123 protein-coding genes and 1 other annotated feature (2 of these 124 running past the window's edge) are annotated in these 115,343 nt (G+C 36.0%); of the genes, 93 read left to right on the top strand and 30 right to left on the bottom strand.

The window, feature by feature from the left end:
- Positions 1–47, top strand: partial view of an alpha/beta hydrolase gene (locus tag IGL86_RS10565; protein ID WP_025188790.1) — the 3' end only. Its footprint begins 841 nt before the window's first position; the window shows 47 of its 888 coding nt (coding positions 842–888); its start codon lies off the left edge, out of view; its stop codon occupies positions 45–47.
- A 92-nt stretch (positions 48–139) separates the two neighbouring features.
- Here the strand turns inward: IGL86_RS10565 and IGL86_RS10560 are convergent, their stop codons facing one another.
- Positions 140–862: a MurR/RpiR family transcriptional regulator gene (locus IGL86_RS10560; RefSeq protein WP_033625471.1), complete on the bottom strand. Its 723-nt coding sequence runs from the start codon at positions 860–862 to the stop codon at positions 140–142.
- A gap of 76 nt (positions 863–938) precedes the next feature.
- Between IGL86_RS10560 and IGL86_RS10555 the strand changes: the two genes are divergently transcribed.
- From IGL86_RS10555 to IGL86_RS10545, 3 genes are read left to right on the top strand one after another with little or no spacing between them, the layout of a single operon-like run.
- Positions 939–2,567 carry a peptide ABC transporter substrate-binding protein gene (locus IGL86_RS10555; RefSeq protein WP_033625470.1) on the top strand — a complete coding sequence of 543 codons (1,629 nt, stop codon included), beginning with the start codon at positions 939–941 and terminating at the stop codon, positions 2,565–2,567.
- Between the two features lie 13 nt (positions 2,568–2,580).
- Positions 2,581–3,684 carry a M42 family metallopeptidase gene (locus tag IGL86_RS10550; RefSeq protein WP_033625469.1) on the top strand — a complete coding sequence of 368 codons (1,104 nt, stop codon included), beginning with the start codon at positions 2,581–2,583 and terminating at the stop codon, positions 3,682–3,684.
- Positions 3,681–4,526 (top strand): M55 family metallopeptidase, encoded by an 846-nt coding sequence (locus IGL86_RS10545; RefSeq protein WP_002362310.1) that lies wholly within the window; start codon positions 3,681–3,683, stop codon positions 4,524–4,526. Before IGL86_RS10550 ends, IGL86_RS10545 begins: the two co-directional genes overlap by 4 nt.
- A gap of 64 nt (positions 4,527–4,590) precedes the next feature.
- Here IGL86_RS10545 and sdaAA read toward each other — a convergent pair whose 3' ends face one another.
- Positions 4,591–5,463, bottom strand: a complete 873-nt coding sequence (gene sdaAA / locus IGL86_RS10540) for an L-serine ammonia-lyase, iron-sulfur-dependent, subunit alpha (protein ID WP_002367199.1) — start codon at positions 5,461–5,463, stop codon at positions 4,591–4,593.
- Between the two features lie 22 nt (positions 5,464–5,485).
- Positions 5,486–6,154 carry an L-serine ammonia-lyase, iron-sulfur-dependent subunit beta gene (gene sdaAB, locus IGL86_RS10535; RefSeq protein ID WP_002414070.1) on the bottom strand — a complete coding sequence of 223 codons (669 nt, stop codon included), beginning with the start codon at positions 6,152–6,154 and terminating at the stop codon, positions 5,486–5,488.
- A 375-nt stretch (positions 6,155–6,529) separates the two neighbouring features.
- On the opposite strand from sdaAB, the gene lsa(A) reads away from it, so the two are divergent.
- From lsa(A) to rplL, 5 genes are all read left to right on the top strand, one after another.
- A complete protein-coding gene (lsa(A), locus tag IGL86_RS10530) occupies positions 6,530–8,026 on the top strand; it encodes an ABC-F type ribosomal protection protein Lsa(A) (RefSeq protein ID WP_033625468.1) in 1,497 nt (498 codons plus the stop codon).
- 122 nt (positions 8,027–8,148) lie between these two features.
- The gene (gene rplK, locus IGL86_RS10525; protein ID WP_002356424.1) at positions 8,149–8,571 is read left to right on the top strand and encodes a 50S ribosomal protein L11; all 423 of its coding nucleotides are present in this window, start codon (positions 8,149–8,151) and stop codon (positions 8,569–8,571) included.
- Between the two features lie 111 nt (positions 8,572–8,682).
- Positions 8,683–9,372, top strand: a complete 690-nt coding sequence (gene rplA / locus IGL86_RS10520) for a 50S ribosomal protein L1 (protein ID WP_002356425.1) — start codon at positions 8,683–8,685, stop codon at positions 9,370–9,372.
- 62 nt (positions 9,373–9,434) lie between these two features.
- Positions 9,435–9,564: a sequence feature (ribosomal protein L10 leader region), on the top strand.
- A gap of 130 nt (positions 9,565–9,694) precedes the next feature.
- Entirely contained in the window at positions 9,695–10,195 is a 501-nt protein-coding gene (gene rplJ, locus IGL86_RS10515) for a 50S ribosomal protein L10 (RefSeq protein ID WP_002356426.1), read from the top strand.
- 62 nt (positions 10,196–10,257) lie between these two features.
- Positions 10,258–10,626, top strand: a complete 369-nt coding sequence (gene rplL, locus IGL86_RS10510) for a 50S ribosomal protein L7/L12 (RefSeq protein ID WP_002356427.1) — start codon at positions 10,258–10,260, stop codon at positions 10,624–10,626.
- 90 nt (positions 10,627–10,716) lie between these two features.
- On the opposite strand, the gene IGL86_RS10505 is transcribed toward rplL, so the two are convergent.
- The 4 genes from IGL86_RS10505 to IGL86_RS10490 form a co-directional block, all read right to left on the bottom strand.
- Entirely contained in the window at positions 10,717–11,910 is a 1,194-nt protein-coding gene (locus IGL86_RS10505) for a site-specific integrase (protein ID WP_033625467.1), read from the bottom strand.
- Positions 11,911–12,023: 113 nt separating this feature from the next.
- Entirely contained in the window at positions 12,024–12,614 is a 591-nt protein-coding gene (locus IGL86_RS10500; RefSeq protein ID WP_033625466.1) for a hypothetical protein, read from the bottom strand.
- Between the two features lie 97 nt (positions 12,615–12,711).
- Entirely contained in the window at positions 12,712–13,179 is a 468-nt protein-coding gene (locus IGL86_RS10495; RefSeq protein ID WP_033625465.1) for a toxin, read from the bottom strand.
- Between the two features lie 52 nt (positions 13,180–13,231).
- Positions 13,232–13,702: a helix-turn-helix domain-containing protein gene (locus IGL86_RS10490; RefSeq protein ID WP_033625464.1), complete on the bottom strand. Its 471-nt coding sequence runs from the start codon at positions 13,700–13,702 to the stop codon at positions 13,232–13,234.
- A 172-nt stretch (positions 13,703–13,874) separates the two neighbouring features.
- Between IGL86_RS10490 and IGL86_RS10485 the strand changes: the two genes are divergently transcribed.
- Both IGL86_RS10485 and IGL86_RS10480 read left to right on the top strand, forming a co-directional pair.
- Positions 13,875–14,105, top strand: coding sequence for a helix-turn-helix transcriptional regulator (locus tag IGL86_RS10485; protein WP_211197458.1), 231 nt, complete (start codon positions 13,875–13,877; stop codon positions 14,103–14,105).
- Positions 14,106–14,120: 15 nt separating this feature from the next.
- Positions 14,121–14,345, top strand: coding sequence for a hypothetical protein (locus tag IGL86_RS10480; protein ID WP_033625462.1), 225 nt, complete (start codon positions 14,121–14,123; stop codon positions 14,343–14,345).
- Here IGL86_RS10480 and IGL86_RS10475 read toward each other — a convergent pair.
- A complete protein-coding gene (locus IGL86_RS10475; protein WP_240187281.1) occupies positions 14,342–14,674 on the bottom strand; it encodes a hypothetical protein in 333 nt (110 codons plus the stop codon). The genes IGL86_RS10480 and IGL86_RS10475 overlap by 4 nt on opposite strands.
- A gap of 67 nt (positions 14,675–14,741) precedes the next feature.
- Here IGL86_RS10475 and IGL86_RS10470 point away from each other — a divergent pair, with 67 nt between their 5' ends.
- Complete coding sequence (locus IGL86_RS10470; RefSeq protein WP_154224956.1) at positions 14,742–14,918, top strand: hypothetical protein; 177 nt, start codon at positions 14,742–14,744, stop codon at positions 14,916–14,918.
- Here the strand turns inward: IGL86_RS10470 and IGL86_RS10465 are convergent.
- Positions 14,911–15,267 carry a hypothetical protein gene (locus tag IGL86_RS10465; protein WP_033625461.1) on the bottom strand — a complete coding sequence of 119 codons (357 nt, stop codon included), beginning with the start codon at positions 15,265–15,267 and terminating at the stop codon, positions 14,911–14,913. The genes IGL86_RS10470 and IGL86_RS10465 overlap by 8 nt on opposite strands.
- A 73-nt stretch (positions 15,268–15,340) precedes the next feature.
- Here IGL86_RS10465 and IGL86_RS10460 point away from each other — a divergent pair, with 73 nt between their 5' ends.
- The 8 genes from IGL86_RS10460 to IGL86_RS10425 all read left to right on the top strand — a co-directional run bounded on the left by IGL86_RS10460 (position 15,341) and on the right by IGL86_RS10425 (position 19,224).
- On the top strand, positions 15,341–15,622 hold the full coding sequence (locus tag IGL86_RS10460; protein ID WP_050443835.1) for a hypothetical protein: 282 nt from the start codon (positions 15,341–15,343) through the stop codon (positions 15,620–15,622).
- Between the two features lie 57 nt (positions 15,623–15,679).
- Positions 15,680–15,844 (top strand): hypothetical protein, encoded by a 165-nt coding sequence (locus IGL86_RS10455; RefSeq protein WP_010784279.1) that lies wholly within the window; start codon positions 15,680–15,682, stop codon positions 15,842–15,844.
- The gene (locus IGL86_RS10450) at positions 15,822–16,043 is read left to right on the top strand and encodes a hypothetical protein (RefSeq protein WP_033625460.1); all 222 of its coding nucleotides are present in this window, start codon (positions 15,822–15,824) and stop codon (positions 16,041–16,043) included. The genes IGL86_RS10455 and IGL86_RS10450 overlap by 23 nt, the downstream gene beginning before the upstream one ends.
- A 60-nt stretch (positions 16,044–16,103) precedes the next feature.
- Positions 16,104–16,334, top strand: a complete 231-nt coding sequence (locus IGL86_RS10445) for a hypothetical protein (protein ID WP_010784282.1) — start codon at positions 16,104–16,106, stop codon at positions 16,332–16,334.
- 107 nt (positions 16,335–16,441) lie between these two features.
- On the top strand, positions 16,442–16,876 hold the full coding sequence (locus tag IGL86_RS10440) for a hypothetical protein (RefSeq protein ID WP_033625459.1): 435 nt from the start codon (positions 16,442–16,444) through the stop codon (positions 16,874–16,876).
- Between the two features lie 20 nt (positions 16,877–16,896).
- The gene (locus IGL86_RS10435; protein WP_033625458.1) at positions 16,897–17,637 is read left to right on the top strand and encodes a hypothetical protein; all 741 of its coding nucleotides are present in this window, start codon (positions 16,897–16,899) and stop codon (positions 17,635–17,637) included.
- Positions 17,638–17,894: 257 nt separating this feature from the next.
- Entirely contained in the window at positions 17,895–18,701 is an 807-nt protein-coding gene (locus IGL86_RS10430; RefSeq protein ID WP_033625457.1) for a rolling circle replication-associated protein, read from the top strand.
- Between the two features lie 28 nt (positions 18,702–18,729).
- Positions 18,730–19,224: a Holliday junction resolvase RecU gene (locus IGL86_RS10425; protein WP_050443837.1), complete on the top strand. Its 495-nt coding sequence runs from the start codon at positions 18,730–18,732 to the stop codon at positions 19,222–19,224.
- 204 nt (positions 19,225–19,428) lie between these two features.
- On the opposite strand, the gene IGL86_RS10420 is transcribed toward IGL86_RS10425, so the two are convergent.
- A complete protein-coding gene (locus IGL86_RS10420; protein ID WP_050443834.1) occupies positions 19,429–20,148 on the bottom strand; it encodes a DUF4145 domain-containing protein in 720 nt (239 codons plus the stop codon).
- A 66-nt stretch (positions 20,149–20,214) separates the two neighbouring features.
- Here IGL86_RS10420 and IGL86_RS10415 point away from each other — a divergent pair, with 66 nt between their 5' ends.
- The 24 genes from IGL86_RS10415 (at position 20,215) to IGL86_RS10300 (ending at position 39,544) form a co-directional block, all read left to right on the top strand.
- Positions 20,215–20,352 (top strand): hypothetical protein, encoded by a 138-nt coding sequence (locus tag IGL86_RS10415; protein ID WP_154224955.1) that lies wholly within the window; start codon positions 20,215–20,217, stop codon positions 20,350–20,352.
- Positions 20,353–20,442: 90 nt separating this feature from the next.
- Positions 20,443–21,051 carry a hypothetical protein gene (locus tag IGL86_RS10410; RefSeq protein WP_033625455.1) on the top strand — a complete coding sequence of 203 codons (609 nt, stop codon included), beginning with the start codon at positions 20,443–20,445 and terminating at the stop codon, positions 21,049–21,051.
- A gap of 10 nt (positions 21,052–21,061) precedes the next feature.
- Positions 21,062–21,526, top strand: coding sequence for a hypothetical protein (locus IGL86_RS10405; RefSeq protein WP_033625454.1), 465 nt, complete (start codon positions 21,062–21,064; stop codon positions 21,524–21,526).
- Positions 21,519–21,926 (top strand): HNH endonuclease, encoded by a 408-nt coding sequence (locus IGL86_RS10400; protein ID WP_080280096.1) that lies wholly within the window; start codon positions 21,519–21,521, stop codon positions 21,924–21,926. The genes IGL86_RS10405 and IGL86_RS10400 overlap by 8 nt, the downstream gene beginning before the upstream one ends.
- A gap of 240 nt (positions 21,927–22,166) precedes the next feature.
- A complete protein-coding gene (locus IGL86_RS10395) occupies positions 22,167–22,643 on the top strand; it encodes a phage terminase small subunit P27 family (protein ID WP_033625482.1) in 477 nt (158 codons plus the stop codon).
- The gene (locus IGL86_RS10390; protein WP_033625453.1) at positions 22,633–24,366 is read left to right on the top strand and encodes a terminase large subunit; all 1,734 of its coding nucleotides are present in this window, start codon (positions 22,633–22,635) and stop codon (positions 24,364–24,366) included. The genes IGL86_RS10395 and IGL86_RS10390 overlap by 11 nt, the downstream gene beginning before the upstream one ends.
- Positions 24,367–24,376: 10 nt before the next feature.
- Positions 24,377–24,553: a hypothetical protein gene (locus tag IGL86_RS10385; RefSeq protein ID WP_154224954.1), complete on the top strand. Its 177-nt coding sequence runs from the start codon at positions 24,377–24,379 to the stop codon at positions 24,551–24,553.
- 8 nt (positions 24,554–24,561) lie between these two features.
- On the top strand, positions 24,562–25,722 hold the full coding sequence (locus IGL86_RS10380; RefSeq protein WP_050443833.1) for a phage portal protein: 1,161 nt from the start codon (positions 24,562–24,564) through the stop codon (positions 25,720–25,722).
- Entirely contained in the window at positions 25,703–26,299 is a 597-nt protein-coding gene (locus IGL86_RS10375; protein WP_241433243.1) for an HK97 family phage prohead protease, read from the top strand. Before IGL86_RS10380 ends, IGL86_RS10375 begins: the two co-directional genes overlap by 20 nt.
- Positions 26,300–26,334: 35 nt before the next feature.
- Positions 26,335–27,501 carry a phage major capsid protein gene (locus IGL86_RS10370; RefSeq protein WP_050443831.1) on the top strand — a complete coding sequence of 389 codons (1,167 nt, stop codon included), beginning with the start codon at positions 26,335–26,337 and terminating at the stop codon, positions 27,499–27,501.
- Between the two features lie 10 nt (positions 27,502–27,511).
- A complete protein-coding gene (locus tag IGL86_RS10365) occupies positions 27,512–27,781 on the top strand; it encodes a head-tail connector protein (RefSeq protein ID WP_033625452.1) in 270 nt (89 codons plus the stop codon).
- On the top strand, positions 27,774–28,109 hold the full coding sequence (locus IGL86_RS10360; RefSeq protein ID WP_033625451.1) for a phage head closure protein: 336 nt from the start codon (positions 27,774–27,776) through the stop codon (positions 28,107–28,109). The genes IGL86_RS10365 and IGL86_RS10360 overlap by 8 nt, the downstream gene beginning before the upstream one ends.
- Entirely contained in the window at positions 28,109–28,474 is a 366-nt protein-coding gene (locus tag IGL86_RS10355) for an HK97-gp10 family putative phage morphogenesis protein (RefSeq protein WP_050443830.1), read from the top strand. Before IGL86_RS10360 ends, IGL86_RS10355 begins: the two co-directional genes overlap by 1 nt.
- The gene (locus IGL86_RS10350) at positions 28,471–28,848 is read left to right on the top strand and encodes a hypothetical protein (protein WP_033625450.1); all 378 of its coding nucleotides are present in this window, start codon (positions 28,471–28,473) and stop codon (positions 28,846–28,848) included. Before IGL86_RS10355 ends, IGL86_RS10350 begins: the two co-directional genes overlap by 4 nt.
- A 19-nt stretch (positions 28,849–28,867) precedes the next feature.
- Positions 28,868–29,461 carry a major tail protein gene (locus tag IGL86_RS10345; protein ID WP_033625449.1) on the top strand — a complete coding sequence of 198 codons (594 nt, stop codon included), beginning with the start codon at positions 28,868–28,870 and terminating at the stop codon, positions 29,459–29,461.
- Positions 29,436–29,816 (top strand): fibronectin type III domain-containing protein, encoded by a 381-nt coding sequence (locus IGL86_RS10340; protein WP_033625448.1) that lies wholly within the window; start codon positions 29,436–29,438, stop codon positions 29,814–29,816. Before IGL86_RS10345 ends, IGL86_RS10340 begins: the two co-directional genes overlap by 26 nt.
- Positions 29,809–30,117, top strand: a complete 309-nt coding sequence (gene gpG / locus IGL86_RS10335; RefSeq protein WP_033625447.1) for a phage tail assembly chaperone G — start codon at positions 29,809–29,811, stop codon at positions 30,115–30,117. Before IGL86_RS10340 ends, gpG begins: the two co-directional genes overlap by 8 nt.
- A 227-nt stretch (positions 30,118–30,344) precedes the next feature.
- Complete coding sequence (locus tag IGL86_RS10330) at positions 30,345–34,442, top strand: phage tail tape measure protein (protein WP_430605603.1); 4,098 nt, start codon at positions 30,345–30,347, stop codon at positions 34,440–34,442.
- Entirely contained in the window at positions 34,439–35,311 is an 873-nt protein-coding gene (locus IGL86_RS10325) for a phage tail family protein (RefSeq protein ID WP_033625446.1), read from the top strand. Before IGL86_RS10330 ends, IGL86_RS10325 begins: the two co-directional genes overlap by 4 nt.
- Positions 35,312–35,315: 4 nt before the next feature.
- Positions 35,316–36,407 carry a siphovirus ReqiPepy6 Gp37-like family protein gene (locus IGL86_RS10320; RefSeq protein WP_050443828.1) on the top strand — a complete coding sequence of 364 codons (1,092 nt, stop codon included), beginning with the start codon at positions 35,316–35,318 and terminating at the stop codon, positions 36,405–36,407.
- Positions 36,408–36,410: 3 nt separating this feature from the next.
- Complete coding sequence (locus IGL86_RS10315; RefSeq protein WP_033625445.1) at positions 36,411–37,394, top strand: hypothetical protein; 984 nt, start codon at positions 36,411–36,413, stop codon at positions 37,392–37,394.
- 36 nt (positions 37,395–37,430) lie between these two features.
- Positions 37,431–37,946 (top strand): hypothetical protein, encoded by a 516-nt coding sequence (locus IGL86_RS10310; RefSeq protein WP_430605602.1) that lies wholly within the window; start codon positions 37,431–37,433, stop codon positions 37,944–37,946.
- A 64-nt stretch (positions 37,947–38,010) separates the two neighbouring features.
- Positions 38,011–38,406: a phage holin family protein gene (locus IGL86_RS10305; RefSeq protein WP_033625444.1), complete on the top strand. Its 396-nt coding sequence runs from the start codon at positions 38,011–38,013 to the stop codon at positions 38,404–38,406.
- A gap of 55 nt (positions 38,407–38,461) precedes the next feature.
- Positions 38,462–39,544, top strand: a complete 1,083-nt coding sequence (locus tag IGL86_RS10300) for an SH3 domain-containing protein (protein ID WP_033625443.1) — start codon at positions 38,462–38,464, stop codon at positions 39,542–39,544.
- A gap of 49 nt (positions 39,545–39,593) precedes the next feature.
- Here the strand turns inward: IGL86_RS10300 and IGL86_RS10295 are convergent, their stop codons facing one another.
- A complete protein-coding gene (locus IGL86_RS10295; protein WP_033625442.1) occupies positions 39,594–39,779 on the bottom strand; it encodes a hypothetical protein in 186 nt (61 codons plus the stop codon).
- A 130-nt stretch (positions 39,780–39,909) separates the two neighbouring features.
- Here IGL86_RS10295 and IGL86_RS10290 point away from each other — a divergent pair, with 130 nt between their 5' ends.
- Positions 39,910–40,602, top strand: coding sequence for a DUF3800 domain-containing protein (locus tag IGL86_RS10290; protein ID WP_033625441.1), 693 nt, complete (start codon positions 39,910–39,912; stop codon positions 40,600–40,602).
- 463 nt (positions 40,603–41,065) lie between these two features.
- Here the strand turns inward: IGL86_RS10290 and IGL86_RS10285 are convergent, their stop codons facing one another.
- Together IGL86_RS10285 and IGL86_RS10280 are read right to left on the bottom strand one after the other, a co-directional pair.
- The gene (locus IGL86_RS10285) at positions 41,066–42,568 is read right to left on the bottom strand and encodes a glucosyltransferase domain-containing protein (RefSeq protein WP_033625440.1); all 1,503 of its coding nucleotides are present in this window, start codon (positions 42,566–42,568) and stop codon (positions 41,066–41,068) included.
- A 194-nt stretch (positions 42,569–42,762) separates the two neighbouring features.
- Positions 42,763–43,593 (bottom strand): AraC family transcriptional regulator, encoded by an 831-nt coding sequence (locus tag IGL86_RS10280; protein WP_033625439.1) that lies wholly within the window; start codon positions 43,591–43,593, stop codon positions 42,763–42,765.
- 148 nt (positions 43,594–43,741) lie between these two features.
- Here IGL86_RS10280 and IGL86_RS10275 point away from each other — a divergent pair, with 148 nt between their 5' ends.
- The 3 genes from IGL86_RS10275 (at position 43,742) to IGL86_RS10265 (ending at position 48,725) form a co-directional block, all read left to right on the top strand.
- On the top strand, positions 43,742–45,241 hold the full coding sequence (locus tag IGL86_RS10275; RefSeq protein ID WP_002359464.1) for an amino acid permease: 1,500 nt from the start codon (positions 43,742–43,744) through the stop codon (positions 45,239–45,241).
- Entirely contained in the window at positions 45,174–48,296 is a 3,123-nt protein-coding gene (gene ebgA, locus IGL86_RS10270; RefSeq protein WP_161633944.1) for a beta-galactosidase subunit alpha, read from the top strand. Before IGL86_RS10275 ends, ebgA begins: the two co-directional genes overlap by 68 nt.
- Before the next feature lie 180 nt (positions 48,297–48,476).
- Positions 48,477–48,725 (top strand): GlsB/YeaQ/YmgE family stress response membrane protein, encoded by a 249-nt coding sequence (locus IGL86_RS10265; protein ID WP_002356434.1) that lies wholly within the window; start codon positions 48,477–48,479, stop codon positions 48,723–48,725.
- A 71-nt stretch (positions 48,726–48,796) separates the two neighbouring features.
- Here the strand turns inward: IGL86_RS10265 and rlmD are convergent, their stop codons facing one another.
- Positions 48,797–50,167: a 23S rRNA (uracil(1939)-C(5))-methyltransferase RlmD gene (gene rlmD, locus IGL86_RS10260; RefSeq protein ID WP_033625437.1), complete on the bottom strand. Its 1,371-nt coding sequence runs from the start codon at positions 50,165–50,167 to the stop codon at positions 48,797–48,799.
- A gap of 131 nt (positions 50,168–50,298) precedes the next feature.
- Between rlmD and recX the strand changes: the two genes are divergently transcribed.
- From recX to IGL86_RS10240, 4 genes are all read left to right on the top strand, one after another.
- Entirely contained in the window at positions 50,299–51,099 is an 801-nt protein-coding gene (gene recX, locus IGL86_RS10255) for a recombination regulator RecX (RefSeq protein WP_010713146.1), read from the top strand.
- Positions 51,089–52,273 carry an A/G-specific adenine glycosylase gene (gene mutY, locus IGL86_RS10250; RefSeq protein ID WP_033625436.1) on the top strand — a complete coding sequence of 395 codons (1,185 nt, stop codon included), beginning with the start codon at positions 51,089–51,091 and terminating at the stop codon, positions 52,271–52,273. Before recX ends, mutY begins: the two co-directional genes overlap by 11 nt.
- A 180-nt stretch (positions 52,274–52,453) precedes the next feature.
- Complete coding sequence (locus IGL86_RS10245) at positions 52,454–53,578, top strand: LCP family protein (protein ID WP_033625435.1); 1,125 nt, start codon at positions 52,454–52,456, stop codon at positions 53,576–53,578.
- 137 nt (positions 53,579–53,715) lie between these two features.
- On the top strand, positions 53,716–54,201 hold the full coding sequence (locus IGL86_RS10240) for a hypothetical protein (protein WP_002356444.1): 486 nt from the start codon (positions 53,716–53,718) through the stop codon (positions 54,199–54,201).
- Positions 54,202–54,245: 44 nt separating this feature from the next.
- On the opposite strand, the gene IGL86_RS10235 is transcribed toward IGL86_RS10240, so the two are convergent.
- The 4 genes from IGL86_RS10235 to IGL86_RS10220 form a co-directional block, all read right to left on the bottom strand.
- Positions 54,246–54,770 (bottom strand): GNAT family N-acetyltransferase, encoded by a 525-nt coding sequence (locus IGL86_RS10235; RefSeq protein WP_002356445.1) that lies wholly within the window; start codon positions 54,768–54,770, stop codon positions 54,246–54,248.
- Positions 54,771–54,786: 16 nt separating this feature from the next.
- Entirely contained in the window at positions 54,787–55,608 is an 822-nt protein-coding gene (locus tag IGL86_RS10230; RefSeq protein WP_002372290.1) for an NUDIX domain-containing protein, read from the bottom strand.
- 162 nt (positions 55,609–55,770) lie between these two features.
- Positions 55,771–56,958: a toxic anion resistance protein gene (locus tag IGL86_RS10225; RefSeq protein WP_002356447.1), complete on the bottom strand. Its 1,188-nt coding sequence runs from the start codon at positions 56,956–56,958 to the stop codon at positions 55,771–55,773.
- A gap of 19 nt (positions 56,959–56,977) precedes the next feature.
- Complete coding sequence (locus IGL86_RS10220; RefSeq protein ID WP_002356448.1) at positions 56,978–57,658, bottom strand: 5-bromo-4-chloroindolyl phosphate hydrolysis family protein; 681 nt, start codon at positions 57,656–57,658, stop codon at positions 56,978–56,980.
- Positions 57,659–58,060: 402 nt separating this feature from the next.
- On the opposite strand from IGL86_RS10220, the gene IGL86_RS10215 reads away from it, so the two are divergent.
- From IGL86_RS10215 to IGL86_RS10205, 3 genes are read left to right on the top strand one after another with little or no spacing between them, the layout of a single operon-like run.
- On the top strand, positions 58,061–58,645 hold the full coding sequence (locus tag IGL86_RS10215) for an NUDIX hydrolase (protein ID WP_002356449.1): 585 nt from the start codon (positions 58,061–58,063) through the stop codon (positions 58,643–58,645).
- Positions 58,642–58,938: a cell wall synthase accessory phosphoprotein MacP gene (macP, locus tag IGL86_RS10210; protein WP_002356451.1), complete on the top strand. Its 297-nt coding sequence runs from the start codon at positions 58,642–58,644 to the stop codon at positions 58,936–58,938. The genes IGL86_RS10215 and macP overlap by 4 nt, the downstream gene beginning before the upstream one ends.
- A gap of 15 nt (positions 58,939–58,953) precedes the next feature.
- Complete coding sequence (locus tag IGL86_RS10205) at positions 58,954–59,649, top strand: 5'-methylthioadenosine/adenosylhomocysteine nucleosidase (RefSeq protein WP_002356454.1); 696 nt, start codon at positions 58,954–58,956, stop codon at positions 59,647–59,649.
- Between the two features lie 66 nt (positions 59,650–59,715).
- On the opposite strand, the gene IGL86_RS10200 is transcribed toward IGL86_RS10205, so the two are convergent.
- Positions 59,716–59,982: a GIY-YIG nuclease family protein gene (locus tag IGL86_RS10200; RefSeq protein WP_002356455.1), complete on the bottom strand. Its 267-nt coding sequence runs from the start codon at positions 59,980–59,982 to the stop codon at positions 59,716–59,718.
- Positions 59,972–60,706 carry a tRNA1(Val) (adenine(37)-N6)-methyltransferase gene (locus IGL86_RS10195; RefSeq protein ID WP_010821789.1) on the bottom strand — a complete coding sequence of 245 codons (735 nt, stop codon included), beginning with the start codon at positions 60,704–60,706 and terminating at the stop codon, positions 59,972–59,974. The genes IGL86_RS10200 and IGL86_RS10195 overlap by 11 nt, the downstream gene beginning before the upstream one ends.
- 188 nt (positions 60,707–60,894) lie before the next feature.
- Here IGL86_RS10195 and IGL86_RS10190 point away from each other — a divergent pair, with 188 nt between their 5' ends.
- From IGL86_RS10190 to elrE, 10 genes are all read left to right on the top strand, one after another.
- A complete protein-coding gene (locus IGL86_RS10190) occupies positions 60,895–61,521 on the top strand; it encodes a lysophospholipid acyltransferase family protein (RefSeq protein ID WP_002356461.1) in 627 nt (208 codons plus the stop codon).
- 51 nt (positions 61,522–61,572) lie between these two features.
- Entirely contained in the window at positions 61,573–62,841 is a 1,269-nt protein-coding gene (locus IGL86_RS10185; RefSeq protein ID WP_193363164.1) for an exonuclease SbcCD subunit D, read from the top strand.
- 4 nt (positions 62,842–62,845) lie between these two features.
- A complete protein-coding gene (locus IGL86_RS10180) occupies positions 62,846–65,983 on the top strand; it encodes an SbcC/MukB-like Walker B domain-containing protein (protein ID WP_033625434.1) in 3,138 nt (1,045 codons plus the stop codon).
- A gap of 19 nt (positions 65,984–66,002) precedes the next feature.
- The gene (locus IGL86_RS10175) at positions 66,003–69,200 is read left to right on the top strand and encodes a DEAD/DEAH box helicase (RefSeq protein ID WP_033625433.1); all 3,198 of its coding nucleotides are present in this window, start codon (positions 66,003–66,005) and stop codon (positions 69,198–69,200) included.
- A 67-nt stretch (positions 69,201–69,267) separates the two neighbouring features.
- Complete coding sequence (gene elrR / locus IGL86_RS10170; RefSeq protein WP_002384093.1) at positions 69,268–70,173, top strand: Rgg family transcriptional regulator ElrR; 906 nt, start codon at positions 69,268–69,270, stop codon at positions 70,171–70,173.
- 189 nt (positions 70,174–70,362) lie between these two features.
- On the top strand, positions 70,363–72,534 hold the full coding sequence (elrA, locus tag IGL86_RS10165) for an enterococcal leucine-rich protein ElrA (RefSeq protein ID WP_010713154.1): 2,172 nt from the start codon (positions 70,363–70,365) through the stop codon (positions 72,532–72,534).
- Positions 72,535–72,537: 3 nt separating this feature from the next.
- A complete protein-coding gene (elrB, locus tag IGL86_RS10160; RefSeq protein WP_016618106.1) occupies positions 72,538–72,906 on the top strand; it encodes an LPXTG anchor domain-containing protein ElrB in 369 nt (122 codons plus the stop codon).
- A gap of 1 nt (position 72,907) precedes the next feature.
- A complete protein-coding gene (gene elrC / locus IGL86_RS10155; RefSeq protein WP_002394120.1) occupies positions 72,908–73,690 on the top strand; it encodes a WxL domain-containing protein ElrC in 783 nt (260 codons plus the stop codon).
- Between the two features lie 39 nt (positions 73,691–73,729).
- Entirely contained in the window at positions 73,730–74,506 is a 777-nt protein-coding gene (gene elrD / locus IGL86_RS10150; protein WP_002362542.1) for a WxL domain-containing protein ElrD, read from the top strand.
- Between the two features lie 74 nt (positions 74,507–74,580).
- Positions 74,581–75,606, top strand: a complete 1,026-nt coding sequence (elrE, locus tag IGL86_RS10145) for a transmembrane protein ElrE (RefSeq protein ID WP_002376547.1) — start codon at positions 74,581–74,583, stop codon at positions 75,604–75,606.
- Positions 75,607–75,642: 36 nt separating this feature from the next.
- Here the strand turns inward: elrE and IGL86_RS10140 are convergent, their stop codons facing one another.
- Positions 75,643–76,356: an HAD family hydrolase gene (locus IGL86_RS10140; RefSeq protein ID WP_002356474.1), complete on the bottom strand. Its 714-nt coding sequence runs from the start codon at positions 76,354–76,356 to the stop codon at positions 75,643–75,645.
- Between the two features lie 327 nt (positions 76,357–76,683).
- Here IGL86_RS10140 and IGL86_RS10135 point away from each other — a divergent pair, with 327 nt between their 5' ends.
- Complete coding sequence (locus IGL86_RS10135; RefSeq protein WP_002394119.1) at positions 76,684–78,399, top strand: ABC transporter ATP-binding protein; 1,716 nt, start codon at positions 76,684–76,686, stop codon at positions 78,397–78,399.
- Between the two features lie 42 nt (positions 78,400–78,441).
- Here IGL86_RS10135 and trpS read toward each other — a convergent pair whose 3' ends face one another.
- A complete protein-coding gene (gene trpS / locus IGL86_RS10130; RefSeq protein WP_002359559.1) occupies positions 78,442–79,452 on the bottom strand; it encodes a tryptophan--tRNA ligase in 1,011 nt (336 codons plus the stop codon).
- A 359-nt stretch (positions 79,453–79,811) separates the two neighbouring features.
- Between trpS and spxA the strand changes: the two genes are divergently transcribed.
- The 5 genes from spxA (at position 79,812) to IGL86_RS10105 (ending at position 85,254) form a co-directional block, all read left to right on the top strand.
- Positions 79,812–80,210: a transcriptional regulator SpxA gene (gene spxA, locus IGL86_RS10125; protein WP_002356477.1), complete on the top strand. Its 399-nt coding sequence runs from the start codon at positions 79,812–79,814 to the stop codon at positions 80,208–80,210.
- Positions 80,211–80,552: 342 nt separating this feature from the next.
- Positions 80,553–81,215, top strand: a complete 663-nt coding sequence (locus IGL86_RS10120) for an adaptor protein MecA (RefSeq protein ID WP_002356478.1) — start codon at positions 80,553–80,555, stop codon at positions 81,213–81,215.
- A gap of 90 nt (positions 81,216–81,305) precedes the next feature.
- The gene (locus IGL86_RS10115) at positions 81,306–82,484 is read left to right on the top strand and encodes a competence protein CoiA (RefSeq protein ID WP_010713156.1); all 1,179 of its coding nucleotides are present in this window, start codon (positions 81,306–81,308) and stop codon (positions 82,482–82,484) included.
- A gap of 47 nt (positions 82,485–82,531) precedes the next feature.
- Positions 82,532–84,343, top strand: a complete 1,812-nt coding sequence (pepF, locus tag IGL86_RS10110; RefSeq protein ID WP_010707213.1) for an oligoendopeptidase F — start codon at positions 82,532–82,534, stop codon at positions 84,341–84,343.
- 191 nt (positions 84,344–84,534) lie between these two features.
- Positions 84,535–85,254, top strand: a complete 720-nt coding sequence (locus tag IGL86_RS10105) for a helix-turn-helix transcriptional regulator (protein WP_010713157.1) — start codon at positions 84,535–84,537, stop codon at positions 85,252–85,254.
- 282 nt (positions 85,255–85,536) lie between these two features.
- Here IGL86_RS10105 and IGL86_RS10100 read toward each other — a convergent pair whose 3' ends face one another.
- Positions 85,537–86,196, bottom strand: a complete 660-nt coding sequence (locus IGL86_RS10100) for a ClpXP adapter SpxH family protein (protein WP_002356482.1) — start codon at positions 86,194–86,196, stop codon at positions 85,537–85,539.
- 63 nt (positions 86,197–86,259) lie between these two features.
- Positions 86,260–86,838, bottom strand: coding sequence for a CYTH domain-containing protein (locus IGL86_RS10095; RefSeq protein WP_033625360.1), 579 nt, complete (start codon positions 86,836–86,838; stop codon positions 86,260–86,262).
- A gap of 196 nt (positions 86,839–87,034) precedes the next feature.
- Here IGL86_RS10095 and IGL86_RS10090 point away from each other — a divergent pair, with 196 nt between their 5' ends.
- Genes IGL86_RS10090 through mgtE form a run of 4 tightly spaced genes read left to right on the top strand, consistent with a single transcriptional unit; the run spans position 87,035 to position 90,812 of the window.
- On the top strand, positions 87,035–87,709 hold the full coding sequence (locus tag IGL86_RS10090) for a GTP pyrophosphokinase (RefSeq protein WP_002356484.1): 675 nt from the start codon (positions 87,035–87,037) through the stop codon (positions 87,707–87,709).
- A 12-nt stretch (positions 87,710–87,721) separates the two neighbouring features.
- Entirely contained in the window at positions 87,722–88,519 is a 798-nt protein-coding gene (locus tag IGL86_RS10085; RefSeq protein WP_002356486.1) for an NAD kinase, read from the top strand.
- Between the two features lie 7 nt (positions 88,520–88,526).
- Positions 88,527–89,420 carry an RluA family pseudouridine synthase gene (locus tag IGL86_RS10080; RefSeq protein WP_002356487.1) on the top strand — a complete coding sequence of 298 codons (894 nt, stop codon included), beginning with the start codon at positions 88,527–88,529 and terminating at the stop codon, positions 89,418–89,420.
- Positions 89,421–89,450: 30 nt separating this feature from the next.
- Positions 89,451–90,812: a magnesium transporter gene (gene mgtE, locus IGL86_RS10075; RefSeq protein WP_002362548.1), complete on the top strand. Its 1,362-nt coding sequence runs from the start codon at positions 89,451–89,453 to the stop codon at positions 90,810–90,812.
- Positions 90,813–90,929: 117 nt separating this feature from the next.
- Here mgtE and cutC read toward each other — a convergent pair whose 3' ends face one another.
- Complete coding sequence (gene cutC / locus IGL86_RS10070; protein ID WP_002359565.1) at positions 90,930–91,559, bottom strand: copper homeostasis protein CutC; 630 nt, start codon at positions 91,557–91,559, stop codon at positions 90,930–90,932.
- Between the two features lie 129 nt (positions 91,560–91,688).
- On the opposite strand from cutC, the gene IGL86_RS10065 reads away from it, so the two are divergent.
- The 5 genes from IGL86_RS10065 (at position 91,689) to IGL86_RS10045 (ending at position 98,035) form a co-directional block, all read left to right on the top strand.
- On the top strand, positions 91,689–92,534 hold the full coding sequence (locus IGL86_RS10065) for a methyltransferase domain-containing protein (RefSeq protein WP_033625361.1): 846 nt from the start codon (positions 91,689–91,691) through the stop codon (positions 92,532–92,534).
- Positions 92,535–92,846: 312 nt separating this feature from the next.
- Positions 92,847–93,353 (top strand): tRNA (uridine(34)/cytosine(34)/5-carboxymethylaminomethyluridine(34)-2'-O)-methyltransferase TrmL, encoded by a 507-nt coding sequence (gene trmL, locus IGL86_RS10060; protein ID WP_002356493.1) that lies wholly within the window; start codon positions 92,847–92,849, stop codon positions 93,351–93,353.
- Positions 93,354–93,570: 217 nt separating this feature from the next.
- Complete coding sequence (locus tag IGL86_RS10055) at positions 93,571–94,215, top strand: histidine phosphatase family protein (RefSeq protein ID WP_002362550.1); 645 nt, start codon at positions 93,571–93,573, stop codon at positions 94,213–94,215.
- A 26-nt stretch (positions 94,216–94,241) separates the two neighbouring features.
- Positions 94,242–96,839, top strand: a complete 2,598-nt coding sequence (gene recD2, locus IGL86_RS10050) for an SF1B family DNA helicase RecD2 (RefSeq protein ID WP_033625362.1) — start codon at positions 94,242–94,244, stop codon at positions 96,837–96,839.
- 377 nt (positions 96,840–97,216) lie between these two features.
- Positions 97,217–98,035, top strand: a complete 819-nt coding sequence (locus IGL86_RS10045) for a CHAP domain-containing protein (RefSeq protein ID WP_430605601.1) — start codon at positions 97,217–97,219, stop codon at positions 98,033–98,035.
- A 140-nt stretch (positions 98,036–98,175) separates the two neighbouring features.
- Here IGL86_RS10045 and IGL86_RS10040 read toward each other — a convergent pair whose 3' ends face one another.
- Entirely contained in the window at positions 98,176–99,135 is a 960-nt protein-coding gene (locus IGL86_RS10040) for a diacylglycerol/lipid kinase family protein (protein WP_002356498.1), read from the bottom strand.
- A 262-nt stretch (positions 99,136–99,397) separates the two neighbouring features.
- Between IGL86_RS10040 and IGL86_RS10035 the strand changes: the two genes are divergently transcribed.
- Both IGL86_RS10035 and IGL86_RS10030 read left to right on the top strand, forming a co-directional pair.
- Positions 99,398–99,904: a QueT transporter family protein gene (locus IGL86_RS10035; protein WP_002356499.1), complete on the top strand. Its 507-nt coding sequence runs from the start codon at positions 99,398–99,400 to the stop codon at positions 99,902–99,904.
- 237 nt (positions 99,905–100,141) lie between these two features.
- Positions 100,142–101,347: an aminoacyltransferase gene (locus tag IGL86_RS10030; protein WP_002385715.1), complete on the top strand. Its 1,206-nt coding sequence runs from the start codon at positions 100,142–100,144 to the stop codon at positions 101,345–101,347.
- A gap of 55 nt (positions 101,348–101,402) precedes the next feature.
- Here IGL86_RS10030 and IGL86_RS10025 read toward each other — a convergent pair whose 3' ends face one another.
- Genes IGL86_RS10025 through IGL86_RS10010 form a run of 4 tightly spaced genes read right to left on the bottom strand, consistent with a single transcriptional unit; the run spans position 101,403 to position 104,374 of the window.
- Positions 101,403–102,038: an ECF transporter S component gene (locus tag IGL86_RS10025; protein ID WP_002356501.1), complete on the bottom strand. Its 636-nt coding sequence runs from the start codon at positions 102,036–102,038 to the stop codon at positions 101,403–101,405.
- A 3-nt stretch (positions 102,039–102,041) separates the two neighbouring features.
- The gene (coaC, locus tag IGL86_RS10020; RefSeq protein WP_002359573.1) at positions 102,042–102,596 is read right to left on the bottom strand and encodes a phosphopantothenoylcysteine decarboxylase; all 555 of its coding nucleotides are present in this window, start codon (positions 102,594–102,596) and stop codon (positions 102,042–102,044) included.
- The gene (gene coaB, locus IGL86_RS10015) at positions 102,593–103,366 is read right to left on the bottom strand and encodes a phosphopantothenate--cysteine ligase (protein ID WP_002359575.1); all 774 of its coding nucleotides are present in this window, start codon (positions 103,364–103,366) and stop codon (positions 102,593–102,595) included. The genes coaC and coaB overlap by 4 nt, the downstream gene beginning before the upstream one ends.
- Before the next feature lie 15 nt (positions 103,367–103,381).
- Positions 103,382–104,374, bottom strand: coding sequence for a YhdH/YhfP family quinone oxidoreductase (locus IGL86_RS10010; protein ID WP_002382628.1), 993 nt, complete (start codon positions 104,372–104,374; stop codon positions 103,382–103,384).
- Between the two features lie 263 nt (positions 104,375–104,637).
- On the opposite strand from IGL86_RS10010, the gene IGL86_RS10005 reads away from it, so the two are divergent.
- The 11 genes from IGL86_RS10005 to IGL86_RS09955 form a co-directional block, all read left to right on the top strand.
- The gene (locus IGL86_RS10005) at positions 104,638–105,180 is read left to right on the top strand and encodes a helix-turn-helix domain-containing protein (RefSeq protein WP_002356507.1); all 543 of its coding nucleotides are present in this window, start codon (positions 104,638–104,640) and stop codon (positions 105,178–105,180) included.
- A gap of 25 nt (positions 105,181–105,205) precedes the next feature.
- Complete coding sequence (locus tag IGL86_RS10000; RefSeq protein ID WP_010823907.1) at positions 105,206–106,291, top strand: ABC transporter ATP-binding protein; 1,086 nt, start codon at positions 105,206–105,208, stop codon at positions 106,289–106,291.
- 18 nt (positions 106,292–106,309) lie between these two features.
- Positions 106,310–107,116, top strand: coding sequence for an ABC transporter permease (locus IGL86_RS09995; RefSeq protein ID WP_010707223.1), 807 nt, complete (start codon positions 106,310–106,312; stop codon positions 107,114–107,116).
- Entirely contained in the window at positions 107,116–107,952 is an 837-nt protein-coding gene (locus IGL86_RS09990) for an ABC transporter permease (RefSeq protein ID WP_002356512.1), read from the top strand. The genes IGL86_RS09995 and IGL86_RS09990 overlap by 1 nt, the downstream gene beginning before the upstream one ends.
- A complete protein-coding gene (locus tag IGL86_RS09985) occupies positions 107,949–109,022 on the top strand; it encodes an ABC transporter substrate-binding protein (protein WP_002376560.1) in 1,074 nt (357 codons plus the stop codon). The genes IGL86_RS09990 and IGL86_RS09985 overlap by 4 nt, the downstream gene beginning before the upstream one ends.
- A gap of 149 nt (positions 109,023–109,171) precedes the next feature.
- Positions 109,172–109,855 (top strand): TVP38/TMEM64 family protein, encoded by a 684-nt coding sequence (locus tag IGL86_RS09980; RefSeq protein ID WP_010825468.1) that lies wholly within the window; start codon positions 109,172–109,174, stop codon positions 109,853–109,855.
- 108 nt (positions 109,856–109,963) lie between these two features.
- On the top strand, positions 109,964–111,256 hold the full coding sequence (locus tag IGL86_RS09975) for a GntP family permease (RefSeq protein WP_002359581.1): 1,293 nt from the start codon (positions 109,964–109,966) through the stop codon (positions 111,254–111,256).
- A gap of 21 nt (positions 111,257–111,277) precedes the next feature.
- Positions 111,278–112,426 carry a glycerate kinase gene (locus IGL86_RS09970; RefSeq protein WP_010825467.1) on the top strand — a complete coding sequence of 383 codons (1,149 nt, stop codon included), beginning with the start codon at positions 111,278–111,280 and terminating at the stop codon, positions 112,424–112,426.
- A 141-nt stretch (positions 112,427–112,567) separates the two neighbouring features.
- The gene (locus IGL86_RS09965) at positions 112,568–113,581 is read left to right on the top strand and encodes a CdaR family transcriptional regulator (RefSeq protein ID WP_002356518.1); all 1,014 of its coding nucleotides are present in this window, start codon (positions 112,568–112,570) and stop codon (positions 113,579–113,581) included.
- A 122-nt stretch (positions 113,582–113,703) separates the two neighbouring features.
- The gene (locus IGL86_RS09960; protein ID WP_010715400.1) at positions 113,704–114,606 is read left to right on the top strand and encodes a diacylglycerol/lipid kinase family protein; all 903 of its coding nucleotides are present in this window, start codon (positions 113,704–113,706) and stop codon (positions 114,604–114,606) included.
- Positions 114,607–114,725: 119 nt separating this feature from the next.
- A protein-coding gene (locus IGL86_RS09955) for a YcjF family protein (protein ID WP_002384134.1) crosses the window boundary here: on the top strand, positions 114,726–115,343 show its 5' portion. Its footprint extends 117 nt past the window's final position; only the first 618 of its 735 coding nucleotides appear in the window; it begins with the start codon at positions 114,726–114,728; its stop codon lies off the right edge, out of view.

Here is a 115,343-nt window from a genome sequence, read left to right as displayed (position 1 = left end):
AAGTAGATCAATTGCTAATCGAGTTTCTATGGCCGAGTAAAAAATAGCAAAAAGGCACATGTTCCATAAAAAATGGAACATGTGCCTTTTTCTATACTTTGGCTAGCGAAATAGCTTTTTTCAGCTATAATAAATAAAATTATTTATTTTTAGGAGATATTGGAATGGAATCCTCATGATTTAAATAAGCACAAATCAAGGCTTCAAAGGTGATTAATGTTTGGCCAAAAAACATTTGTGGCTGAGCGATACTTGTTGAAAACGGGCTGTAAGAGTCAGTTGAAAAAACGAGATCTGCCAGTCGACCAAGAGTTGAATTTTTGGCGCCAACAAAAGAAATGATAGGATGTTTTTTCTCTTTTGCAAGCAGAGCTGTTTCTTTTAAGTATTTTTCTTCACCAGAATGTGAAAGGATGATAAAAAGAAAATTCTGATTATTTTGACTATTTATCGAATGAGTATGGGCTGTTGTGATACTGGGGATGCCATGAAAATTGAAAACTTCACTAATGTAAGCCGCCAAATGTCGTGAAAAGTCATGACCTAAAATAACAAATAAATGACTCTTGTGTTTGGCAAGCAGTCGACAAAACTCGTTGGTTGTTTCAAATGAAGGTGCTGTTTCAAAAGGGATTGGCTGAGAAAAATGGGCTTCTTTTAATTTGTAAATAAGTTCATTATAACCTGATAAATTTAATTTTTTGGCTAAACGAATGATGGAACTAGGCGAAGAAAAGCAGTGTTTGGCAACTTCTCGAATACTCAAATCGGCCGCGTTCGTACTTTGTTGATCCAAATAATACAAAATCTGACTTTCTGTTTTTGTTAAATGATACGTTTCTTTTAAGTAATCTAAGTTCATGAGCAAACCTCCTTTATCAGATTATAAATAATTTTGTGGGAAAAAGGTATCAAAAAATAAAAAATGAGGTGTTTTTATGAAAAGGGCAACAAAGCAAAGGCTGTCTTTGGCAGCAATCATGGTTCTACTTCTCTCGGGCTGTGGAAGTGTTGGGAAAGAAACCAAAAAGCAAGAACAACAGGTATTACGGGTCGGGATTGATTCGGAATTATCAACGGCAGACGTGTCGTTGGCAATGGATAATACAGCAGCAGATGTAATGAGCCAAGTAGGGGAGGGACTTTTCTCCTTTGACGAAAAAGGAGAAGCTAAACCAGCATTGGCAACTGAAAAAGTACAGCCCTCCAATGATGGTTTAAGCTATACTTTTACGATTCGAAAAGATGCAAAATGGAGTAACGGCGAGCCAATCACAGCCAATGATTTTGAATATTCTTGGAAGCGCACAGTGGACCCAAAAACAGCTTCCCCGCAAGCGTATTATTTTGAAGGGCTAAAAAATTATCGTGCTATTGTTGACGGTGGCAAATCTAAAGAAGAGTTAGGGGTAACAGCCATTGATGACCATACCTTGGAAGTAGAGCTAAGCTATCCTATGAGTTATTTTCAACAATTATTGGCGGTGCCAGCTTTTTATCCTTTAAATGAAGCATTTGTCGAAAAAACGGGCAAAAACTATGGTACATCAGCTGAGTCAACACTTTACAATGGCGCCTTCACATTAGAAGGTTGGGATGGCACGAATAATACTTGGTCCTATGTGAAGAATAAAAATTATTGGGATCAAGCGAATGTTTCGCTAGATAAGGTGGATGTCCAAGTAGTTAAAGAAGTCAATACTGGGAAAAATCTTTTCGAAGGGAAAGAATTAGATGTTGTAAAAATTTCTGGAGAAATTGTTGCACAAGAACAAGGCAATGCAGCTTTGAAAATTCGTGAAATTCCTGGAACGTATTATATCCAATTAAATACGCAAAAAGATCTTTTGGCAAATAAGAATGCACGTCGAGCAATAGCATTATCATTAAATTCTGAACGTTTAGCTAAAAATGTTTTAAATGATGGCTCAAAAAAAGCACTTGGCTTCGTGCCAACAGGTTTCACTAATCAAGAAACGCAAAAAGATTTTGCAGAGGAATTAGGAGATTTAAATCCTAGTGAACCAGAAAAAGCGAAAGAGTTATGGCAAACGGTTAAAAAAGAATTAGGAATTGAAAAAGCGGAGCTAACCATTTTAAGTTCGGATACAGAAAATGCTAAAAAAATCAGTGAGTATGTTCAAGGAGCTTTAGCAGATAATTTAGAAAATTTAACAGTCAATGTTTCGCCAGTTCCTTTTAATAATCGTTTAGAAAAAAGTCGCAGCGGAGATTTCGACATTGTGGTTGGTGGCTGGACGCCAGTATATGCTGATCCAATCGATTTCTTAAACCTATTGCAATCAAAAAATTCCAATAATTTTGGTAAATGGTCTAATAAGACCTTCGATCAGTTGCTTCAAGAAGCAAACGTAACTTATGCAAATAAATATGAAGAACGTTGGAAAACATTACAAAAAGCGGATCAATTGGTTGCGGAAGAAGCACCCCTAGTTCCTCTTTATCAATTAACAGAAGCACGCTTAGTGGACGATTCTGTCCAAAATTTAGTCTATGGTCCATTAGGTTCAGGCTATTACAAATCAGTCTCTATCAGTGATAAGTAAAGGTTGGGAAAAAATGAAAAAAAGTCAAGCTGTTCAATTAATTCAGAAACTTTCAAATGCTAATGGTGTTTCAGGCTTTGAAACAGAAGTCGTTAGAATCCTTCAACACGCAACTGCGGATTTTACTATTCAACGGCTAGATGCCATTAAAAATTTATATCTTGAGAAGAAAAATAATCTAAGTGAAGGTCCAGTAGTGCTTTTTGATGCTCATAGTGACGAAGTGGGTTTTATGATTCAAGCAATTAAAGAAAACGGCTTGTTGCGTTTTCTTCCGTTAGGTGGTTGGGTCCCAAATACGATTTCTGCACAAAAAGTTCGGATTCGCAACCGGGAAGGTACCTATCTGCCAGGCGTAGTTACTAGTCGACCTCCTCATTTTATGACACCAGAGGAACGTCAGCGGCCGTTAACCATTGCTGATTTGACGATCGACATTGGTGCTACCTCAAAAGAAGAAGTAATTGAAACGTACAAAATCGATCTTGGTGCACCGGTCATTCCAGATGTGACGTGCTGTTACAACGAACAGACAGATCTTTTTTTAGGAAAAGCTTTTGATTGTCGCATTGGCTGTGCTTGCTTAGTGGATGTCATGGAGGAGTTGAAAGAAGAGACACTTCCATTCAAGTTAGTTGCGACAGTAACTGCACAAGAAGAAGTTGGCGAAAGAGGAGCACTTATTGCCGCAAAGCAAGTCAATCCTGATTTAGCTATTGTTTTCGAAGGCTGCCCGGCTGATGATACGGCAGAAACGCCAGAGATGATTCAATCAGCAATGGGAAAAGGACCGATGTTACGTTATTTTGATGTTTCTATGATTACGAATCCGGAATTTCAAGAGTATGCACTAGAGATTGCTAAAATAAACAAAATTCCTGTTCAAGTTTCTGTTCGAAGTGGTGGTGGAACCAATGGCATGGCGATTACACAAGTTCAAGGAGCCCCGACGATTGTTGTAGGAATTCCTGTCCGTTACGCTCACACACCCCATTGCTATGTGGACTTTCAAGATTACCAAGCGGCGAAAGAATTAGTCATTCAATTAATCAAAAATTTAGACGCCGACAAAATTCAAGCACTGGTTCAGCCATTGTCAAAGGAGTGGAACAAATGAAAATTTATGTGTCATGCGATATTGAAGGATTAGCAGGTATTGCGACATTTGATATGGAAAAAGAGGACACCGTTTTATTCCGAGAATTATATCACCAACATGTGGCTTGGTTGATTGAAGGGATTCAAAAGAGTGCCAAAAATGAACAAATTACAGAAATTACTATTGCCGATTCGCATAGCCGTGGATTGAATTTAGCTTATGCGCGCTTGGCAGAAATGGATGAACGAATTTCCTTAGTGAGCGGCTTTCCTCGCATGGATTATATGATGAGTGGCTTGGATAGTAGCTATGATGTAGTCTTTTTCTTAGGTTATCATGCCGGTATTGGTAAACAAAAAGGGAATATGGATCATGGGTATAGTGCTAGTGTTGCTTATGATTTAAAAATAAACGACTTAGCGATGAATGAAACGACAATTAATGCAGCTTACGCTAGCGAATTAGGTGTCCCTGTTGGTTTAATTATCGGTGAATCAGGCTTAGAGGAACAACTTTTTCAAGAAAAAATGATGTCCAAAGTTCCCTTTGTTTCCACCAAAGAATCTCTGGGACGTTATGCAATCAAAAATAGACCCATGCAACAAGTTCGGGAAGCTATCGTAGCAACTACAAGTCAGGTGTTAACTTCCTTTGCGTTGTCTGAATTACCCCGATATGCCTTGCAAACACCTGCAACTGTAAAATTGCAATGTGTGACGACAGCACAAGCAGATCGCATTGAAATGTTACCAATGATTAAACGCATTGATGGTAGAACTGTTTCATTTGTAGGTGAAACGATGAAAGATGTCATGAATGGAATTGTCGCTGTGGTTGGTTTAGGCGGAACAAGTTATTAAAGAAGAAGCTTACGGAAAAAACGAATGGACGTTTTTTTCTGTAAGCTTCTTGCAATAGTTATTTCTATTTTTGTTTCTCTAGAATTTCTTTGCTTAAACGTTGTGCAGTTGGTGTCACCGCAAGACCGCCTTCAGCGGTTTCCTTGAAAATTTGTGGCATTTGGCGACCCACTTGGTACATTGCGTGGATGACTTCATCTGGTGGAATGACACTTCGAATCCCCGCTAAAGCCATGTCAGCTGAGATGAAGGCTTGAGAAGAACCTAATGCATTTCGCTTCACGCAAGGGACTTCAACAAGTCCTGCAACAGGATCACAAATGAGGCCCATCATATTTTTTATCGTAATAGCCACAGCTTGAGCAGATTGATCAGGCGTACCGCCAGAAGCCGCAACTAAAGCGGCACTGGCCATTGCACTAGCAGAGCCGACTTCAGCTTGACAACCACCTTCGGCACCACTGATTGAGGCATTATTGGCAATCACTAAGCCAAAAGCCCCAGCTGTAAATAGAAAATCCAATTGTTGCTGATGCGTTAACTTTAAGCGATCAATAACTGCCAACAAGACGCCAGAAACTACTCCGGCACTGCCTGCGGTTGGTGTAGCACAAATCAAGCCCATTTTTGCATTAACTTCATTAACAGCAATCGCATTTCGCACGGCTTGTAAAATGGTCTCACCGCTTAAAAAGTTGCCTGAATGTATGTAATCATTTAAGCGGGTTGCATCGCCACCAGTTAGCCCTGTTACTGAGGTAACACCAGCGATTCCTTCAGCGACGGATTGTTTCATAACGGCTAGATTTTTTTCCATTGTTTCAATAATTCGTTCACGAGAATACCCGCCATGAGCCATTTCTGTTGCAATCATTAATTCGCTCACAGAAGGGTACTCTTTCGCTTGAGCTACCAAATCTTCAATTGAATAAAACATCGTATTACTCCTTTACGTTCATTTAGTCAAAATAGTTGACGCTATATATATGAGGGATTTCAGCTAATTGCATGACAATGTCACCGACTTCGGCTTGATCAACTTCAATAATCATAATCGCTTTTTCCCCTTTAGATTCTCGGGTAACGGTCATTGTACTAATGTTGATATCGCTAGCTGAAAGGATGTTGGTCACCTTAGCAATCATGCCAGGAACATCTTGATGGACAACGATAAATGTTGGCGTGCCCATACTTAAAGACAATTTGAAGCCATTTAATTCAGAAATTTGAATGTTTCCACCACCAATTGAAATTCCTGTCACAGATAGTTTTCGGTCGCCAGAAGAAACCACAATTTTAACGGAATTAGGGTGGTCTGCTTTTTCACTTTTAGGAATAAAACAAACTTCCATTCCTTGTTCATAAGCAATTTCCAAAGAATTGGCTAGTTGCTCATCATCTGGTTCCATACCTAAAAGGCCGCCAACTAAGGCGATATCTGTTCCGTGACCACGATAAGTTTTGGCAAAAGACTCATATAAATAAATGTCAACGCTATCAGGTTGCTGTCCAAAAATACTCCGAACCACTTTTCCAATTCTTGCCGCTCCAGCTGTATGAGAACTGCTTGGACCAATCATAACAGGTCCGATAATATCAAAAACACTATTAAAGCGTAACTCTTCCATTTCAGCACCTTCTTCATTAGAATATGTTTTCATTGGAAGTCTAACACAAAAAATGGCGGGGAACTAGGCAATCGCTTGTGTTTTAGCGAATAATTTAAATTTTTATCAGAATGAAAGCAAGGGGCCTTCGTTGACAAATCAGTGAAGAGATGCTAAATTCTAGATAATAAAAGACGAAAAGAGGGATTCGTGCGTTGAAAATTTAAGTTAATTTTTTAGAGAAACTGTATAACTTTGCCTGATTATAACGGGTGGAGTGTGCGGATTTTCGGAAATTAGCTTAAAGAATTCAGCCACGGGTCTTTTTGTATACCTTGGATTGATGCCGCTGATTTCCGTAAAGCTGCATCAATTTTGCTTTATGGAGGTATATTTATGTCGAAAATTGAACTAAAACAACTATCTTTTGCCTATGATAATCAAGAAGCGTTGCTTTTTGATCAGGCAAATATCACGATGGATACCAATTGGAAATTAGGATTGATTGGCCGAAATGGCCGTGGGAAAACAACCTTATTAAGATTGTTACAAAAGCAGTTGGATTACCAAGGAGAGATTCTTCATCAAGTCGATTTCGTCTATTTTCCACAAACAGTTGCAGAAGAACAACAGCTCACTTATTATGTCTTACAAGAGGTGACTTCTTTTGAACAGTGGGAATTAGAACGAGAATTAACGCTTTTAAACGTTGATCCTGAAGTTTTATGGCGGCCCTTTTCTTCTTTATCAGGCGGCGAAAAGACGAAAGTTTTATTAGGTATTCTTTTTATTGAAGAAAATGCCTTTCCTTTAATTGACGAGCCAACAAATCATTTAGATCTAGCTGGCAGACAACAAGTGGCTGAATATTTGAAGAAAAAGAAACATGGATTTATTTTAGTCAGCCACGATCGGGCATTTGTTGATGAAGTGGTTGATCATATTTTGGCGATTGAAAAAAGTCAATTGACACTGTACCAAGGGGATTTTTCTATTTATGAAGAGCAAAAAAAATTAAGAGATGCTTTTGAACTGGCAGAAAATGAAAAAATCAAAAAAGAAGTCAATCGCTTGAAAGAAACCGCTCGTAAAAAAGCGGAATGGTCGATGAACCGTGAAGGTGATAAGTACGGCAACGCTAAGGAAAAAGGGAGCGGGGCGATTTTTGATACAGGAGCCATTGGTGCCCGGGCAGCGCGCGTAATGAAGCGCTCGAAACATATTCAACAACGCGCCGAAACACAATTAGCAGAAAAAGAAAAACTATTAAAAGATCTTGAGTATATTGATTCTTTGTCAATGGATTATCAGCCAACGCATCACAAAACATTATTGACGGTGGAAGAGCTTCGTCTAGGCTACGAGAAAAATTGGCTGTTTGCGCCACTTTCTTTTTCAATAAACGCGGGAGAAATTGTCGGAATAACAGGAAAAAATGGCTCAGGAAAATCGAGCTTGATTCAGTATTTATTGGATAATTTTTCTGGGGATTCAGAAGGCGAAGCCACTTTGGCTCACCAATTAACCATTTCTTATGTGCGCCAAGATTATGAAGACAATCAAGGAACTTTATCCGAATTTGCAGAGAAAAATCAGTTAGACTACACCCAATTTTTAAATAACTTACGAAAACTTGGGATGGAGCGCGCCGTTTTCACTAATCGAATTGAACAAATGAGTATGGGGCAACGGAAAAAAGTCGAAGTAGCCAAATCATTGTCTCAATCAGCTGAACTTTATATTTGGGATGAACCACTTAATTACTTGGATGTGTTTAATCATCAACAATTAGAAGCGCTAATCTTATCTGTGAAGCCTGCAATGCTAGTGATTGAGCATGATGCACATTTCATGAAGAAAATAACAGATAAAAAAATTGTCTTGAAATCATAAAAACATCTTGAAAAAGTAAAGGGAATCCTGTATAGTAATAGGGTATGTTTTAAATGTACGTTGAGTGGGAGGGGAAATCTCAACCCCATTAACCACGCACGAGAACTTAAGGAGGTATTTTCGTGGCTAAAAAAGTAGAAAAAATCGTTAAATTACAAATTCCTGCGGGGAAAGCAACACCAGCTCCACCAGTAGGTCCAGCGTTAGGTCAAGCAGGTATCAACATCATGGGATTCACTAAAGAATTCAATGCTCGTACAGCTGACCAAGCAGGCTTGATTATTCCAGTAGTAATCTCTGTATATGAAGATCGTTCATTTACATTCATTACTAAAACACCACCTGCTGCAGTCTTATTGAAAAAAGCTGCAAAAATCGAAAAAGGTTCAGGTGAACCAAACAAAACTAAAGTTGCAACAGTTTCAAGCGATCAAGTGAAAGAAATCGCTGAACTTAAAATGGCAGACCTAAACGCCGCTGACGTTGAAGCAGCAATGCGCATGGTTGCAGGAACTGCACGAAGCATGGGTATCATCGTAGAATAATTTTTATTCCACACTTACTCAAAGAAGTAGCTTCTCAGTTCGTTTCATATTTAAAGATATGAAAGACGTGGGAGGTACAACCGTTATAACCACAATCAAGGAGGAAACAAAATGGCTAAAAAGAGCAAAAAAATGCAAGAAGCATTGAAAAAAGTTGATGCTACAAAAGCTTACTCAGTTGAAGAAGCAGTAGCTTTAGCAAAAGATACAAACATCGCGAAATTTGACGCAACAGTTGAAGTTGCTTACAAATTGAACGTTGACCCTAAAAAAGCAGACCAACAAATCCGTGGAGCAGTTGTGCTTCCAAACGGAACTGGTAAAACACAAACTGTTTTAGTATTCGCTAAAGGCGAAAAAGCTAAAGAAGCTGAAGCTGCTGGTGCAGATTTCGTAGGCGACGACGACATGGTTGCAAAAATCCAAGGTGGATGGTTCGACTTTGACGTAGTTGTTGCGACTCCTGACATGATGGCTACAGTTGGTAAATTAGGCCGTGTCTTAGGACCAAAAGGTTTAATGCCAAACCCTAAAACTGGTACTGTAACAATGGACGTTACAAAAGCTGTTGAAGAAGTTAAAGCTGGTAAAGTAACTTACCGCGTTGACAAAGCTGGTAACATCCACGTACCAATCGGTAAAGTTTCATTTGATAACGAAAAATTGGTTGAAAACTTCAACACAATTAACGACGTATTATTGAAAGCTAAACCATCAACTGCTAAAGGTCAATACATCAAAAACATTTCAGTAACAACAACATTTGGACCTGGAATCCACGTTGACCAAGCTTCTTTCTAATTTGAAAGAAAATAATTAAAAAATTCTTGACTCACTCACTTACCCTATGGTAAAGTGAGTGAGGTTAATAATTAACTGTACCGAAGACAGTAGGTGACGCAAGTCTTAATTTCCTACCGAGGACAATTGTTGAGTTATATACAATTCGGTCCCTCTATGTCTACGGTGGCATGGAGTTTTGTTGTTTTACACGACTTTTTGAAAAAAAGCCGATGTAAAACAATACTTGGCGAACGAAGTGAGCGAAGTTTCATTTGATTCTTCTACTTTACATAACGTAAACCAAGTCCAACTCCACCATCAAAATCAGGAGGTGAAATAAATGAGTGAAGCAGCAATCGCTAAAAAAGAAACCCTAGTTCAAGCAGCCGCTGAGAAATTTGAATCAGCAGCATCAGTTGTAATCGTGGACTACCGTGGTTTAACAGTTGAAGAAGTCACTAACTTACGTAAACAATTACGTGATGCAGGCGTAGAAATGAAAGTCATCAAAAACTCAATCCTTTCTCGTGCAGCTAAAAAAGTTGGTTTAGACGGCTTAGACGAAGTCTTTACAGGCCCAACTGCTGTCGCATTCAGCAACGACGATGTAGTAGCACCAGCTAAAATCATCGACGAATTTGCTAAAGATGCAAAAGCATTAGAAATCAAAGGTGGCGTCATCGAAGGAAAAGTTTCTTCAGTGGAACAAATTACTGCGTTGGCAAAACTACCAAACCGCGAAGGTTTACTATCTATGCTATTATCTGTATTACAAGCGCCAGTCCGCAACGTGGCTTACGCTGTCAAAGCAGTGGCAGAGAAAAACGAAGAAGTTGCTTAATTGCAGTCTAATTCAAACAAATAAAAAACAAACAATTTTAATTTAAATGGAGGAAATTCAAAATGGCATTAAACATTGAAAACATCGTTGCTGAGTTAGAAACAGCAACTATCTTAGAACTAAGCGAATTAGTTAAAGCTATCGAAGAAAAATTTGACGTATCAGCAGCAGCTCCTGTAGCAGTAGCTGGACCAGCAGCAGGTGGAGCAGCAGAAGAACAAACTGAATTCACTGTTGAATTAACAGCAGCTGGCGATCAAAAAGTTAAAGTTATCAAAGCAGTTCGTGAAGCAACTGGCTTAGGCTTGAAAGAAGCTAAAGCTGTAGTTGATGGCGCTCCTGCACCAGTTAAAGAAGCTGTTTCTAAAGAAGAAGCAGAAGCTTTAAAAGCTGCTTTAGAAGAAGTTGGCGCTTCAGTAACAGTAAAATAATAACAACACTTTTTAAGTGTCCGAGAACCCTTATAGACCAAGGGTTCTCTTTTTTTATATACTTTTTGAATTAACTTTTGAATTAACTTTTTAAAATGTAGCAAAGTTCGCAAATTGTTTTTCAAAATTTTGTTGAGCCTTTTTGGTAACATGATTATAGATATTCAAAGTTGTTTGAATTTTAGCGTGTCCCATTCTTTCTTGTATGACTTTTAACCACTGGCTAATATCTCCATTTTGCGATTGTTCCATTGCGCTCTCAAATAATAAACTGCAATGAGTGTGTCTAAAACCATGAATTTTTATGTCTTCAAAATGGTACTCTTTACATATCTTTTCTAGCCAACGATTAGGTGTAGTTAAAGCGACTATTCCATTTTTTTCTGTAGAAAATACTAACTGTTCTTTTTGTAAAGAAACTCCTCGTTTAAAGAATTCTTCTTTTTGTAGCATATACCATTTTTTTAGAACAAGCATAGTTTTTTCATCAATACTTAAAGTACGTACAGAAGCTTTTGTTTTAGGCGTCAATCCTAATATTAATTCACCATTGGAATTTTTTGTTATAGTTCGTTTAACATGTATCTCAGATTTTGAAAAATCGATATTATCCCAAGTTAATGCCAACATTTCGCCTTTTCGTAATCCTGAAAAAGAAACTAATCTAAAAAAAGTAAAAACATGATATGGTTGAGTTTTTTCTACAGTTTCAAGAAATTTTATTAATATATCTTTTTCATAGAATTTAATTTTATCAGTACTGTATTTCTTTCTAGGTGTATCAATGATTATCATTGGATTGGAATCAAGTATTTCTAATTTTTGTGCATAATTAAATACCTTTGTAGTATAAGATTTTAGCGCTCCAAATGTAGCATATTTTTCATACCAATCATTTACGACTTTCTGACAATAGGCGGGTTTAATGTGTTCAATGCGTAAACTACCAAAAGTGGGGAGTATTTGTTTTTTAAATAAACTTTCTACCCGTATGAAAGTATTAGGTGTTACCGTTCTTTCGTAAGATTCTTTCCATAAGTCATATACATCTTTAAAAGAATATTGAGTATTTAATTTTCTGCTGGATAGACCTTTTTCAGCTATTTCAATTTTTAGACGAGAAAGAGCAAGGTCAGCTTCTTTTTTTGTCTTGAATCCTCTTCTAGTGGTAAATTTCTTTTTTCCAGTTAATGGGTCTGTTCCTAAATAAGTTTGAAATTTATAGGCTTTTGAGCCATCTTTTTTTGTATATTCTTTGATTAATTTACTATATTGTTGAAACATTTATTATTACCTACTTTCTTACTTCTTTAAATGCTCGCCAGCGTATAGAAAGAAATGTAAGTAAGAAACGTATGTTCCTGTTTTTCTAAAAAGAAAAGCCCAAAGGCTAATCTTTATTGCAATTTTTGCATTGTCCCATTTGTCATATCCCATTGAGCATGAATGGTATCAAAGTTTGCCCCAGCTGAACTCATATTTCCAGTAAATGTTACTTTATCACCTATATTAAATTCATTTGTATTATTTAAATCTTTTACAAAGATTACGTATGATGCTAACGGACTAGTAGAAACTGATTCAGTCCATGATTGATTAGAAAATTTACTATCAGCAATAACAGCTACTCTTGTACTCATAGGTTCGATTACAGTACCTGTAAAAGTAAAGTTTTTTCCTTTGATCAATTTAGAAAATACTTTTGATTGGTCTGTAGTAGGAGTAATTGAATAGTATTGATCCACAAAGTTTTCAAAATTTTGTGGGTTAGTTGAAAGATATTCTTGAAACTTATCAACATTGGCATTCGCAGAACTTGAACTATTAGTTTTAGAACTACTACTAATTTGTTTTTCTTTACTGCTAGCTTCTTTTTTTACAGAACTAACTGCGGTAGATGAGCTACTAGAAGCTTTTTCATTTTCTTTTTTTCCAGAACATGCAGTAAGCAATAATAAAGATAGAACCACTAAAGAAATTTTTTTCATTTTAACTATTCCTCATTTCTGATATAATTAATTTGGTTTTTTTATGTCCTGATCGTTTACTAGCGATTGGGATTTTTTGTGAGAAATAGTATTGAATTTAAAATTCTTTGATAAAAAGAGAAGATTCAGTAACAAAGTTAAATTGATAATTTTTGTAAGTAAAACTCACACCATTCTTTTCTTTAATATGTTGAATGGCTTTATAAACGTATTCAGAAGTAAACCCAAGGAATTCAGCACATTCCCAATAGTAAATATGCCCAAGTTTCCAAGATGCTATTAAATCATCAAGGCTAATAGCTAATTCTGAACCATAATTTCTAGCAAGTTTTTCTTGCTTTCTATTTTCTGTAACGTTTTGAGAGAGAATTATACCAGTACTAGTTTTATAGTGCCCGTATTCCTCATACAGCCGTTCTTTTTTATCAATAGTACATAAATCTTTATCAATAAATATAGTACCTCTGTAGAAATAAGCCGTATCGTTAGTTTTAGATTTCAGGCTTATTTCTTTTATCGGTACTTCTTTATTAACTATATCAACTAACGCTTCATAATCGTTCATAGGGGACACCTGCTTATGTGTATTTCTTATAGTATTTAATGTAATACTTATGTTATTCATCAATAAATTGGTCTAAATATTCCATGATACCTTTTATTTCTTCTTTAGAATAAACACGACCATCAATTTCAGAATGAGCTGCTAAATCAATAACTTCTTCTTTATCTTTTTTAGGAAGATGAGCTATTTTATTAGTTGGCTCGTTTTCTTGTTTAGCAAGTTTTTGTTCAGCGTAGTTATATACATCTTGTTTATTTTCTTTAGTAAGTTTAGTGAAAATGGGAGTAATGTTAATTTCTTGTTCGTTTTCGTTATTATCTAAACCTGACAGCCAAGTAACATCTACTTTAAAATATTCAGCTAGTTTAGTTAATATTGAAATTTTAGGTGAGCGGGTGCCGTTTTCATATCGGGAAAGTGTTGTTTTAGTTGTTCCAATCGAATCTGCCAAAGCATCTAAGGTAATTCCTTTTTCTTTTCTCAATTGTTTTAAACGTAACCCAAAAATTTTATTAGTTTCCATTGTGTCACCTCCCGTTATTTTACTTGAATACAATACAAAGTATAAACAAAAAAATACAAAAAGTAAACAAGAAAGTAACCAATCGGTAATTTTTCTGTTGACATCGTATTTACAAGGTGCTAGTATGTGTTTGTAACCAATTGGTAACACACGAAGAAGGAGGTGCTAAATAATGCAAGCTTTTACTAGATTGAAGGGTTTTAGAGCAGAACAAGGCTTAACTCAAAAACAAATGGCTGAAACCTTGGGTATGAATGAAGATACGTATAGAAAAAAAGAAAATGGCAAAAGAGAATTTACTCTTTCAGAAGTAGCTAAAGCTAAAGAAAAATTGGGTATCGACCCAGAATATTATTTTTTTTACTATTTTAGTAACCAATCGGTAACTAAAAAGACTGCTTAGAAAGGCGGTGGAAAGATGAACGTTAGAAATAAACAGTTGCATGATGATATAGAAGAATTAGCTAAATGTGTAAATGAAGGCATAAATAAAATTTTATCCAATCAAAAAGGAAACACAGTTATAGAAATAAAACGGGGCTTGGCAGAAGAAAGTTGTGAACTCGACTTAACCAAGAGAATGCTTATTAATCATTTGGAAGAAGAACTAACCAAAAAGATTAATAAGCAAATTCTAAATTAAATAGATGTGAATTTTGCAGTTTCAGTAAATCCAATACATTTAACAGCCGATGTTTTATATAGTTTAGTTTCATCTTTATCTATATCATCATCGCCAACTGCAAAGAAATCACAATTACTTAGAAAACCCATTGCTCCCAGTAGTGGAGAAGAAGTAGCTAATTCAGAAGTACCTGCGTCTCCTTGAATAGTGTTTGCATAAATCTTTTTAGCATAAAATTCTTTTTTAGTTGCATAGTCAAGAGCAACATAACCGACTAGAAAAGTATCATCATTAATAGGAATTTTTGTGCCATCCAGCATTGTAATTACAAAAGCTTCTTTATTCAATAATATTCACCTCACTTTCATATTAATTATATCAGTAAATGAAGTGAGAAATAAAGGTGGTGGAAGGATGATTGAAATAGAAGTAAGAATGGTTGAAGCATTAGAAAGCATAGCAAAAAGCCTTAATATCATTGCAGAAGATACTAAGGCTAGCTGTGAGTTAAGAGAAGAACAAGTGAAAATGTTCAATGATTTAGAACAAAAGATTAATGATTTAGTTGAAAATCCTTTTGGACTTAAATAAAAGGAATTGCATTTTTTACTTTCGCCATAAATTCAAGAACACTTTCAGCTTTATCTTTAAAAGTTGTTTCTAATAATGCAATTGCTTCAGTAGATAAATTTATAAGTACAATTTCTCCAGTACCGTAGTTAGTCCCAGTTATAAGATTGTGTTTTTTTAATTCTTTACATGTAAATAATGTATCTTCAAAATTCCATTCAGACATTAACTTACTATGAATATCATTTACAGAATTGAATGAAACAGCCTCTTTTTTTGAAACATTATTTTTTCTACGTGAAAGATATTCTTGATACATGGCAGAAATTAAATACTTTGCATCATTAGTTAAAAATTCTAGCTTATCCATAACATTTACCTCACTTTCATAATAATTATACCAATAAACAAGGTGAGAAATAAATATAGAAAGGAAGTTAAAAATGGAAGTAATGTTACCCATTCAGCTACCTGATTCATTCAAAGATGAATTAAAAGAAGATATTAAAAATCTGGCTTTAAATGTTTTTAGTCAAACTGCTCAAGGTTTAGAAGATTTGCCACCTTATCCGAAAAAAGCAGAAGTGAAGAAAGTTCTTCATATTGGAGAAGATAAGCTCAACCAATGGATTTCAGAAGGTTTACACCTAGTTAAATTTTCAGCAAATGATCATAGAATTGATAAAGAAGAATTAAAAATGTTTTTAAACAGTAGAAAAATATAAGAACGCTCGCCAGCGTATGGAAAGAAAAAATAATCATTTTGATTGGAGAAATATAGTATGAAAAAACATATTAAAACAGCTTTACCAGATTTTATTTTATTAGCGTCACTAGTTTATATTACAACTTTAAATGCAATATCAGGAATTGTAATGGTCGTTGCATTATTTATTTCAAGTTTAATTGCGGAGAGTGAAAAAAATGGATGCAAAAACTTACAATGAAATATTTATAGAAAGTGATGAAAGATGTCTATGCCCTAGATGTGGCGTGAATTATATGGAACGTGAACTAGAAAAAAATGCTTTATCACGACATGAACCAAACGTTTACATTTGCTCTTTATGTGGGACAGATGAAGCGGTATTAGATATGTTTGGTGAGAAAATACCATCAGAGAAATGGAGTTGCAACGCATGGTAAAGAAAGTAAATAAACTGTACAATTCCTTATTTTCTGAAATGAGAAAAAGAGGTAATAAACATGGTTAAAGTAAACACATTAAACGCAATTGCAAATATTGTTGTTGAAGATCCAGAAAATGGTATTTCCACAATTAGCGCCACGGAATTTTTCTTTAATGTCTGTGAAGGTGTTGTTTCTAACCTTCTTAGATTAGTTGAAGGTCGATTAGTAGAAGTTGGCGGGGTTAAATATTATATTGCTCCGTATTTTGAGCATGACAAAGTAGCACAAGCTTATTTAGAAAGTTAGTTGATTCTTATGGAAAAAAGAGCAAATAAAAAGCTGTGCAGGGCAAACTACACAGCAAACGAAAAGTTAAGTTATTTAAATTATAGCATGAAAGGACTGTAAAGCAAGTGAAAAATATTAATTTGGATTTATCTACTATTGGCGAAGGCGCATTACAAGAGCGTTTCATAGCTTCAATGGAAAAAGTAATTGAAAACATTCTTGATTTAAACACAGAAGCAACCAAAAAACGTTCTGTGGTTATTCAGTTAGACTTTACGCCAGATGAGTACCGAGAAGTAACAAATATTGAAATGCAAACCAAAGAAAAATTAGTACCACGTACACAAGTATCCGCTCGGATGATTGTTAATAGAAGTTTTGAAACTGGTTATCCAGAAGCAAATGAACTTTTAAGCAATGTCAAAGGGCAAACTTACATGGATTTCCAAAAAGGAGAGCCAGCAACTGATACTGGGCAACCAGTAAGTGAGGTAGAAAAACAGGAAGCTACCGAAGCACAAGAAGAACCAACTGTTATTGATTTTAGAAAAACTAACTAAACATACAAAGGAGAATGAACATGTCAGAAGAAAATATTAAATCAGCTTTACAGTATGCGGTAGATTTAGCAGAAGGACAAAGGGTTATTTATGAGCAACAACACGGTAAAACATTTTATGATGCAAGCAAAGCAAGCTTGAAAGAATTATATCCAATTCCGTACGCAAGTTCTTTAGAAGTTAATTCATTAACAGGACTAGTTGACTATTTAAAATCTGATGCAGACTTTGCTTATAAACCAATTATTTTGCATGTAGAATCACCAACGCTAGTTAAAGTTTTAAGTCCACTAAACGGAGATAGAAAGCGTGAATGTCTAGTTTATGCCAAAGCTATTCTAGATAATTTTCCGTTTAGTCGTTTTATGGATTCAGAAAGCTTCATTATTAATATTATGTCGTTGTTTGATAGAACGGAAGACGCAGAAGCAATTAGAGCTTGTGCAAGTTCACTAAGAATTGAAGGCGGAGCAGACATTAAAGACGATGGGACTTCTCAAGTGGTCGCTGTGAAGCAAGGTGCCACAGTTCAACAAGCGAAAGTGCCAAGTCCAGCAATTTTAAGACCATACAGAACTTTTTTAGAAGTAGCGCAACCAGAAAGCCCATTTATTTTTAGGGTTAATGATCGTGCAGACTGTGCATTATTCGATGCGGATGGCGGTTTATGGAAATACGAAGCTATGAATAATATCAAAGAATATTTAACAACAGAGTTACAAGAAGAAATTGAAAATGACCTAATTAAAATCATTGCTTAAATAAGCAATAAAAAATAGCAATCCATTGCCCGTAAAAAGTCGGGCTTTGGTTTTGCTAAAAAATAAAAGACCCAAGTTTACCAAAGCAAACTCAAGTCTATAGTTATTTCGACAAGACAACTATAACATATTTTTGCTTTAGTAACAAGATAAAACGCTGAAATAACAAGCGTTTGACGTCCTTGTATAGGGTATTAACATTCACGGGAAACTAAAAAGTGTAAATATCAAAGTAGAAATTAAGGGGATAGCAAAATATGTTTATTAGAGAAAAAGTCTTATCTTGTGGAGAATATGTAGAGGTAGATTTAATTCCAAGAACTGTAGATGCAGAAAGAGCAGTAAGAGGAGTGAGGTCAAAAAAGAAAAAGTTATCACGTCCTGCACAAGATAAAGTGAACCATAAAAATTCAGCAAGAAGTATTACTCAATTAGCAAATGGTAATTTTAAAAATTATGAGGACTATTGGTTAACTTTAACTTATCAACCTAAATTTTTACCAGCAACTTTAGAAGAAGCAGAAAAAGAAATAAAAAAATATTTGGAACGCTTAAGCTATCGCTGTAGAAAAATAAATAAAGAATTGAAATACATTCTAGTAACAGAATACGAATTAGACGAAGAAGGCAACCAAGTTAAAAATTTCCATCATCATTTAATTGTAAATGGTGTTTTAGATCGCGAGGAAATAGAAGGGTGTTGGTCTAAAGGTCGTGGAAAAAATAAAGAAATGATTGGTCGGGCAAATTGTCGCCGTTTGCAATTTGATAATAACGGCATTGCAGGTATTGCTAATTATGTGATGAAACCAAGATTCGGTAAAAGAGGTAAGAAAAAATGGTCAAGTTCACGTAACTTAAAAAGACCAACTTTAATTGCTAACGATTATAAATATACACCAAAGCAAATAGAAAAAATGGCTTTATCAAACGATTACGGGGAAGAACGCCTTGCACGTATTTATAAAAATTATGACATTGCAGAAGTTCAACCAATTTACTACGAAGATACGGGGTGGCATTTCTATTTGAGAATGTGGAAGAAAAAAAGAAAGGCGGAGTAATATGTACAGTAAGTCAGTTCAAAGCAAGATGAAAAACGAACAAGGAAAAATGTTTGAAAAACTAATTCTCGCTGGTTGTGATTATTACAAGAAAAAAGGGATGGCGATTATTGAAAAAACTCCAGAGCCATTTTCCGTTAAACGTAAGATGCAGGGTGGGCAATTTATCGGACAGTTCCACAAAAACCAAAAAGCCCAACCTGATTTCCAAGGAACATTAACAGGTGGTAGGTCAATTATTTTTGAAGCTAAGAGTACCTTAGAAGATAAAATAAAGCAATCAGTAATGAGTGACGCACAATTTAATTATTTAAAATTACATGAAGAATTAGGTGCCTGCGCTGGTATTTGTGTTCAAGTGAAAAAAACTTATGCTTTTATTCCGTTTGCTATTTGGCGTGATATGAAAGAATTGTATGGACGTAAATACATGACTGAAAACGAAATAAAGAAATTTGAAGTAAACACGTTTGGTTATATTGCTTTTCTTGATTATGTAACGGGGGAGCGATGGGAATGTTGACAGAAGATATTTTAAAAAACATTTTAGAAGCATACTTTGAAAAACATGAAATAATTTTTGAAGGTTCCTATCCAATTAATGAAAATGGGAGAGGATTTTAAATTATGGTGCCAGTTATTAAGTGGCAAATGGTTTTTAATTGAAAGTTATAGCGTAGAACAGGAGGAAAAGTAGAAAGAGAGCTTTGAGTTAAGCTCTCAATTATTAATTTGGTTTTTGTAAAAATTTTTCAGCTTCTTGATAAGCTATTTCATTTTCAATATCACTTATCAAAGCTTTTAAAAACATTTTAATGGATGTAACATCCTGTTCAGGATGCCTTTTAGAATAATGAGTTTCATCATTACCGATGAATGAGATAGCTTTTGATAAATTTTTTGTTCTTTCTTTTGGTAGTTTTGCTATTTTACTGCTTAGAGATGTCTTTGGATTTTTTAGCCAATCTTCAGAAGCCCCTTCTTGAGGATATTCTAATAAGAAATCTGTAACCAAAAATTCTAAAGCTTTTCTGTAACCCATGCCAGCTAATTGATCTAAATCATCATGCTCGGCTTTGTTTGCTTGCTCAATTATTTTAATGAATTCTGGGAATTTATTTATAATATCTGATGAGATATTCATAGTTTCTAAATCAATAGTATTTGTTAGAGATGGAATAGAATATAAGTGATTTCTTCCTTGCCATTCGTCACTAAAAAAATGTAAGGAAACTTTTCCGCAAAGCTGGCAAGCAGTGGTTAATAAAGTTTCTGTGTTTGCAGAATCTTTTGTTGGAAGTTCCACGCCATTTATAAATAATTGCTCACCAGTATTTTTACAATGAGCACAAATTCTAGGGATTTCCAATACTACATCTTTCAAGAGAATATTATTTTGAGCCAAATCATATTGGCTAATACTATAACGATTACTAAGTTTAATCATAATGAAAGCTCCTTTGTTTTTTAACAATTATATCACATGTAAAAATTAGTAGAAAGGATTGGTAAAGTGGATAAAGCGCATATAATCATCAAAAATAAAGACAAAGAGAAGAAAGTGTACTTGCCATTATATGGTGAAGTAACTTTAGAAATAAGAAATGGCGAAATTGTTTATATTGTAAATAACGAGCGTGAAAAATGGTAAAAATAATAATTAATATCTGACCGAAGAACGGAGGATATACAAGCATGTTTGTTTGTGTATCTTCCGTTCTTTATTTTGGAGGGAGAGTATTTGGAAGAAGAACTATATACACCGCTGTTTATTCAAACTATGTTAGAAGAAACAATTGAATTAGATCCCAGCATTTTTATAGAAGAAAGAATAGATTTTGAACGAGCAATAAACAGTGCTGCTTTAACTGGCAAGCAACGTTTAATAATCGGTTGCTTGTTTGGGTTACGTTTAAATATTGAACAAGTAGTAACCTTATTCAATTTTGATTTTTGGGAGTTACAACGAGAATTAGAAAAAGCCAGTGAAGTAATTGAAGCGGTAATGAATGGTTGTAAACAACCTGTGCTAGAAATAAAAAAATCAGAAGCAAGAACCGTTTCACAATATATTGATGAATTGTTAGAGGGTGAAATAAATATTTTTGATATTAGCTTAGCGGTGCAACGTGATTTATTGATGTTACTTTCTGAAAGATTTGGCGATATGGTCGCCTGTGATGGTCTTCTACAGTTAGTAAATGGTTTTAATAGAGAAGATGACGGCAGAGCGTTAGAAGAGCAGTACCCGTTTCATAAAGAAGCCTGTGGCAAGAAGAATGCTGGCAACGACTATTTTTATAATCAAGATAAACAAAATAACGTCATTTACTCAACGAAAGAAATTTAGAGGTGGTTCTATGATTGGATTTATCAAGAAAGTAAATCAGTTAGAAGAAGCAGAACAAATTAATTTTTACTTGAATTTGCAAAGGTATTTACTAAAAGTATTTGCCAAAGATATTTATAACAACGAAGAGCAATTACAGAATGATTTTCAACGATTTAAAGAATCTGATTTATATGAACCAGTCTTAAAATACTTTTGTGAGAAGTGTTATACAGATTTGTCTTTAGAAGTAGCTGACTTTGAAAAGTTGAATAAGAAGCGTTTCAAGCTGTGCAAGGTTTGCGGAAAGGCTTTGTTGGCGTATGATCGTATGAATGGTATTAGCTTTTGCTACGAGCCTAACTACATCAGATATACAATAGAAAAACGCCGTTTCTTTAATTCAAGTAGACAAGCGAGCCAATGCCAAATGAAGCGCAAGAGCCAATTAACTATTGAATACAATAACAGAAAGAAGGTTTTAGCAAATGAGTAAACCTAAACGCAAATGCGCCATAGCATCGTGCAATGTTCTAATTGACTATAACGAAATGTATTGCACGAAACATAAACAAGTAAAACAAGAACAAGCTTATGAACGCAACAAGCATTACAACAATACTGTTAGATACGCAGAGAAGAATAAGCAGTATGCAGACTTCTATAACTCAAGAGAATGGAAAAATAAGCGCAAGCAAATACTAATTAGAGATAACTATATTTGTCAGCCGTGTTTAAAAAAAGGTGTTATTCATGAAGCAAATATGGTTCACCATAAAACCGAATTAAAAGACGATTGGGAAAAAAGACTTGATGAAGAAAATTTAGAATCGGTAAACACGATTTGTCATAATAAAATTGAAAAGAAAAACAGACAGAATAAAAAAACAAAATAAGTTTATTTTTGAGGGGGTATTTTTTACCCCCGTACCCTTTAAAATCCCTGTAAATCGAAGTCCCCCCTTCGGAGGAAAAAAATTCCCTTTTTGAAGTTTTCAAAAAATAGCAGGTCGAAAAATGAAACAAAAATCAATAAACACACTATCTGCAAGGGAAGTGACTTTGAAAAAAATAAATCGAAGTTGCTTCTTAAAATCATTTTTTTATCAATTTTTTGGCAAAAAGGAGGGGAAAAATTGGGGCGAGATAAAAAATTGTTAGATGCAACGAAGAAGCATTTGACGAAAGAAGAAAAAGAAAAAAAGATGAAAGAAGAGGAGGCATTATATAACTATACCCCCCTCGATTTTTCAAAGGTTCCTAAGTGGTTAAATAAGACTGCTAAAAAGGAATGGAAAAGAATTGGTATATATCTAACTGAACTACCGATTTCAGAATTAGATAGAAAATCAGTAGAGCTATATTGTTATTATGTTGCTTTAATTGAGGAAGCAGGAAAACAGCTAAATGAAGAACCAATTATACTCTTTGATAAAAGAAATCCTTTAATAGATACCATTAATGCTGCAAGTAAAGAGTTAAAGACTTTAACTAATTCATTGGGATTAACCATTAATGCACGTCTGAAAATAACAAATCCTGCTGAAATTGCCCCCCAAAAAACAGATCCTTTTGCCGATATGTTCCGAAGGGTTGAAGAAAATGGCGGGTAAAGATTATGTACAAATTTATATAGATGCTGTAAAAGCTGGTGAAATCATTGTAGGTAAAAAGATTCAGAAGGCGATTGATAGGCATAAAAAAGATTTGTGGCGAATGGAAAACGATACAAATTTTGAATACGTATATAAACCAGAACAGTCAGAAATGATTATATCTTTTATTGGAATGCTTCCAGACCCTAAAACAAGGGAACCAAATGAAATTGCAAAGTTTCAAAACTTTATTCTTTGCTTGCTTTGGGGCTGGCGACATAAGAAAACAAATTGCCGAAGATTTACCAAAGCCTATATATCGTTAGCCCGTAAAAATGGGAAGTCATTATTGGTTTCAGGGATTGCTTTATATTGTTTGTTATATGAACGCAATCCCAAAAGTGCCAGACAAATTTACGCTACAGCCAATAAAAAAGACCAAGCTAGAATTGTTTTTAATATGGTTAAATCTCAGCTAAAAGCATTAAGAGGTAGCAGTAAAGAAGTTAAGAAGCGTACTAAAGTACTGCAAAAAGAAATTGTTACTAATGATGAAAGCTTTATGCAACCATTATCAAGTGATGCAGATACGTTAGATGGTTTAGATACATTGCTAGGTATCTTTGATGAATATTCTTATTCTAAAACTACTGAAATGATGGACGTAATAGAAACTTCTATGAGCCAGCAAGATGAACCATTAGTAATTATTATTAGCACGGCAAGTAACAAGTTAAATTATCCAATGTACGACATCGAATATAAGTATGTAGAAAAAATATTAAGCGGAGAAGTAGAAGATGATGAATATTTAGCGCTTTGCTGGGAACAAGATAGCTTAAAAGAAGCAAATGATGAATCATTATGGATTAAATCTAACCCTTTACTTGAATCTAACAATGAAAAAGTTGTTACACGTACAATCAAACGTATTAGAAAGCTTTATAAAGAAGGTCTAGCTAAAGGAACTGTATCTAACGTGTTGACTAAGCATTTTAATTTGTGGGTTCAAGCTTCTAAAGAAAGTTTCATGTCTGCTGATGAATGGAACAAAGCCAAGAAAGTTATTGAAAATTCAAGTTTAAAAGGTCGGAAAATATTTATCGGGCTTGATTTATCTAGGGTTGGGGATATTACTTCTATCAGTTGGGCAATTCCAATTGAAGAGCTAGAAAAGGTTTATGTAGATAGCCATTCTTTCATTGGTAATAAAGCTGGTATTGAAGCGAAAGAAAAAGAAGATAAAACACCTTATCGACAATATGCAAAAGCTGGTTACTGTGAAATAACTACACTTGAATCTGGATTAGTTGATCATAAAGACATGCTTGTCTGGTTGGAAGATTTTATAGAATCTAATGAATTAATTGTAGAAGCTATTTGTTATGACCCCTATAACTTTAATCAATTAATTCCTTTATTAGAAGAACGTTGGGGCGATAAATTAATAGAAGTTCGTCAAGGTTATATTACTTTATCACCAGCCATTAAACGTTTTAAAGAAGATATTTTAAACAAAGTTGCCATTCATGGAGAAAACCCACTTCTTACAAGAGCTATAAATAATGCAATAGTTGTAGAACAAAATGATGCGTGGATGATTGATAAAAAAATGAATCGTAACAAAATAGACCCGTTAGCTGCATTATTAAACGCCTATACAAGAATTATGTATTTTGATTTTAACGAAGTAACGGTAGATGAATTGGTAGCAAATGGCGAATATGGTTTCGGACATTAGGAGGGAAACAATGGAGAAAATTTATATAGTAACAACAATTCTTTATATTTTAGGCATGCTCTCATTTGTTGTGGGAGCATTTTTATTTAATTTTATTTTCGGGTTTATTGTTGCAGGTGTAGCTATGCTACTAACTTGCTTTGTTTTAAGCCGAGAATATCAAAATATACCAACAAAAAGAAAGTAGGTGAATAAATGGGTATTTTTATGCGTACAGAACAACGAAGTATTTCTAGTATAGCGCAAGCCGTTGATTATATTTCTATGTCTGATGTTGGTACGTTAGCTAGTGTTCAAGGTGAAACGGCGTTATTACAGAGTGACATTTTCACAGCAGTTAGAATTATTGCTTCTGATATTGCAAGCTCTGAAATAGTTTTATCAAAAGGCGAAGATGATGAAGTTTTACAAATGTTAAATAATAAGCCTAATGATCATATGACTGCCTTTAGTTTTAAATATGCGATGATTGCTAATTTATTATTAACAGGTAATGCCTATGCGTTAGTGAATGGTGACCAATTAACATTTTTAAAACCTTCACAGGTTACAGTACAAGAAGATGAAGAGACAGAAGAAATTTTTTATAGTGTGATGCTACAAAATGCTAAAACAATCTTATGCAATGAAAATGAGATTATCCATTTTAAAGCAATGACTACCAACGGTAAAAAAGGTATTAGTCCTTTATATTCTTTAAAGCCAGAATTAAACATGCTTAAGAACGGTAATAATTTACTTGCTTCTTTTTTTAAGAAAGGAGTACAGGCAGGCGGTATTTTATCTTTAAAAAAATCTACTCTAAACAATGAAACCAAGAAGCAAATTAGAAAGGATTTTGAAGAAGTAAATGCTGGTGCCCAAAATGCTGGCGGAGTAATTGTTTTAGATGAAACACAGGAATTTAAACGAATTGAAATTGATACTAAGGTTTTAGAGATGATTCAAAACAATGTTTATAGTACCAAACAGATTGCAAAAACGTTTGGTATTCCTTTAAGCCGTTTTGGTATGGAAATGGTTAATACTTCGGAAACAGAAGCAAACGATGCGTATATTTCCTCTACATTAAATGGTTACAAGAAAATGATGTGTCAAGAACTAGATTGGAAACTAGGTATTTTTGAAGGTGAACAGTTTATTTTGTTTGATATGGATTTTTCCACATTGCAAGGTAGAGATAAAAACACCATGTTTACAAAAATGATTGAAAAGAATAATGGTGAAGGAGTATTAACTATTAATGAAGTACGGGAATTTTATGGAAAAGAACCAGTACAAGGCGGAGATGAAATATACAAAAATTCCGCTTCAATTCCAATTGAAAGATTATTGAGTGGAGAAGGGAAGAAATAAAATGGAACAAAAATCAATTGAAACACGTAGTGTAGAAGATGTTAAGCCATTAGATGATATGACGATAACAGGTTATGCCATTAAGTTTGATGAAAAAAGTAAATTACTTGGTAATTATTATGAAGTCATTGATTCAAAAGCGTTAGATAAAGTGAATTTAAGTGATGTAAAATGTTACTTCAATCATGATTCTAGTGCTGTTTTAGGTAGAACAAAAGCTAAAACTTTAGAATTATCTATTGATGGTAAAGGGCTAATGTTTAAGTGTATGTTACCAAATACGACTTATGCCAAAGATCTTTACGAATCAATTAAAAGGGGTGATGTCAACGAATGTTCTTTCGGATTTTTAGTAGATAAGAAAAATGCCAATGCGCAAAAAATTGTTAGAAACTCAGATGGAACATTTACACGATACATTTATGAGATCGCGGAGCTTACAGAAATTAGTATTGTACCAGAACCAGCGTACAATGATACTTCTGTAGAGGTAGCGAAACGTTCGCTAGATGAAGCGAAAGAAAAATATGAAAAAGAAAAAATCAGTTTGGAATTAGAGCTTTTAACGCTAAGTTAAAGGCTTTTTTTATATCTAAAATTAGGAGGAATATTATGAACATTGAAGAATTAAAGAAACAAGCGCAAGAAGCGATTGATAGCGGAGATTTAGAAAAAGCCCGTGAATTGATGGATAAAATCAAAGAGTTTACGGCAGAAGCAAACAAGGCAGAAGAAGAGACACGTGCCACAGAAGATAAAGAAAAAATGCAAGCAGAATTAGATGCCATTAAACCAGTGGAAAAGCGGAGCCGAAGTCGTAAAGTAGAGAAACGAACTTTACGAGAAGTTGAAAATTTAGAAGATAATCAATTAGAAGCTTTTGAAAATTTCATTCGTACGGAAGGCGTTGAAACACGTGGTTTAAACACAACCAATACTTCTGTAGTCGTTCCCGAAGATATTTCTACCGAAGTATTAGAATTAAAAGATAATTTAGATGACTTATCACAATACATTACTGTACAAGAAGTTGGTACTGGCTCTGGTAAGTTTCCAGTTGCAAAACGTGCCACTTCTGTATTAGCAACTAAAGAAGAATTAGCTGAAATTGTAGATGTTGATGAACCATTATTTATTGAAGTCGATTACAAAACAGAAACACGGATTGGTAAAATCATGTTTTCTAATGAACTAATCGAAGATTCAGCGATAGATGTTAATGCTTACTCCAAAAAACAAATGAAACGTATGGTGAAAAATACTAATAATAAAAACATTTTAGCTATCTTATCTTCATTTACAGCAACTACTGCAACAGATGCCGATGGCTTGAAAAATGTTATCAATGTGCAGTTAGATCCAGAATTAGATATTAAATTGTTAGTTAATCAAGATGCCTATAATTATTTAGATACATTGAAAGATGCGGAAGGTCGCTATTTATTACAACCAAGCTTAAGTGCGCCAAGTGGAAAACAATTTTCAGGGCATGATGTGATTGTAGCAAGTAATAAATTAGCCCCTACGCCAAAAGATACTGTAGGATTCATTTTTATTGGGGATTTAGAAGAAGCTTGTATTTTATTCAAACGCAAAGAAATTACTGCTGAGTGGGAAAAATTCGATTCATACAGCAAAGGTTTGGCGGTTGGTATCCGTTCAGATTACAAACAAGTAGACCCAGAAGCTGGATTTGTTGTTAATTTACCAGTAGCTACTGATGGCGATGGTGGAGGAGAAACACCACCAACAACCAAAGCAGCTAAAGCAACTAAGTAGGCGATGCAGTATGGAATTAGCAGAGTTAAAAACGTTTCTTAGAATTGATTATGATACCGAAGATGCTATTTTGTTGCATTTAAAAAATGTTGCGGAAAGTTATGTTTTAAGTGCAATTGAAGTGGAAGAAACGAAGGACGTACGTTTTAACCATGCTGTAGCTCTGTTAGTCGGTCATTGGCTGGCTAACAGAGAAACGACTACGGATTTAAATTTGAATGCTATCCCGTTTGGCGTAGAAAGCTTAATTCAACAATTGAGGGGGTTACCTCATGGCTAGATTTGTCAATACAGGTGATTTAAACGAGCGAATAAGCTTTATAAAAAAAGAAAATGGTAAAAATAATTTTGGTGAAAATATCGTAGTAGAAGAAACGGTTCATGAATGCTATTCATGTGTTCAAGAACAGTTTCTAAGCGATGTTAAAAGCACAATCGGAACTGTATTAGAAGATACAACAACTTTTATTATTCGCTACCAGCAAAGGGAAAAAATTACGCGTACTATGCGTATTAAATGGCGTGAACAAGAATATGAAATTAAAAAGATTAATCCAGACCCGCGCAAGCGCCAATTTACTACGATAATTGCAAAGGCGGTAGAATAATGAGCTTTACTATTAAAAGTGATTTAGCGCAAGGGCTACAAGCATTGGGTGCCAAAAGAGAAAAAATCGAAAATATAGCCGTGGGGAAGGCTACGGAATTAGTAGCAGAAGAATTAGAAGAAAGAACACCCAAGAGCAAAAATAGCCATGAACATGCTAAAAATAATGTAGTGTATACACAGCCTAAAAATGGTGAAAGCTCTGTAGGTTATGATAAAAAAGTTGCTTGGCGTATGCACTTTTTAGAATTTGGAACAATTAAGCAAGCTCCTAAAGTAATAGTACAAAGAACCATGAGAGAAATGGAAGAAGCTGTTATTGATTTGATGGCAGAGGTAATAAGAGAGGAGTTGGGCTTAAGTTGAATATACCTATTAAACAAGTATTGGATATTCTCAGTAATCAAGTGGAATTGGAACCAATTAACTTTCACTTAAATTTTATTCCAGAAGATAACCAACTTTTAGAAAAATTACCAATGGGTCGATTAGTAGAAATAGATACAACTTATACAGACTATGCTTCTAATGACCCGCTTTCTTTAGAATTTTGCGTTCAAGTAGATTTGTGGTTTTCTTCATTGCAAGAAGCCAATGAATATTACTTTTTAATAGATGAATTAATGAGAGAAAACGAATGGCAGTGCGTTTACTCAGAATTAACAACAGATACAGATTTAGAAAACTGCAATAGAATTATCAAACGTTATTACACAACACAGAGAATTGAAATTAATTAGTTAAAGGAGAGAATAAATTATGGCAACAGTAGGTTTTGAACGTGCAATTGTCGGTGTGCATGAAAAAAATACCGATTCAGAAAAGGTAACGCAAGAATTTGATATTAATTCCAAAAAAGGTGGTACCATTGATGCGAAAATTACAGGATTAGCAGCCGCTAGTAATACAACGTTTGCTTCTGATGGCGCCTTTCATGTATCGGCGGTTGGTTCTGGTTCTCCTAAATGTGCATTCCAAATTGCAGATTTATATCCAGAACTTTATGATGCAATCACAGGAGCAGAAAAAACACCACAAGGATATACAGCATTAGGAAAAAATACACGACCGCCTTACGTATCTATTATTTTCATTTCACATGATAAAGATGGGAATGAACTTTATATTGCTTTATTAAAAGGTAAGTTTGGGGCTCCTGATGAAGAATTAAAAACAGCAGAAGATAAAGGTTCAGAATTACAAACAGATAGTATTGAAGGAAATTTTGTGAACCGTGGCTTAGATGGTTATGCGTATGTTAAGGCAAAAGCAGAACCAAATGATAACGGGCAAGCACTAGAAGAGTTTAAAGCTTTTGTGTTTAATAATGCAGAAGGACAAACTACACCCTAATGCGCCCCAAAATCCACAAAGTATATTGAATGAAGATAGTTCTGTAACTATCTCATTTGATGCTGTGGAAGGGGCTAAATCCTATGTAATTCATTATGCAAATGCTAATGATTCAGACCCGCATAAAGCGATTTTTATGGGATATACGGAAACTAATACATGGACTTTAACATCTGAAAATGTCCCTTCGTTAAATGTTGGAGATAAACTTTATTTCTATGTTCAGACTTTTAATGATTTAGGTGAAGGTGTAAACGATATAGAAAAAGCTTCTTACTTAAATAATAATAAACTTGGTTCAGCGTGGAGTGAACCAACAATAATTACAGTACCGAAGGAGAATTTAAATGATTAAAATTGAATTGAAACAACAAAATGGAAAAACAGAAACATTTATTCAAGAATTTGTTAGCGGTCGTAAACTACGTAATATGCTAGTTTTTTTCAAGAAGTTAGAAAAAGACGATGAACTTGTAGATGAATTAGAAATGCTAGACGGCTTAGTAAATATTGTTGCTAATTTATTTGATGATGACTTAGTTAATTATGATTCAATTTGGGATGGAGTTGAAGCTTCAAAGTTAGCGGAAACACTACGTGAAGTATTAGATTCAGCAATGGGCAAAGAAGAAAAAAAGCAAACAGTGGAGCAGTAACCATTGAAAAAGCTTTAGAAAGTTTAGATGATTTATATCGCCAGCTGTTAGAAAATGGCTGGACGTTAAACGATATAGAAGAATGCGACATAAATTTATTACTAAAACTTTATGAAGATAAAACGGATAAAGAAGTAATGAGTGCAGAAGACTTCTTTAACATGATCTAAAAGATAGCTGTTTAGCTATCTTTTTTTTGCTATTAAGGACTAAAGGAGGTGCGGTATATGGCAAAAAAAGGTAAACCGATTGGAAGTATTGGCGGTGTTTTAACACTTGATGGTACGCAATTTGGTAATACGTTAGATGAAATTACCAGAGGGATTAAGCTAGCAGAATCAGCAATGAAAACCAATATGAAAATATTAGGTGATGCAGGTAAAAGTTATGATGGACTTTCTCAACATGCCAAAGATTTAGAAGTGGTTATGGAAGGACAACGTAAGAAAGTTGAAGAACTTACCAAACGACATAAAGAATCTTCTGAAAAATATGGTGAAAATTCTAAACAAGCGCAGAACTTAGCTGTTCAAGTAAATAAAGCGACAGAAAAATATACGTTGTATGAGCGCCAATTAAACAATACCAAGAAAGAAATGGCGTATGCTTCCACAGAAGTTAATAAGTTGTCTCAAGAAATGAAAGACAATGAAAAAGAAACAAATAGCCAAGTAACGGCTTTAAAACGTGCTGGCGATGAAGCGGGAGCAATGGAAGTTAATCAAAAAGGCTTAGCTCGTCAAGTATCTTTATCTAAGCAGGCGGTAGAGGAACAAAGAAAAGTAGTTGAACGCTTAAGTAAAGAATTTGGTGAAAATTCAACTGAAACATTAGATGCAAAAAATGCCCTTGCTAAATTAGAACGCCAAGCGGATAGTTCGCAAAGAGAATTTAAAGCATTAGGTAATTCTGTCGAAGATGCTGGTAGCAGTTCTAAAAAATTAGACATGAGCGAAAGTATGACGCCAACAGAAAAAGGTTTAGGTGCTTTAACAGAAGGCTTAGGTGGCTTCAAGGGAATGCTTAAAGGTGGTTTTTACTTGGCGGGCATTCAAGCAGTGAAAAATGAAATTGTTGATATTGTTAAAGGTATCAGCGATGCAAGCCAAAGTTTTAGAGATTTTAAAGCACAATTAGGTTTAGCGGATAAAGCTACAGGTGATTTAGTAAATACAGCCTCAACTATTTATTCAGAAGGATTTGGTGAATCGTTAGATGAGGTACAAGAATCTTTAGTTACTGTAAAACAGCTATTGCCTAACCTTGATAATGGTAGTTTAAAACAAATGGCGACTGATGCCTTAGCATTTTCTAAAGCTACTGGCTCGGATTTAAATGAAAGCCTTCGTGGTGCCGTTAATATGGTTAAAAATTTCAAAATTTCGGGAACTGAAGCTTTTGATTATTTAAACAAAGGGGCACAAACAGGGCTAAATGTATCTGATGAATTAGCCGACAATATGACCGAGTACAGTCAAGTTCTGTACCAAATGGGTTTTACTGCTAAAGATACAATGGGTGTATTAAATAATGGTTTGCAAAACGGGGCATTTAACCTAGACAAAGTAAACGACTTTGTAAAAGAATTCGGTATAAGTTTAAATGATGGACGTATAGAAGAAAATCTTGGTTCTTTTTCACAAGGTACTCAAGAACTTTTTGTTCAATACAGAAATGGCGAAGCTACAGCTAAAGATGTCATGATGTCTTTAATAAGCGATCTTGAAAATATGAAAAATAAGCAAGATGAAGCAACTCTTGCTTCTAATATTTGGAGTGCGTTAGGTGAAGATAATGCTTTGCAAGTTGTTGAAAGTTTGAATGATGTAAATCATCAATACGATAATGTAAATAACTCAGCTAAAAATGTAGCGGATAATGTTAAAGATATTTCACCTTGGGAAATATTAAAAAGAAATACAACTACTGCATTTACTGATATTGGTGTAGCTATTGCACCATTGGGGAATAAGTTAGGCGAGAATATTTTACAAGGCGCCCAAAGTTTAAAAGCAAAGCTTAAACCAACCATGGACGGGATTAAAGGCATTATTTATGAATTTGCTGGCAATGACGACCAAAAGAAACAAGGGCATGATATTTTAGCAAAGCTGATGCCAGAAGCAAGCATTAAAAAGGTTGAGAGTGCTATAAATCAAGTAAAAAAAGCAATGGACATTGTAAAAAATGCTATTTCAGCTACTTTTATTAGTTTAACGCCTATTTTCGATAGCATTATAAAAACGTTAGTTCCAATGCTAATGCCCATTTTTAAAAAGATAGGTGACGCTATTTCTAGTATTTTTTCGGAAATTAAACGATTTTGGGATGAAAATGGGAAACAATTTATAGAGGCATTTAAAAACTTTTTAGTGTTTATCCAACCTGTTTTAAAAATAGTAGTTGATGTTATTAGCTCTTTTGTTGATTCGGTTGTAGGTTTTATACATGGTATTTTAGGCGTAATTCAAGGTGCTATTAAAGTATTTACAGGCTTATTTACTGGTGATTTTAAGAAAATGTGGGAAGGCATTAAACAGATATTTTTTGGTGCTATTGAAGCTATCTGGAATTGGATTAATATTTCTTTCATTGGTCGTATCACTAAAGGTATTGGAGGTTTTGGTACTAGTGTTAAAACCATTATAAAAAATATGTGGACAGCAGTTAAAGGATTCTTTACTGGGGGTATAGGCAGTGCAATAGGGAGTACAGCAAATTTTGTTAAAAGTATTGGTTCACGTATAGGAAGCATGGCGACAAGTGCTAAAAATATTGTAAAAGGTATGTGGACAGGCATTAAAAATTTCTTTGTTAGTGGTATCAATAGCGCAGTAGGCAGTACCGTTAATTTTATTAAAAACATTGGCTCTCATTTAGGTAGTATGGGAATGAACGCTAAAAATATTGTTAGTAGCATGTGGTCAGGTATCAAGAATTTCTTTAGTAATGGAATTTCAGGAATTGTTAATAAAGTAAAAGCTTTACCTAAAATGATGGGTGACGGTATTAGAAATGGTGGTGATGCTTTGAAAAATGCTCTTGTCGGAATGTGGGAAGGTGCTGTTAAAGGTATTTCGGCTCCTGTAAATATGGTTATTGGAGGAGCCAACTGGATTTTAGATAAATTTGGTAGTAAGAACAAAATCCAAGAATGGCACCCTTACGCAAAAGGAACGGACGGGCACAAAGGCGGTCATGCTATTGTAAATGATGGTGCAGGCGCTGAATTAATTCAGATGCCAGATGGGCGAATGTTTTTACCGCAAGGCAAAAATGTATTAATTCCTAATGCACCTAGAGGAATGAAAGTTTTACCCGCAGAGCAAACTGCCAAAATTATGGGGCGTAGTACGCCAACCTTTGCTTATAAAAATGGGATTGGTGATTTCTTTGGCGGAATGTGGGACGGAGTAAAACAAACTGCTAGCAATGTTAAAGATTTTGCGTTAGATATTTTTGACTATGCAAAAAATCCAGCAAAATTAGTTAGTACTGTAGTAGATAAATTCGTTAATTTCAATGGATTAAGTGGTGTATTTTTAGACATGGGAAAAGGTTTAGTAGACACAGCTAAAAATTCCATGTTTGGTTGGGTTAAAAATCTTTTTGCAGAAGATGAAAAGAAAAATTCAGCACCAGCAGGAACAGGAGTAGAACGCTGGAGAGGAACCGTTAAAAAAGCTTTAGGAATGGTTGGTTTACCTGTAAACGATGCTTATACCAACGCTTGGCTAAGTCAGATTCAAACGGAATCAGGCGGAAATGAAAAAGCGGTTCAAGGTGGTTATACCGATATTAATACTATCACTGGTGATTTAGCGAAAGGTTTAGTTCAGGTAATTGGGGCAACATTTGAAGCTTTTAAAATGCCTGGACACAATGACCGTATGAATGGGTTAGATAACTTGCTTGCTGGTATGCGTTATGCCATGAGCCGTTACGGGAAAGAAGGAATGCTTCAAGTGATTGGACATGGGCACGGTTATGAAAATGGTGGTATTATTTCAATGCCTCAATTTGCTTCTATTGCTGAAAATGGAGCAGAAGCTATTATACCATTGGCGCAAGCTAAACGAAGTAGAGCCGTCCAATTATTAAACAAAACAGCAAACTATTTAGGTGTAGGTACCACAGGAAGTAATGCAAGTGTTGAAGCTAAATTAGATAAATTAATTCAGTTAATGGCAATGCTAGTAACTAAATCTGAACCAATAACAGTTAATCAGTATTTAGAGCAAGCGCCACAAATGACTGAACGAGAGTTACAGCAAGAAGCCAAACGGCAATTAATAGACTTAGTAAGGGGGTTCAAGCCAGCATGATAATTACAATAAAAAATAGTGATGGGGTAGCTGTTACTGTTGGCAACAGCTACCCATTTATTTTAAGTTCAATTGAGGGAACAGAAACCGTAGAAAATAATATAGAAACAGATGAACAATACAACCTTGATGGTGCAGTTTTTGTAAGTCAGAAATTAGGTGTAAGAGATTTACGGGTGGAAGGTCGCATTATTGGCAATCATGAAAGAGATATAGAAGATTTACGTAGGGGATTAATTGAAGTTGGAAACCCTAAAAAAACATTTACCTTTACTGTAGAAACCAATACTAAAAAATATGAAATTGATGTTTTAGCTGTTATTTCGCCTTCATTTAAAGTTGTAGAATCACACCCAGACTTGCTAGATTTTAGTCTCCAATTTAAAGCGTTAGATCCATATTGGAGAGATGTAAGCTTTTATGATTCATTAATACCACTATCAAAAGTGGTCAATATGTTTCAATTTCCATTAGATATTACTAAAGATTATATATTTGCTACTGTAAAATCAGGCGATATTATTCAAGTTAATAATGATGGCGATGTAGCTACAGGTGGAATTTTTTCAATGAAGACTTTTACCATTTGCAAAAATCCTAGAATTTACAATGTACTTACTCAAGAATTTTTTGGTTTTGAAGGAACTTATGAAGCTGGTACAGAATTTCTTATTGATACCCGCAGAGGGAAGAAAAAAGTAGTAAAGCTTGTGAATGGTACAGAAGTAAATGCAATGAGTGAACGCCTTGAAAACTCTACTTTTCTTTTTTTAGAAAAAGGTGCCAACTATTTACAAGTAGAAGCTGATTCAGGAGTAGATGGCGTTATAGTTAATTTAACTTTTACTCCTTTAGTTATGGGGGTTTAACTGTATGGCTAATGAAATAGTAATTGAAGTGTTTAAAAAAATAGATAAAGCATATAAAAGTGTAGAAGTACTTGATACCTTTAAAAGTTTTAGCCTAGAAAGAAACTATTCAAAAGAAGATACTTTTACGCTTTTTCTTTCTGTAAATGAAAATAATCTCAAAACGTATACCGCAGATGATGATACTTTTTTACTAGTCAATAACCAATACTGGTTGTTTGTTGATAGTGTTAAAAGTGATGATGGAAAGAAATTATCCATTGAAGGCAAAAGCTTGTTAGGCTTAATTAAATATAGAATCAATCAAAAGATTTATGATACACAATCAGCAATGGTTAGTAAAATTATTTTTGATTTAATTAATAATAATGTAGTCGCTACAGATGCCAAAAGAAAAATAAGTGTGTTTAATTCAATAATCAATCAGGACACTAAAAGTAGTAAGATAGCTTACCAGAATAGTTACGGTAATATTTTAGAAGAAATTTCTAGCTTGCTAGATGAATATGAACTAGGAATAAAAGAAACAATTGCAAGTAAAAAAGAACCAAAAGCAAACCTAGTTATTTATTCAGGTGTTGATAAATCAAAAAACATTGAATTTTCAACTAGAATGGAAAACTTAATAAATGAGCAATACGAAATGAACAATTATTCAGAATCAAGTGTTGCTTATGTTTTTGGTGAAGGAGAAGGCACGGCTAGAAAGAATGTTGTTATCAATGATAATTTAACCGATTTTGCCAGAAAAGAAGTTTATGTTGATGCACGTGACTTACAACAAACAACAGACGATAAAACTTTGACAGATGCCCAGTATAAAGAAGCACTAACAACTAGAGGCAAGCAAAAGCTTAATGAAGATGAAAAAATTTTAGTACTGAAAGGCGATATAAATAGCCATTCAGTACTATTTGTTTTGGAAAAAGATTATCAGATAGGCGACATTGTAAAAGTAGTAAGTGCTATTTACCATTTATCATACACTACTAGACTTTTAGGAATTACTGAAACTTGGGACGAAAAAGGCTATCATATCACCCCGCAATTGGGGAAAGAGAGTAAAACAATTCTTGATTATTTAGGAGGGAGGTAAAAAATGACACAATGGGCTTTTCCTTTTTTATCAGTAAACAATGATAGAACTTATAGTGATTCTGATTTTTCACTATTTTATAAAAATCTATTTAGAAATGGTGTTGCAATTACTATAGTCAATGCTTTAAAAGTTAAAGAGGCGCCGAATAAAGGTATGCGAATTATTGTTTCTAGCGGTGTTGCGGTGGTTGAAGGTCGCCAATATTTCAATACAGAAGATTTAGCGATAGATGTACCAGTAGCTTCTACCACTCAGGATAGAAAAGATTGTGTTGTAGTTCGTTTAGATTTAAATAATCGTGTAATGAGTGCTGTATATAAACAAGGTACAACCGAATTAGAACGAACAGAACAAGTATATGAATTAAAACTTGCTGAAATCTTAGTAGTAAGGAATGCTTCTGGTGTTACTAATGCCAATATTAAAGATTTTAGAGCTGACAGCGAAGCATGTGGCTATACTAGCCCATACGATAAAGTAAATGTATCGGGATTAGAACAACAGTATCAAGAGAAATTAGAAGAAGCCTTTAATGCTTTTACAGAAAACGCACAAGAAAAAGAAAGAAAAATGGATTCAATGCTTACTGAAATGTCAGTAATCTTTAGTAACTGGTTAGATAGTTTAAAGAGTGAATTAGATGAAAACCAAGCAGGAAATTTACAAAATCAAATTAACGCTTTAACCGCTAATATAGAGTTAGGAACGATCCACCATGGATTAAAAGGGTTTCCTAGTGTAAGAGCTTTAACTTGGGATTATGGAGCAGGAGTTGTTCCAGTAGGACAAGAGGCAACAGGTGCAGGCGGAGGACATCCAACTACAATTCCCACAAACATAGAGTATTTAAATAGGGAATCATTAAAAGTGCAAGTGCCTGTTGATTATGGATTAGTAAATCCAAAACACCAAAAAATTGATGATTATCATCATAGATTTATTTCAGGTATAAAAACAATAGAAATAATTTTAGGAGGGGTTTAATTGAGTGAAATTATAAAAATTAATGAAGGCGACCCATTGTGGCATGAACCAATAAATAAAAACTTTGAAGTGGTACAAATGATAGCTGATAAGCAGGAAAAGTATGTATATAAACAGTCGGGATCACCAGATACTAATGTTGTTAGTGAGTTAGAAGTTTCATGTATCAGGATTGGGAATGTTGTTACGTGTCATATACGTGCAAATGTGACAAAAATTGATGTCGAGCCGAAAAATGGTGTCTTGTTGCAGATTCCAGAGGGATTTAGAGCCACGTATAATACTGGGGCAGAGGATTTAGGTAAAATTTGGAACATACCTTTCTCAGTAACATCGACAGCTAAAACAAGCACGCAAAAACCAGTCAAGATGCATCTCGAACCTGGAAACGGTACTTATCCAAATCGTGTGACCTTCATGTCAGGACAAACTGGGAATCAGTACGGCGTATGTACGTGGACGACAGATGACCCATATCCAAAAACTGGAAATATTGGACTTGGTACTGTGATTAAATTAACAGCTAAAAGTGATGGATCATTTACTTTGTAATGTTTAAATAAGAATAAAAAAACGTATATTAACAATCAAATGGTTTTATATTGGAGGTGAGTCGATGGAAAAATATTTTAATACCGTTACAATGATTTTTGGCTTAGTAGGTGGTACAACTGCTGGTCTACTAGGAGGTATGGATAAGATTCTATATGTTTTATCCTTTATGGTCGTTGCTGATTATGTTACTGGTTTAATGAAAGGGTGGAAAGTTAAACAACTTTCAAGTAGAACGGGTTTTGAAGGGATTCTAAAAAAAGTCATGATTTTCTTTGTGGTTGCAACAGCTGTAGTTATCCAACAACTAGTAAATGATGCAATTCCTCTTAGGGAAATTGTTATCATGTTTTACATTGCTAACGAAGGCATTTCATTGCTTGAAAATGCTGGTGAATTTATACCATTACCGCAGAAACTAAAAGACGTACTAATTCAATTAAGAGATACAGAGAAGTAAGAAGCTATCAAAATGATGGCTTCTTTTTTATATCAAAAAGAAGAGAGGTTTTTAAATGAAAAAACAAGTAAAACTATTTATTCTAGGGACAATGTTATCAAGTTTGCTTTTACCAGCTAGCGCAAATGCTTATGAAATAGAACACCGTGGCAATATTAACGCTGGTTGGGCACAAACTACAGGGCAATATATTATTGCTCATGATACAGCAAACTTAGATGCGGGGATTGATAACGAAGCCAATAACATGCTTAACAACTGGCAACGACAAGAAGCCTTTACACAGTATGTAGTAGGTGGCGGAGGTCGTGTTATCCAAGTAGCAGAAAATGGGCGTGTTTCTTGGGGAGCTGGTAATGCTAATTCATACGCCTATAGCCAAGTAGAACTAGCCAATACTTCTAATGCGGAACTGTTTAAGAAAGATTATCCAGTATACATTAATTTGTTGCGTGATTTAGCTAATAAAATTGGCGCTACTTATGATTTAGATGACGCAACTAATTATGGTATTAAAACACATCAATGGGTAACTGATAATATTTGGGGAAATCATACTGACCCATATGGTTATTTAGCAAGCTGGGGAATCAGTAAAGCCCAATTTCAAAAAGATTTAATGACTGGTTTGCCAGAAAATGGAAGTAGTACACCAGTTAATCCGAAACCAAAAGAATATAAAGTAAATCAAAATGTACTAGTTACTTCTATCTATAAAACGCCAGATGCGCCAATTAATGAACATATTGACGCTTCAAAACTATGGACGCAGGTAGGAACTATTACTAAAAAATTGAATGGACACAAGAACCTTTATAAAATCGAAAATAGTGGCAAATTGTTAGGTTATGCTAATGATGGAGATATTGCGGGGTTATGGGAAAATAAACCAGCTAAACAAACTAACGTATTTACTATTACGGTGCCAGAAGGAATTGTATTAAGAGGTGGACAACCTAGCTTGAGTGCGCCAATTTATGGAGTATGGAGTAAAGGTGACGCTTTCCGTTATGATTCTGTTTTTGTAGAAGATGGTTTTGTGTGGTTAGGCGGTTCGGACTCTCAAGGTACAAGAATTTTTATCCCAGTAGGAGAAAATGACGGAAACCCGTCAAATGTTTGGGGAATAGGTTATTAAAGTGAAAGAAGCCCAATTCTTGATGCAATTCAAGGATTGGGCTTCTTTTTTATTCTAATTCTTTTATTTTTTCGGCAATCATCTTTTCTAGTTCCTTTAAATCTTCAAGGCTTGCAATTTTAACAAACCCACGGGCGCCAGACCGTTTGCGAATATAGTTCATGTGTTCTTTACTTTTTTCTTGCCATTTTTTGGAAGCCCGTAACTGTGCTTCACTCGTCTTTTTTTCTTTCAAGTTTATCACGTTCTTTCTTTAATTTGTTCACTTCTTTTTTAGATATTTAACTGAAAATATTTATTTACCTATATTTTACTGTAAATTTATAGTAAAATATATTATACGATAAGCAAGGGGTAAATAGGATATGCAGAAAGTTTATTTTTATTTTGATGATTCAGGGGTTTTACATCGCAATAGTAATAATAGATATTTTGTTTATGCGGGTTTAGTTTTTATAGGAAATGAACCAAAAGAAAATGCAAAAAGAAAGTATAGAGCAGTTAATAGCCAAATAAAGAAAAGTCTTGGTAGACAGGACGAACTGAAAGCGTGCAATTTAAAACGAAAATATAAAAATAGTTTATACCAGATTTTGAAAAATGAAGAAAGTGCAGGATTAACAGTAGATATTGATAGGGTTTATAATAGTATTCTTTGTGAGAAGAAGGCAATACATAGATACAAAGACTATGTATTAAAAATGTTGGTGAAGCGTAAGTTAGAGCAACTTATTAAAGAGCAGAAACTTTCTAATGATGAAGATATTGAAATTTATATTTATGTTGATGAACAACCAACTTCTTCAAATGGTTTTTATGGACTACGAGAATCAATATACGAGGAACTGCGCAATGGTATTCATAATTATAATTATGGTACTGTTCATTCACCTATTTTTTTTAAAGAAGTTTCTGTAAATATAGAATATTGTAATTCAGCCAATAATTATTTAATACAAGCAAGTGACATTTTAGCTAATAGAATATGGACTTCTTTTAAGGTAGAAAACGAGAAGTTAAGAATGATACCCAACCATCTTTGTTTACATTTACCTTAATGTGGAAAATTTGTGGAATAAAATCTATTGCATATATATGCCATATGAGATATACTGTAAACACGGATAAGGAAATCCTTATACTGTTTACATGTGATGTTTGATAATAGCTATTAAGCGTAATGTAAGTACGCCAACTCACATGGGAGACTGCGAGAGCAGTCTTTTTTTTATGACACATTTCTTTCTATACGCTGGCGAGAAATGACTAAACTTTGACTATAAAAAATAGAAATATATAGAACGTCACAGAACTACATATAATAGAAGAAACTATATTTAACTTAAATCAGAATTACGTAGAACGCTATGAAAATAGCAATCTCTATTACAGTAAAATAATTCATTCAACTTTGAATGTTCGAGAACCCTTGTGTGGCAAGGGTTCTTTTTTTATAGCAAACGGTAGTTGTCTTTTGCTAAAACAACTACCGCTAGTAAAATATCTATAAAATTTAATTGTCTACTTTGACAAATTAACAACAATACAATCATCTACCACTCGGATAGAATCTTTGCTAGGCCAGACATTCATTTCTGCTTGTAAAGCTTTGTGTTTTTCAAAATCTTCTGGTGTAGGATCATTAAAATTTAATCCAAATGTTTTCATATAGAGTAAAGTATTTAAACTAGTATGCACCGAGTTAGGCATGAATTCAAATAATGAGACACCGTTTGTTTCACCTTTTATATTTGAAACATTCCGAGGAGAACGATTTCCATACATTAAAAGTTTATAGGATTCAGGATTCTCAATTTCCATTGAATAAATATTATTTGTAATCATTTCCGCAGTACGTAAATCTTCTTCCGCTGTTAGATACTCAGAATATTCTAGGTTGGTTGTTTCCCGAACTTGAATAAAAGTAAAGAGAATTACTATGCCAACTAATAAATGTTTAAGCACAAAGTTGTATCCCCAGTAAATCATAATAAAGATGAGTAATAATGCTAAAACAGCAGGAAAGTTAGGCACTTCACCTCTAATTGCCGGACGTTTTCCACCTAAAATTGTAAACATGAGTGGAGTGATTAGAATACCTAACAAGGTAATAAAGATGAAGAAAACATTTTTGCGTTTCAGATAGGACATATTAATTAATACAATGACCAGTAAAAGAACACATATCAAAAACAGCGGTGTAAAAAAAGTGTCTCCGACTGAAGGGAAGAATAGTTCTTTGGCGTAATCTTTAATATCGTTGATAGAATCTATCAGAGGGCGTTTACCCCAAAGAATCATATTATCTAGATAGGAGCTTTCAACGTTTAAAACTTTTTTCGCTAACATCGCCATTAGTTGAGATAGAACGAGAGATGAAATAGCTAGTAGAATAAAATGACCAATTTTGAAGGCATAGTCTTTAAAAGAAATTTTAAGATCATTTAACTGAGCAAAATACAATGTCATTAAAATCTTGAATAAAATTAAGGTACACGCAAATACAAAGAATGATTGGTACATAGTAAGTGTAAACGTCAGCAACAAAAAGCCGAATAATTTAAAAATTTTATTGGGAATATGGTAAATAGCAATGAGAGAAAGTATAACCAAACAGATACCTAATGAAAATTCAAAATTTTGTAGGACGAAGTAAAATTGTTCGCTAAATAATTGACTGGTTGGAAAAATACTTGGGATAATATATAAATACTTTTTGTTATAAATCTGCTTAGTTGAAAGATCAACATAATAGCACAACAAGATAGTGGCGATAGCAAAGAAAATAATAGCTAACAAATTTAAAAAATAAACATTTACATAGTTGTATGTTAAAAGCTTTAAAGCTACTAATCCTGGTCTACCAATCGAAACCCAATGTTTTAAGTAGCCTCTGTAGTTAGTCATTAAGTGCATAGTATCAATAGCGTAAGTATTGTTAAATAGTTTAATACCATAAGTAGCAAAGACAATTAAAAAGCTGTAGATGGCTAAACCTTTGTTTTCTTTAATAAAATGTTTCATTTTTCTCTCCAATATTGTTTATTTGCTAAAACTTGTAAATTATTTATTGATTTTGATTAGTCTATATATCACACTCCCACCTATAATAAAACCCTAATTAATTATAAAATAGATAAATTATAAGAACTACCTAAATTTGAAAATTATTAAATAAATTGTTTTTTTCTTTAACTACAGATAAGCAACAATTTATTTTAAGTCAAAAACTGTTGACGATATTGTCGAGGTGTCATCTCTTTTTTCTGGAAGAAAAATTTTGAAAAATAAGAAGGTGAAGAAAAACCTGCTTCAAAACTGATTTCCGTGATGGTTAAGGAACTTTTTCTTAACAGAGAACAGGCTTTTTGCAATTTTAAGTTTTGTACATAGATACTAGGATTTGTTTGTTCATAACGCTGAAACAGCTTAAATAAATAGCTACGATCAATGTTATACTCAGAAGCTAATTGACTAATTGAAAGATTGTTTGAAAAATTTTCGTGAATAGCCATTTTAATTTGGTTAAATAATTGTTGGCTTTGATTTTCGTGCTGTGTAACGGAATGATGCTCTAGATAATTCAACAATTGAAAGCTTTCACTTAAACTGCCAAAATGATTATGTTTCTTCGCTTCTTGGTAAATATTTTTAAATAAACTTTCTAATTTCTTATCAACAGTTCCTTTTAAAATACAATTTTCGGTAGTCAGGCCTATTTTTTCTAAATACTGAGACGAAAGATCTCCAACAAAACCGACCCAATGATAGGTCCAAGGATTTTGCCGATTAGGATAATAAATATTGCGACAATTGGCTGGAATCATAAACAAATCGCCAGCGGTAATGTGTTGTTTTTCCATAAAGGGTGTTGAAAAATAACCTTCACCATCGCTACAATAATGCAAAACCCAATAATTAATGGGGGCAAACTCAGTTGGTTTTGTCGGGCGGCATTTTTCATAGCCAGCTTCATAAAGATGAAATTCTTGGCTAATAGGTTGATCATTAATCAGGATGCTGACATTATTTGTAAAAACATTTCGCATGCTATCACCTCTTTATAAGAGTATGTAAAGGCTTTCTAAAAGTCAACATCTTTACAAGAAATAGGCAACATTTTTTATTTTTAAAAAACTGTAAGCGTTTTACAATGTGTGAGTACTAATTAATTTGATAAAGAGAGGATGTAGTAAAATGGCAACACATTCACGGGAACGATTAGGTTCTGTCGCATTGATGCTCATGACTTTTTCAGCGGTTTTTGCCTTTCCCAGCATTGTTAACAACAGTATTCAGATTGGCCTAGCAACTATTCCAGGCTATTTATTCGGCTCTATTTTTTACTTTTTACCATTTATTCTAATGATTGCAGAATTTGCTTCTGCTAATTCTGAAAATGAATCAGGTGTTCACAGTTGGTTGGAATCTGTGCTAGGACCTAAATGGGCATTTTTAGGCGCTTGGTCATATTTCTTTGTCAACTTGTTTTTCTTCTGTTCATTGCTACCGAATACATTGATTTATGGTTCATACGCTTTTTTAGGTCAAAACGTTTTTCAAGGAAACCATAGTACTAAAATAATTGCAGTGATTTCTATCCTGTTATTTTGGTTAATGACATGGGTTTGTATTAAAGGGGTTTCGTGGATTTCGAAAGTGACTAGCTTAGCGGGTGGTGCTCGTTTATTTATGGGCGTGGCTTTTGTGGTTTTAGCCTTTGTCGTCGTGTTTGGTTTTGGCAATGAACCAGCACAAGAGTTTACCACGACGTCAATTATGCCAACTTTTAATTGGACTTTTTTCATGACGATGGCGTGGATTTTACAAGCTGTTGGCGGTGGTGAAAGTATCGGCGTATACATTAAGGATGTTAAAGGCGGCAATAAAACGTTTGTCCGCACGATGATTGGTGCAACGATTGCGGTCGGTATCATGTATATTCTTGGTGCCGTTGCTGTAGGTTTGGTAGTGCCAACGGACGTCTTAAAAGGAAATTTTTCAAATGGTATTTTTGATATCTTTAAAATTTTAGGTACGTATTTCCATATTCCCGCAGCAATGATGGTGCGCTTAGTAGGAATTATCTTATTTGTCGGAAGTCTTGGTTCTTTGGCTCTGTGGACGGCAGCACCAGTTAAAGTATTTTTCTCAGAAATTCCTGATGGGGTCTTCGGTAAGTGGCTAGTGAAAACGAACGAAGAGGGAAATCCAACCAATGCTTTGTTAGTTCAAGGAATTATTGTGACGATTTTAGTTGCCATTCCAGCATTAGGAATTGGAAATATGGATAGCTTTTTAGAAACGTTAATTAATATGACAGCTTCTACGTCATTAGTGCCTGTCTTGTTCTTGTTAATCGCCTATATTGGGCTTCGTTGGAAAAAAGAAACAATGCCGAGAAGTTTCCGCTTTGGTAATCGAACCTTTGGCTTAATTGCGGGGATTTTCTTATTAGCCATTTTTATCTTTGTATTCTTTATGTCAACTGTGCCAGATCCAAAATTAATCATGGAAGAAATCAATGGCACGTTACCGAAAGGAACCGCTAGTCCACTGGGCATGTTGGCGTATAACATCATTGGTTTAATTGTCTTTATGGGCTTTGCTTGGATTTGTTGGAAACGGTATGAAACAAAAGAAAAAAATGAAGTTGGTAAAGGAGAAATGGATTATGAAGACTTGGGAAAATTATAAAGTAGATAGTATCAATCGGTTGCCTGGACGAGCACATTTTTCGAGCTTTCCTTCGAAAGAAACAGCCTTACTAAATGAAAATAAATATACACAAGCATACAAAAATTTAAACGGATGCTGGCATTTTCTCTTTTTAGAAGCGCCAGAATACAGCCCAGAAAACTTTTTTGCGACGGACTTTGATACAAGCCAAATGGATCAAATCGCTGTTCCTGGAAATTGGCAAGTCCAAGGATATGGCAAAATGCATTACTCTGATTTATGGTACAATTTTCCCATTAATCCGCCGTATGTACCAACGGAAAACCCAACAGGTATTTACAAACGGACATTTGCTATAGATGAAACATTTCACGATAAAAAAATCATTTTACGTTTTTGTGGCGTAGATTCAGCTTATCATGTTTGGGTGAACGGCCATGAAGTTGGCTACAGTAAAGGTGCACGAAATGAAGCAGAATTTGACATTACGCCTTACGCTAAAATTGGTGAAAAAAATGATTTAACGGTGCGAGTCTATCAATGGTCAGATGGTACGTATTTAGAGGATCAAGATATGTGGTGGTTAAGTGGTATTTTTCGTGATGTTGAATTACTCGGTGTACCAGAAAATGGGCTGGAAGATTTCTTTATTATTTCCGATTTAGATGATTCGTATCAAAATGGCCACTTGGCAATTACGGGTAAATTTTGGCAAGACAAAGGACAACAAGTTCAATTGGAGTTGATGGATCAGCAGAGAAAAACGGTTCTTAAAGAGACTGTCGCAGGAAATCAAGGTACGGTTGAATTTTCAGCAAGTTTACCGTCTGTCACTGCTTGGTCAGCTGAAAAACCATACTTGTATCAACTATTTATTACTGTTTTTTCTGAAGGGGAAGTCGTCGAAGTTATTCCGCAAAAAGTTGGTTTCAGAAATATTCATGTATCTGGTGAGACTTTCTTAGTCAATGGTGTGGCCATTAAACTAAAAGGAATGAATCGTCATGATTATAATCCGAAAAATGGTCGAGTGGTTAGTCGTGAAGAAATTGAAAAAGATATTCGTTTAATGAAACAATTTAATATTAATGCCATTCGAACCAGTCATTATCCAGCATCTGCTTATTTCTATGATTTATGCGATGAATATGGAATGTATGTGATTGATGAAACTGATTTGGAATGTCACGGCTTTGAATTAACTGGAGAATATGATTGGATTAGTAACGATCCAGAATGGGAAACGGCTTATGTTTCTCGGATGGTACGGATGATTCAACGGGATAAAAACCATCCATCAATTCTCTTTTGGTCGTTAGGAAATGAATCTGCGTTTGGTCATAACTTTATTGAAATGGCCCGTATTGCAAAAGAAATGGATCCAACACGTTTGGTTCATTATGAAGGTGATTTTGAGGCAGAGGTCACGGATGTCTATTCTACAATGTATACTTGGTTGGAACACCCAACTAGAGAATTACTGATGAATACGATTATTGAAAATTCAAAAAAACCGCATATTTTATGTGAATATTGTCATGCGATGGGGAATGGCCCTGGGAATTTAAAAGAATACCAAGAGCTATTTTATGCTCATGATAAATTACAAGGTGGCTTTATTTGGGAATGGTTTGACCATGGCATTGAATCGGTAACAGATAACGGTGAAGTTTATTATCGTTATGGCGGCGATTTCGGCGATGATCCAAGTAACAAAGATTTTTGTATTGATGGGATGTTGATGCCTGACCGTACGCCATCTCCTAGCTTGTATGAATACAAAAAAGTCATTGAACCCATTACAACTAGCGCTATTGACGTTCTGTCAGGTGAATTCTCATTATTGAGTCGGTTTGACTTTGAAAACTTGGCTATCTTTAAGCTGGTTTATACAATTACTGAAGATCAAACAGTGATTCAATCAGGGACAGTAGCAGTGCCAGCAATTGCTGCTAGAGAAGAAGGAAGACTGCACTTACCTTATCATTTAGATTTTCCTAAAAAGGCAGGAGCCGCCTATTATTTAACTCTTTCATATCAATTGAAAGAAACGACCGCCTATGCATCTGCTGGTCATGAATTAGCTACCGCACAGTTTGAATTGCCAATTGCAACACCAGGGATTGAGATCACACCAGTTGGCTCGCTAATGGCAAAGGAAATTGGCCCTCATTTATACATTGAAGGACCAAACTTTTCAATTAATTTTGATAAAGTGAAGGGTGCCTTAACGAATGTGACACGAGATGGTAAAAAATTATTGCATAAAGGGCCGAAATTTACATTTTGGCGGGCACCGATCAGTAATGATATGGAAATTATTGATGAAATGAAGAAGAAATATTTCTTACATTTAGAGCATGAAATTGTCCGTTCTTTTGAGTGGAAAAAAGTTGATGATTTTATCCAAGTCATCGTAAAAACAATTAACGGAACGACTAACAGTGCTTGGCATTATCAATGTACCTATCAGTATTTAATTGCACCAAATGGCGAAATTTTCTTCGACTTAAAAGGTAGTCCTGCTGGTAAAATTGAAAATGCGCCAGATATGTTACCACGTTTGGGTGTGACTCTCCATTTAGACAAGTCTCTATCAGAAGTAAAATATTTCGGTAAAGGGCCGAGAGAAAACTATGTAGATTCACAAGAAGCTGGTTTACTTGGCGTTTATGATGCTACAGTGGCGGAAATGTTCACTAATTATGTTGTTCCACAAGCCAATGGTAACCACATGGCGACTAAATGGTCCGCATTCACGGATGATCGCGGCCAAGGGGTAGTAGCAACAGCGGCTGATTCATATAATTTTAGTGTTTCTTATTTTGAAGAACAAGCGCTAGATGTTGCTAAGCATACCAATGAATTACAAGAAAGTGAGTATGTTGTTTTAAATATCGATTACAAACAAAACGCCCTAGGTAGCTACTCTTGTGGCCAGTGGCAATTAGAAAAATACCGGACTACGTTTGAAGAATTCCAATTGGCATTCCGCTTAACACCTTTTAATAATAAAGAGATTCAAGCAGCGGATGTCGCACATGAACGAGTAAAACGACCAGCAATTTCTTAAATAAAAGCTCAGAACAGTGCACTTCGGTCTCCTGTTCTGAGTTTTTTTAATGAAATTATCAGAAATTATTGCTTTTTTTTCATGGAAACAAGCAAACTATTTTGTTATCTAATAAAAGTAGTCCATAATAGTAACATAGCGAATTATTCGCTAGATAAAGCATTTAGGAGGAATTATTTTATGCATACTTTATGGGTTTTAATCGTTGGTGCTGTTATCGGTGCTATCGCTGGCGCGCTTACAAGCAAAGGTCAATCAATGGGTTGGATTGCGAATATCGTTGCCGGTTTAGTTGGTTCATTTATCGGAGAAAAAATCTTAGGTAGCTGGGGTCCTCACGTAGCAGGTATGGCAATTGTGCCATCAATTATTGGGGCAGTAATTTTAGTTGCTGTAGTTTCATTCTTCTTCGGACGAAAAAATAGCTAATTAAGTAAATAATTGTTTAATTAGTTAAAGGCACCAAGTCTCACGAATTTCGTGAAACTTGGTGCCTTTTTTTATTTTCTCGTTAATTTTACGACAACTTCACAACGAGCGGTTTGTGGAAACATATCAACAGATTGTAAATAGTTTACTTGATATACTTTGGCTAATTGAACTAAATCACGTGCTAACGTGGATACATTACAAGAAATATACACCATTTTCTTAGGTGGTTGTTTCAAAAGGGCCGTTAATAATTTACGATCCAAACCAGTCCGTGGGGGATCAACTACAATGGCATCAGGTTTAAAGCCTTCTTTGAACCATTTAGGTAATAAGTCTTCAGCTGTTCCAACAGCATAATGTGTGTTCGTAACACCAAGTCGTTTTGCATTGAATCTAGCATCGTCAATTGCGGCGGGAATGGTATCCATACCACGAACTTGATGCGCTTGTTTCGCTAAACTTAAGCCAATGGTCCCGACGCCACAATAAGCATCAACAACAGTTTCATTTGGTTGTAAATCTAAGGCCTTGATTCCTTCATTATATAAAACTTCCGTTTGTTCTGGATTCAATTGGAAAAATGCTCGCGGCGATAAATCAAAGACAACGTCGTTAATGTGTTCTTCAATGCTTTCTTTGCCCCATAAGTGAAGGGTATCATCACCCATTACTAGAGAGGTTTTTTTATTTTGGACATTTTGCATAATAGAAACAACTTCTGGTAATTGTTCATTAATTGCGCGAACCATTTTTTCTTTTTGTGGAAATTTCTGCGATTGTGTAATGAACACTACTTGGACTTCGCCAGTTTGGATGCCCACTCGAACCATTAATGTTCGAAAGATACCACTATTTTTACGTTCATCATAAATTGGTAATTGAAAGTCATTCAATAAATCAACTAATGTATTCATCACCTTGGTTGTCGCAGGCTGTTGGACCAAACAGTTATCAATCGGTACTAATTGATGTGAATCAGCTTGATAGAGACCAGCTTCTACTTGGCCATCGATTTGGCGTAATTGGAATTGGGCTTTATTTCGATAATTCCAAGGATTCTCCATCCCAATTGTTTTTCGTAGTTCATAGTTTTGATAATTGGCTGGTTTAAATTTGTTAAGCGCCTGCTTTAATAAATCTTTTTTAAAGTCTAATTGTGCTTTGTAGGCTAAATGTTGTAGTTGGCAGCCGCCACATGTTTCATAGACAGGACAAGGAGGGACCACGCGATCTTTAGCAGCTTTTTTGACAGATTGAAGGGTTCCTTCAGCAAATTTGGGTGTAACATTTGTGATCGTGGCAGTCACTTCTTCTTTCGGTAGCGCCCCAGGAACGAAAATAATTAATTTTTTATAATAGCCGATACCTTCGCCATTAATTCCTAATCGTTTAATTTTTAAAGAAATTTGTTGGCCTTTTTTTACTAGTTGTTGGGTCATATTCTTTCATCCTTTAGTCATCTCACATTTTTCACTTCCTCCCATTTTAGCACATTTTTATTTATTTGGCTTCCAAGGATTCTATGGTATAGTAGAATATATGTTCTGATTTAGAGGGGCAGGAGAATAAGATGACAACAATCACACGAATTAGTAAAGATAAAGGTGAATTTTATCTACTTTGGCTATCTTCAGGCGAAAAACTGCGTGTCTCGGAAGATATTTTAGTACGGCAGCGTCTGCTAAAAGGCCAAGAGTTATCAGATACTTTAATAGAAGAAATAAAAAAAGCTAGTTCTTATGATGTCGGGTTACAAATGGCGATGAATTACTTAAGCTATCAATTACGTTCAAAGAAAGAAATTTTTACTTATTTAAAAGAGAAAGAAATTGTACCTGAAGATCGAGTAAAAATCGTTCAACGTTTAGAAGAGCTGCGGTTGTTGGATGATGCAATTTTTAGTGAAAGTTACGTACGGACAGCTATGCGAACCAGTGATAAGGGACCACGAAATGTGGCACAACAATTAAAGCAAAAAGGCATTAGTGAAGAAGATATTCAGCATGGCTTGACCTTTTATACGTTAGATGAACAGCTTAATGTTGCCATAGCAACTGCAGAAAAGGCCATGAAACGCTATCGAACTAAAAGTTTTAAAGATGCACTACAGAAAACGCGTCTGCATCTGATGCAAAAGGGCTTTACAAATGAAATCATTGATCTAGCTTTGGAATCTTTAGCTTTTGAAAAGGACGAAGAACAAGAACAACAAGCGTTAAACAAGGAAGGCGAACGTTTATGGCGTGCCAATCAGCGATTTGATTTTTCTAAAAAAGTCCAAAAAGTCAAACAAAGCTTATTCCAAAAAGGGTTTGACTATGATTTGATTCAGCAATTTATTAGCGAAAAGGAAGTAGAACATGACGAATAAAGAGCCTTGGGAGGCGTGGAGTCCCGAAAAAGTTAGTTCATTCCAGGAAGATTTTTTAGCTTGGTATGAACGAGAAAAACGCAATTTACCTTGGCGAGCGAATACAGATGCATATCGTATTTGGATTTCTGAAATTATGCTACAACAAACTCGCGTAGATACAGTCATTGATTATTTTTATCGATTTATGGAATGGTTTCCGACGATTCAAGATTTAGCGGAAGCGCCAGATGATAAGTTGTTGAAAGCTTGGGAAGGGTTAGGCTACTATTCACGAGCGCGTAATTTAAAAGTGGCAGCGCAACAGATTGTTTCAGAATTTGGTGGGAAAATGCCTGACACAATCGAAGATATTCGGAGTTTAAAAGGAATCGGCCCCTATACGGCTGGTGCGATTGGCAGTATTGCCTTTAATCTCCCCGAACCAGCAATTGACGGTAACGTCATGCGGGTAGTGAGCCGTTTATTTGAAATTGATGCAGATATTGCAAAAGCGAGTAGTCGTAAAGTATTTGAAGCGGCGATGCTTAAAATCATCGATCGTGAGCGTCCAGGGGATTTTAATCAAGCCTTAATGGATCTAGGCTCAGCCGTCTGCACCCCAACTCCCCCTAAGTGTGAAAGTTGTCCGCTTCAGCAATATTGTGCGGCCTATCAGGCAGATAAAATGACCGCTTATCCAGTCAAATCAAAAAAAGTTAAGCCGAAAGATGTGTATTATGTCGGCACTATTATTGAAAATAAAAAGCAAGAATTTTTATTAGAACAACGCCCTGAAACCGGTTTGTTAGCCAATATGTGGCTGTTTCCGATTGAAGAAATTAGCAAAAAACAATTTCAACAATTGCAAAAACTGGCGCAACCAGCAGAAACGGAAAAACAATTAACTTTAGAGTTAGAGCCTGTAACAGAGCCTTTGGTCGCTGAAGAACCTGTCAATGTTTTTGCTGACTATGAAACAGTTGTCTGGCAAAAACGTGCCTTAGGCGAAGTCGTTCATATTTTCAGTCATTTAAAATGGCATATCTTAGTCTTTTATGGCCGAAATACAGGCGAATTAGCCACACTAGAGTCGCAGCGATGGGTGGCAGCACAACAATTTTCAGAGTATGTTTTTCCAAAACCACAGCAAAAAATGGTGGAATTGTTCAAAAAAGAACACAAAAATAAATAACAAAAAAGAGAGGCTTTTAAACAAACAAGCCCCTCTTTTTTGTTTCCTCTAGGTTATACCCCTATATAAATTCTGCTATGTTTAGTTTTGAAGGGGACTGGTAAGATAGACTTGTCTCTTGTCTGCTTAGAGGAGTAGTAATGATGGTGGAGACTTTTCAAGAGAGAGGAAGTACAGCCAATGAGTAGGAAGCGAAAAATCAGCTTAATTAGTTTAGTCATCATTTTGTTTTTTGTCACAGTCGGCTCAGCATACTTTGCTGTAGCGGGTAGCTATTTAAAGAAAACGATTGATAAAGGCTATGTCCCCATAAAAAATGATTATACTGAAGCGCAAAATAAAGATAGTCAATCGTTTTTGGTCATGGGTCTAGACAATACAATTGAACGGAAATTAGGCACAACTAGGACTGATGCTATGATGGTGATTACCGTGAATAACAAGACGAAGAAAATAACCTATTTAAGTTTGCCACGGGATAGTTTTGTTCAAATTGATGCGAAAAATTACCAAGGGATGCAGCGAATTGAAGCTGCCTATACCTACGATGGACCAACAGCTTCTGTTAACACCGTTGAGAAATTATTGAATATTCCAATCAATCATTACGTTGTGTTTAACTTTTTATCTTTTATTAAGTTAATTGATGCGGTTGGTGGCATAGATATCAATGTCAAGCAGGCGTTTGATGGTGTTACCAAAGACGGGCCAGGATCCATTCATTTTGATGCAGGGAAACAGCATTTAGATGGTACGAAAGCTTTATCTTATGCCCGTGAAAGACATAGCGATAACGATATTATGCGTGGATTCCGACAACAAGAAATTATTCAAGCAGTTGAAGACAAGTTGAAATCTGGTCAATCAATCATGAAAATAATGGACATTATTGATTCGTTAAATGGAAACATTCAAACTGATGTGGATTCCAATGAATTGACTCATTTAGTCAAAGAAGGTTTGACTTGGACCAATTATGATAAACAACAGCTTTCTTTTGATTGGCGCACTTTTAGTAATGAAGGGCGCAGTATGGTTGAACTATATCCAGATAGTATTGAAAATGTCCGTCATCAATTACGTGTGTCTTTAAATTTAGAAAAGCCAGATGAACGAGATCAAGACGGCTATGTCTTCCATACGAACGGTGAATTTTTATATCAAAGTGATTATACCGTTCAAGATGAAGCAGCTGAGGAAAACGAAATGACTTCCATCAACGGCAATACGTATATTGGTGTTCCTGGCAATACACAGACTGGCCCGTTGCCATCAGTTAAAACGGAAAATGGCTTTATAAAATAATTTATTTTCCAAGTGTAGAAAATCCGAACATAACAGATTAAATAATCCGCTTACTTATTATTCTTCTAAGGAAAAAACGAAGGATTTTAGCAAGGAAACAGCGTATCATTTGATATAAACCCAACATTCCCTTTATAATGAAAGTAACAAGCAAATTTTTGTTACTTAGAAGGGGAAGGGAGCAAGGAGTTATGTTTAGTTATACAGATACCATTTTGTCAATTATGCAAAGAATTGAAGTATACAACGAAATTTTCAAAGCCATCTCTAAAGAAGTTCAAGAATACGGTTGTAATCAGGCTGCACATCGGAGAGGCCGTGACACTTATATGTTTTGCCGAAATAATGTGAATCGTTTTTTTACAGAAGAAATGATGTTTCGTAAAAATTTAGAGCCGTATTATGATAAAGAAGCAACGAAAATCTTGCTAGAAGGATTAGATACGTATAAAGAAGGAGTATTTTTCTGGTTAGAGGCATTAAGTGAATCTTGCCAAGTGACAGATGAATTGAAATATCAATTAGGAATCCGCCAAAAAGAATCCTCTTATTTATTAATTAATCAAGCTTGTAAAGAAGCCTGTGAGGGCATTCAAAGCGCTCATAGTGTTCATAAGATGTAAAAAGTTAGGGATAGCTGTCAATCTGGCAGTTATCCCTAACTTTTTTATTTCAATATCATCTGATAAGCATAACGTTCGCCATCGTTAACATCTAAAATCACGTCACCTTGATAAACAAAGCCAGCTTTTTTAATCAGGTGCTGCATAGCGAGATTTTGTGGATGTGTATCGATTCGAATATCAGTAGCGCCTTGCAAACGAGCGGCTGTAACCAGTGAGCGCAAAAGCACCAAAGCCAGTCCTTGACCTTGAAAGGAACTTTTTAAAGCAACACGATGAATTGCCGTATACGTAGTTTGAGAATGAGGTTGCCAAGAACCATTAAAAATCGCTTCATAAGCAGGATCAATCTCCGAACATAAAACACCAACGCCTGCCAAGGTATCCTCAACCATTAAAATATAGCAAGTTTGCTGGTCGATATCTTTTGCTAAAATTTCTTGATTCGGGCCATCGCCGTTTTGCCATTGGGGAATGCCACTTTTTTGTAAGGTGCGGCGTCCATCTTCAATGATAGCAAGGATGTCAGGCAAATCAGAAGGTTCTGCTTTTCTTAAGTAAACAGTCAAAAAATATTCCCTCCTCTTAGAAACCTGTTGTTGTTTTCAATTGGTAAATTTTTGAAGGGCGGCCAATGCCAACGGGACGTTCACCTAACTCTTCAAAATATTGTGTCATGGCTTTTTTAAAATTTGAATGGTCAATGCTGCGATAATCAACGCCGAGGAACTTCGCAAAAACTTTACGGGCTTCCGTAATGGTGAAATCTTTTCCTAAGACTTGAAGCACTTGCGGTTCATGTTCCATTTTATCAACAACACGATTAAACGCCTTAATTATAATTTCACTATGGTCGAAGGCTAATGTATCTTTACCAAGAGAGGCCGCTGTTTTCAAGTCTAAAGTAATTTCCACATCTTCATGAGATAACGTGATGTGTTGACCATGCCGTTCAAGATTGAACCAGTGGACTTCTTTGGCATCGTCGCCAGCAATTAAAGGTTCTTCACCAATAAAGGCTAAATAGCTGACTGTCACGACCCAGCCACGAGGATCTCGATCTGGGCGACTAAAGCTGTGTAATTGTTCAATATTTTCTTGAGAAATCACCACACCAGTTTCCTCTTTTGTTTCTCTTAAAACACTATCTTCAGTAGATTCGTTACGATTAACAAAACCGCCAGGAAGCGCCCATGAGTTTCTAAAGGGGTGACCTTTACGTTGAATCAGTAAGACTTTCAATTGATCGGCTTCCTTGTTGTAACAAAGAAGAACCATATCAACGGTTAAAGAGGGTTTTTCATATTCAGGTAATTCTTGTTGATGATACCAAGTTAAGAACTCTTCTAAGCTAGCTTGGCGTTCATAATAATTTTTTTCTTCCGCTTTAGAAGCAAATTGTGGCACAATTGCTCCTCCTTTCAAAAAGAAACATGGTTTTCTTTTATTGTATCATTAAGTGGCTGAAATACAATATTCAAGCGTAAAAAGAAAAGCAAGCCTGGGACAAAAATCACTTTGGATTTTTGTCCCAAGCTTCTACTATAAGAAGTTTGTTCTAAACGTTGTTTATTGTGTTAATTCTAATAATTTATTTTTCAAATCTTCTTCCATATGGCCAAGTTCGATCTCGGCAGCTTGGCGTTTTTCTTTTCCTTCTTGTTGAATACGTAATGTTTCTTGGATAGTTTCAATTAAATCATTTTGTGTTTTTTGTAATGTTTCAATATCGACTAGGCCACGTTCGTTTTCTTTTGCTGTTTCAATTGCAGAAATTTTTAGCATTTCTGAATTTTTCTTCAGTAAGTCATTGGTGGTTTCAGAGACTTGACGTTGAGCAGTCACAGCATCTTTTTGACGGAGTAAGGTCAAGGCGATGACTACTTGGTTTTTCCATAACGGAATCGCTGTATTCACCGATGATTGAATTTTCTCAGCCAAAGCTTGGTTAGTATTTTGGATTAAACGAATTTGTGGGGCTTGTTGAATCGTAATTTGACGAGCCAAGCGTAAATCATGGGTTCTTTTTTCTAAACGGTCTAGGAATTGGTTATAATCATTAACAATTTGGACATCCATTTGATCCCCAGATTCTTCCGCTTTTTTCATGGCTTCAGGGATAATTTGCGTCCGTAGTTCTTCTGCTTTTAATTCCCCAGCGGCAATATAGATGTTTAAGGCATCAAAATAATCTTTATTTTTTTGATACAATTGATCTAACATGGCATTATCTTTTAAAAGACCATCTTTTTCATGGGTTAATTTGACAGCAATTTTGTCAATTTGCGCACCAATTTTTTGATATTTGGCGGTAATTTCGTAAACGGATTGTTTGACTTTACCTAACATTTTTTGAATAAAGTTGCCTTCGCCAGCACGTAATTCATTGGGATTGGCTTCATTTAAACGAAACATTAGATCGGTCAGTGAATCACCAACAGGACCAATGTCTTGTGCTTGAACGTGGTTTAACATCGCTTGCGAAAATTCGCCGAGTTTGATTTGGGCATTTGAACCATAGGTAATTACTGCTTGTGAATCTTGGACGTCAATTTTTGAAGCTAACTCTTTTGCTTGGGCTTGACGTTCTTGTGGTAATTTATCAATTAAACGAGGAGCTGCTTGCTGTTCTTTTAACTCAGATAGTTCATTTTGTTGCGTTGGTGTTAGTTCATCCATTGATGAAAATGGATTACTTAATAAATCATCCAATGTATTGGTTACAGATGTTGTTTCTTTGGGTTGTTGCTCAGTCATTTTTTTTCCTCCCTAATGATTATTGCTGGTCTTCGTTTACTTGAGGTGATTCCTCAGTTGCAGCTTTTTGCGACAAGCTGCTTTTAGCGATCGACATTTCGACATCTAAATCGTCTAAGTCATCGGAAACGATTTCCTCATAATCATTTTTAACTAATTTTGACAATTGGTCAATGATTTGTGCGCTTTCTTCTAATTTTTCATACGTTTGTTTGTTTTTTACTTCATGTTGTTCGATTTCTAAATGTTTACTTGTTAAGTCAACGATATTTGGTAAATGTGTATAGAGAAAGTGATTGGCTAAGTGTAACTTTTTAGGTTCTTTCACTAACTCTTTAAACAGAGCTTTAGAAACCTTCGTAGTATCATTACGTAAGTCAATCGCCCGTAATTTAGTTGAACGATTCATGTTTTCTTGTAATTGTATGATTTGTTTTTTGGCTGTGCTCATTGTACTTCTGAAAAAATCAATTTCTTGTGGAGATAACCCCAACTCACGATAATGGGCTTCTTTATCTTTTGTTAAGTAAGGCATTTGATCGCTCTTGTCGGCGGCATTTTTCTTTTTTCGATAGAGAACGAATACTAAAAAGCCTACCAGAATCACAAAAGCGAAGAAGCCATATTCTCTAGCGACAGCAATGATTAAGGCTCCTAAAAGAATATAGCCAATCAGTAATTTTGTATTTAATTTGTTCATTTATATAGTTCCTCCTATCTATCTAATCCTCGAAAGAGTCAGCTCTCGTTACAATAGTTATTTTAGCATACTCTGTGAGAGAAAAGACATACAGCGGAAGATGTATTTTATGATTTAGTGAAATCCTAAGAAAAAAAGTATAAAACGCAAAAAAAGACCCGTCCTAATTGGGGGTAGGACGGGAAAGGAGTTAAAAATGAAAAAGTGTTTTGTTAGGGTTGTTTGTTGGTATGCTTAAATAATACAAGGAAGTTGTGAATTTTTTATGTCTATTTTTTTTCGAAAATGTAATTTTTTTCTAAAGCAATAAATTTTTTTCTTTGAAAAGGGTTTAACTAGAGAAGAAGGGGTGCGATTTTTATCATTTTAGGGTATGATAAACAAGAAAGGTTGGTGAAAGATATGTTAAATTATGAGGACTTCGAAGAAAAAACACTTCAACGTCGAGAAATTTTTAAAGGAAAGATTATTGATGTTTTTTTGGATGACGTGGCTTTACCGACAGGCGGCACTGCTAAACGCGAATTGGTTTTTCATTCAGGCGCAGTAGCTATGATTCCGTTAACCGCAGAAGGAAAAATCGTCTTAGTTAAACAATTTAGAAAACCCTTGGAACAAGTAATTTTAGAAATTCCGGCGGGAAAAATTGATCCTGGAGAAGAAAATCAACTGGAAACGACGGCTATGCGGGAATTAGAAGAAGAAACTGGGTATCGTGCAGGTCAGCTCACCTACATAAATTCAATGTATCTGTCACCAGGATTTGCTAATGAAAAATTGGCTCTCTATTTGGCAACGGATTTGCAGAAAGTCGAAAATCCGCGTCCTCAAGATGAAGATGAAATCTTGGAACTTTACGAGCTAACAATAGCTGAAGCCAAAGCAGAGGTGGCAAAAGGCACGATTTGTGATGCCAAAACACTTTTTGCTATACAATACTGGGAATTGTATTTACTGCAGAGACAGTTTAAGGAGGACACGCAATGAGCAAAGGTCCGTTAGTCACTCGGACAGAACTTCGCAAACGCAGAGAAGCAGAAGAAAAAGAAGCGGAACGTCGTCAGCAGGAAGAGCAGAAGCTGGCGGAAAAAGCGTATAAGCGAAAAGAAAAAGAAATTTCGACGTTTTATCGTAAAGAAAAGAAAAAACAAAAACCAATCAACAAGTCACGAGTAGGAGAATACTCAAAGCGTCGAGAACGGAGTACTTGGTTAAACAAGGCAATTATTATTGTAGCGATTTTATTAGCCGTTGTGGCGTATATCGTTTTGAATTTATAGAAAAGAGGAATCACTATGAAAATTGGAATTATTGGAGCAATGGATCAAGAGGTCAAAATTCTAAAAGAAAAATTGACAGACACGATGTCATGGGAACGAGCAGGCGCTTTATTTGTTTCTGGTTCGTTAGGAAGACATGAGGTGATTGTGGTTCGTTCAGGAATTGGTAAAGTGGCCTCAGCTGTGACCACGACTTTATTGATTCATCAATATGGCGTAAATATGGTGATTAATACCGGTTCTGCTGGTGGTATCGGTGAAGGACTAAAAGTCGGCGATTTAGTCATTGCAGACAAATTAGCTTACTTTGATGTTGATGTCACTGGTTTTGGTTATGCCTATGGACAATTGCCTGGTGGCGTGCCTTTGTATTTTGAAACAAGTGAATACTTGCGGATGGAAATTGCGAAAGCTGCTGAAAAAACTGGTTTAGCTATTCGTAAAGGATTGATTGTTACTGGAGATACTTTTGTGGATAGCGCTGAGAAAATCGCCAAAATTAAGAAAGAGTTTCCTGAAGCCTTAGCTTGTGAAATGGAAGGCGCAGCAATTGGCCAAGCGGCTTCACAGTTCAATATTCCATTCTTAGTTGTACGGGCAATGAGTGATACAGCAGATGGCGAAGCAACTCAAAGCTTTGACGAATTCATCGATGAAGCTGGGAAAAAATCAGCCGAAATGGTTATTCATTTTGTCGAAAACTTAGTTTAAAAAGAGAAAGAAACAGCCATCATTTCATCAATGAAATGATGGCTGTTTCTTTTTGCTTATTGTCACTTAATGGAAAGTTTTTAAATACTGTTCTTTTTGTTTGCGCGTTAATTTTTTAAAGGCGGCTTCGGCTTTGGTGGCCGCGCTACGTGTTTCAAATTTCTCTGTATGAATCATTTTGACTGGCCGTCGTTTGGCTAACCGTGTATATTTTGCACCAGTTCCGCTATTATGTTCGGTTAATCGACGTTCTGGCTCAGTTGTATAGCCACCGTAAAAGGAACCATCTTGGCAAAGTAAAACATAAAAATAATGGGATTTCTTATTCTCCATACAGCATAGCCTTCATTTCTGCTTCGTATTCGTTCTTTTCATTGTATGTAAAAAGAGGTGGTAACACACGAAAACCGTCTTTTTTGCCTTGTTTAATGCCTTCAATTAGTAAAACATTGGCTTCTTTGCCTGGCTTCGGATAAACAAACCGAGCTTTTTTCGGCGCAATATTGGCGTTTTCCATGGCATGTAAAATATCCAGGAAACGATCAGGACGATGAACCATTGCGAGGCGACCATTTGTTTTTAATAAATCCGCCGACACAGTGACCACTTCTTGAAGAGACGTGTGAATTTCATGACGGGCAATCGCTAAGTGCGGGTTTGGATTTTTTTGGCTAGTTGGTCGTTCTTTAAAGTATGGGGGATTACATAGTACTAAATCCACAGAATCTTTTTTGATGACTTCTGTCGCTTGTTTTAAATCACGTTCATACATCGTTACTTGTTTTTCCAATTTATTTAATAGAATACTTCGTTGACCCATATCTGCCAAACGAGGTTGTAATTCGATTTGGTCGATCATTGCAGCTGTTTTCCGACTAACGAAGAGGCCGACCGCGCCATTGCCAGCACACAAATCGACAATCTTGCCTTTTTTTGGTAGTTGCGGAAAATTAGCCAATAAGACTGCATCAATGGAAAAAGAAAAGACTTCTTTGCTTTGAATAATTTGAATATCATCCGCATATAATTGATCAATCCGTTCGCCGGATAATAACATAGATTAAGAACCTCCAACTTTTCATCTGATTGTTCATGTATTATACTACTTTTAAACCCGTATGACAAAATCTGTTCCCTAGATTAGTAGGAACATGTTATTTCTCTAATTGATAGACGTAAAAAAAGCTTGTCAAAAGGTAGAGCTTTCGGCATACTAGAAAGCGGAGAGAAGAAAGGAAGAAAATTATGTTTTTTACATTTATGCGTGGCGTGGTTCGCGTCATTTTATTTGTGATTAATGGAAATGCACATTATGAAAATAAAGAAAAATTACCAAAAGACCAAAACTATGTCTTAGTTGCGCCGCATCGAACATGGTGGGAACCGCTGTATTTAGCTGTTGCTGGCAGTCCTAAGAAGTTTAGTTTTATGGCAAAAAAAGAGTTGTTTAAAAATCCTGTTTTACGTTTCATTTTAAAACATGCGAATGCGTTTCCAGTGGATCGTGAGAAGCCCGGTCCCAGCGCGATTAAAACACCTGTCAAAATTTTAAAAAATTCTGATTTAAGTTTGATTATGTTCCCTAGTGGCACGCGTCATTCCTCAGAATTAAAAGGCGGGGTAGCCTTGATTGCTAAAATGGGGCGAGTACCTATCGTGCCATCTGTTTATCAAGGTCCGTTAACTTTAAAAGAGTTGTTTAAACGGAAAAAAGTAACGGTTCGTTTTGGGGAGCCAATCGATATTAGCGATATTAAAAAAATGGATAAAGACGGTTTAGCTGAAGTGGAACGTCGGATGCAAGAAGCATTTGATCAGTTAGATAAAGAAATTGATCCAACTTTTAAATATGAATCAACAGAAAAAGAATAAAACAAACCGCTACAAAATAGGAATGTTACTGGCAGGTAGTCTCATCAAAAGATGATGCTCCCTGTCTTTTTTCTTGTGTTAAGAAAAAAGTTTGTTAAAAATCTAATTCTTCTGTCCGATTTTCTTAAAAAATACCAGAAATTTGTTATAATAATAAGAAGGACTTTTTTAGGCGGTGAAAAAATGAAATTTTTACATACAGCAGATTGGCATATTGGCAAAAAATTACATGGTTTTGATTTGTTGGCAGAACAAAGAGAAGCCTTTAAACAAATCTTAGCAATTGCGAAAGAAGAGCAAGTGGATGCTGTTGTGATCGCTGGAGATTTGTATGATCGCTCTGTTCCAGCGGTTGAAGCAGTCGAGATTTTTAATGAAATGATGATTCAAATGAATCTCAAAGAGCATTTCCCCGTGTTAGCTATTTCGGGAAACCATGATAGCAGTACTCGTTTAGAAACAGGAGGCCCTTGGTTTAACCAAACGCAATTTCATTTGAATACGCGTTTAGAACAAGCCTTTCAACCAATTGAAATCGACAATACCCAATTTTATTTGTTGCCTTATTTTGAACCGATTGCGGCTCGCTTATATTTTGAAGATGAAACGATTCGAACGATTCAGGCGGCGATGGAAAAAGTTGTCGCGAAAATGCAGGAATCTTTTCTCCCCAACAAAAAACAAGTGTTAGTTAGTCATTTTTTTGTCGCTGGCAGTGAAAAAACTGATTCTGAAACAAAATTAACAGTGGGTGGTTTGGATGTTGTACCGACAGCTTTGTTAGAGCCTTTTGATTACGTCGCGTTGGGCCACTTACATGGAAAAAATGCGTTGCAGGCACCTAATGCTCGATACAGTGGCTCGCCTGTAAAATTTTCTTTATCAGAAATGACACAAGAAAAGGGTGTTTGGCTTGTTGAAACAGAAACTGAAGTTCATTTTCAATTCCGTGCTTTGAAACCATTGCGAGACATTCAACAATTGACGGGCTCGTTTCAGCAGTTAACGGATCCCGCTTTTTATCAAGAAGTGAATCGGGAAAATTATTTACATGTCCAATTAACCGACCGAGCGATCATTCCCAACATGATGAATCAATTGCGAAAAATTTACCCCAAAATTATTGGGTTGGAACGTTTGAATGGTCGAGAAACAAGCAACGGAAATCAGAAAAAAGTGGTACAAATAGAACAACGTTCACCAGAAGAACATCTGCATGACTTTTTTAACGATGTGACAGGAGAGGCCTTGACAGAACAACAAGCACAATGGGTCCAAGAAGAACTGAGTACACTTAATCAATTAGAAAGAGGGAAGTAACAGGATGAAACCATTATCTTTAACATTGAAAAACTTCGGACCGTATATTAATGAAACCATTGATTTTACGAAGTTTGAAGATTCTTCACTTTTTCTAATTAGTGGAAAAACAGGGTCTGGGAAAACAACGATTTTTGATGGAATGAGCTATGCTTTGTTTGGTGAAAGTTCTGGGAAATTACGTTTAGGCAAAGAAATGCGTTCCACATTTGCTGACCCCTCAGAAGCCACTGAAGTTACTTTGCTTTTTAAACATAACGAGTATCTCTATGAACTGAACCGCCTTCCCGAACAAGAACTTTTTAAAAAACGTGGCACAGGAGTCCGTAAACAAAGTGCCAAAATTTCTTTAATTGTCAAAGATGCTCAAGGGAACGAACTACGAGCCTATTCTAAAAGACGCGAAGTGGACGAACTCATTCAAGAATTATTGCATTTGAATGCCAATCAATTTGCTCAAATTGTATTGTTACCACAAGGAGAGTTTCGGACTTTTTTAATTGCTAAAAGTGATGAAAAAGAAAAGGTTTTGCGTAATTTATTCGGAACAGAATTGTATCAGTTGTTCAGCGAAAATTTAAAAGAACGCTTAAAAATTGCCAATCAAGAGATTCAAGAAACCCAGCAAAAAATTGAACTGAAAACAGAACAGTTGCATTGGTCAGAAGAACCTGAACCGACAATGACACTTTTTGAAAAACTTCAATTATTAGAAAGCCAACAACAAGAGGCTCAGCAACAACTATTAGTTGAAAGAGAACAAATTGCAACCTTAAAACAAGCCAAACAAGCAAAAGAGCAAGTTCGTTATGCCATTGAAGAACGGCAAAACTTGCAACAGCAAAAAGAAGAATTACTGGAAAAGAAAGCAAAACAAGCTGAACAGGAAACCGTCATTGAGCGGCTAAAGGAACAGATTCAGCAATTAAAATGGAGCCAAAAACAGCAATCTTTAGCTGAAAAAGTCTTTGAAAAACGAAGCGAAAAACAACAAAAAGAGCAAGAAACAAAGTCCAAACAACAAGCTCTTATGGAAACGCAACAAGCATTGACAGATTGGCAAGCAATCATGAGTGAGTTGGAAGAACAACAACCATTGATTGCTGAAAAACAAGAACGTCTTCAAACGATTCAACGTCAATTACCACAATACCAAGAATATGAACAGTTAGCCCAACAACAAATAGCAGAACAAGCCAATTATCAAGCCATTCAAAAAGAGTATGAATCTTGCCAACAGGAAAAAATAACATTAGCGGATAAAGTGGCGACAGCCAAACAATTTATTGAACAAGAAGGAACACTTGAAAAAGCAAATTTTGAATGTTCTAGTGTAGCAGATCATTGGCAAAATTTTGTAGAACGTTGGCAAAAAAATCAAAAAGCTTGGCAAAAAATTAGTCAAAACCAAGTGGAATTGCACGAGTTGACACAACGGTTTGCTGTTGAACAGCAACAAAAAAGCGCCGAAGAAGCGAAGTTGCAGACAAAGAAAAGTCAATGGGCCTCTTTACAAATCCAACGATTAAGCTTGTTACTTGAAGAGGGGGAACCTTGCCCAGTTTGTGGCTCTTTAGAACATCCAAAGCAACAAACTCATCAAGAAGTTTCCTTAGAAGAGATTGATCAAGCGGAACGGGAATTAACGGAAGTTGAAAAAACGGTTCAACGATTTACTGAAACGCTCTCTGCATTAGGGGCGGAAAAGCAACAGAAAGAAAGCCAATTACAAGAACAGGAAGCTGCGTATACTGAGGAACAAGAACAATTAGCAGCGCAGTTTGCTGACTTGCAGTTGCCGTTAACAGGACTAACTTTTTCACAAGTAACACCTGCAGAAATTGCGGAAGTTGAGTCGCAATTAGCTAAAGAAAAACAACAAATAGCACAAAAACTAACGGAAATTTCAGTCGAAAAGGACCGTCTGGCGGAACTAGAAGAACAAGTAGCTGGAAATTCTCAACGCTTTGAAGTGCTCCGACAACAAGTAGAAACAATGCAACAAAGTCTGGAAAGAATCACTATCCAGCAGCAAATGATTGCTAGCCAATTATTGGATGCAACCGTCACATACGAAGAAATGACCAAACAACAAGCTTTGCTTCAAGAAGAACTCTCTGCATTTGAACGTCAAAAAGAAAACGTGACGACACAAGGAGAAACCTTGAAGAAAGAAGAAATGATCCTTGAAAGTACGTTGACGCATTTGGAGAAAGAACAACAAACACTTCAACAAACAGTCGCGCAACTTGAGAGTCAGTTAAACGCAGTTTTAACGGAACAAGGCGTGACAGAGGACCAATTGACGGAGTGGTTGAAAGAAGTACCGACACTAGAAAGTCAGCAAGAACAAATTGCTTTATTTGAACAAGAGCAAACCCAACTGACTATCCAACTCGCTGAAATTGAAAAAAAATTATCTAGTGATACGTTCCCAGAATTATCTTTAATCACCACAGAAATTGAACAAATAACACAACAAATTGAAGAACAAGAAAAAAAATACTATCAACTGCATGAAAAAATGCAAAATAACCAACAGTTGGTTCAAGAAATTAATGCGCAAAGAACAACAATTGAAGACAAGTTTGCGGAAGTTGCTGCACTACAGCAGTTGGCAGATACGGTGAATGGCAATAATCCTAAAAAAATTAGTTTTGAACGGTATATGTTACAAACGTATTTAGAAAGAGTGCTGGCAGTCGCTAATCAGCGTTTAGACCGCCTGACCAATAGTCGTTATCAATTTGAATTGAATCACGAAGCAGGCAGTTATCGGAATCAAACGGGGCTAGAAATCAATATTTATGATGACAATTCGGGGACGGTGCGCAGTGCTCACACGTTATCAGGCGGGGAAAGTTTTATAGCAGCGTTAGCTTTGGCACTTTCTTTAGCAGAAGTGATTCAAGAACAAGCAGGCGGAGTCTTAATTGATGCGTTGTTTATTGATGAAGGCTTTGGTTCCTTAGATGAAGAAGCATTGGAAATGGCAATGGAGGCGTTAGAAACGATTGAAAATGAAGGCCGCATGATTGGGATTATTAGTCATATTGGCGAATTAAAAGCACGAATTCCACAACAATTACAAATAAAAAGCAATGGGAATGGTCAAAGTACCGTTCACTATCAGCTAGCTTAGTAGAAGAGGAGGTGAGTCGATGAAATGGAGTATTCCAGAGCGAATCGTTGAACAAGGGCGCGAATATATGCAAGAAGGCCGGGTCTTATCTATCGTTCAAAATCCAGAAAAAAGGATCTGGTTGTCTGAGGTTTTAGGGGAAGAACTTTATCTTGTTGAATTGGATGGTACCGCCAAAGAACAAGATGTTTGTGAATGTCAATATTGGATGGAACATGGCTATTGCAAGCATACAGTGGCAGTTGAACTGGCACTGAAACAACGAGGCGTGTCAAGAATTATTCAAGCGAATCAAACAGTCAGTTTTGAGAAAACAAATCGATCAACAGCTGAAATGTTTACCAAAGGCTTTGCCAAATTAAGCAAAGCTTCTGCCGAAGTTCCCTTGCAGCCTTTACGTTTAGAATTTCATTTAGATGTGATTGAAACGAATAATTACTATCCAGAATTATCAACGATTGGTCTTTCTTTAAAAATTGGTTTGGAAGGGACCAAACCTAAAACATATATTGTGAAAAATATTGGTGATTTTTTACAAGCATATGAAAAAGAAATGACTTTTATGGTGAATAAACAACACCAATTTACTTTGCTACATGATTCTTTTTCAATGGAGATTCAAGAAATTTTAACAGAACTTGCGGCAATTTATCATACCAGCCAATTATTAGGTGCAAACGGTATTCAAGTTAAAGGGAAAATCGACAAACGTTATCTATTATTACCAATTGATCGCAGTCAATCGTTAGTTGAAAAAATGAATCGAACGGGTCAGTTTATATTGACCAATCAAACTCATAAGTATCGCTATCTAACGTTCAAAGAAACCAGTTTGCCACTTACGTTTACAGTGCAAAAAACCGAGGAACAAAGCTTCAAATTAACTATTCAGAATCCTATTACAACGTTTCTAGCCCACTATCACTGGGCGATTGCGGATCAAACGGTTTATTTACTAACAGAAGAGCAGGAAGCCATTTACACCACGTTACTTCAATTAATGAAACGCTTGGAAGAGCCGTCAATTATTTATGAAAAAGAAACAGTTTCTGATTTATTTAGTGAAGTGTTACCATTATTGGAAAAAATTGGTCGAGTGTCTGTTGAAGAATCAGTTGAAGAATTAGTCGTCCACCATCCTTTAAAAGCAGTCTTTATTTTTAAGAAAATTAAAGGTCGGATTAACGCTCGGATTGACTATCACTATGGAGAAGTCATTTTCTCGACAAACCCGAAATATGCTCAATTACCTGAAGTCAATCAAGAAATCGTTCGAGATAAAGCAAAAGAAACAGCAATTAAGCAACAATTTCAACAGTTTGCCTATCAGCAAACAACCACAGGCTTTGAAAAAGTCTTACCTGCTGGAGAGTCCTTGTATTATTTCTTTAAAGCCGAGGTTCCAGCTTTCCGTCAATTAGGAGAAGTTCGGATGGGACGGAAATTACGGGAATTGTATTTAGATGCCCAGCATCATCAACCAACGATTGAAGTTGCGGAAGGGGATTCTTGGTTAGATATTCGGTTTGATGTCACTGGCATTGATGAAACCGAAATCGATGCAGTATTGACTAGTCTACTACGTAATGATGCTTTTTATACGTTAAAAAGTGGTGAAATTCTTGCTTTTGACTCAGAGGAATTTTTCCATACAAGTGCAATTTTAACGAAGCTGCGAAAAAATATGCATCAAGAAGACAATGTCATTCATGTGCCCAAAAACCAAGGCCTCATGATCGAAAGTTTATTAGAAGACAACGAGCGGGCACATTTTTCAGATTCCTTTAAAAAAATGGTCACGGATTTAACGCATCCAGAAAGCTTTGAAGCGCAAGTCCCCAAAACCTTACAAGCAACGTTACGCCATTACCAAGAAACAGGGTATAAATGGCTGAAAATGCTTAGCCATTATCAATTTGGCGGTATTTTAGCTGATGAAATGGGTTTAGGGAAGACACTGCAAACCATTACCTATTTACTTTCGGAAAAAGAAGAAGAGCGCTTGAAAGGGACAGCTTTGATTGTCGCTCCTGCAAGTTTAACCTATAACTGGTTAGCCGAAGTCAAACGTTTTGCGCCAACCTTAAATGTTCAAGTGGTTTCTGGCAACCGCCAAGAACGAGCAGCGCTTTTACAAAATAGCACCGAAGATATTCTGATTACTTCTTATGCAAGTATGCGACAAGATGTTCAGCTTTATCAGGAAATGCGTGTCGGCTATTTGATTTTAGATGAGGCCCAAATGGTTAAAAATAGTGGGACTAAAACGGCGCAAGCCTTAAAAAGTTTAAAAGTACCCCAACGTTTTGCATTAAGTGGCACACCAATTGAAAATAATTTAGATGAACTGTGGTCAATTTTTCAAATGATCTTACCGGGATTGTTCCCAGGCAAAAAAGCCTTTCGAGAAATTAAGCCAGAAGAAATTGCCAAAATGATTCAACCATTCATTTTACGACGAGACAAGAAAACGGTGCTTGCAGACTTACCAGAAAAAATTGAAAATAATATGTACAGTGTCTTAACAGAAGAACAAAAAACGGTTTATTTGGCCTATCTAAAACAAATGCAAGCAGATGTTAGTCAAATGGATCAGGCGACCTTCAAGAAAAATCGCATGAGTATTTTAGCAGGCTTGACCCGTTTACGACAAATCTGTTGCGATCCGCGTTTGTTTATTGAGGATTACACGGGAGGTTCTGGCAAAGTGGAACAAGTCAAAGACTTTTTAGTGGCTGCCAAAGAAAACAATCGTCGTGTCCTATTATTTTCTCAGTTCACAAGCATGCTTTCTATCTTAGAAAAAGAATTGAATGAATTAGGCTTAGAGACGTTTTATTTACGAGGAAGTACGAAGCCTCAAGATCGGTTAACGATGGCGAATGCCTTCAATGAAGGAGAAAAAGATGTCTTCTTAATTTCATTGAAAGCAGGGGGAACCGGACTAAATTTAACTGGTGCAGATACAGTTATTTTATACGATTTATGGTGGAATCCCGCAGTCGAAGAACAAGCGGCTGGTCGGGCACACCGCATGGGACAAAAAAAGGTTGTTGAAGTGTGGCGGATGATTGCAGAAGGAACGGTTGAAGAAAAAATGAATTCCTTACAGCAAGAAAAACGCGAGCTGTTCCAAAAAGTGATTCAAGGAAATGAAGAGCAATTAGCGAAAATGACGGAAGAAGATATTCGCACAATTTTAAGCATTGGAGAATAGCCGTTCAACTTAGTTGCTATCTTATTTAAAGAGAAATGGAGTAATTCGTTTGAAACAAAAAGAATATATGGAATATCGGCCGCTAGGTGAAGAAATTGAACGGATTCGTAAAGGAAAAAATATTCCTCTGCGTGTCTTTGATGAAAATGGTGTTTCTAGTCGAAGTTATCAACGCTTTGTCCAAGGAAATAGTGAATTGCGTATTTCGGATTTAGCCATTATTGTCGAAATCTTGTCTATTTCGCCGATGGAAATGACAGAAAAATTAACGCCAATGTCCAAAACAGTTTTAGCTAAGGAGCAGTTTAATCAAGCAATCTTTAGTAAAAATTTTCAAGAAAGTAGTCGAATCGTTGCAGATTATCGAGCGTATTATGATAAATCGTCTTTTGCTTTAGGAAAGCAAGAAGTAATGTATTCGATGTTGGCGTTGGAATATCTTTTTAACCCTCAAACGGTTGTGACAAAAGAAGAGATTATTGCATTAGAAAATCAGATTCTGGAACGATTAATTAATGCCGATGTGTATACTATTTTTAATTTGAAATTTTTAGCATTACAAAAAAATGTTGGCTTGCAGCCGTTTCCAACTTCGCTACTTTTTCGTGTACTACAATCTGTCAATGAGCGGGAAATTATTGATATTCGCTCGCTAGAAATTATCGAGCAAGTAATTATTGATTTTTTATTTGCGGCGATTGTCAGCCAAAATGTTCCCCATATTCTTCATGTATTAAGCATGTTTAAAGAATATGAAGTGGGTGAAAATAACTGGCGAATGATCCTCTGGAAAAAAATAGCAGAAAAAATAGAAATGATTTTAACCAATGAAGAAATATTCGCAGATTGGTCAATCTTTAAAGAACAAATCCTCTTATCTATCACATTGTTTTTACCAAAAGCCAAACAAGAATTTTTTGCTGGGCAATTGGAAAAAATAGAGGATAGTTTAAAAGAAATAAAAGAAAACTAGGCATAATTGAGAATTTGTCATAATAAATTCTGGTTGTGTTTAGCGACAAAGAGCGCCAAATAGGGGTAGAAAACCCTATTTGGCGCTCTTTGTCTTGTCTATACAAATTAATTTGGACAGTTTGTCGTAATTGAACCCATTTTCAGTTGATATTCACTATAATTAAGAAAATATCAGGAGGTGAAGTTTATGAAAAAAATGTGCATCTCCGCAGTTAGTGCCTTACTTTTGGCTAATAGTTTGCTACTTCCTGTAACAACTTTCGCCGAAACGACCGAAACAATCGCATCCTCCAGTGAAGAAAATGTTTCATCTGTTTCAGAAGAAAAGATTCCAGAAACTTCATCAGCAGAAGAGCAAAATTCAGCAACCAGTAGTTCGGAGATTCCCCAATCAGAAGAGTTAACGACTGTTGAAACAAGTGAAGAGCCGCCAAATGAAGCACTAGCGATAACGGAAGCACAACTGATGATGCCCCAATTATACGCAGGTGCTGTCTTAGATAAAGCGACGCCTATCAGTACACTATTTCCTGATCCAGCCTTTGCGGAAAATATCAGAAAACAGTTAAGCAAATCTCGGACCTCTAATACTGTCACCCAAGCAGAATTGGATAAACTGAATAAAGTTATTTTAGAAAATGTCGTTGTTTCTAATGTGGAAGGAGTTCAATACCTAAGAAACTTAGAAGAATTATCTTTTCAAGATTCGCTCAATGTAACAGATTTGAGTCCTTTTGCTAAAGGTGAATTTAAGCTATTACGTTTTTTATATATGAGAAATAATAAAATAGCTGATCTTAGTCCGTTAGGTCAAGCAGGATTAATTAGTTTAGAAGGCTTGTATGTTGAGAACAATCAATTAACGACATTAAATGGACTTGAAGGAATGGCTGCTTTAAAAAATTTAAGTATCCAAAATACGACAGATCATCCGTCAAAAATCACGCCGAATAATCGAGTGACTTCCTTCGACCCGCTTCGTTCTCTTCGTAATTTAGAAACCATTTGGGCTGCCAATAATCAGATTGCTACTTTAGATGGGCTTACGGAAGCAAATAACCTACTCCGTCTTTATGTGGAAAATAATCAATTAAAAACAATTGCGCCCTTGGCGAATAAGCCACGTCTAGAAGAGTTGAGTATTATGAATCAAACGATTGCTAGTCTGGAAGCTTTAAGCACTGTTCCTAATCTGCGTGTACTGTATGCAAGAAACAATCAAATTTCTTCCTTGGCACCGTTAGAGAAAACACTCAATCTAACAGTTTTAGATGTGGGAGAAAATCAAATTTCAGATATCAGTCCGTTAAAAGGCTTAACGGCCATTACAGGGCTAGATGTATCTAATCAAATGATTATCTTATCTTCTGTCGATTATATTGCTGGGAAACCACTGCAATTAAAAAATAAGGTGGTATCTCGTGATGGTCAACTATTTCCACCGCTGACGATTAGCCCTTATGGAAGTTACGATGCCACAAAAGGACTGTTTGAATGGAATTTACCCAAAGCTCATGAAGGCGTTTCTTATATCTGGGAATCAACAGATAAAGCATACTTAGGGAACTTTTCTGGAACAGTCGTCCAACCTGTCAAAGAAGTTTTCTTAAGTGAAACGAAACTATCTTGGTCAAAAGAGCGTATAGAAAAGTCGATGGAAAAAACAATCGATATTGATGACTTTCAAAAAACAGCCCTGCCTTTTTATTGGCAAGATGTCGATGCTGGGAATAGATTACAATTTATTGTCAAAAAAGAGGGCCAAGAAATCCAGAAATTAGCAGATGAAACAACCACTAATTCTAAAACATTTAAGGAAAAAGCCTTGTTATTACCAGAACTAACTTATGGAAAACAGCAGTTGGTCGTGGAAGTCTATGATAAAGGCTACAAGATTGATGAATTAGCGCTAACAGTCACTGTGGTTGGCTCTGTCAGGTTCAAAACGGTACCCACAGCGATTTCCTTTGGGAATGAGCTGCAAATCGCTAGTAGCACGACCCAATATCCAATTGTTTCCATGGATCAACCATTAGTGATACGGGATACTCGTCAAACAGGGAATAATTGGTCGCTTGCACTAACCGTTACTTCTGATTTCAAATCTGAATCAGGTGCTACGTTGCCAAATATTTTAAAATTTAGAACCAACCATCGCTTACAGGACATTCCAGAAGGCCAATCGATTCTTGTTCACAACCAAGTCAATGGACATCAAGAAACAAATATTTCTGATCAATGGAAAGAAAATGACCAAGAGTTGTTATTATCTGTTCCTGGAGGGACGGCCAAAGCAGAAGAATACGAAGCAAAACTAACTTGGCACTTGATGGACGTACCTGATGGCAGTGCAAAATAGGGGGTGAGTCTTATCAAAAAAATAGTTAACGGCGTGTTGTTATTAGGATTGTTTTCATCAGTTGATGTATTTGCTGAAACAAATGCCTATCCGACAAATGCAGAAGTTTCTTTTTATGGCGAGTATGAGCCACCAGCCAACAAAGAAAAACCAGATGGTAAGATACCACAGCGTTTCCCCAAGCAGTCGGAAGCAATACCAGCAGTGAGTGGAGAATCATTGAAGCATTCAACAAGTAAAACGGTTGATCAAAAAGGCTCAGGATTCTTACCTCGAACTGGTATTAAACAGCAACAAATGTTTAATTATCTCGGAATAATAGTCATCTTTTTGGCTAGTTTTATTTTAAAAAAAAGAAAGAAGGAACAATAAAATGAAAAAAATTATCTTAGCAACAATCCCAGCTATCACTTTAGGCGTGGCTATTGCACCAGAAGTGAATGCAGAAGAAAAAAACTATGAATCAAATGCCATCGTAGAATTTACGCCGGATACCTCTATCAACAAACCTGTCGATCCAGTGAATCCAGATACCGAAAAACCTGTTGAACCCTTTGACCCAACGACACCAGACACTGGTAATAAGCCAAATGAAGGAACAACTGGTCCACTAAGTATCGATTATGCTTCTAGTTTAGACTTTGGCAAAAATAAAATTTCAAATAAAGATGAAAAATATTATGCAAATCCACAATACTTTTTCTTGGCAGACGGTTCTGGTCCTGATTTGACTAATCCTAAACCAAATTATGTACAAATTTCCGACAAACGCGGAACGAATGCCGGTTGGGCCTTAACAGTTAAACAAGAAACACAATTAACAGCGACAAAAGAAACATTAAATAAAGTTTTAGACGGTTCAGAAATTAAATTAAGTCAAAACAAAGCAGTGTCTAATTCCAAAGCAGTCACACCAACTGCGCATGAAGTAACTTTAGTAGCTGGCGATTCATCAAATGTGATGTCTGCCGCTGAAGGTCAAGGTTCTGGAACTTGGCTTAGTGCGTTCGGTGGGATTGAAAAAGTGGAAGTTGACGGTGAAAGCGTAGATAAAAATACAGCGATCACATTAACTGTACCAGGAGCAACACCAAAAGATGCTGTTCAATACAAAACTGTTTTAACATGGACAATCGCTGATTTACCAAGCGTATAATTATTGAAACTATAACAATAGAAGAGAAGGAGCACTAACATGAAAAAAATGACCATCGCAAGCAGCTTAATTTTAGCAACCATCGCGGTAGGCACACTACCAGTTCAAGCAGAGGAAGTGGCTAATCGCGACACAGATGCTATTGTAAAATTTAAAGCACCAGATGAAAAAGATCCCAACAGCAAAAATCCTGTAGTGGATCCAGAAGACAAAGACGGCAAAGATCCTGTGACACCTATCGACCCAGTAAATCCTGACAAACCAGTTGATGAAGGTTCTACAGGCCCCTTAACCTTGGACTATGCTTCAAGTTTAAACTTTGGTGAAAATATCATCAGCACAAAAGATGAAATCTATTTTGCATCAGCACAAGTTTTAAAAGATAAAAATAATGTTGAAAAAACGGGTCCATTATTTGCTCAAATTACAGATAATCGTGGAACTTTAGAAGGCTGGACTTTATCTGCAAAACAAAATTCTGCATTTACTTCTGCTACAAAAGGTCAGACGCTTGAAGGAACTGAAATTGTCTTTCAAAATGCTTCAGCTGTGACAGCAGGACAAAGCGCTGCACCAACAAGTTTAGCGAGCGTAACTTTTGGTACAGTGGGTGAAAGTCATAACGTGATGGTAGCCGCAACAGATCAAGGCGCTGGGAAATGGTCATACTTATACGGCAATGCTAGTTCAATTGCTGAAGTTGACGGCCGTCAAGTAATGAAAGATGTTCAATTAAAAGTGCCAGGTAAATCAGTTAAATTAAACGATGCCTACAAAACAACAATTACTTGGACATTAGCTAATACGCCAGTATAAAAAGAGCCTTTTTGGAGAAAGGAAGAGGGGAACTCAGCCTTTCTCCTTTACATAGAAATGGAGTGTAGAGCGAAATGAAAAATAGATATTTTATTCTGATGATCCTAAGTTTTTATTTCTTTGCTTTTGGGATTGAAACCTCAGCAGCAGAATTACGATTTAGTGTTGAAACAGAAATTCCAGAAAACCAAATAGATAAAACAAAAACATATTTTGATTTAATGATGAAACCAGACCAAGAACAAATTTTGAAAGTTCGAGCGGCCAATAGTACAGATGAAAATTTAGTGATTGATGTTAGTGTGAAGTCGGCCACAACAAACAGCAACGGAGTGATTGAATATGGTGAGTCGTTGACAGCATTAGATAAATCTGCACCAGCAGATTTATCAGAAATCATTCAACTGAAAGACGGCGGTGAGAGTGTTGAATTGCCTGCTAAAAGTGAAAAAGTAGTTGAATTGCGAGTGAAGATGCCTAAAGAAGAGTTTTCAGGGCAACTAGCGGGCGGGATCACGTTTAGTGAAAAAGTCGATGAAACGAAAGACAAGCAAAAAGAAAATACAAACGGCTTAGCAATTGAAAATCGCTATGCCTATACAGTAGCTGTTTTACTTCGAGAAAATGAAACAGTTGTACAACCAGAATTGTCTTTAGAGAAAGTTGAACCGACGCAAAGAAATGCGCGCAGTGTTATTTCTGCAACACTGTTAAACCATGAAGCAGCCTATCTTCAATCAATGAAAGTAACGGCAAATGTTAAAAATAAGAAAACAAATAACGTTATTTTAGAGAAAGAACAAGAAGATATGCAAATGGCGCCCAATTCAATTTTTAATTTCCCTATTCCTTATGAAGAAAATGAAATGGAAGCTGGGACGTATGTATTGGCAATGACTGTGGAAGGCTCAGGAAAAAAATGGCAATTTACGAAAGAATTTACGATCTCAAAAGAGGAAGCAAAAACATTTAATGAGAAAGATGTAACCGTCAAAAAAACGGAATCTAAACTTATTTATCTCTTAATCGGTTTATTGATCCTTTTACTGATAATTTGCCTGTTCATCATTTTACGTCTGAAAAAACAAAAAAATAAATAAAAAAAAGCCGCTCTTCAAATTGAAGAACGGCTTTTTTTAAAGATTAAATAATTTCTCCACAGTCGGACAAAGTTCAGTGAAACAAGTGACTTCTGCAAGGTGTGATGCAGGTTGGCAACTTGGTAGTTCACGAGAGCGGTGGTTAAACCAAAGAGAATGCCAGCCACCATTACGTGCGCCTACAATATCATTGTCATAACTATCACCAACATATAAAGTATGTTCAGGTTCCATACAAAATTGATTACAGGCTAAATCAAAAATTTCCTTTTCAGGTTTTTGGAAACCCGTACTTTGAGAAATAATGATATTTTGGCTTGGAACCCATTTTTCAAGATTCAATTGTTTAACTTTTTTAAATTGATGGTCTGTTGGACCATTTGTAATAATCCCCATCGGAATTTCCTTTTCTTGTAAAGTATCAAGAAGCTTAGTAACTTCTGGATGCATCGTAATATTATCCAATTCTTCTTCATAAACTTGTTGGAAAATTTTTCCTTCTTCTTGTGAAATTCCTGGATAGTTTAGATCCTTTAATGTTTCATTCATCCGGAAAAACCGCATGAAATCTAGGGACCATTCATTGGCTAAAACTTTCGGAAACGTTTCATCGCTGTGGTGTCTAAAACGAAGATACAATTCATGCATATCCTCTGTCGCAACGTTCGGGAAAATTTTAGTCATCGCATTTCGAAAGGGTTGTTGCTGATCGTACAGCGTGTCATCAACATCAAAAACAATGGTTCTCATTTAACAAGTGCACCTCTTAACTTTTTTACAAAACTTTTCATATGTTATATTGTAGCCGATATTTTCACAAATAAATAGAGTGTTTTTCACTGTATTTCAAGGTTTTTCACATAAATCAAAGCCTTGCGGGAAAAGACAATTATAGTTATTTTTACCGAAAAAATGGAAACGATAAATGAAAAAATATTCTGATAATGAAAAGTTTGTGAAAATGATTTTGAGTCAAAGTTACTTAAATAACACGTGTTCTGATAGAAGTTAGAATTTTGCAAGAGACAGTCTTTTTCCGTATAATGAATGAGAATGAAGGGGGAGAGTTAGGGAGTTATGTTAAAGCGTTTTTTTGGGTATTATCGACCTTATCGTCGATTATTTATTTTGGATTTTGGGTGTGCCGTTTTTGCGGGGCTGTTAGAGTTGGCTTTTCCAGTAGCAGTCAACCAAGTAATTGATAAGATTATGCCAAAAGGAGATTTTCGCCTCATTGCATTAGCTAGTGCGGGCTTATTTGCATTTTATATAATCAATACGTTTTTACAATTTATTGTGGTTTATTTTGGTCATATGTTAGGCGTGAATATTGAAACAGATATGCGTGAAGAATTATATCAACATCTGCAAACACAACCGTTTGAGTATTATGATAATCAAAAAACAGGGAAATTAATGAGCCGTTTGACCACTGATCTTTTTGAAATTTCGGAAGTGGCGCATCATGGTCCAGAAGACGTCTTTATTACGATTATGACGTTAGCAGGTTCTTTTTTATTAATGTTAACCATTCACGTGAAATTAGCCATCGCTACGTTTATTTTATTGCCATTTATCACGATTGCGCTAGGCTATTTTAATAAAAAAATGACAAAAGCGAATACGGATATTTACGATAATTTAGGTGAATTTAATGCTGGGATTGAAGCGTCAGTAAGTGGGATACGTGTCACGCAATCTTTTGCAAATGAACCATTTGAACGAAAACAGTTTAATTATTTAAATCAAATGTATCGAAAATCGAAATTATATTTTTATAAGGTGATGGGTGTCAGTTCCGCCTATAATTACTTATTAATTCGTCTGATAAATTTATTTTCATTAATTTTTGGTGCGTATTATACAATTAAAGGAGAAATTACAGAAGGTCAGTTTGTAGGATTTATTTTATTAGCCAATATTTTTATTCGGCCGATTGAAAAAGTCAACAATATGATTGAAAGTTATCCCAAAGGATTTGCTGGTTTTAAACGTTTTACGGAAGAAATGGACAAACAACCGTCCATCAAAGATTTGCCAGGAGCTGTTGCTGTTTCGCATTTAGAAGGAACGATTGCCTATAAAGATGTTTCATTTGCTTATGAAGATGGCACAAAAGTTTTAGACCATATCAATTTAAAAATTCAACCTGGCGAAACCGTTGCTTTCGTTGGACAAAGTGGTTCAGGAAAAACGACCTTGTGTAATCTGTTGCCTCGTTTTTATGAAGTCAGTAGTGGTGAAATTACGATCGATGGTAGAAATATCCAGCAAATGACCTTGGCATCATTACGTAAGCAAATTGGAATTGTTCAACAAGATGTGTTTTTATTCCCTGGAACATTACGAGAAAATATTGCTTATGGGAATTTAAATGCTACAGAAATAGACATTCAACAAGCGGTGAAATTAGCACATTTAGAACATGTAATTCAGCTAATGCCAGATGGCTTGGACACAATTATTGGCGAACGTGGCGTGAAATTATCGGGCGGTCAAAAGCAGCGAGTGGCAATTGCGCGAATGTTCTTGAAGAACCCGCCGATTTTAATTCTAGATGAAGCGACTTCTGCATTAGATACAGAAACAGAGCAAGTGATTCAAGAGTCATTAAACTCGTTAGCTGACGGGCGAACAACATTAATTATTGCCCACAGACTGGCAACGATTAAACATGCTGATCGAATAATCGTAGTGAGTGACCAAGGAATTTTAGAAGATGGAACACATGAAACTTTGTACGCGCAAAGAGGCCACTATCGTCGCTTGTACGATGCTCAATTTAGAACATAAAAAACCCGCGAATAAAACTTCGCAGGTTTTTATTATGTTTAGTTAGCGCCGAACTTTTCTTCCCAAACCAACAGCATTTTTCATTCGTTGAAGTGTTTTGTTGGCTACCTGGCGAGCGTTTTCTGCACCCTCATCTAAAATCATATCTAATTCTTCTGAAGCTAGAAGCTCTTGGTAGCGCACTTGAATAGGTTCTAATAAGGCAACTACTGCTTCTGCTAAATCTGCTTTGAAGTCTCCATAGCCTTTGCCTTCGTATGCTTGAACAAGTTCCTCAACAGTTTGACCTGTCGCAGCAGAATAAATATTTAGTAAGTTAGTAATACCAGGCTTTTCTTCTTTATTATATTCAATTACACCAGTTGAATCAGTTACAGCAGAGCGGATTTTTTTGCGAATCACTGCTGGCTCATCAAGCATTGAAATAAAGCCCTTCACATTTGTATCAGACTTACTCATCTTTTTCGTTGGTTCCTGTAAGCTCATAATTCGACTACCTTGCTCAGCGATTTTTACTTCAGGCATCGTTAAAATTTCTTGATTTTTTTGGGCATAACGTTTATTGAAGCGTTCCACAAAATCACGTGTTAATTCTAAATGTTGTTTTTGATCATCTCCGACTGGCACTAAGTCAGCGTTGTACAACACGATATCACCAACCATTAATGGAGGGTATGTTAAAAGACCAGCGCTTACGCCAGCACGACCATTTTTTTGCGATTTATCTTTAAATTGTGTCATTCGCTCTAACTCACCAATAGAAGTATTGCACTGAATGATCCAACCAGCTTCTGCATGCGCACTCACTTCAGACTGTATGAAAATTGTTGCTTTTTGTGGGTCTAAACCAACCGCTAGGTAAAGAGCTGCTAAACTACGAATTTGTTGGCGTAGCTTTTGCGGTTCTTGGGGAACGGTAATGGCATGTTCATCCACAATACAAAAATAACAATTGTATTCATTTTGTAATTCGATAAATTGTTTCATTGCACCAATGTAATTTCCGATTGTCGGAGTACCACTGGGCTGAATACCAGAAAAAATTGTTTTCATTAAATAACCACCTGACTTTAGACTTAAGATAGTGAATAGTTCTATTATACATTTTATTAGAAAAAAATACATGGGAACTTCTTGAAAAATCACCAAGAGAAGTAAATTATAACAGCAACCATGAAAATAGAAAACTGTATTACTTTTTTACAGAATTATAACGAATATCCATAAAATTTCATAAAAATTAACCCTAATTTTACACGGATGTAATGAAGGAAAAATAAACAAAGTTAATAAAAAATGTTTAAAAACCCCTAGTATTTTTATTAGAAATTAGGTATACTGGTTTTAAATAGAGGAACAGTACAGTTCCCTGTTTCAGAAACGCGATGATTCGCGAAAAGGAGTGATGCACAATGTTGACACTTTATACTTCCCCAAGTTGCACGTCATGTCGTAAGGCTAGAGCCTGGTTGCAAGAGCACGAAATTCCTTTTAAAGAAAGAAATATTTTTTCTGAACCTTTAAATATTGAGGAATTAAAAGCAATTTTAATCATGACAGAAGATGGAACAGAAGAGATTATCTCTACTCGCTCTAAAGTTTTCCAAAAATTAAATATGGATTTGGACGAGCTTCCACTTCAAGATTTATTAGAGTTGGTTCAAGAAAACCCTGGATTGTTGCGTCGGCCAATTATGATTGATGAGAAAAGATTACAAGTCGGTTTTAACGAAGATGAAATTCGCCGATTCTTACCAAGAGATGTTCGACAACTGGAATTGCGCCAAGCACAATTAATGGCAGGTTTATAAAAAATATAAAATTTTGTTCTTTATTTGTTAATTTTAATAAAGAACGATTCATATGAATTTAGGGCCAGGGATTTTTATCTCTGGCTTTTTAATACATATTTAGAACTTGTATTCATTTGATTTGGCAGAACGTGGTCAAGGAAAAATAGTATCTTTTTTGGAGAGACTGCGTTAAGATGAAGAGGTAGAAGGAGCGAAAAACCAATCGTTAAAAAAGTTCAAAGTTTATAAAACGTTCGCTAGTTTTCGAGGATTTACAGACTTTCCACTTTACTTTTGTGTAGTTTTCGCTACAATGAACGTAAGAAGTTTCCTGATTGAAGCAAAGAGAGGTGTAGCGCTATGGAAATGGAACATATTAATGAAAATACGATTCGTGTGTTAATTGGCAACGAAGACCTGGCGGATAGAGGGATTACTTTTCTTGACTTACTAGGAAACCACAAAGATGTTGAAAATTTCTTTTATAGTATTTTAGAAGAAGTTGATGTCGAAGATGAATTCCAAGGTAGTGAAGCAGTCACTTTCCAAGTCTTGCCTAAAAATGATGGCTTAGAACTGTTTATTAGTAAAAATGTCGCTATGGACGACTTGTCTTCCTTAGAAGGTCTGAGCGAAGTCAATGCAGATGTTAGCGAATTGATTCGCAAACAAATTGAAGCAGACAAAGCAGCCGCCGATGAACTTGATGAGATGGAAGCCACAGATGAAACAAACAGAAATGTAATCTTTGAATTAGATAATTTTGAAGCGATGATCCAATTATCCAAAGAAGTATTCATGCAATCTGTTTTGACTAACTTATACACGTACAACGATCGTTATTACTTACAAGTTTTGTTCTTAACCGATGAATTAGAAAAAACAAATGTTGACAATGAAATTGCACAGATTTTAGAATTCGCTCATAAAACAACTGTCACTCAGGATACTTTAGTCGAATATGGCACTTGTATTATGGAACGCAGTGCGCTGGAATTAACACGTTATTACTTTAATGATTAAGCAAAAAAGCAAAAACTTTCGAGTTTTTGCTTTTTTTTTTTGATGAAAATTAAGAAACTTTGCGTAGTTTATTTATGAGAGGTGAAAATCATGTTAACAGCTTTAACGGCAGACAACCAAGAATTATTTTCTTTAATCGATTGCTCGATTGATGAATTAACACAGATACGAAGCGAACAAGCTTTTGTGTGTCCAATGTGTTATCAATCGGTCATTTTGAAGGCAGGCCCCATTAAAATACCCCATTTTGCTCATCGTAAAAAGAATAGTTGTTGGTACGAAGCAGAAGCTGAAACAGAAGAACACCTCCGCTTGAAGCAGCTTTTTGCGGAAAAGTGTTTACGCGAAAAGCTGTCCTTTCAAGTTGAGGCATACTTACCCACCTTGAAGCAACGCCCAGATTTACTCATTGGCAAGATAGCCATTGAAATTCAATGTAGTCCATTGCCAATTAAACGTTTGGTGGAACGGACGGAGACTTATCAAGCTCATGGCTATCAAGTTGTTTGGATTTTAGGTGAACGATTAGTGCCTAAAGACAAGCTCACGCAATTAACGAAACAATTCCTTTACTTTTCGGAGTCCTTGGGATTTTATTTATGGACGGCCAATAAGAAGCAAGAACGAATAGAATTACTTTGTCATATTGAAGAGAGTCAATGTCAACAATTTTATAGAAGAAAACAATCATGGGATTTTTACGAAAAAAAATTACTAGAAATCTTCCGACTACCGACCGCTAATTTAAATTTACTGCCAAATAGACGGCACACTGGTCAATTGATGCATGATTATTATCAAAAATTGACACAACAACTTGGTTACAGAAATGCTCAGTTGCTTAGAACACAGAGCTTTTTATATACGAAAGGTTGTCACCTTCTCCAGTTACCTCCTTGGTTTTACTATCCTGGATTGAAGCTATTACCTTCTTCTGAAGAAGATATTCATTTAAAAATGCTTGTTTGGGAAGCACTAAAAACCGAAGAAGAGCGTTTAGTGACCAAACAGGAACTATGGCGTATCTTGGAAGCTATTTTTTTGGAAGAAGGGAACTTTGTTTGGCAGCCACTGCCGAATATTGGCTTAAAAAAGCTTTTTAAAATCGTGGGGAATAGATTATTGAGCTGGTTACAAGAATGTTATGTGTTAATTAAAGTAAACAATAAGTACCTAATAACTAGTATTTTCCTAAGAGAAGATCCTGAAAAGCTCATTCATTGGCTAAAAAAAGTGAAAAAACAACATTTTTTTAGTCACACGTGTTAAATTATGATAGTATAATGAGTAAAACGTTTCTTAAAGGAGAGTAAACTATGAGCGAAATTAAACAATTACCAACACGTGATGAAGTTCCAACTCCATTGACTTGGGATTTAACCAAAATTTTTAAAGATGATGCTGCTTTTGATGTTGCGTATAATCAGTTGACAGAAGAGCTAAATCAAGCAGAATCATTTAAAGGTACCTTAGGGAATGGTGCAGAAGCTTTTCTAGCTGCGTTAGAATACGTTTTAGATGTCTATCGAAAAGTGGAAACATTATATGTCTATTCTCATTTAAAAAATGATCAAGACACTACAAATACAGCTTACCAAGCTTTATATGCCAGAGCTAGTTCTTTATATGCACAAGTTAGTGAAGCTGTTTCTTGGTTTGATCCAGAAGTCTTAACATTAAGTGATGAAAAAATTTGGGGATATTTTGAAGAGCAGCCGAAATTAGCTGTTTATCGTCACTATATTCAAAATATTTTAGATGAACGTCCCCATGTTTTATCGATGGAACAAGAAGCTTTACTGGCGGGGGCTAGTGAAATTTTTGGTGCTTCAAGTAATACATTTTCAATTTTAAATAATGCAGATTTAGAATTTCCAACTGTGCAAAATGCTGAAGGCGAAACGATTCAACTTTCTCATGGCGTTTATGGTCAATTAATGGAAAGTGTCGATCCATCTGTTCGTGAAGCAGCATTTAAAGGGTTGTACAAAGTATACAAACAATTTAGAAATACATTAGCCTCAACTTTAGGTGCACATGTTAAAACACATAACTATAAAGCAAAAATTAGAAATTATGATTCTGCTCGGGCAGCTTCTTTAGCAAGTAATCATATTCCTGAAAGTGTTCACGAAACATTAGTAGCTGTAGTAAATAAACATTTACCTTTGCTACATCGTTATGTAAAATTAAGAAAAAAATTATTAAACGTAGAAGAATTACACATGTACGACTTGTATGCGCCTTTGCTAGGTGAAGCACCAATTCGTTACAGCTATGAAGAAGCAAAAGAAAAAGCAATTGAGGCTTTAAAACCACTAGGTGAAGACTATCTATCTATTGTCAAAGAAGCTTTTTCAAGTCGTTGGATTGATGTGATTGAAAATCAAGGAAAACGAAGCGGCGCATATTCTTCAGGAGCTTATGATACAGCCCCATACATTTTAATGAATTGGCATGATAGTTTGGATCAACTATTTACATTAGTCCATGAGATGGGCCATAGTGTTCATAGTTACTATACAAGAAATAATCAGCCGTATGTTTATGGCGACTATTCAATTTTCTTAGCTGAGATTGCTTCAACCACCAATGAAAATATTTTAACAGAATATTTATTACAAACAGAAACAGATCCTAAAGTACGTGCGTATGTCTTAAATCACTATTTAGACGGCTTTAAGGGAACCATTTTCCGTCAAACGCAATTTGCGGAATTTGAACATTTTATTCACACGGAAGATGCTAAAGGCACGCCATTAACGAGTGAATATTTGAGTGAGTATTATGGCGAGCTCAATGCTAAATATTATGGACCAGAAGTAGTTAGAGACGAAGAAATCAGTTACGAATGGGCGAGAATTCCACATTTTTATTACAATTACTATGTTTATCAATATGCAACTGGCTTCTCAGCCGCTTCGGCATTGTCTAAACATATTTTAGCTGGAGAAGAGGGAGCTTTAGAGAACTACCTTAACTACTTGAAAGCAGGAAGTAGTGACTTCCCAATTGAAGTGATGAAAAAAGCGGGCGTGGATATGACACAAGCCGCGTATATCGAAGATGCAATGAAAGTTTTTGAAGAACGTTTAACGGAATTAGAAGCTTTGGTTGAAAAATTATAAGTCGTAACTTCTTAGTAAACATAAAATATAAACCTGGTTTTATACAGAATAGTAAATATATCTGTGTAAAACCAGGTTTAGTTATATAATTAAATAGATTGTTGCTGTTATATAAAAGAAAGCAAAGATTCTTTGCTTTCTTTTATATCAAGCTTCTATTATCTTTAGAGTAATAAAAGGAGGTTTTTTTTTTGAACATAGGGAATTCATTAAAAATGAGAAGAAATGAATTAGGATTGACACAATCAGAGGTTGCTGAGAAATTATACGTTACTAGGCAAACAATTTCTAACTGGGAGAATAATAAATCATATCCTAATATTGATTGTTTAATTGAACTAAGTAATCTTTATGAAATGACCTTGGATCGATTATTGAAGGAGGACAATACGATGGTGGAGAAACTTTCGAAAGATATTAGAGAGGGACAGAAGTACAAAAAATTATTTTTAATATTATTAATTATAGTACTATGTATAGGTGGATATTTTACTATTTTACAACTTCGTCTGAATAATTTGTATAGCGGTGTCAAAGAATGGAATCAAAATGGTCAAACTTATAATTTAATAGAAGATAACATTCAATATCATGTGGTTAAAATTGATAATTATAATCTGTTTACAATTCCAGAAGAATTGGAATTAATGAGTTCGTATATCTCTGAAAACGAAAAGTTTAATATGTATTATAGCGGTGATGATTCGAATATAAAAATTTACTGGACAACAGGAGCATTAAATGGGTTAGAGTTATCTTTTGATAAAGAATTCATCTTTGACAATGTAAATCAAAGAAATAAATTTTCTTATGAGATTCAGGAATTAATAAATAAAAATTTAGATAAGGATAAAAAAGAACTAACCATATTATATAAGCAGACTAAAAATAAATGGGAAGAAATAAATTAGCTTGTGTTAAACCGAATAAAATTTCCTCGATTTTTTGAGTTAATATCGGCGAGTATTGTCTGATAGCGTTCCAAGAGGTTAGTCGATGAACTGAAATAGATATTGGTGGTCGATACAAATTTCGGTGTTAATATTTAAGAGTACATAATATATACATGGCCCCATTCCATAGCTGTCTTTTATAAGAACAAATCATCAAATGTAGCAGTATTAGACTTTATCTATTATTATAGAACATGGTGAAAATAGTAAAAGAAGGGCCAGTCAACTGGTCCTTCTTTTTTATAATAAATGTAAATGTCCATTTGGAAAATGATAATTGGAGCGACGTTTAAATTCAAAGGTTGCGTCACCTTGGTCCAGCAACGGTTCGTTATGTGGATGGACACGACAAAGTTGTTTAATTTCATCCATGTTTTCAAAATTTTCGACTAAAATGCCGAAATCGTTCTCGCAAGTATAGTTGTAAACGACTGCGGTAGGATGTTGTTTAATCCCCATTTCTCGAGCAACTTTTTGGTCGGTTTGGAAAGATTCTTTGACAAAATCGGATTGTCGGTCTTTACGATACATATCAATATCCCCGCCGGCCGCTAGAAGTAGTTCTTCTGATAACTCAGGAGAGTAAGCTAGACCGTCTTCAGCTACTGCTTTTTGTAGGCCAATCAACAATTGTCGGCCTTTTTTTCGGCCTTGTAACTGTGCTGCTTTATAGTCAAGAGCGGCTGAGTATAAATCTTCAAAAATTCGATTCCGTCGTTTAATGTCATTAATTGGAATATGTTGACGACTTAAAAATTCATTGATCGTTTTCATGTTTAATAAAGGGATAAAGCGCAATTGTATTTTTTTCTTGTCGTTAACAGACAATTGTATAATTTCTTTTTCAATTTCTAAACAGACGCCGCCTAAAGGATTGACGAACAAATAAATTTCAACCATTCATACTTCCTCCAATGCCATGCTTTTTCAAATACAGGTGCCAGAACGTCAGTGCTTCGAATACTAAGGGGCAGTGGTCCGCATCATGCGTTGAATCTTGTTAGGTGCAAGCGTAATGGGAATGTTCAAATCAGCCATTAATGTTTGAAACGCTTGCTTGCCGCTTTCAACTTCAGTAACTTCTAACTCTAATTCAAAATCGTGCTGTTGGTTATACCAACTTTCGTCTAACGCAAGTAATCCTTGAGGAATTTGTTTTTCTGCACGTGCTGTTTTTAATGAACCAATTAAATGGATCGAGGCGATTTCAATACCTAATTCTTGTAATTTCTTCGCCACAGCCCCCTCAGTAGGGAGGTGATTCCTTTTGATAAAGTGGTTCGCCGTCTCAAGCGATAAAGGGTCATTGATTTCTAATAATCCTTCTGGCGCAGGAACTTTTAAGGTTAACTCACCACGATCTGCTAATACGCGAATTCTTAAGCCCATTCGTTGTGCTTTTAATTGAAAATCGTCCGTATCAAAATAATGATTTGTTTGCGTAAAAAAGTCCGTTTTTTGAATAGCAAAATGGTCGATTAATCGTTTGAAATCTTTCGGACTAACTAATGTTTTAAATTCAATTTCTAAGTGCTCACTCATGGGGTTCTCTCTCTTTCTTAAATCACTCCAATTTTCACATATTATATAGGTTTCCGTCAAGAAAAGTGGTCTTCTCTGTGAAAATTTTTTCTAATGAAAGGCGTTTGGAAATCAAATAGCGAATAACACCCTATTTTAGGGAGGACTGTGGTAAAATAATCAGTGAATGAAATTCAAGGAAATTGAGGGATCTACCATGGAACGAGAGTGGGAGCTGTTTTTAGCGCCATATGAACAGGCGGTCAGCGAATTAAAAGTAAAACTACGAGGTATTCGTAAACAATTTCGGGAGCAAGATAAACACATACCAATTGAATTCGTTACAGGACGTGTGAAACCAGTAGATAGTATTTTGACCAAGACGGCAATTCGGCATATTCCTTTAAATCGGATTGAAGAAGAAATGCAAGACATTGCTGGTTTGCGGATCATGTGCCAATTTGTGGAAGACATATACCAGGTAGTCGCACTTTTAAGAAATCGTAAAGACTTAAAAATTGTGGAAGAACGGGACTACATTGAAAATAAAAAAGAAAGTGGCTATCGTTCGTACCATGTGGTGGTGGAATATCCTGTGCAATTAGTCACCGGGGAAAAGATTATTTTGGCCGAAATCCAAATTCGGACACTTTCCATGAATTTTTGGGCAACGATTGAACATTCTTTGAATTATAAATATCAAGGTGTCTTTCCTGAAGAAATGAAAGAACGCCTTCAGCGAGCGGCAGAGGCAGCCTATTTATTAGATGAAGAAATGTCATCTATTCGTGAAGAAATTCAAGAAGCACAACATTACTTCTCTCATGGCCGTGGATTGCTAGAAAACGAATACTATAAGCAAATTAAAAACGAAACACCAGAAAATCAGTAAAGGAGCCTGCTTATGAAAGTGGCGATTGTTCATAACTCGGAAGAAAAATCGAAACAAGTCACAAAACAACTGACAACACTATTAGAGCAAAACCAAATTCAAATAGACAATCGTCAACCTGAACTTGTGATTTCAGTCGGCGGAGATGGTACGCTTCTTTCCGCTTTTCATCGATTTAATCATCTGTTAAACGAAGTAAGTTTCTTAGGTGTACATACCGGACACTTGGGTTTCTATACAGATTGGCGTGATTATGAATTAAAAGAACTAGTTGAGAGTTTGTGTATTCATCGTGAAAAAAGTACGAGTTATCCATTATTAGATGTGCGGATTCGGTTTAGAGATGGGAAACCAGATAAACATTTTTTAGCATTAAATGAATCAACAATTAAACGAGGAAACCGGACGATGGTGGGCGATGTGTTTATTAAAGACGAACTGTTTGAACGATTTCGTGGTGATGGGTTGTCGATTTCGACCCCAACCGGCTCTACTGCGTATAATAAAAGTATTGGTGGGGCTGTTTTGCATCCTAGCATTAATGCGTTTCAGTTAACCGAAATCGCCTCCTTAAACAATCGTGTCTTTCGAACATTGGGGTCACCGATTGTAATCGCACATACGGAGTGGCTGGAGATTAAATTACAGGAAAGTGATGATTATTTTGTCACGGTGGACCAATTAGATATTTATCAAGAAAATATCGCTTCTGTCTGCTATCGAATTGCAGACGAACGGATTCATTTTGCCTCTTATCGGCACATGCATTTTTGGCATCGAGTGAAAGATGCCTTTATTGGTGAGGATTAATTAAACGATGGAATTTCAATGGACATATGACAAAGAAACAACACAACAAGTGAAATATTTTTTAAAGGAACAAGGTGTTTCAAAAGGGTTATTAGCAAAGGTGAAATTTCAGGGTGGTAAAATTCAAGTGAATGGGACCGTTCAAAATGCCATCTATCCTTTACAAACTGGCGATGTCGTTAAAATGACGATTCCAGATGAAGCGGAACATGAGACATTATTAACAGATGATGAACCGATTGAAATTGTGTTTGAAGATGATCATTTTTTAGTAGTTAATAAGCCTGCTGGCATTGCCTCGATACCTGCTCAGTATCATCCTTCAGGAACGATGGCGAATCGTGTTAAGGGCTATTACAAGCGTCAAAATTACGTGAATCAAGTTATTCATGTCGTGACTCGTTTAGATCGAGATACTTCTGGGCTGATGTTATTTGCGAAACACGGCTTTGCTCATGCTTTAATTGACCAAGAATTACGAGAAAAAAAGGTGACAAAAATTTATTATGCCCTTGTTGGTGGAGCGATTGAGCAGTTAAGCGAGCATCAATTGATTGAAAAGCCAATTGGGCGCGACTTGTCCTCTTTATTAAAACGCCAAGTTATCGAAACAGGTCAATTTGCTAGTACAGAATATTGGCTCGCAAAAAGAGGAGCCCAAGCAGCAGCTGTGCGCATTCAGCTCCATACAGGACGAACACATCAAATTCGGGTACATTTTGAAGCAATTGGCTGTTCATTGTTAGGGGATGAGATGTATCATGGAAAGATGGATCAAGGAATTGAGCGGCAAGCGTTGCATTGCATGGAACTAATTTTTACTCATCCTTTTACCAAAGAAACGGTTCATCTGATTTCCCCACTAGCGGAGGATATGAAAAGTGTAGATGATACGTTATAATAATAAAGAGGCAGGAGGGGAAAGTGTAAGATGAATGAAGGCCAAGAAATGGAAGAGCAATTTGCCCTTCTTTTAGAAACGCTAAAAAATCAACAAATGAACGAATTTCGTGAGCTATTTTTAGCGTTACACATTTATGAACAAGGACAATTTTACCAATCGTTAGATGAAAAAGACCGACAACATTTATACAATTACCTATCTCCGAAAGAACTAGCGGATATGTTTGATGTTATCGAAGAAGATAATGAGAATATGAAAGATTATTTAGCTGAAATGCGCCCAAGTTATGCAGCCGATATGTTAGCTGAGATGTATACCGATAATGCGGTGGATTTACTAAATATGTTAGATAAGAGTCAAAAGGCGAAATATCTTAGTTTGTTAAGTAGTGAAGAAGCAGGCGAAATTAAAGAGTTACTTCATTACGAAGATGAAACTGCTGGGGCGATTATGACCACCGAATTTGTTTCGATTGTGGCGAATCAAACAGTGCGTTCTGCGATGTACGTCTTAAAGAATCAAGCGGACATGGCGGAAACAATCTATTACGTTTACGTAGTCGACCAAGAAAATCATTTAGTCGGCGTTATTTCGTTGCGGGATTTAATTGTTAATGATGATGATACCTTGATTGCTGATATTTTGAATGAACGGGTTATTTCAGTTCATGTTGGCGATGACCAAGAAGATGTCGCGCAAACAATTCGTGACTATGACTTCTTAGCTGTGCCAGTTACAGATTATGATGATCATTTGTTGGGGATTGTAACAGTTGATGATATTATTGATGTTATCGATGATGAAGCCGCTAGCGACTACTCTGGTTTAGCCGGGGTCGACGTTGAAGAAGTTAGTGAGAACCCTTTAAAAGCCGCTTCTAAGCGATTACCTTGGTTAATTACGCTGCTGTTTTTAGGGATGTCTACGGCCTCGTTAATCAGTAATTATGAGTCGTTAGTTAGCGAAGCGAGTATTTTAGCCGTTTTTATTTCTTTAATTACCGGAACAGCCGGCAATGCCGGAACACAATCATTGGCGGTCGCGGTACGCCGTTTGGCTATGAAAGATGAAAAGGATAGTAATTTTGGTCGCTTAATCTTAAGTGAAGTGCTCACGGGACTAGTGACGGGTGCTGTGACAGGTTTAACCATTATGATTGTGGTTGGCGTGTGGCAACATAATCTTCCGCTTGGATTTGTGATTGGGATGGCAATGCTCTGTGCAATTACTGTGGCGAATTTAGCAGGGAGTTTAATCCCAATGTTAATGGATAAATTAGGGTTTGATCCCGCAGTTGCCAGTGGCCCGTTTATTACTACCTTAAGTGATTTAACCAGTGTATTAATTTATTTTAATATTGCCAGCATGTTTATGCGTTATTTTGTTTAAAAAATTGCACTTATTTATCATGAGACTGAGGTAAAAGGATTCGTTGGTTTGCTTGAAATCAAAAAAGTGAGATAGCCGTTAATACGACGGCTACCTCACTTTTTTAGATACAAGAAATTAAACAATTTTTGTGCCATGGACTTCTGTGACTTTTAAAGTGTCCATCACAGTTTGAACGTTTTCTGTGGAAATACCGCCACCTGGTAAAATAAGAATCCGTTGATCTGCGTAGGCAATTAATTCTTTTAAATGATCAAAGTTGTCTTCGATAGGGGTACCAGCTGGCCCGCCATGAGTTAAAATACGCGTCACACCACGCTCAGCTAACCAGTCGATCGCCTTAAATTGGTTTTCTTTCGACAAGGCATCAAAAGCCATATGAAAAGTGATTTGCAAGCCTTCAGCTGTTTCAATGAATAAGTCCAAAGCTTCTTCATCTAACCAACCATCCTCAGTTAAACAGCCAATAACAATGCCGTCGGTTCCTAATTTCTTTGCTTCGATTAAATCGGTATGCATAATTTTTAATTCAATATCATTATAGACAAAATTGCCGCCACGAGGACGAATGATTGTCATCACTGGTACAGAATGTTCGCCAGCGTATGCTAAGACTTCTTCAATAACACCAGTACTTGGCGTCGTTCCACCCACGGCTAAGTTATCGCATAATTCGATGCGATTCGCACCTTTTTGAATGGCTTGGGGAATCTTAGTGAAATTTTCGGCACAGAATTCTTTAATCATTTCTTATCGCTCCTTGCTTTTTCTTCACAGGCATTGTACCATAATTCTGCTTACTACCATAGCCCTGAAAAAAAGAGTGCAACTTTTTATAAGAGAAAATGTTCATTTGATGAACGTAAGGAGTTTTAAATGTTAAAGAAAATTGAACGAGCACAACAATTATTGAAAAAAGAAGCAGCTGTATTTCGCTGTCCAACTTGTCATCAACCAATGCATGTAGAAGGGGTTGGTCTGATTTGTCAACAGAGGCATCAATTTGATTTATCCAAGAAAGGCACGTTATACTTTCTAAATCATGGCGTTCAGACAGAATATAATAAAAAAATGTTTACTTCTCGAGGAAAAATGATTCAAAGTGGCATGTACGCGCCTGTTTTAAACAAAATTATGCACTATCTTCCTCAAAATAAAACAGTAGTCGATGTTGGTTGTGGTGAAGGGAGTTTTCTAGCTGAGTTAAGTCAAGCAGGCTTATCTGGACTGAAAATCGGGTTTGATTTATCAAAGGAAGGAATCTATTTAGCAAGTAATCAGCCAATTGATGCGTTTTGGTGTGTGGCGGATTTAACGAATTTACCATTTGCGGATCAAGGGCTTGATACGATTTTGAATATTTTTTCTCCTTCACATTATCAAGAATTTCGGCGAGTACTAAAAGCTGACGGGACTGTGATTAAAATTATTCCTGAAGAGAATTATTTAAAGGAATTACGAGCGGCTTTTTATCCCAATGACGAAAAGAAACAAAGTTATTCCAATCAAAAAGTAGTCCAACGTTTTGCCGAGGAATTAGCTGTGGAAGTAGATGAACGGATAACTTATTGCTTTGACATTCCCGAGGAAAGACGGTTGGATTTATTAGAAATGTCGCCATTAGAGTGGCAAGTTTCTCAAGAAGTTAAAGCCGAGCTACAACAGCGACCATTGGAAAAAATCACGATTGACGTCCGCTTGTTAGTAGGTCGTAAAAGATAGACTTTTTTGTGAAGAAAATCCTAAAAAAGTCTTGCAATAAAGTGACATTGGTGTTATATTACTTACAAGTTGTTTTTTCATTGGTTTTTATCAGGGTCCTGTTCTGATAAAAGTTAGTGAAGAGACCTTCACTAACGTAACGACTCGCCGTGCTAGACACCGAGACGGTACGTTTTTTTTATTGGTTAGAATAGCTGCCGCCTGACATCATCGCGTCATGCGGTTTTTTTTTGAAAATAAGTATTGTGGGCGCTATTTATTTTGAATTTATGCTAAAATGAACACGATTGATATTTGAGGAGCTGAAGATAGTTGACGAACCATATTGTTTTATTTGAACCACAAATTCCAGCAAATACTGGAAATATTGCACGGACATGTGCAGCGACGAATACACCGTTGCATTTAATTGAACCTTTAGGATTTTCAACAGATGATAAACACTTAAAACGTGCCGGATTAGATTATTGGAATGATGTAAATATTACGTATCATAAAGATTTGGCTGCCTTTTTAGCCCATGTGGCAGGCAAACACTTGCATTTAGTAACCAAATTTGCTCACCAAACATACAGCGAGGTCAATTATAATGATGGCGAGGACCATTATTTCCTTTTTGGAAAAGAAACAACAGGCTTACCAGAAACGTTTATGCGAGAAAACGAAGAAAAGTGTATCCGAATTCCTATGAATGATGAACATGTGCGCTCATTGAATCTTTCTAACACTGCCGCACTAATTGTTTATGAAGCCTTACGTCAGCAAAATTTTCCGAACTTAGAACTGACGCATCATTATGAAAATGATAAATTGGATTAAAAAAAGTTAAGACAGTAGCGCTTTTTTTCAAAAATGTCAGAAGAAAGTGGTTTTATTTTTACTGTTGCCCAATTTCCGAGCCTAGAACAAAAAACAATTTAGATTTTTGTTCTAGGCTTATTTTGCTTGGATTACTAGAAACTTCCATGGATATTTTCGCAGGGAAGTGATAAACTAGAAAGACATATGAAGAGATAAGGAAGTTTGGAGAAGTTACATGAAATTATATTTTACACGACATGGAAAAACTGAATGGAATCAACAGAAACGATTTCAAGGAATGACAGGGGATTCGCCGTTATTACCAACTAGTTATGATGAAATTAAACAATTAGGCCAATATTTACAAGATATTCCGTTTGAAAAAATTTATTCTAGTCCGCTATTACGTGCCAAAAATACTGCGCGGGGAATTCAACAAGAATTGACTCATCCAGTTGAAATTGTTTATACAGATACTTTAAAAGAATTAGGTTTAGGTCGTCTAGAAGGACAATATATTGAAGAAATGCGTAATTTTTATGGAGAAGAATTAGATCATTTACGGCATCGTTTAGATTTGTATGATCCAACAATTTTTGATGGTGAACCAATCGAGCAAGCGATTCAACGGATTTCAGAAACAGTTGCTGAAGCGGCGAAGCAGCACGAAGGTCCAGTTCTATTTGTCGGACACGGAGCAGCGCTGACGGCGGCAATCCAAGCGATGGCTGGTAAACCATTATCAGAATTACGGACAATGGGCGGGCTGTTAAACAATAGCCTTTCAATCCTTGAAACCAAAGAGGCATCAAGGAACATGCCGTACGACTTAACGTTATGGAATGATACGTCTTTTTTAGCTAAAGAAAAAGCACAATAAGCACACAACAGAAAGGAGGGCTTGTAGTGGTAACACTTTTTGGTGAGGACGAAGAAAAAGCCTTTATTGTTGGGACTGTACAAGCAATCTTTTTTGAAAATCCCAGTAATTTTTATAAAGTCGTTCTTGTAAATGTGACCGATACAAATACAGATTATTTAGAAAAAGAAATTGTAGTAACTGGTAGTTTTGGCCAAGTTCAAGAAGAGGAACCCTATCGTTTCTTTGGTCATTTTGTGGACCATCCTCGTTATGGCAGACAGTTTCAGGTGGATAGTTATCAGCAAGAAAGACCGACTTCGGCTAGTGGGGTGGTTAACTATTTATCAAGTGACAAATTTCCTGGCATTGGTAAACGAACTGCTGAAAAAATTGTTGAAGTATTAGGGGAAAGTGCGATTGACCGAATTATTGATGACCCGAGTGTTTTGGAAGAAGTTACTGTTTTAAATGAAAAAAAACGTCAAGTAATCGTCGAAACAATTCGCTTGAATCATGGGATGGAGCAAGTGATTGTGGGACTAAATCGATACGGCTTCGGTAGTCAGTTAGCTTTTTCAATTTATCAAACCTATCAAGAAGAAACCCTTTCTGTGATTCAAGAAAATCCTTATCAGTTAGTTGAAGATATTGAGGGAGTCGGATTTAAACGAGCGGACAATATTGCTGAACAAATCGGCATTCAGGCGGATTCTGCTGTTCGAATTCGAGCGGCGATTTTACATGAAGTGTTTGAACACTCTATTCGTTCAGGCAATACGTATGTTCAAGCAGATGTTTTATTAGAAGAAGCGATTCGGACCTTGGAAGCAAGTCGCCCAGTGGAAATCTCACCTGATCAAGTGGCCAATGAAATCATTACGTTAGTCGAACATGGAAAAATCCAACAAGAAGAGACTAAACTTTTTGAGAACAGTCTCTATTTTTCTGAATGGGGCATTGGTACTTCGATTCAGCGTTTACTTTCTCGTAAAAAAGAAATTCATTATGAGGAAGAAGAAGTCCAAAAAAATATCCGAATGATTGAGAAACGTTTAAATATTCAGTATGGCGACTCGCAACAAGCAGCGATTGAAGAAGCGATTAAATCGCCGTTATTTATTTTAACTGGAGGACCCGGAACAGGGAAAACAACTGTTATTAATGGGATTGTCTCGTTGTTTGCGGAACTAAATGGTCTTTCATTAGATCTCAAAGACTATACGCAGGAGATGTTTCCAATCTTGCTAGCGGCGCCAACTGGGCGAGCAGCGAAACGTATGAACGAAACGACAGGTTTACCTGCAAGTACCATCCATCGTTTGTTAGGCTTGACAGGTCGTGAAAAAAATCCGAGTTTAACCGCCAAAGAATTAGAAGGTGGTTTGCTAATTGTAGATGAAATGTCCATGGTGGATACTTGGTTAGCCAATACGTTATTAAAAGCTATTCCGACAAACATGCAAGTGATTTTTGTTGGCGATAAGGATCAGCTACCGTCTGTCGGTCCAGGTCAAGTCTTACATGACTTATTGCAAATTAACGAAATTCCCAAATGTGAGTTAAACGAAATTTATCGTCAAGGAGACGGTTCAAGTATTATTCCTCTTGCCCATGAAATTAAAGAAGGAAAGTTGCCTGCTGATTTTCAAAAAAATCAAAAGGATCGCTCGTTCTTTGCAAGTGATATTGGTCATATTGAAGAATACATTCGACAAATCGTCACAAAGGCAAAAGCAAAAGGGTTTACGCCACAAGATATCCAAGTTTTAGCGCCAATGTATCGTGGCGCAGCTGGCATTGATGCCTTGAATAAAATGATGCAAGAAATCTTCAATCCAAATGATGGTAAGAAAAAAGAAGTCAAATGGAATGACACCGTCTATCGGATTGGGGACAAAGTTTTGCAACTAGTCAATACGCCAGAATTAAATGTGTTCAATGGAGATATGGGAGAAATCGTTGGAATTACTTTAGCCAAAGACTCAGAGGACAAAGTGGACGAGTTGGTTTTACAGTTTGATAATAATGAAGTAACGTATAAAAGAAATGAATGGAATAAAATTACGCTATCGTATTGTTGTTCGATTCATAAAGCGCAAGGTAGTGAATTCCGCATGGTGTTACTGCCAATGATTCATCAGTATAGCCGAATGCTGCAACGAAATTTGCTGTATACAGCAGTGACACGTAGTAAAGAATTATTAATTCTACTAGGTGAGGTTTCTGCTTTTGAAACATGTGTCAAAAACGAATCGGCTAGTCGCATGACGATGCTAAAAGAACGAATCGTGAACGCAGAACAAATGACCTTAACGACTAGAACTCAGTTAGAAGCCTATGAAGAAGGTTTAACGGCAGACCATCCATTTACTGAAAAGGAAACAAAAGCTGTCTCTTATGAAACTGAACAGCAATCAACGAAAGCCGATCAGATAAAAGAAACAGACGAGCAATTAGTTGAAACAACGGTACAAGAAGTTTCACTATTTGCTGATGAAGGGGAAGAGTCAACCTCACCAGCTGAACCACAGAAAGAAGAACAATTACCTGAAAATCCTGTATTGTCAATTCAAGAAATTCAAGAAAATAAAATTAATCCAATGATTGGTATGGCTGGAACCACTCCATATCAGTTTATGTGAAAATAAATAGTTAATTATGTTTGTCTGTTTAAGAAGTCAATTTATTTTATTTGATTCAATATTATTAAATAGTTTTGAATGTTTGTTTAAGCTTTGCAACAGTTTTACAAAAAAATAAAAAAGTGAGACGATGAATAAATATTTTTTACAGATATTTATTCATCACTTAAACTGATAGAGAGGAATTAATTGTAAAAATGAAACGAAAAAGTCTAAAATCATTTATATATGTAAGCGCATTACTTGTTTTTTTGAGTGGTTTTGTTGGTGTTAGTTTATTCGTTAAGTCAGAAGTAGTAGAGGCTACAACGATAGGTGATGACTATCCTGTTAAATGGAAAAATCTTCCTTTAGGCGGGGCGATTGATGATTGGAGAATGTATACTAGATATTGTACCTCATTTGTCGCTTATAGATTAAGCACAGCTAATAACTTTGAGCTTCCAAGTGGCTTTGGAAATGCTGATCGTTGGGGAACAGAAGCAATGGCGAGAGGTTACAAAGTAGATAAGAATCCTAAAGTAGGATCGGTGGCTTGGTGGACATCTACGCATGTTGCGTGGGTAGCAGAAGTATCTGGCGACAATGTTAAAGTTGAAGAGTACAATTATGGATTCGATGGTAAATACAATACTCGTTGGATTAACAAGAATTCCGCCAATGGATACATTCATTTTAAAGATATGCCACAAACACCTGTAGGTTGGTATAACAACGGTCACTATGATTATTACTATTATGCAGACGGAACAAAGGCGATTGGTCTAACTTGGGTAGGTACGAAACGCTATAATTTCGATAAAAATGGTGCCATGTACAAGAATGCTTGGACAAACAGCGATAAATATTCATATTATAGTACATCAGATGGCTCATTAGCGGTTGGTTTAACTTGGGTAGGTACGAAACGCTATAATTTTGATAAAAATGGTGCCATGTACAAGAATACTTGGACAAACAGCGATAAATATTCATATTATAGTACATCAGATGGCTCATTAGCGGTTGGACATCAACAAATTGGTGAAAATAAATATATTTTCGATAAAAATGGTGCACTATATAAAAATATGTGGGTAGATTTAGACGGAAATCGTTACTACAGTAAAGAAGATGGTGCTCTCGCTATTGGAGAACAAATCATTGATGGAATCACTTACAGGTTTGATGAAAGTGGGAAACTAGTTAATAATTAATTTTTGAGAATTAGAAAATTTATTTTAGAATAGAGATGTAAATCTGTTGCAAAGTTTAAGAAGATATTCGGATTGAGATAGATAACACAGCAATAAAAACATACCAAGATTATGAATTAATCTCGGTATGTTCTTATTTTTTAAAACCAAAACAAACGTTTTTGTGTGGTATAAACCATATCAATACTTCGTTTGCCTAAAATCTCGCCATCTGCGTGAATGGTTTGTGGAATCGTCGAAACAATTCGAATTTTGCTTGATTGAAAATGATGAAAATGCTTAGATTTCCCTTGTTTTTGGCGAAGCAATAGGAAAATAAGCCACAAAATTTTAAAAATATTGATTCGTTCCACGACAACTAAGTCCACGACTGCTTTGCGAGGATTGGCCGTCGGCATAATTGATACGCCCCCGCCAAAATAAGGATGATTTGTGACCGTACATAGGAAAGCACGATTAAATGTGTATTGTTTACCATTCATTTCAACTAAAATTGGAAAGCCTTTTTGTTTAAAAAAGACATGAATGATTGAAGAAATATAGGAAAGCGAGCCAAGCTTAAATTTATTTAAGGCTTTTTTTGATGACGATTCGTTGGTTTTTTCCACGATTGCCGCATCTAACCCTAAGCCAACATTATTGGTGGCTAAGCCGATTTCTTCTTGGTTGGCTTCTACATAATGAATCGTTTGAATTTCTTTTGGTCGTCTGGTGCGCAGGATTTGATGCAATGCTTTATCAATATTCCTTGATAATCCCACCCCTCGTGCAAAATCATTTCCAGAGCCGCATGGAATATAGCTTAAAGGAATAGCTGAATCATATGGAAGTAATGAATTAATGACATTATGTAGTGTGCCATCGCCGCCTAGCACGACTAGGATTGGAAAAGTTGAAACGTCTAAGTCTTCAGACCAAGGAAGTAAAGTTGTTTCTGCAAGTTCCTTCGTCAATTCTTTTTCATGTCCAGCGTAATCAGTGTAAAGAGCCGTATATTTAAGTTCTTGTTGCTTGAGTTGTTGAATCACTTTTCTAGCGACTTTTCGGCCATTGCCGCTACTTGCTTGCTCGTTGATAATAAGATAGTAGTGAATGTTCATTGAGCTCCTCCTTTGAATCGCTATTGTCCATTATACCAGAGGGAGGAACTTCTGCGAATAAAGATTGCTTAAAAAAGTAAAAAATGACTAGAAAAAGGTACGAAACAATGCACGAGAGGTGAAAACTGCAAATAAGTGCAAAGTAAAACAGGGCTTTCATTGACTATTTTGACTTTCCATATTAGAATGTGAACTGTTGCAATTGTAACCAAGGTTCATCAACCATCCCTTGTAAAAAAACTCGGAGAAAGAAGGAAAAAGTATGCAAAATTCGTTTCAAGCCAATCGAAAGCTAAGAACAGTCTTAGCCAATGGTATCATTATGGGCTTATATATTGTCCTCTCTTTATTGGTTCGGCCAGTTTCTTCTGGTATGATTCAATTTAGAATTTCAGAAAGTTTGAATCACCTAGTCGTTTTCAATCGCAAATTGATGTGGGGTGTTTTAGGCGGCGTTATCTTTTTTAACTTATTTTTTGGTTTCGGTGTAATGGATGCTCTGTTTGGTGGTGCGCAAACATTATTTGCGTTGAGCTTAACAGCTTTTTTACAAAAAAAGGTACCAAGTATTCCTGTTAGAATGTGTCTAAATAGTCTATTTTTCACTGTAAGTATGTTTTTTATTGCCTTTATGCTAGTACCAAGTGGCGGTCAAGCATTTTGGACAACTTATGGTTGGTTAGCATTAAGTGAAGCGATTATTATGACGATTTCAGCACCAATCATGTATTTTATCAACAAGTCATTAAAATTTGAAACACGTATTTAATTGAAAAGATGTGGATAGAAATGATTCATCCTTTGAATGGCAGTGAAGAAAAGTGTCGTTGCTATTAGTGAACTAAGTGGTAGAATGAACTGTTTCTACCTCGTCTTTTTTACATAAAGAATAAGATCTACATTTTTTCTAAAAATTTTCATGTAAAACTTTACTAGTCTGTTGGAATACACTATGATAGTGTAAGATAAACGGACTATTGGAAAGTCACAGCAGAGGAGTTTGAACATGTACACATTTAAAATCGGTATTCCGGCAGAAGTACACGATACATTTGTTAAAAATCACCCATTATGTAATTTACTACAGTCATCTTCATGGGCAAAAGTCAAGGATAACTGGGGTTCTGAAATTGTTGGGGTTTATGAAAAGGATACATTAGTCGCATCAAGTTTAGTTTTAATCAAACCATTACCAGCCGGTTTTACGATGTTATATACACCAAGAGGTCCAGTAATGGACTATACAAATGAACGTCTGGTCAGCTACTTTATGGCTGAATTGAAAAAATTTGGCAAGAAAAAACGAGCTTTATTTATAAAAATGGATCCAGCGGTTCATTATCAAGATTTCCATTTGGGAGAAGAACATCAACCGCATGCTGAAGCGACAGCTATTATTGAGACCTTGAAAAAAGCAGGGGCCAAATATCAAGGACTGACAATGGATATGGGGGCCACCATCCAGCCCCGCTTCCAAGCGAATATTTATCGTGAAGATTTTAGTGAAGAACAATTGTCAAAAAGCACCAAGAAAATGATTAAAACAGCTGAAAAAAAAGGGGTCGTTGTGCAGCAAGGGCATGTTGACTTTGTTGATGAATTTGAAAAAGTCATTCAATCAACCATGGAACGCCAACATATTTCTTTACGGAATAGTGATTACTTTAAGAAGCTGTTGAACATTTACCCAGAAGACTCCTTTATTATGCTGGCGCAAGTCAATTTAAAGGAACGCTTAGATAGCACGCGACAACGCTATGACAAAAATCAAAAAGACTTGAGTAATTTGAAAGAAAATCAAGTGAAAAAGCGCCATAATTTAGAAGAATTAGATGCTTCCTTGACTCGGGAACTAAAAGAATTAGAAGAAAATATCGCAGAAGCTGGTGAAATCGTCACGGTTGCTGGCGCCTTGGCTGTGACATTTGGTCCAACAAGTGAAATCCTTTATGCTGGCTTAGATGATCGTTATAAACGCTACATGCCAACTTATGTGACTTGGCGAGATGCCATTCAAGAATGTTTTAACCGTGGCTGCGAAAGCTGTAATATGGGCGGCTTAGAAGGTAGTTTAAATGATGGCTTAATTAAGTTTAAAGCGAACTTCAACCCAACGATTAATGAATTTATTGGGGAATTCGATTTACCGGTTAATAAATTATTATTTAAAGCCAGTGAATATGCCTATAAATTACGAAAACAAAAAAAATAAATAAAAAACACAGGGACTAAAAAGCAAACTTGATTTTTAGTCCCTGTGTTTTTTTCTATAGTTTTTGCGTTGCATTCCGTTTCATTAAGCGAAGCAAAACGCTAGCAATTGCTGAAGCAGCTACACCAGCAACAAGAGCTTCTGGCACACCAGAACTGAAAATCGTCGCAATAATAGCTAGGTAAACAGCAGTTCCAGCTTTACCAATAATTTCAGCATAAGCTGAATTAAAAAGAAAATAAATCATGTTCATGACTAAAATGGTATTCGTTGCTGAGCCTAAAACACCAGCCACAAATAAGGAGACAGGTTGCGCTTTTTCCTTCGTTAATTTATTTAGCCATTTGTAAGCGAAATAAGGAACGACCCCAATTAAAATCCGCGGAATGAGCACAATTAAAAGAGCCTTCCAACTACCGTGATCGGTACCGATCACGGGAATAAATGGAGAAAAAACAAACGACAAAGGTGTTGGTGCTGTCGTATTTTTAATTAAGCTAATGATCCCAAACGTGCCGCCCAACATACTACCGATTTTTGGCCCTAAAACAATGGAACCAATAATTACAGGAATATGCATCGTGGTCGAATTTAAAGGACCTAATGTGATAAATCCTAGCGGGGTTAAAGCCAGTAAAAGTAAGATAGCTAAGAACATGGCTGTTAACGTAAATTTTTTCGTGTTATTCATAAATTACTCCTTGTTATCAGATGCTAAAATTTTCATCACTGTTTGAAGGATATCTTCAACAGTGGCAAGTGCGCCACGACCATAATCACCACAAGCTAAAAGAGCCTCACGTGGGATTATTTCTTGATAGCCGACTTCTTTTAAAATGCCAATATTTCGTTGGACAATGGGGTTTTGGTACATATACGTATTCATCGCGGGCGCAATAATTTTGGGTGTTTCAGGATAAAGCGCCAAAGCAACTGTTGATAATAAGTCGTCGGCAATCCCATGGGCTAATTTCCCAATTGTATTGGCCGAAGCAGGTGCTACTAAAAATAAATCCGCTTTTTTAGCTAACTCAATGTGATTAATTTTACTGGGATCAATTTCCATCATGACATCCGTATGCACTGGATTCTTAGAAAGTGATTGTAAGGTCAGCGGAGTGATGAACGCTGTGCTGCTTTTAGTCATTAAAATTTCCACATTGTAGCCAAGCTTAGCTAGTTGACTTGTAATATCTGCTGCTTTATATGCAGAAATGCTGCCAGAGACGCCTAATAAAATAGTTTTCATTGTTGTTCTCTCCATTTCTTTTCAACATTTTTAACGATCATTGAACCAATCCCTTGTTTTGAACAAGCTTCTTGGACAATGCCCGTTTCGTTAATTAATAATCCTTCGTGTTCTGTTTCATGAACGTTCATCAAGTCATTGGCTAAGACAAAGTCACACCGATTTTTAACCAAAGCGGCTTGTGCAACCTGGACAAGTTCTTCTTGTGAAACGTCGACAAGTAATTTAAAGCCCACTAAAACAGTTTGGGGTTGCTTGTCACGAATCATTTGGATGACTTTAGGATTTTTCTTTAGAAAAATTAATAATCGGTCCGTATCAGATGAAATTTTTGTTGCTGTTTGAGGAATATCAGCAATCTGATTCAATGTGTTTTGAACGATAGTTACCAAGGCTTCTTTGGTCTTTGGCAATGTTTGTTCGCTTAATTGTTGAGCAAAAGAATCAATAAATTGTTCTTCCGTTTGCGCGGTTTCCGTCGTAAAATCACTGACTGCCATTGCGTGAACAATCGCATCAAATTGCTTTTCAGCAAAGAGTTGTTCTAACGTAGTGGCTAATTCAACCGTTGTTTCTATTTCTTTAATTGATAAGTCCAATTGTTGGGTTGGACGTAATGCATGTTTGGTTGTTACGTAGGTTACGGTGTGTCCAGCAGCTAAAAAACTTTCAGCAATTGCTTTTCCTAGTCCGCCAGAAGAATGATTGGTAATCGAACGAACATTATCAATCGGTTCTGACGTTCCGCCAGCAGTAACTAAAACATCCATAATCAAAACGCCTCCTTAAGAAATTCGGACAATGGTCCGTCCAATATGTTGGCCTGCTTGTAATGCTTCAAAAACAGGGGGAAGTTCTTCTAAAGTAATCTCTTGATACACAGCTTTTTCAGTGATGTCTAAATCAGTGGCAAGACGTTGCCAAACTATTTTTCGTTTGTCCATACCAACATTAACCGAATCAATGCCCAATAAATGAACGCCCCGTAAAATAAAGGGTAAAACGGTTGTCTCTAATGTAATTCCAGCAGCGCGGCCACAAATGGCTGAACGGCCATCATAACGAAGTTGTGGTAAAACAGCAGAAGTAATTTCCCCACCAGTGGTATCAATTGCAAAAGCAAAACGCTGTTTCATCAATGCTTTAACAGGAGTTGCTAAGAAATCTTCTACTAATAAGCATTCACTAACACCTAACTCTTTTAAAAGCTCAAAAGAATCTGGCTTTCTAGTTAATGCAGTGATTGAAGTGTAGCCTAATTGATGCAACATCGCAATAGACAATGTCGCAACACCGCCTGTCGCACCAGTTACAATAATGGGGGCTTCTTTGTCGTCGCGTAAGCCATCGTCTTCTAAAGCTGTGACAGATAATCCTGCCGTAAAGCCAGCAGTTCCGAAAATCATTGCTTCTTTGAGACTCATTTTTTCAGGAAGTGGAACTACCCAATCGCCAGGAACACGCACATATTCAGAATAACCACCAGTATGAGTAACCCCTAATTGATAGCCTGTTACGATCACTTTATCGCCTTCTTTGAAACGAGGATCTTCCGATGTGACAACGGTGCCACTGACATCAATTCCTGGAATCATTGGATAATTGCGAATCACACCGCCGTCTTTTTTTGAAGCTAAAGAGTCTTTAAAGTTAACTGAGGAGTAGGCTGCTTTGATTACTACAGTGCCTTCTGATAAATCGTCTAAAGTAATGGTTTCTAGTTGACCAATAACAGATGTATCTTGTTCTCTTAACGTAAATGCTTGAAATGAATTCATATAAAAACTCTCCTTCCAATTATGTAAAAAAGCAACTCGTCTTATTTTATCATATTCTGATTTTTTCGTATCATTTTTCTTCTTATAAACAGTAAGTTATACAGAAAAGAAAGATTGTGTGACAATTAGACTAGAAAAATAAAGAAAAATGGTTGAAATTTTTCAAAAAGTTCGTATACTAAAAAAGGTAAAACTAAACTGTAAGTTTAGTATTACAAAACTTTTGTTGAAAAGATTAGCTGAAAATAGAAACGAGGTGTGCCATGGAAATTGGTGAGAAGTTGAGAAATTTACGCATTCAGAAAAATTTAACACAAGAAGAATTAGGCGAAAGAACGGATTTATCCAAAGGCTATATTTCCCAATTGGAGCGGGATTTAAGCTCACCATCAATGGAAACATTTTTCTCAATTTTAGAAGTACTAGGCGTGACGCCAGAGCAGTTTTTTAGTCAGCAACCGCTTGAACAGAAAATTGTCTACAATGAAGAAGAAAGTACCCTCTATTATGATGAAGAACATGGCTATGAACTAAAATGGTTAATTCCAGCCTCAAATGAAAAAGAAATGGAACCTGTCATTATTACTTTTGATAAAAATGGCGAATACAAAACGTTTGAACCTTCTCTATCGGAAACATTTATTTATGTGATTGATGGCTCCATTCGTTTGACATTAGGGGAAGCCACGTATATTGCTAAAAAAGGTCAAACCATGTATTACCAAGCAACAGAACCTCACCAAATTAGCAACAATGGTCGAGGAAAAAGTCGTGCGTTAATTGTGGCGACAGAATCGTATTTATAAAGGACGAAATGGAGGAGTTTATCCAGTGAGAAACCATGTGATTTCATTTGAAAATGTTGTCAAACAATTTGACGATGAACCAGTATTAAAAAATGTCAGCTTTGAAATTGAAGAAGGGAAATTTTATACGTTATTAGGACCTTCAGGATGTGGCAAAACAACGATTTTGCGTATTATTGCGGGATTCAATGACGTGACTTCTGGCGATGTTTATTTTGATGGTAAAAGAATAAATGATGTACCTGCCAATAAACGCCAAGTCAATACCGTGTTTCAGGATTATGCTTTGTTTCCTCACATGAATGTTTTTGATAATGTTGCGTTTGGTTTAAAAATCAAAAAACTATCCAAAACAGAAATTGAAAAAAAAGTGAAAGAGGCATTACGTTTGGTTCAATTACCCGGCTACGAAACACGTGAAATTAGTGAAATGTCTGGGGGCCAGCGTCAGCGGGTCGCAATTGCACGAGCGATTGTCAATGAGCCAAAAGTATTGCTTTTAGATGAGCCGTTATCCGCTTTAGATTTGAAATTACGCACAGCGATGCAATATGAACTACGTGATTTACAACAACGTTTAGGAATTACTTTTATTTTTGTGACCCATGATCAAGAAGAAGCATTAGCGATGAGTGATGAAATTTTTGTCATGAATAAAGGTCATATCGTGCAAAGTGGCACACCAGTCGATATTTATGATGAACCGATTAATCACTTTGTTGCTGACTTTGTGGGGGAAAGTAATATTGTGGATGGCGTGATGCTGGAAGATAATTTAGTTTCATTTGTGGGCAAAAAGTTTGAATGTGTCGATGGCGGCATGCGGAAAAATGAACCTGTAGAAGTCGTTTTACGTCCAGAAGACTTAACGATTACCACGCTTGAAAAAGGCAAGCTAACCGTAACGGTGGATACACAGTTATTCCGCGGCGTTCATTATGAAATTATTTGTTTTGATGAACAAGGAAACGAATGGATGGTGCATTCCACTCGAAAAGCCAAAGAAGGCGCTCAAGTAGGGCTCTCTTTTGAGCCAGAAGATATTCACGTGATGCGCTTCAATGAATCAGAAGAAGACTTTGATGCCCGTTTAGAGAGTTACGACGAGTAAACGAAAGGGGAAAATAAAATGAAAACAATGCGTCGAATTTATTCGATTCCCTATGTAATGTGGTTACTTTTATTCGTCATTGCGCCAGTGCTAATGATTATTTATCAATCATTTTTCGATATGAATGGCCAGTTTACCTTGGCGAATTACCAAACGTATTTTACATCAGGAACGTATTTAAGTATGACCGTTAATTCGGTTTGGTATGCTTTTCTGATTACCATTTTTACGTTATTGGTAAGTTATCCTACGGCTTATTTTTTGACAAAGCTCAAGCATAAACAGTTGTGGTTAATGCTCGTTATTTTACCAACATGGGTGAATTTATTATTAAAAGCTTATGCCTTTATTGGGATTTTCAGTATTCATGGGAGTATCAATCAGTTTATGAGTTTTATGGGTTTGGGTACGCACCAAATTCTGTTTACAGATTTCAGTTTTTTATTTGTCGCAACGTATATTGAAATTCCATTTATGATTATGCCGATTTTTAATGCCTTAGAAGAGATGAATCCTTCATTGATTAGTGCTAGTCGGGACTTAGGAGCTAGCAGTGCGGAAACATTCCGCCGTGTCATTTTTCCTCTTTCCCTAAACGGTGTGAAAAGTGGCGTTCAAGCTGTCTTTATTCCTTCGCTCTCGCTCTTTATGTTAACGCGTTTAATTGGCGGCAATCGGGTGATTACGTTGGGAACGGCGATTGAGGAACACTTCTTAGTAACGCAAAACTGGGGCATGGGTTCAACAATAGGTGTGATTTTAATTGTTGCCATGTTTATTGTGATGTTGCTGACGGGTGAGAAGAAGAAAGGGCGTGGCAAATAATGCAAAAGAAAAAGTTTAAATGGTCTTATGTGTATTTATTCGTTGTCTTTGCGCTACTGTACGCACCAATCTTTTATTTGATTTTTTATTCGTTTAACGACACGCAAACGATGAATCAGTTTACTGGTTTTACGTTAGATAATTATCGGAACGTTTTCGAAGACACACGCTTGTTAACCATTGTTCTGAATACGTTTTTGTTAGCTTTCTTATCGGCTTTAATAGCAACCATCATTGGAACATTTGGCGCGATGGGGATTTATTATACAAAACGTCGTAAAAACCGGAACACGTTGCTTAGCTTTAATAACATTTTACTCGTTTCACCAGATGTTATTATTGGAGCCAGTTTCTTAATTTTCTTCACGGCAGTAGGGTTTATCAGTTTAGGTTTTACAAGTGTATTATTGTCGCATATTGCCTTTAGTATTCCAATTGTTGTTTTAATGGTTTTACCAAAACTACAAGAGATGAACGATTCTATGGTAGATGCGGCACGGGATTTAGGGGCCAATAATGTTCAAGTGATTAAAAATATTATTTTGCCTTTTTTAGCGCCAGGAATTATTGCTGGCTACTTTATGGCCTTTACTTATTCGTTGGACGATTTTGCCGTAACATTCTTTGTGACAGGCAATGGTTTTTCAACATTATCTGTTGAAATTTATTCACGAGCACGTCAGGGAATTAGTTTAGAAATCAATGCCTTAAGTGCGTTAGTGTTCCTATTCTCAATGATTCTAGTTGTCGGTTATTACTTTATCAGTAAAGACAATACGCCAAAACGTTTAAAGAAAATGCGTCGGGAACAAAGTGAGGTGGCCAAGTTAAAATGAAAAAATTACAGTCACTTTTTATTGGAATTATCGCTATTATTGTCATCTTGTTTTTTGGCGTGCGCCAATTGGAGAAAGCAAGTGGCATGGCAGGAGCAGATACCTTGACCATTTACAATTGGGGGGACTATATAGATCCGGCCTTGATTAAGAAATTTGAAAAAGAAACAGGCTATAAAGTCAATTACGAAACCTTTGATTCTAATGAAGCTATGTATACAAAAATTCAGCAAGGTGGCACAGCCTATGATATTGCCATTCCTTCTGAATATATGATTCAAAAAATGATGAAAGCGAAGATGCTTTTACCACTTGATCACAGCAAATTAAAAGGCTTAGAAAACATTGATGCACGCTTTTTAGATCAATCCTTTGATCCCAAAAATAAGTTTTCCGTTCCGTACTTCTGGGGCACATTGGGGATTATTTATAATGATAAATTTATTGACGGTCGTCAGATCCAACATTGGGATGATTTATGGCGCCCGGAATTAAAAAATAATGTCATGCTGATTGATGGCGCTCGCGAAGTGTTAGGATTATCTTTGAACAGTTTAGGCTATTCGTTAAACAGTAAAAACGACCAACAATTACGTCAGGCTACCGATAAGTTAAACCGATTAACGAACAATGTCAAAGCAATTGTTGCCGATGAAATCAAAATGTACATGGCTAATGAAGAAAGTGCAGTTGCTGTAACTTTCTCTGGTGAAGCTGCTGAAATGCTAGAAAACAATGAACATCTACATTATGTGATTCCCAGTGAAGGCTCTAATCTCTGGTTTGATAACATTGTGATGCCTAAGACAGCCAAAAATAAAGAGGGTGCCTATGCATTTATGAACTTTATGTTACGACCAGAAAATGCGGCACAAAACGCAGAATATATTGGTTATTCCACACCAAATAAAGAAGCTAAAAAACTATTACCAAAAGAAGTTGCCGAAGATAAACAATTTTATCCAGATGATGAAACCATCAAACATTTAGAAGTTTACCAAGATTTAGGTCAAGAATACTTAGGAATTTATAACGATCTGTTCTTGGAGTTTAAGATGTATCGGAAATAAAAAAAGTACCTTCATAACTTTCGAATCGCCCCTAAAAGTTAGATTTTTAGTCTAACTTTTAGGGGCGGCTTTTATTCATACAAGCTTCTAATTGAGGCACGAAGAAACCTGTGCTACACTTTGTATAAAGCATAAAAGGAGCAAAGAAAATGAAGAGGAAAACAATCCGAATACTACTAATCAGTAGCGGGCTTATTTTAATCCTGCTGGTAGGTTACCGTTTGTATCTAGAATATCAAACAGATATTCAATTATTTTTGAATCCTAAAGCCAGTAAGACACAATTATTAGAGCGAATTCGTTCACATGGTTTTTCAGCAGCGCTATTGTTAGTTTTTTTGACCGCAATCATGTGTGCAGTACCAGGGATTCCAACCTCAGTAATTGGTGTGATTGCAGGATTGAGTTTTGGTCCCTTCAGCGGCACACTCATTAACGTTTTAGGGAATAGTTTGGGAAATTTAGTTGCAATCTTTTTGATGCATCATATAAAATTTTTAGATAAAAAAACGGAGACCAATCATTGGGTCCAGTCCATTCGACGGATGAAGCATCCAAAAATTGGGATTATGGTGGGCTACATGATTCCAATTATTCCTTCTTCTGTGATTAATTTTGCTGCGGATACTATGCAGTTGCCATTAAAAAATTTAATAGCCGCGATAGTCGTTGGTGTGATTCCTTCCTCAATACTTTACGCATGTGGAGGCGAAGCGCTCTTTCATGGATATAATAAAACGGCAGTATTGTTAATTGTGAGTGTTCTTTTGTTCGTTGGCTTGGTGGTCATTATTGAGAAAGATAGAAAAAGATTTCAAAAAACTGTTCTTTAAGAACAGTTTTTTGTGCATTTGAACAATAAATCCTGTTAAATTTACAATTTTAAAAAGAAAGGACTTTGATAAAATGAAAGCGTAAACAATTTAAGGAGCTGATTTTGAATGCCAGATATTACAATATCTTGGGTTGCTGCAATTTTAGGATTAGTTGTAGCGATAGTATTAATTTTGAAAAAATTTAATCCTGTGTATTCCTTGTTTTTTGGTGCAATTGTTGGTTGTCTTATTGGAGGCGCTTCCCTGTCAGATACAGTCGCTGTTCTATTAAACGGAACACAAAGTATTATGGGAACCGCAATCCGTGTCTTAGCAGCCGGTATGTTGGCGGGTGTGATGATGGAATCGGGTGCGGCAGAATCAATTGCCAACGCCATTGTACAAAAGCTTGGCGAGAAAAAAGCTATTTTATCTTTGGCATTATCCACAATGGTAATTACAGCAGTGGGCGTATTCATTCCTGTTGCAGTGTTGATTGTTGCCCCGATTGCTCTATCTGTTGGGAAAAGTACGGGTATCAGTAAGTTATCATTATTGATTGCCTTATCAGGTGGCGGCAAAGCGGGCAATATTATTTCGCCTAATCCAAATACTATTGCAGCGGCGAACGGCTTTGATTTACCTTTAAGTGACGTTATGATTGCTGGTTTTATTCCAGCCGTATTTGGCTTAATTACAGCTGTTGTTCTTGCAAATATCATGAGAAGCAAAGGATCAATGGTCAAAGAAACGGATCTTGTAGAGGAACAAACAAAAGAATTATTACCTTTGAAAAAGGCGTTAATCGCGCCAGTGTTAGCGATTGTCTTATTATTACTTAATCCGATTGGCGCCGTTTTAAATATTTCTTTCATCAAAAGTTTGAATATTGATGCTCTGTATATTTTGCCGTTCGCTTCAGTTGTTGGGACAATTGCGATTGGTCAAACAAAACAACTGGCCTTTTATGCGTCTTCTGGCTTGAAGAGAGTAACCGATACCGTTTTAATTTTAATTGGTGCAGGTGCAATTGCTGGATTAATTTCTGTTTCTGATTTATCAACACAAATTGTCCACTTAATTTCTGTAATGGGAATTTCTGGAACCTTCTTGGCACCGATTTCTGGTATTTTAATGGGCTTAGCAGTTGGTTCAACATCCACAGCGGTTATTTTAGCGACAGGTTCTTTTGGACCAGCGATTTTAGATATGGGCACATCTTCACTTTCAGCAGCAGTCATGGTGCATACTGGGGCAACTGTGATTGATAGTGTTCCTCAAGGCAATTATTTCCATATTACGGCACAAAGTATGAATATGACGATTAAAGAAAGAATTCGAGTGATTCCTTATGAAATGTGTGTCGGTGGGGTAATGACGATTGTTGCAACCATTTTATATGGCTTTATTTTAAACTAGTTGGAAAGTAGGCGCGAAAAGATGACGAAAAAATTTGTTTTGGCTCCAGACTCATTTAAAGAAAGTATGAGTGCAAAAGAAGCCTGTCTGGCAATGGAAAAAGGGATTTTAGCTGTATTTAAAGATGCAGACATTCAACACGTCCCGATGGCAGACGGCGGGGAAGGAACGGTGGATTCCTTAGTGGATGCAACAGGAGGCACAAGAGTACCAGTGCGTGTGGCAGGACCGCTTCCTGATCAAATCGTTGAAACCTATTACGGCTTATTAGGTGACCAAGAAACGGTGGTCATTGAAATGGCGAAAGCCAACGGAATTGAATTGGTCAAAGCAGTAGAACGTAATCCCTTGATCACTTCTACTTATGGTACAGGAGAAATGATTCAACATGCGCTCAATCATGGGGCAAAAAAAATCATTATCGGCATTGGTGGTAGCGTGACAAATGATGGCGGTGCAGGTATGATTCAGGCACTTGGTGCGCGTTTGTTAGACAAGGAAGGGCAAGAATTGACGCGTGGCGGTGGTGCATTAGATAAACTGGCGCAGATCGATTTAACACAGTTTGATCAACGTATTTTTGCTACCGAAGTTCTAGTAGCAAGTGATGTGAATAACCCACTAACAGGGCCAACAGGGGCGTCTCATGTCTTTGGCCCGCAAAAAGGTGCAACAGAAGAAATGGTGGCTCAATTAGATAAAAACTTAGCCCATTATGCAGCGATCATCAAAAAAGAGATCGGCATTGATGTTGAGATGATGCCAGGTGCAGGAGCCGCTGGTGGTTTGGGTGCAGGGTTACTAGCATTCACAAAAGCTCAGTTACGCCCAGGGATTGATATTGTCGTAGAAGTGAATCAATTAGAAGAAAAAATAAAAGCTGCTGATTATGTCTTTACTGGTGAAGGCGGGATGGATTTTCAAACAAAATTCGGCAAAGCCCCTTATGGCGTCTCACGTTTGGCCAAGAAGTATCAAAAACCGGTTTTCGCTTGTGCTGGCTATATCGGCAAAGATGTGGATGTCCTCTATGAAGAAGGGATGACGGCTATTTTTGGAATTTTGGCCAAAGCCGAACCGTTGGAAGCAGCATTGAAAAATGGACCAGTTAACTTAGAAAGAACCGTTGAAAATATTGCTCGTACATTACAGCTGGTGCCTTGTGACTAAGAACTAACCATGGTATCATCAGTAATGAAAGCTGAAATAAAAATGTTCAGTCGTTGATCTGAAGAATTAAGCGTTTGGGACATAAGTCATTGCGGCTTATGTCCCAAACGCTACTCGCTTTTTAGAAAGTTGGCGATAGCAATGTTAAAATTAGACAAAATCCAAGCAAATAAAATTGTTGAAAAGTTAATGGCGGATATTCCTTATAACATCAATATTATGGATGAACGAGGAAAAATTATTGCGAGTGGAGATTCTGCTCGAATTGGGGAGCGCCATCGTGGCGCAGAAAGAGCCATCAATGAACGGAAAAATATTGAAATTTATAAAGATACTTCTTTAGAGAAAAAAGGCACCAATGAACCGATTATTTTGAATGATCACATTTTAGGTGTCGTAGGCATTTCAGGAGAACCAGACGAGGTGCGCAAATTTACCAAGCTTGTGCGCTCGATTGTTCTTTTACTGACAGAAGAATTAAATACACAACAAGAACGCGAAAAAAAGAAAAAACAAAAAAATCAGTTTATCCAGCACTTAATGCATGTTGATTCTGCTTACTCAGAAGCCTTAAAACTTGAAGCGTTGGAACTATATAACCTTCAATTAGATGACCAGAATCATTGTGTACTGACCAAGGACAAGCGCTTATTATCCAGTTATTATCCTGGCCATGAAATATTTGAATGGGAAAATTGTTATCTGGTGATTACTTCTGAACCACCTCAGATAACAAAGCCAGTAACAGAATACCTTGTAATAAGTTCGGAAAAAGCCACGATTCAACAAATGGTCCAAGAGGCACAAAACACGTATTTACTTCTATCATTTCTCCAATTAGAAAAGGCTAAGTTTTACCAAGCAGAAGATTTTTTCATTCAAGGAATTTTTAATTTTCCTTTTCATATTGAATTGGATTTTTTTGAAACCATCCAGACGATTTATGATGAATACTATGAAACCGTTATTTTTTTCGCCAATCATAATTTAAACATCAATGAAACCTCACAAGTATTACATATCCATCGAAATACATTGAATTACCGTTTGAAACGAATTCATGAATTGACGGGGATGGATCCAAAAGTTTGGCAAGATTTTTGGAAATTGTTCTATTATTTTGCCTATTGCTTTAAAGAACGTTTTGAAAAGTAGTGAGGAGCAGGAATGCTTGTTTGTTAAGCAAGTGTCAGCATATTTTTCGCCAGAATCAAAAATATCTTTTATAATAATTGTAAGGAATCAAACGATTTAGTTATCAATGAGGAGTGGTGCCAGTGAAAAAAGCAGTTTTAATTGTTAACCCCAGTTCTGGTGGTGAAAAAGCCAAAGAATTTGAAACGTTAGCAGAAGAAAAATTAAAGCAGTTATTTGATGAAGTTGTAGTGAAACAAACAGAAAAAGGCGGCGATGCAGAACAATTTGCCCGTGAAGCTGCGGAAAGTCACTTCGACAGTGTTTTCGTAATGGGGGGAGATGGAACCGTTAATGAAGGAATTAGCGGGTTGGCAGAACAAGCTTACCGCCCGAAATTTGGCTTTTTTCCTTTAGGAACGGTGAACGATTTAGCGCGAGCCTTGAATTTACCGATGGATCCTGAAGAAGCGATTCAACAATTAGATTTAGAAAAAACCAGTGCTTTAGATGTGGGGAAAATCAATGACGACTACTTTATGAATGTCGTTGCGATTGGGACGATTCCAGAGTCAATTAACGACGTGGACGTTGAACAAAAAACGAAGTTAGGAAAACTCGCTTATTTTATTTCAGGTGCCAAACATTTAGCGAATGCTCAAACGTATCCTTTTCATTTAAGCTTGGATCAAAAAGAACAAACCATTGAAAGTAGTACCGTTTTAGTTGGTTTAACGAATTCAATCGGTGGGTTTGAAACGTTATTACCAGAAGCCCAAGTGGATGATGGCAAACTTCATTTAGTTTATTTAAAAGATCAATCATTGTGGGATGCAGTAAAAGCCGTTCCAGATTTGTTAAAAGGAGTCGATCAGTCCACTGATAATTTAGCTTACCTAACCTTTAAAGAAGGAACAATCTCCTTAGAAAACCAAGAAGAATTAACCACTAATGTGGATGGTGATGAAGGAGCTGCTTTGCCAATTACGCTGAAAATTTTGCCTAAACACTTGACGGTGTATTGCGGTGAAGAACAAACAAAATAGCTGATTTTTTGAGAAAAGCTAGAACATTTCTATTTGTTTAAAAAACAGATAAGTTCTGGCTTTTTAAATCATCTAAAAGAGAATCAATCAGGGGCTATGCTATACTTTGTTTCTACATATTGATAGATAAAGGAGTTAATGAGATGAGAAGAAAAAAACATAAAAACAAAAAGAAACAAGAACTTTTTGAAGAGATTGAAAAACAAGAATTAGCAGAACAAGAAACTAAGCAATTGAATGAAGAAATCGAAGACCCAGAATTTCGTTCTTTTTTTCAAGATGTCTTGAAAAAATTTCCACAAAAAACGTCTACGGCCATAATGAATGCTTTCGCAACTTCTAAAGGTAAAGCAGAACAATTAGTGACGAACAGTCAAACACAACTCGACAAAGTATTTGATGAATTTTTGGCTGGTGTTTCACCTGACGTGAAAAAGAAAAGTCATCAAACGATTCATTTTGCTGCATTGTCAGCAGCAATTATTGGGTTTTCGCCAATTCCGTTTTCGGATGCTTTTTTACTGGTACCTGTTCAATTAACTATGATGTCACGGCTGCATAAAATTTTTGGTCAGTCTTGGTCTGAAAGTTTAGGTAAAAGTTTAACCAAAGAATTAGTAGTGGTTAGTTTAGGTAAGAGTGCAGTCGGGAATATTCTAAAAGTGATTCCTGTTGTCGGAACTGTGACTGGTGGCATGGTCAATGCTTCAGTTGCGGTAGCAATTACGGAAGCGCTT

Source organism: Enterococcus sp. DIV0774, assembly GCF_050539095.1.
In the GTDB taxonomy this organism is placed as follows: domain Bacteria; phylum Bacillota; class Bacilli; order Lactobacillales; family Enterococcaceae; genus Enterococcus; species Enterococcus faecalis.
Note: the sequence above shows the minus strand (reverse complement) of the source record. Positions and strands in the feature narration are given on the sequence as shown.

Bases quoted from the DNA above. Each gene is read 5' to 3' on its own strand.
- IGL86_RS10560 (WP_033625471.1), bottom strand. From the start codon at position 862: ATGAACTTAGATTACTTAAAAGAAACGTATCATTTAACAAAAACAGAA.
- IGL86_RS10555 (WP_033625470.1), top strand. From the start codon at position 939: ATGAAAAGGGCAACAAAGCAAAGGCTGTCTTTGGCAGCAATCATGGTT.
- IGL86_RS10550 (WP_033625469.1), top strand. From the start codon at position 2,581: ATGAAAAAAAGTCAAGCTGTTCAATTAATTCAGAAACTTTCAAATGCT.
- IGL86_RS10545 (WP_002362310.1), top strand. From the start codon at position 3,681: ATGAAAATTTATGTGTCATGCGATATTGAAGGATTAGCAGGTATTGCG.
- sdaAA (WP_002367199.1), bottom strand. From the start codon at position 5,463: ATGTTTTATTCAATTGAAGATTTGGTAGCTCAAGCGAAAGAGTACCCT.
- sdaAB (WP_002414070.1), bottom strand. From the start codon at position 6,154: ATGGAAGAGTTACGCTTTAATAGTGTTTTTGATATTATCGGACCTGTT.
- rplA (WP_002356425.1), top strand. From the start codon at position 8,683: ATGGCTAAAAAGAGCAAAAAAATGCAAGAAGCATTGAAAAAAGTTGAT.
- rplJ (WP_002356426.1), top strand. From the start codon at position 9,695: ATGAGTGAAGCAGCAATCGCTAAAAAAGAAACCCTAGTTCAAGCAGCC.
- rplL (WP_002356427.1), top strand. From the start codon at position 10,258: ATGGCATTAAACATTGAAAACATCGTTGCTGAGTTAGAAACAGCAACT.
- IGL86_RS10505 (WP_033625467.1), bottom strand. From the start codon at position 11,910: ATGTTTCAACAATATAGTAAATTAATCAAAGAATATACAAAAAAAGAT.
- IGL86_RS10500 (WP_033625466.1), bottom strand. From the start codon at position 12,614: ATGAAAAAAATTTCTTTAGTGGTTCTATCTTTATTATTGCTTACTGCA.
- IGL86_RS10495 (WP_033625465.1), bottom strand. From the start codon at position 13,179: ATGAACGATTATGAAGCGTTAGTTGATATAGTTAATAAAGAAGTACCG.
- IGL86_RS10490 (WP_033625464.1), bottom strand. From the start codon at position 13,702: ATGGAAACTAATAAAATTTTTGGGTTACGTTTAAAACAATTGAGAAAA.
- IGL86_RS10485 (WP_211197458.1), top strand. From the start codon at position 13,875: ATGCAAGCTTTTACTAGATTGAAGGGTTTTAGAGCAGAACAAGGCTTA.
- IGL86_RS10480 (WP_033625462.1), top strand. From the start codon at position 14,121: ATGAACGTTAGAAATAAACAGTTGCATGATGATATAGAAGAATTAGCT.
- IGL86_RS10470 (WP_154224956.1), top strand. From the start codon at position 14,742: ATGATTGAAATAGAAGTAAGAATGGTTGAAGCATTAGAAAGCATAGCA.
- IGL86_RS10465 (WP_033625461.1), bottom strand. From the start codon at position 15,267: ATGGATAAGCTAGAATTTTTAACTAATGATGCAAAGTATTTAATTTCT.
- IGL86_RS10460 (WP_050443835.1), top strand. From the start codon at position 15,341: ATGGAAGTAATGTTACCCATTCAGCTACCTGATTCATTCAAAGATGAA.
- IGL86_RS10455 (WP_010784279.1), top strand. From the start codon at position 15,680: ATGAAAAAACATATTAAAACAGCTTTACCAGATTTTATTTTATTAGCG.
- IGL86_RS10450 (WP_033625460.1), top strand. From the start codon at position 15,822: ATGGATGCAAAAACTTACAATGAAATATTTATAGAAAGTGATGAAAGA.
- IGL86_RS10445 (WP_010784282.1), top strand. From the start codon at position 16,104: ATGGTTAAAGTAAACACATTAAACGCAATTGCAAATATTGTTGTTGAA.
- IGL86_RS10435 (WP_033625458.1), top strand. From the start codon at position 16,897: ATGTCAGAAGAAAATATTAAATCAGCTTTACAGTATGCGGTAGATTTA.
- IGL86_RS10430 (WP_033625457.1), top strand. From the start codon at position 17,895: ATGTTTATTAGAGAAAAAGTCTTATCTTGTGGAGAATATGTAGAGGTA.
- IGL86_RS10425 (WP_050443837.1), top strand. From the start codon at position 18,730: ATGAAAAACGAACAAGGAAAAATGTTTGAAAAACTAATTCTCGCTGGT.
- IGL86_RS10420 (WP_050443834.1), bottom strand. From the start codon at position 20,148: ATGATTAAACTTAGTAATCGTTATAGTATTAGCCAATATGATTTGGCT.
- IGL86_RS10405 (WP_033625454.1), top strand. From the start codon at position 21,062: ATGATTGGATTTATCAAGAAAGTAAATCAGTTAGAAGAAGCAGAACAA.
- IGL86_RS10400 (WP_080280096.1), top strand. From the start codon at position 21,519: ATGAGTAAACCTAAACGCAAATGCGCCATAGCATCGTGCAATGTTCTA.
- IGL86_RS10390 (WP_033625453.1), top strand. From the start codon at position 22,633: ATGGCGGGTAAAGATTATGTACAAATTTATATAGATGCTGTAAAAGCT.
- IGL86_RS10385 (WP_154224954.1), top strand. From the start codon at position 24,377: ATGGAGAAAATTTATATAGTAACAACAATTCTTTATATTTTAGGCATG.
- IGL86_RS10380 (WP_050443833.1), top strand. From the start codon at position 24,562: ATGGGTATTTTTATGCGTACAGAACAACGAAGTATTTCTAGTATAGCG.
- IGL86_RS10370 (WP_050443831.1), top strand. From the start codon at position 26,335: ATGAACATTGAAGAATTAAAGAAACAAGCGCAAGAAGCGATTGATAGC.
- IGL86_RS10365 (WP_033625452.1), top strand. From the start codon at position 27,512: ATGGAATTAGCAGAGTTAAAAACGTTTCTTAGAATTGATTATGATACC.
- IGL86_RS10360 (WP_033625451.1), top strand. From the start codon at position 27,774: ATGGCTAGATTTGTCAATACAGGTGATTTAAACGAGCGAATAAGCTTT.
- IGL86_RS10355 (WP_050443830.1), top strand. From the start codon at position 28,109: ATGAGCTTTACTATTAAAAGTGATTTAGCGCAAGGGCTACAAGCATTG.
- IGL86_RS10345 (WP_033625449.1), top strand. From the start codon at position 28,868: ATGGCAACAGTAGGTTTTGAACGTGCAATTGTCGGTGTGCATGAAAAA.
- IGL86_RS10340 (WP_033625448.1), top strand. From the start codon at position 29,436: ATGCAGAAGGACAAACTACACCCTAATGCGCCCCAAAATCCACAAAGT.
- gpG (WP_033625447.1), top strand. From the start codon at position 29,809: ATGATTAAAATTGAATTGAAACAACAAAATGGAAAAACAGAAACATTT.
- IGL86_RS10330 (WP_430605603.1), top strand. From the start codon at position 30,345: ATGGCAAAAAAAGGTAAACCGATTGGAAGTATTGGCGGTGTTTTAACA.
- IGL86_RS10325 (WP_033625446.1), top strand. From the start codon at position 34,439: ATGATAATTACAATAAAAAATAGTGATGGGGTAGCTGTTACTGTTGGC.
- IGL86_RS10320 (WP_050443828.1), top strand. From the start codon at position 35,316: ATGGCTAATGAAATAGTAATTGAAGTGTTTAAAAAAATAGATAAAGCA.
- IGL86_RS10315 (WP_033625445.1), top strand. From the start codon at position 36,411: ATGACACAATGGGCTTTTCCTTTTTTATCAGTAAACAATGATAGAACT.
- IGL86_RS10305 (WP_033625444.1), top strand. From the start codon at position 38,011: ATGGAAAAATATTTTAATACCGTTACAATGATTTTTGGCTTAGTAGGT.
- IGL86_RS10300 (WP_033625443.1), top strand. From the start codon at position 38,462: ATGAAAAAACAAGTAAAACTATTTATTCTAGGGACAATGTTATCAAGT.
- IGL86_RS10290 (WP_033625441.1), top strand. From the start codon at position 39,910: ATGCAGAAAGTTTATTTTTATTTTGATGATTCAGGGGTTTTACATCGC.
- IGL86_RS10285 (WP_033625440.1), bottom strand. From the start codon at position 42,568: ATGAAACATTTTATTAAAGAAAACAAAGGTTTAGCCATCTACAGCTTT.
- IGL86_RS10280 (WP_033625439.1), bottom strand. From the start codon at position 43,593: ATGCGAAATGTTTTTACAAATAATGTCAGCATCCTGATTAATGATCAA.
- IGL86_RS10275 (WP_002359464.1), top strand. From the start codon at position 43,742: ATGGCAACACATTCACGGGAACGATTAGGTTCTGTCGCATTGATGCTC.
- ebgA (WP_161633944.1), top strand. From the start codon at position 45,174: ATGAAACAAAAGAAAAAAATGAAGTTGGTAAAGGAGAAATGGATTATG.
- IGL86_RS10265 (WP_002356434.1), top strand. From the start codon at position 48,477: ATGCATACTTTATGGGTTTTAATCGTTGGTGCTGTTATCGGTGCTATC.
- rlmD (WP_033625437.1), bottom strand. From the start codon at position 50,167: ATGACCCAACAACTAGTAAAAAAAGGCCAACAAATTTCTTTAAAAATT.
- recX (WP_010713146.1), top strand. From the start codon at position 50,299: ATGACAACAATCACACGAATTAGTAAAGATAAAGGTGAATTTTATCTA.
- mutY (WP_033625436.1), top strand. From the start codon at position 51,089: ATGACGAATAAAGAGCCTTGGGAGGCGTGGAGTCCCGAAAAAGTTAGT.
- IGL86_RS10245 (WP_033625435.1), top strand. From the start codon at position 52,454: ATGAGTAGGAAGCGAAAAATCAGCTTAATTAGTTTAGTCATCATTTTG.
- IGL86_RS10240 (WP_002356444.1), top strand. From the start codon at position 53,716: ATGAAAGTAACAAGCAAATTTTTGTTACTTAGAAGGGGAAGGGAGCAA.
- IGL86_RS10225 (WP_002356447.1), bottom strand. From the start codon at position 56,958: ATGACTGAGCAACAACCCAAAGAAACAACATCTGTAACCAATACATTG.
- IGL86_RS10220 (WP_002356448.1), bottom strand. From the start codon at position 57,658: ATGAACAAATTAAATACAAAATTACTGATTGGCTATATTCTTTTAGGA.
- IGL86_RS10215 (WP_002356449.1), top strand. From the start codon at position 58,061: ATGTTAAATTATGAGGACTTCGAAGAAAAAACACTTCAACGTCGAGAA.
- macP (WP_002356451.1), top strand. From the start codon at position 58,642: ATGAGCAAAGGTCCGTTAGTCACTCGGACAGAACTTCGCAAACGCAGA.
- IGL86_RS10205 (WP_002356454.1), top strand. From the start codon at position 58,954: ATGAAAATTGGAATTATTGGAGCAATGGATCAAGAGGTCAAAATTCTA.
- IGL86_RS10200 (WP_002356455.1), bottom strand. From the start codon at position 59,982: ATGGAGAATAAGAAATCCCATTATTTTTATGTTTTACTTTGCCAAGAT.
- IGL86_RS10195 (WP_010821789.1), bottom strand. From the start codon at position 60,706: ATGTTATTATCCGGCGAACGGATTGATCAATTATATGCGGATGATATT.
- IGL86_RS10190 (WP_002356461.1), top strand. From the start codon at position 60,895: ATGTTTTTTACATTTATGCGTGGCGTGGTTCGCGTCATTTTATTTGTG.
- IGL86_RS10185 (WP_193363164.1), top strand. From the start codon at position 61,573: ATGATGCTCCCTGTCTTTTTTCTTGTGTTAAGAAAAAAGTTTGTTAAA.
- IGL86_RS10180 (WP_033625434.1), top strand. From the start codon at position 62,846: ATGAAACCATTATCTTTAACATTGAAAAACTTCGGACCGTATATTAAT.
- IGL86_RS10175 (WP_033625433.1), top strand. From the start codon at position 66,003: ATGAAATGGAGTATTCCAGAGCGAATCGTTGAACAAGGGCGCGAATAT.
- elrR (WP_002384093.1), top strand. From the start codon at position 69,268: ATGGAATATCGGCCGCTAGGTGAAGAAATTGAACGGATTCGTAAAGGA.
- elrA (WP_010713154.1), top strand. From the start codon at position 70,363: ATGAAAAAAATGTGCATCTCCGCAGTTAGTGCCTTACTTTTGGCTAAT.
- elrC (WP_002394120.1), top strand. From the start codon at position 72,908: ATGAAAAAAATTATCTTAGCAACAATCCCAGCTATCACTTTAGGCGTG.
- elrD (WP_002362542.1), top strand. From the start codon at position 73,730: ATGAAAAAAATGACCATCGCAAGCAGCTTAATTTTAGCAACCATCGCG.
- elrE (WP_002376547.1), top strand. From the start codon at position 74,581: ATGAAAAATAGATATTTTATTCTGATGATCCTAAGTTTTTATTTCTTT.
- IGL86_RS10140 (WP_002356474.1), bottom strand. From the start codon at position 76,356: ATGAGAACCATTGTTTTTGATGTTGATGACACGCTGTACGATCAGCAA.
- IGL86_RS10135 (WP_002394119.1), top strand. From the start codon at position 76,684: ATGTTAAAGCGTTTTTTTGGGTATTATCGACCTTATCGTCGATTATTT.
- trpS (WP_002359559.1), bottom strand. From the start codon at position 79,452: ATGAAAACAATTTTTTCTGGTATTCAGCCCAGTGGTACTCCGACAATC.
- spxA (WP_002356477.1), top strand. From the start codon at position 79,812: ATGTTGACACTTTATACTTCCCCAAGTTGCACGTCATGTCGTAAGGCT.
- IGL86_RS10120 (WP_002356478.1), top strand. From the start codon at position 80,553: ATGGAAATGGAACATATTAATGAAAATACGATTCGTGTGTTAATTGGC.
- IGL86_RS10115 (WP_010713156.1), top strand. From the start codon at position 81,306: ATGTTAACAGCTTTAACGGCAGACAACCAAGAATTATTTTCTTTAATC.
- pepF (WP_010707213.1), top strand. From the start codon at position 82,532: ATGAGCGAAATTAAACAATTACCAACACGTGATGAAGTTCCAACTCCA.
- IGL86_RS10100 (WP_002356482.1), bottom strand. From the start codon at position 86,196: ATGGTTGAAATTTATTTGTTCGTCAATCCTTTAGGCGGCGTCTGTTTA.
- IGL86_RS10095 (WP_033625360.1), bottom strand. From the start codon at position 86,838: ATGAGTGAGCACTTAGAAATTGAATTTAAAACATTAGTTAGTCCGAAA.
- IGL86_RS10090 (WP_002356484.1), top strand. From the start codon at position 87,035: ATGGAACGAGAGTGGGAGCTGTTTTTAGCGCCATATGAACAGGCGGTC.
- IGL86_RS10085 (WP_002356486.1), top strand. From the start codon at position 87,722: ATGAAAGTGGCGATTGTTCATAACTCGGAAGAAAAATCGAAACAAGTC.
- IGL86_RS10080 (WP_002356487.1), top strand. From the start codon at position 88,527: ATGGAATTTCAATGGACATATGACAAAGAAACAACACAACAAGTGAAA.
- mgtE (WP_002362548.1), top strand. From the start codon at position 89,451: ATGAATGAAGGCCAAGAAATGGAAGAGCAATTTGCCCTTCTTTTAGAA.
- cutC (WP_002359565.1), bottom strand. From the start codon at position 91,559: ATGATTAAAGAATTCTGTGCCGAAAATTTCACTAAGATTCCCCAAGCC.
- IGL86_RS10065 (WP_033625361.1), top strand. From the start codon at position 91,689: ATGTTAAAGAAAATTGAACGAGCACAACAATTATTGAAAAAAGAAGCA.
- IGL86_RS10055 (WP_002362550.1), top strand. From the start codon at position 93,571: ATGAAATTATATTTTACACGACATGGAAAAACTGAATGGAATCAACAG.
- IGL86_RS10045 (WP_430605601.1), top strand. From the start codon at position 97,217: ATGTATACTAGATATTGTACCTCATTTGTCGCTTATAGATTAAGCACA.
- IGL86_RS10040 (WP_002356498.1), bottom strand. From the start codon at position 99,135: ATGAACATTCACTACTATCTTATTATCAACGAGCAAGCAAGTAGCGGC.
- IGL86_RS10035 (WP_002356499.1), top strand. From the start codon at position 99,398: ATGCAAAATTCGTTTCAAGCCAATCGAAAGCTAAGAACAGTCTTAGCC.
- IGL86_RS10030 (WP_002385715.1), top strand. From the start codon at position 100,142: ATGTACACATTTAAAATCGGTATTCCGGCAGAAGTACACGATACATTT.
- IGL86_RS10025 (WP_002356501.1), bottom strand. From the start codon at position 102,038: ATGAATAACACGAAAAAATTTACGTTAACAGCCATGTTCTTAGCTATC.
- coaC (WP_002359573.1), bottom strand. From the start codon at position 102,596: ATGAAAACTATTTTATTAGGCGTCTCTGGCAGCATTTCTGCATATAAA.
- coaB (WP_002359575.1), bottom strand. From the start codon at position 103,366: ATGGATGTTTTAGTTACTGCTGGCGGAACGTCAGAACCGATTGATAAT.
- IGL86_RS10010 (WP_002382628.1), bottom strand. From the start codon at position 104,374: ATGAATTCATTTCAAGCATTTACGTTAAGAGAACAAGATACATCTGTT.
- IGL86_RS10005 (WP_002356507.1), top strand. From the start codon at position 104,638: ATGGAAATTGGTGAGAAGTTGAGAAATTTACGCATTCAGAAAAATTTA.
- IGL86_RS09995 (WP_010707223.1), top strand. From the start codon at position 106,310: ATGAAAACAATGCGTCGAATTTATTCGATTCCCTATGTAATGTGGTTA.
- IGL86_RS09990 (WP_002356512.1), top strand. From the start codon at position 107,116: ATGCAAAAGAAAAAGTTTAAATGGTCTTATGTGTATTTATTCGTTGTC.
- IGL86_RS09985 (WP_002376560.1), top strand. From the start codon at position 107,949: ATGAAAAAATTACAGTCACTTTTTATTGGAATTATCGCTATTATTGTC.
- IGL86_RS09980 (WP_010825468.1), top strand. From the start codon at position 109,172: ATGAAGAGGAAAACAATCCGAATACTACTAATCAGTAGCGGGCTTATT.
- IGL86_RS09975 (WP_002359581.1), top strand. From the start codon at position 109,964: ATGCCAGATATTACAATATCTTGGGTTGCTGCAATTTTAGGATTAGTT.
- IGL86_RS09970 (WP_010825467.1), top strand. From the start codon at position 111,278: ATGACGAAAAAATTTGTTTTGGCTCCAGACTCATTTAAAGAAAGTATG.
- IGL86_RS09965 (WP_002356518.1), top strand. From the start codon at position 112,568: ATGTTAAAATTAGACAAAATCCAAGCAAATAAAATTGTTGAAAAGTTA.